This window comes from Sandaracinaceae bacterium, assembly GCA_016706685.1.
Taxonomy (GTDB): Bacteria; Myxococcota_A; Polyangia; order Polyangiales; family Houyiibacteriaceae; genus JADJJE01.
Genome location: JADJJE010000024.1, coordinates 1 through 113,090, shown reverse-complemented (window position 1 = coordinate 113,090; position 113,090 = coordinate 1). Strand labels below are relative to the sequence as shown.

102 protein-coding genes and 2 pseudogenes are annotated in these 113,090 nt (G+C 69.2%); 56 read left to right on the top strand and 48 right to left on the bottom strand.

Annotated features, from left to right (window positions below; all coding sequences use genetic code 11):
* Positions 1-864 precede the first annotated feature (864 nt).
* Entirely contained in the window at positions 865-1,383 is a 519-nt protein-coding gene (locus tag IPI43_25030) for a hypothetical protein (GenBank protein ID MBK7777350.1), read from the bottom strand.
* A gap of 550 nt (positions 1,384-1,933) precedes the next feature.
* On the opposite strand from IPI43_25030, the gene IPI43_25025 reads away from it, so the two are divergent.
* Positions 1,934-2,731, top strand: coding sequence for a hypothetical protein (locus IPI43_25025; GenBank protein ID MBK7777349.1), 798 nt, complete (start codon positions 1,934-1,936; stop codon positions 2,729-2,731).
* Between the two features lie 23 nt (positions 2,732-2,754).
* Here the strand turns inward: IPI43_25025 and IPI43_25020 are convergent, their stop codons facing one another.
* A complete protein-coding gene (locus IPI43_25020; protein ID MBK7777348.1) occupies positions 2,755-2,967 on the bottom strand; it encodes a hypothetical protein in 213 nt (70 codons plus the stop codon).
* Positions 2,968-3,120: 153 nt separating this feature from the next.
* Between IPI43_25020 and IPI43_25015 the strand changes: the two genes are divergently transcribed.
* On the top strand, positions 3,121-3,786 hold the full coding sequence (locus IPI43_25015) for a transposase (protein MBK7777347.1): 666 nt from the start codon (positions 3,121-3,123) through the stop codon (positions 3,784-3,786).
* Between the two features lie 371 nt (positions 3,787-4,157).
* Here IPI43_25015 and IPI43_25010 read toward each other — a convergent pair whose 3' ends face one another.
* Entirely contained in the window at positions 4,158-4,352 is a 195-nt protein-coding gene (locus IPI43_25010; GenBank protein MBK7777346.1) for a hypothetical protein, read from the bottom strand.
* Positions 4,353-4,551: 199 nt separating this feature from the next.
* Here IPI43_25010 and IPI43_25005 point away from each other — a divergent pair, with 199 nt between their 5' ends.
* The 5 genes and pseudogenes from IPI43_25005 (at position 4,552) to IPI43_24985 (ending at position 8,626) form a co-directional block, all read left to right on the top strand.
* A complete protein-coding gene (locus tag IPI43_25005; GenBank protein MBK7777345.1) occupies positions 4,552-4,833 on the top strand; it encodes a hypothetical protein in 282 nt (93 codons plus the stop codon).
* On the top strand, positions 4,830-6,344 hold the full coding sequence (locus IPI43_25000) for an IS21 family transposase (protein MBK7777344.1): 1,515 nt from the start codon (positions 4,830-4,832) through the stop codon (positions 6,342-6,344). The genes IPI43_25005 and IPI43_25000 overlap by 4 nt, the downstream gene beginning before the upstream one ends.
* A 110-nt stretch (positions 6,345-6,454) precedes the next feature.
* Positions 6,455-7,115: pseudogene (locus tag IPI43_24995) on the top strand (ATP-binding protein).
* A 597-nt stretch (positions 7,116-7,712) separates the two neighbouring features.
* Positions 7,713-8,258: a hypothetical protein gene (locus IPI43_24990; GenBank protein MBK7777343.1), complete on the top strand. Its 546-nt coding sequence runs from the start codon at positions 7,713-7,715 to the stop codon at positions 8,256-8,258.
* Positions 8,259-8,368: 110 nt separating this feature from the next.
* Positions 8,369-8,626 carry a hypothetical protein gene (locus tag IPI43_24985; protein MBK7777342.1) on the top strand — a complete coding sequence of 86 codons (258 nt, stop codon included), beginning with the start codon at positions 8,369-8,371 and terminating at the stop codon, positions 8,624-8,626.
* 33 nt (positions 8,627-8,659) lie between these two features.
* On the opposite strand, the gene IPI43_24980 is transcribed toward IPI43_24985, so the two are convergent.
* Together IPI43_24980 and IPI43_24975 are read right to left on the bottom strand one after the other, a co-directional pair.
* The gene (locus IPI43_24980) at positions 8,660-9,985 is read right to left on the bottom strand and encodes a sel1 repeat family protein (protein ID MBK7777341.1); all 1,326 of its coding nucleotides are present in this window, start codon (positions 9,983-9,985) and stop codon (positions 8,660-8,662) included.
* Positions 9,986-10,177: 192 nt separating this feature from the next.
* Positions 10,178-10,780 carry a hypothetical protein gene (locus tag IPI43_24975; GenBank protein MBK7777340.1) on the bottom strand — a complete coding sequence of 201 codons (603 nt, stop codon included), beginning with the start codon at positions 10,778-10,780 and terminating at the stop codon, positions 10,178-10,180.
* Positions 10,781-11,030: 250 nt separating this feature from the next.
* Between IPI43_24975 and IPI43_24970 the strand changes: the two are divergent.
* Positions 11,031-12,161 (top strand): annotated as a pseudogene (locus IPI43_24970) (transposase).
* A gap of 100 nt (positions 12,162-12,261) precedes the next feature.
* Here the strand turns inward: IPI43_24970 and IPI43_24965 are convergent.
* Complete coding sequence (locus tag IPI43_24965; protein MBK7777339.1) at positions 12,262-14,601, bottom strand: heavy metal translocating P-type ATPase; 2,340 nt, start codon at positions 14,599-14,601, stop codon at positions 12,262-12,264.
* A complete protein-coding gene (locus tag IPI43_24960) occupies positions 14,598-14,930 on the bottom strand; it encodes a helix-turn-helix transcriptional regulator (protein MBK7777338.1) in 333 nt (110 codons plus the stop codon). Before IPI43_24960 ends, IPI43_24965 begins: the two co-directional genes overlap by 4 nt.
* 137 nt (positions 14,931-15,067) lie before the next feature.
* On the opposite strand from IPI43_24960, the gene IPI43_24955 reads away from it, so the two are divergent.
* From IPI43_24955 to IPI43_24870, 18 genes are all read left to right on the top strand, one after another.
* Positions 15,068-15,484 carry a BlaI/MecI/CopY family transcriptional regulator gene (locus IPI43_24955; GenBank protein ID MBK7777337.1) on the top strand — a complete coding sequence of 139 codons (417 nt, stop codon included), beginning with the start codon at positions 15,068-15,070 and terminating at the stop codon, positions 15,482-15,484.
* The gene (locus IPI43_24950) at positions 15,481-16,503 is read left to right on the top strand and encodes a hypothetical protein (GenBank protein ID MBK7777336.1); all 1,023 of its coding nucleotides are present in this window, start codon (positions 15,481-15,483) and stop codon (positions 16,501-16,503) included. The genes IPI43_24955 and IPI43_24950 overlap by 4 nt, the downstream gene beginning before the upstream one ends.
* An 88-nt stretch (positions 16,504-16,591) precedes the next feature.
* Positions 16,592-17,842 carry a TolC family protein gene (locus IPI43_24945; protein MBK7777335.1) on the top strand — a complete coding sequence of 417 codons (1,251 nt, stop codon included), beginning with the start codon at positions 16,592-16,594 and terminating at the stop codon, positions 17,840-17,842.
* Positions 17,839-19,071 (top strand): efflux RND transporter periplasmic adaptor subunit, encoded by a 1,233-nt coding sequence (locus IPI43_24940; GenBank protein MBK7777334.1) that lies wholly within the window; start codon positions 17,839-17,841, stop codon positions 19,069-19,071. The genes IPI43_24945 and IPI43_24940 overlap by 4 nt, the downstream gene beginning before the upstream one ends.
* Before the next feature lie 9 nt (positions 19,072-19,080).
* A complete protein-coding gene (locus IPI43_24935; GenBank protein MBK7777333.1) occupies positions 19,081-22,206 on the top strand; it encodes an efflux RND transporter permease subunit in 3,126 nt (1,041 codons plus the stop codon).
* The gene (locus IPI43_24930) at positions 22,203-24,188 is read left to right on the top strand and encodes a heavy metal translocating P-type ATPase (GenBank protein MBK7777332.1); all 1,986 of its coding nucleotides are present in this window, start codon (positions 22,203-22,205) and stop codon (positions 24,186-24,188) included. The genes IPI43_24935 and IPI43_24930 overlap by 4 nt, the downstream gene beginning before the upstream one ends.
* 5 nt (positions 24,189-24,193) lie before the next feature.
* Positions 24,194-24,820, top strand: coding sequence for a methyltransferase domain-containing protein (locus IPI43_24925; GenBank protein MBK7777331.1), 627 nt, complete (start codon positions 24,194-24,196; stop codon positions 24,818-24,820).
* A 13-nt stretch (positions 24,821-24,833) separates the two neighbouring features.
* Positions 24,834-25,709 carry a metallo-mystery pair system four-Cys motif protein gene (locus IPI43_24920; GenBank protein MBK7777330.1) on the top strand — a complete coding sequence of 292 codons (876 nt, stop codon included), beginning with the start codon at positions 24,834-24,836 and terminating at the stop codon, positions 25,707-25,709.
* A 113-nt stretch (positions 25,710-25,822) separates the two neighbouring features.
* A complete protein-coding gene (locus tag IPI43_24915) occupies positions 25,823-27,076 on the top strand; it encodes a hypothetical protein (protein ID MBK7777329.1) in 1,254 nt (417 codons plus the stop codon).
* Between the two features lie 1,074 nt (positions 27,077-28,150).
* Positions 28,151-28,801: a hypothetical protein gene (locus IPI43_24910; protein MBK7777328.1), complete on the top strand. Its 651-nt coding sequence runs from the start codon at positions 28,151-28,153 to the stop codon at positions 28,799-28,801.
* On the top strand, positions 28,801-30,465 hold the full coding sequence (locus tag IPI43_24905; GenBank protein MBK7777327.1) for a hypothetical protein: 1,665 nt from the start codon (positions 28,801-28,803) through the stop codon (positions 30,463-30,465). Before IPI43_24910 ends, IPI43_24905 begins: the two co-directional genes overlap by 1 nt.
* 28 nt (positions 30,466-30,493) lie before the next feature.
* Complete coding sequence (locus IPI43_24900) at positions 30,494-31,507, top strand: sterol desaturase family protein (protein MBK7777326.1); 1,014 nt, start codon at positions 30,494-30,496, stop codon at positions 31,505-31,507.
* A 59-nt stretch (positions 31,508-31,566) separates the two neighbouring features.
* Positions 31,567-31,797, top strand: coding sequence for a hypothetical protein (locus IPI43_24895; protein MBK7777325.1), 231 nt, complete (start codon positions 31,567-31,569; stop codon positions 31,795-31,797).
* A gap of 266 nt (positions 31,798-32,063) precedes the next feature.
* Positions 32,064-32,834 (top strand): ParA family protein, encoded by a 771-nt coding sequence (locus tag IPI43_24890; GenBank protein ID MBK7777324.1) that lies wholly within the window; start codon positions 32,064-32,066, stop codon positions 32,832-32,834.
* Positions 32,835-32,837: 3 nt separating this feature from the next.
* Positions 32,838-33,692 carry a ParB/RepB/Spo0J family partition protein gene (locus tag IPI43_24885; GenBank protein ID MBK7777323.1) on the top strand — a complete coding sequence of 285 codons (855 nt, stop codon included), beginning with the start codon at positions 32,838-32,840 and terminating at the stop codon, positions 33,690-33,692.
* Positions 33,693-33,802: 110 nt separating this feature from the next.
* A complete protein-coding gene (gene folD / locus IPI43_24880; GenBank protein MBK7777322.1) occupies positions 33,803-34,660 on the top strand; it encodes a bifunctional methylenetetrahydrofolate dehydrogenase/methenyltetrahydrofolate cyclohydrolase FolD in 858 nt (285 codons plus the stop codon).
* 95 nt (positions 34,661-34,755) lie between these two features.
* A complete protein-coding gene (locus tag IPI43_24875; GenBank protein MBK7777321.1) occupies positions 34,756-37,950 on the top strand; it encodes an isoleucine--tRNA ligase in 3,195 nt (1,064 codons plus the stop codon).
* Positions 37,950-38,918 carry a prolipoprotein diacylglyceryl transferase gene (locus IPI43_24870; GenBank protein MBK7777320.1) on the top strand — a complete coding sequence of 323 codons (969 nt, stop codon included), beginning with the start codon at positions 37,950-37,952 and terminating at the stop codon, positions 38,916-38,918. The genes IPI43_24875 and IPI43_24870 overlap by 1 nt, the downstream gene beginning before the upstream one ends.
* 473 nt (positions 38,919-39,391) lie before the next feature.
* On the opposite strand, the gene IPI43_24865 is transcribed toward IPI43_24870, so the two are convergent.
* The gene (locus tag IPI43_24865; protein ID MBK7777319.1) at positions 39,392-40,132 is read right to left on the bottom strand and encodes a signal peptidase II; all 741 of its coding nucleotides are present in this window, start codon (positions 40,130-40,132) and stop codon (positions 39,392-39,394) included.
* A gap of 202 nt (positions 40,133-40,334) precedes the next feature.
* On the opposite strand from IPI43_24865, the gene IPI43_24860 reads away from it, so the two are divergent.
* From IPI43_24860 to IPI43_24850, 3 genes are all read left to right on the top strand, one after another.
* The gene (locus tag IPI43_24860) at positions 40,335-40,868 is read left to right on the top strand and encodes a hypothetical protein (GenBank protein MBK7777318.1); all 534 of its coding nucleotides are present in this window, start codon (positions 40,335-40,337) and stop codon (positions 40,866-40,868) included.
* Between the two features lie 116 nt (positions 40,869-40,984).
* Positions 40,985-41,194 (top strand): hypothetical protein, encoded by a 210-nt coding sequence (locus IPI43_24855; GenBank protein ID MBK7777317.1) that lies wholly within the window; start codon positions 40,985-40,987, stop codon positions 41,192-41,194.
* A 44-nt stretch (positions 41,195-41,238) separates the two neighbouring features.
* Positions 41,239-41,469, top strand: a complete 231-nt coding sequence (locus tag IPI43_24850; GenBank protein MBK7777316.1) for a hypothetical protein — start codon at positions 41,239-41,241, stop codon at positions 41,467-41,469.
* A 15-nt stretch (positions 41,470-41,484) separates the two neighbouring features.
* Here the strand turns inward: IPI43_24850 and IPI43_24845 are convergent, their stop codons facing one another.
* Positions 41,485-41,865: a hypothetical protein gene (locus tag IPI43_24845; GenBank protein MBK7777315.1), complete on the bottom strand. Its 381-nt coding sequence runs from the start codon at positions 41,863-41,865 to the stop codon at positions 41,485-41,487.
* Between the two features lie 402 nt (positions 41,866-42,267).
* Between IPI43_24845 and IPI43_24840 the strand changes: the two genes are divergently transcribed.
* From IPI43_24840 to IPI43_24825, 4 genes are all read left to right on the top strand, one after another.
* Positions 42,268-43,062, top strand: coding sequence for a HEAT repeat domain-containing protein (locus IPI43_24840; GenBank protein MBK7777314.1), 795 nt, complete (start codon positions 42,268-42,270; stop codon positions 43,060-43,062).
* A gap of 16 nt (positions 43,063-43,078) precedes the next feature.
* Positions 43,079-45,238 carry a PQQ-binding-like beta-propeller repeat protein gene (locus IPI43_24835; GenBank protein ID MBK7777313.1) on the top strand — a complete coding sequence of 720 codons (2,160 nt, stop codon included), beginning with the start codon at positions 43,079-43,081 and terminating at the stop codon, positions 45,236-45,238.
* A gap of 25 nt (positions 45,239-45,263) precedes the next feature.
* On the top strand, positions 45,264-46,373 hold the full coding sequence (locus IPI43_24830) for a (Fe-S)-binding protein (protein ID MBK7777312.1): 1,110 nt from the start codon (positions 45,264-45,266) through the stop codon (positions 46,371-46,373).
* A gap of 90 nt (positions 46,374-46,463) precedes the next feature.
* Positions 46,464-48,413, top strand: coding sequence for an ABC transporter substrate-binding protein (locus tag IPI43_24825; protein ID MBK7777311.1), 1,950 nt, complete (start codon positions 46,464-46,466; stop codon positions 48,411-48,413).
* A gap of 25 nt (positions 48,414-48,438) precedes the next feature.
* On the opposite strand, the gene IPI43_24820 is transcribed toward IPI43_24825, so the two are convergent.
* From IPI43_24820 to IPI43_24770, 11 genes are all read right to left on the bottom strand, one after another.
* Positions 48,439-49,644, bottom strand: coding sequence for a serine/threonine protein kinase (locus tag IPI43_24820; GenBank protein MBK7777310.1), 1,206 nt, complete (start codon positions 49,642-49,644; stop codon positions 48,439-48,441).
* A 58-nt stretch (positions 49,645-49,702) separates the two neighbouring features.
* Positions 49,703-50,374 (bottom strand): hypothetical protein, encoded by a 672-nt coding sequence (locus IPI43_24815; protein ID MBK7777309.1) that lies wholly within the window; start codon positions 50,372-50,374, stop codon positions 49,703-49,705.
* Complete coding sequence (locus tag IPI43_24810; GenBank protein ID MBK7777308.1) at positions 50,371-51,321, bottom strand: peptidylprolyl isomerase; 951 nt, start codon at positions 51,319-51,321, stop codon at positions 50,371-50,373. The genes IPI43_24815 and IPI43_24810 overlap by 4 nt, the downstream gene beginning before the upstream one ends.
* Positions 51,322-51,326: 5 nt before the next feature.
* Complete coding sequence (locus IPI43_24805) at positions 51,327-51,509, bottom strand: hypothetical protein (GenBank protein ID MBK7777307.1); 183 nt, start codon at positions 51,507-51,509, stop codon at positions 51,327-51,329.
* A 14-nt stretch (positions 51,510-51,523) separates the two neighbouring features.
* Positions 51,524-51,949, bottom strand: coding sequence for a ribose 5-phosphate isomerase B (gene rpiB, locus IPI43_24800; GenBank protein ID MBK7777306.1), 426 nt, complete (start codon positions 51,947-51,949; stop codon positions 51,524-51,526).
* Positions 51,950-51,966: 17 nt separating this feature from the next.
* Positions 51,967-53,211, bottom strand: a complete 1,245-nt coding sequence (gene fabF / locus IPI43_24795; GenBank protein MBK7777305.1) for a beta-ketoacyl-ACP synthase II — start codon at positions 53,209-53,211, stop codon at positions 51,967-51,969.
* 74 nt (positions 53,212-53,285) lie between these two features.
* Positions 53,286-53,522 (bottom strand): acyl carrier protein, encoded by a 237-nt coding sequence (locus IPI43_24790; GenBank protein ID MBK7777304.1) that lies wholly within the window; start codon positions 53,520-53,522, stop codon positions 53,286-53,288.
* 84 nt (positions 53,523-53,606) lie between these two features.
* The gene (locus IPI43_24785) at positions 53,607-54,353 is read right to left on the bottom strand and encodes a 3-oxoacyl-ACP reductase FabG (GenBank protein MBK7777303.1); all 747 of its coding nucleotides are present in this window, start codon (positions 54,351-54,353) and stop codon (positions 53,607-53,609) included.
* A gap of 28 nt (positions 54,354-54,381) precedes the next feature.
* Positions 54,382-54,573 carry a 50S ribosomal protein L32 gene (gene rpmF, locus IPI43_24780; protein MBK7777302.1) on the bottom strand — a complete coding sequence of 64 codons (192 nt, stop codon included), beginning with the start codon at positions 54,571-54,573 and terminating at the stop codon, positions 54,382-54,384.
* A 9-nt stretch (positions 54,574-54,582) separates the two neighbouring features.
* The gene (locus tag IPI43_24775) at positions 54,583-55,137 is read right to left on the bottom strand and encodes a DUF177 domain-containing protein (protein ID MBK7777301.1); all 555 of its coding nucleotides are present in this window, start codon (positions 55,135-55,137) and stop codon (positions 54,583-54,585) included.
* A gap of 57 nt (positions 55,138-55,194) precedes the next feature.
* A complete protein-coding gene (locus IPI43_24770) occupies positions 55,195-56,196 on the bottom strand; it encodes a hypothetical protein (GenBank protein MBK7777300.1) in 1,002 nt (333 codons plus the stop codon).
* Between the two features lie 45 nt (positions 56,197-56,241).
* Between IPI43_24770 and IPI43_24765 the strand changes: the two genes are divergently transcribed.
* A complete protein-coding gene (locus IPI43_24765) occupies positions 56,242-57,042 on the top strand; it encodes a histidinol phosphatase (GenBank protein MBK7777299.1) in 801 nt (266 codons plus the stop codon).
* 22 nt (positions 57,043-57,064) lie between these two features.
* Here IPI43_24765 and IPI43_24760 read toward each other — a convergent pair whose 3' ends face one another.
* Positions 57,065-58,699, bottom strand: coding sequence for a hypothetical protein (locus IPI43_24760; GenBank protein MBK7777298.1), 1,635 nt, complete (start codon positions 58,697-58,699; stop codon positions 57,065-57,067).
* Between the two features lie 93 nt (positions 58,700-58,792).
* Between IPI43_24760 and IPI43_24755 the strand changes: the two genes are divergently transcribed.
* The 4 genes from IPI43_24755 to IPI43_24740 all read left to right on the top strand — a co-directional run bounded on the left by IPI43_24755 (position 58,793) and on the right by IPI43_24740 (position 65,357).
* The gene (locus IPI43_24755; GenBank protein MBK7777297.1) at positions 58,793-59,101 is read left to right on the top strand and encodes a hypothetical protein; all 309 of its coding nucleotides are present in this window, start codon (positions 58,793-58,795) and stop codon (positions 59,099-59,101) included.
* A gap of 194 nt (positions 59,102-59,295) precedes the next feature.
* A complete protein-coding gene (locus IPI43_24750) occupies positions 59,296-61,668 on the top strand; it encodes a 3-hydroxyacyl-CoA dehydrogenase/enoyl-CoA hydratase family protein (GenBank protein ID MBK7777296.1) in 2,373 nt (790 codons plus the stop codon).
* A gap of 33 nt (positions 61,669-61,701) precedes the next feature.
* Positions 61,702-62,871 carry a thiolase family protein gene (locus tag IPI43_24745; protein MBK7777295.1) on the top strand — a complete coding sequence of 390 codons (1,170 nt, stop codon included), beginning with the start codon at positions 61,702-61,704 and terminating at the stop codon, positions 62,869-62,871.
* 209 nt (positions 62,872-63,080) lie between these two features.
* Positions 63,081-65,357, top strand: a complete 2,277-nt coding sequence (locus tag IPI43_24740; protein MBK7777294.1) for a sulfatase-like hydrolase/transferase — start codon at positions 63,081-63,083, stop codon at positions 65,355-65,357.
* A gap of 9 nt (positions 65,358-65,366) precedes the next feature.
* Here IPI43_24740 and IPI43_24735 read toward each other — a convergent pair whose 3' ends face one another.
* A complete protein-coding gene (locus tag IPI43_24735; GenBank protein ID MBK7777293.1) occupies positions 65,367-66,200 on the bottom strand; it encodes a 1-acyl-sn-glycerol-3-phosphate acyltransferase in 834 nt (277 codons plus the stop codon).
* Positions 66,201-66,951: 751 nt separating this feature from the next.
* Between IPI43_24735 and IPI43_24730 the strand changes: the two genes are divergently transcribed.
* The 6 genes from IPI43_24730 to secG all read left to right on the top strand — a co-directional run bounded on the left by IPI43_24730 (position 66,952) and on the right by secG (position 74,972).
* Positions 66,952-70,734, top strand: a complete 3,783-nt coding sequence (locus IPI43_24730; GenBank protein ID MBK7777292.1) for a hypothetical protein — start codon at positions 66,952-66,954, stop codon at positions 70,732-70,734.
* Between the two features lie 247 nt (positions 70,735-70,981).
* Entirely contained in the window at positions 70,982-71,158 is a 177-nt protein-coding gene (locus IPI43_24725) for a hypothetical protein (GenBank protein MBK7777291.1), read from the top strand.
* Between the two features lie 179 nt (positions 71,159-71,337).
* Positions 71,338-72,357: a type I glyceraldehyde-3-phosphate dehydrogenase gene (gene gap / locus IPI43_24720; protein ID MBK7777290.1), complete on the top strand. Its 1,020-nt coding sequence runs from the start codon at positions 71,338-71,340 to the stop codon at positions 72,355-72,357.
* Positions 72,358-72,366: 9 nt separating this feature from the next.
* Positions 72,367-73,551 carry a phosphoglycerate kinase gene (locus tag IPI43_24715; GenBank protein MBK7777289.1) on the top strand — a complete coding sequence of 395 codons (1,185 nt, stop codon included), beginning with the start codon at positions 72,367-72,369 and terminating at the stop codon, positions 73,549-73,551.
* Positions 73,548-74,345 carry a triose-phosphate isomerase gene (locus tag IPI43_24710; protein MBK7777288.1) on the top strand — a complete coding sequence of 266 codons (798 nt, stop codon included), beginning with the start codon at positions 73,548-73,550 and terminating at the stop codon, positions 74,343-74,345. Before IPI43_24715 ends, IPI43_24710 begins: the two co-directional genes overlap by 4 nt.
* A gap of 63 nt (positions 74,346-74,408) precedes the next feature.
* Positions 74,409-74,972 (top strand): preprotein translocase subunit SecG, encoded by a 564-nt coding sequence (secG, locus tag IPI43_24705; protein MBK7777287.1) that lies wholly within the window; start codon positions 74,409-74,411, stop codon positions 74,970-74,972.
* A gap of 127 nt (positions 74,973-75,099) precedes the next feature.
* Here the strand turns inward: secG and IPI43_24700 are convergent, their stop codons facing one another.
* The 6 genes from IPI43_24700 to IPI43_24675 are packed head-to-tail and all read right to left on the bottom strand — an operon-like array spanning position 75,100 to position 80,269.
* Positions 75,100-76,749, bottom strand: coding sequence for a hypothetical protein (locus IPI43_24700; GenBank protein MBK7777286.1), 1,650 nt, complete (start codon positions 76,747-76,749; stop codon positions 75,100-75,102).
* Complete coding sequence (locus tag IPI43_24695) at positions 76,742-77,317, bottom strand: ArsR family transcriptional regulator (protein MBK7777285.1); 576 nt, start codon at positions 77,315-77,317, stop codon at positions 76,742-76,744. The genes IPI43_24700 and IPI43_24695 overlap by 8 nt, the downstream gene beginning before the upstream one ends.
* 27 nt (positions 77,318-77,344) lie before the next feature.
* Positions 77,345-78,364, bottom strand: a complete 1,020-nt coding sequence (locus IPI43_24690) for a hypothetical protein (protein MBK7777284.1) — start codon at positions 78,362-78,364, stop codon at positions 77,345-77,347.
* Positions 78,361-78,765 carry a hypothetical protein gene (locus IPI43_24685; protein MBK7777283.1) on the bottom strand — a complete coding sequence of 135 codons (405 nt, stop codon included), beginning with the start codon at positions 78,763-78,765 and terminating at the stop codon, positions 78,361-78,363. Before IPI43_24685 ends, IPI43_24690 begins: the two co-directional genes overlap by 4 nt.
* Positions 78,762-79,442, bottom strand: coding sequence for a hypothetical protein (locus IPI43_24680; protein MBK7777282.1), 681 nt, complete (start codon positions 79,440-79,442; stop codon positions 78,762-78,764). Before IPI43_24680 ends, IPI43_24685 begins: the two co-directional genes overlap by 4 nt.
* 5 nt (positions 79,443-79,447) lie before the next feature.
* Positions 79,448-80,269 (bottom strand): enoyl-CoA hydratase/isomerase family protein, encoded by an 822-nt coding sequence (locus IPI43_24675; protein MBK7777281.1) that lies wholly within the window; start codon positions 80,267-80,269, stop codon positions 79,448-79,450.
* 80 nt (positions 80,270-80,349) lie between these two features.
* Between IPI43_24675 and IPI43_24670 the strand changes: the two genes are divergently transcribed.
* From IPI43_24670 to IPI43_24645, 6 genes are all read left to right on the top strand, one after another.
* Entirely contained in the window at positions 80,350-80,640 is a 291-nt protein-coding gene (locus IPI43_24670; GenBank protein MBK7777280.1) for a hypothetical protein, read from the top strand.
* 7 nt (positions 80,641-80,647) lie between these two features.
* Positions 80,648-82,039, top strand: a complete 1,392-nt coding sequence (locus tag IPI43_24665; GenBank protein MBK7777279.1) for a sigma-54-dependent Fis family transcriptional regulator — start codon at positions 80,648-80,650, stop codon at positions 82,037-82,039.
* An 88-nt stretch (positions 82,040-82,127) separates the two neighbouring features.
* The gene (locus IPI43_24660; protein MBK7777278.1) at positions 82,128-82,646 is read left to right on the top strand and encodes a prepilin-type N-terminal cleavage/methylation domain-containing protein; all 519 of its coding nucleotides are present in this window, start codon (positions 82,128-82,130) and stop codon (positions 82,644-82,646) included.
* Positions 82,647-82,809: 163 nt separating this feature from the next.
* The gene (locus tag IPI43_24655) at positions 82,810-83,394 is read left to right on the top strand and encodes a prepilin-type N-terminal cleavage/methylation domain-containing protein (protein ID MBK7777277.1); all 585 of its coding nucleotides are present in this window, start codon (positions 82,810-82,812) and stop codon (positions 83,392-83,394) included.
* Positions 83,395-83,469: 75 nt separating this feature from the next.
* Complete coding sequence (locus IPI43_24650) at positions 83,470-84,330, top strand: hypothetical protein (GenBank protein ID MBK7777276.1); 861 nt, start codon at positions 83,470-83,472, stop codon at positions 84,328-84,330.
* A 56-nt stretch (positions 84,331-84,386) separates the two neighbouring features.
* Positions 84,387-84,932, top strand: coding sequence for a type II secretion system protein (locus tag IPI43_24645; GenBank protein MBK7777275.1), 546 nt, complete (start codon positions 84,387-84,389; stop codon positions 84,930-84,932).
* On the opposite strand, the gene IPI43_24640 is transcribed toward IPI43_24645, so the two are convergent.
* The 3 genes from IPI43_24640 to IPI43_24630 form a co-directional block, all read right to left on the bottom strand.
* Positions 84,889-86,688 (bottom strand): hypothetical protein, encoded by a 1,800-nt coding sequence (locus IPI43_24640; GenBank protein MBK7777274.1) that lies wholly within the window; start codon positions 86,686-86,688, stop codon positions 84,889-84,891. The two genes, IPI43_24645 and IPI43_24640, sit on opposite strands and share 44 nt — an antisense overlap.
* A 7-nt stretch (positions 86,689-86,695) precedes the next feature.
* A complete protein-coding gene (locus IPI43_24635) occupies positions 86,696-89,383 on the bottom strand; it encodes a serine/threonine protein kinase (protein MBK7777273.1) in 2,688 nt (895 codons plus the stop codon).
* Positions 89,384-89,490: 107 nt separating this feature from the next.
* Positions 89,491-92,172, bottom strand: coding sequence for a hypothetical protein (locus IPI43_24630; protein MBK7777272.1), 2,682 nt, complete (start codon positions 92,170-92,172; stop codon positions 89,491-89,493).
* A 142-nt stretch (positions 92,173-92,314) separates the two neighbouring features.
* Here IPI43_24630 and IPI43_24625 point away from each other — a divergent pair, with 142 nt between their 5' ends.
* Positions 92,315-93,169 (top strand): HEAT repeat domain-containing protein, encoded by an 855-nt coding sequence (locus IPI43_24625; GenBank protein MBK7777271.1) that lies wholly within the window; start codon positions 92,315-92,317, stop codon positions 93,167-93,169.
* Positions 93,170-93,207: 38 nt separating this feature from the next.
* Positions 93,208-95,553, top strand: a complete 2,346-nt coding sequence (locus tag IPI43_24620) for a hypothetical protein (GenBank protein MBK7777270.1) — start codon at positions 93,208-93,210, stop codon at positions 95,551-95,553.
* A gap of 21 nt (positions 95,554-95,574) precedes the next feature.
* On the opposite strand, the gene IPI43_24615 is transcribed toward IPI43_24620, so the two are convergent.
* The 12 genes from IPI43_24615 to IPI43_24560 all read right to left on the bottom strand — a co-directional run bounded on the left by IPI43_24615 (position 95,575) and on the right by IPI43_24560 (position 106,015).
* The gene (locus IPI43_24615; protein MBK7777269.1) at positions 95,575-96,099 is read right to left on the bottom strand and encodes a leucyl aminopeptidase; all 525 of its coding nucleotides are present in this window, start codon (positions 96,097-96,099) and stop codon (positions 95,575-95,577) included.
* A 4-nt stretch (positions 96,100-96,103) separates the two neighbouring features.
* Positions 96,104-96,568, bottom strand: coding sequence for a transcription antitermination factor NusB (nusB, locus tag IPI43_24610; protein MBK7777268.1), 465 nt, complete (start codon positions 96,566-96,568; stop codon positions 96,104-96,106).
* Positions 96,569-96,574: 6 nt separating this feature from the next.
* Positions 96,575-97,063, bottom strand: coding sequence for a 6,7-dimethyl-8-ribityllumazine synthase (gene ribE, locus IPI43_24605; protein MBK7777267.1), 489 nt, complete (start codon positions 97,061-97,063; stop codon positions 96,575-96,577).
* A gap of 147 nt (positions 97,064-97,210) precedes the next feature.
* Entirely contained in the window at positions 97,211-98,374 is a 1,164-nt protein-coding gene (ribB, locus tag IPI43_24600) for a 3,4-dihydroxy-2-butanone-4-phosphate synthase (GenBank protein ID MBK7777266.1), read from the bottom strand.
* Positions 98,375-99,484 (bottom strand): bifunctional diaminohydroxyphosphoribosylaminopyrimidine deaminase/5-amino-6-(5-phosphoribosylamino)uracil reductase RibD, encoded by a 1,110-nt coding sequence (ribD, locus tag IPI43_24595; protein ID MBK7777265.1) that lies wholly within the window; start codon positions 99,482-99,484, stop codon positions 98,375-98,377.
* A gap of 3 nt (positions 99,485-99,487) precedes the next feature.
* Positions 99,488-99,949 carry a transcriptional repressor NrdR gene (gene nrdR, locus IPI43_24590; GenBank protein MBK7777264.1) on the bottom strand — a complete coding sequence of 154 codons (462 nt, stop codon included), beginning with the start codon at positions 99,947-99,949 and terminating at the stop codon, positions 99,488-99,490.
* Positions 99,950-99,989: 40 nt separating this feature from the next.
* Positions 99,990-101,303: a class I SAM-dependent RNA methyltransferase gene (locus IPI43_24585; protein MBK7777263.1), complete on the bottom strand. Its 1,314-nt coding sequence runs from the start codon at positions 101,301-101,303 to the stop codon at positions 99,990-99,992.
* Positions 101,300-101,893: a hypothetical protein gene (locus IPI43_24580; protein ID MBK7777262.1), complete on the bottom strand. Its 594-nt coding sequence runs from the start codon at positions 101,891-101,893 to the stop codon at positions 101,300-101,302. The genes IPI43_24585 and IPI43_24580 overlap by 4 nt, the downstream gene beginning before the upstream one ends.
* Positions 101,880-102,953, bottom strand: coding sequence for a tRNA 2-thiouridine(34) synthase MnmA (gene mnmA / locus IPI43_24575; protein ID MBK7777261.1), 1,074 nt, complete (start codon positions 102,951-102,953; stop codon positions 101,880-101,882). The genes IPI43_24580 and mnmA overlap by 14 nt, the downstream gene beginning before the upstream one ends.
* 83 nt (positions 102,954-103,036) lie before the next feature.
* The gene (locus tag IPI43_24570) at positions 103,037-104,140 is read right to left on the bottom strand and encodes an aminotransferase class V-fold PLP-dependent enzyme (protein MBK7777260.1); all 1,104 of its coding nucleotides are present in this window, start codon (positions 104,138-104,140) and stop codon (positions 103,037-103,039) included.
* Positions 104,137-105,384, bottom strand: coding sequence for a hybrid sensor histidine kinase/response regulator (locus IPI43_24565; protein MBK7777259.1), 1,248 nt, complete (start codon positions 105,382-105,384; stop codon positions 104,137-104,139). Before IPI43_24565 ends, IPI43_24570 begins: the two co-directional genes overlap by 4 nt.
* Positions 105,385-105,388: 4 nt before the next feature.
* Complete coding sequence (locus IPI43_24560; protein ID MBK7777258.1) at positions 105,389-106,015, bottom strand: hypothetical protein; 627 nt, start codon at positions 106,013-106,015, stop codon at positions 105,389-105,391.
* A 141-nt stretch (positions 106,016-106,156) separates the two neighbouring features.
* Here IPI43_24560 and IPI43_24555 point away from each other — a divergent pair, with 141 nt between their 5' ends.
* Together IPI43_24555 and IPI43_24550 are read left to right on the top strand one after the other, a co-directional pair.
* On the top strand, positions 106,157-106,813 hold the full coding sequence (locus IPI43_24555) for a sigma-70 family RNA polymerase sigma factor (protein MBK7777257.1): 657 nt from the start codon (positions 106,157-106,159) through the stop codon (positions 106,811-106,813).
* Between the two features lie 37 nt (positions 106,814-106,850).
* Positions 106,851-107,552 carry a tetratricopeptide repeat protein gene (locus IPI43_24550; GenBank protein MBK7777256.1) on the top strand — a complete coding sequence of 234 codons (702 nt, stop codon included), beginning with the start codon at positions 106,851-106,853 and terminating at the stop codon, positions 107,550-107,552.
* Positions 107,553-107,568: 16 nt separating this feature from the next.
* Here the strand turns inward: IPI43_24550 and IPI43_24545 are convergent, their stop codons facing one another.
* A complete protein-coding gene (locus tag IPI43_24545) occupies positions 107,569-107,880 on the bottom strand; it encodes a hypothetical protein (GenBank protein ID MBK7777255.1) in 312 nt (103 codons plus the stop codon).
* Between the two features lie 220 nt (positions 107,881-108,100).
* Here IPI43_24545 and IPI43_24540 point away from each other — a divergent pair, with 220 nt between their 5' ends.
* Both IPI43_24540 and IPI43_24535 read left to right on the top strand, forming a co-directional pair.
* Entirely contained in the window at positions 108,101-109,624 is a 1,524-nt protein-coding gene (locus tag IPI43_24540; protein MBK7777254.1) for a diguanylate cyclase, read from the top strand.
* A 124-nt stretch (positions 109,625-109,748) separates the two neighbouring features.
* Entirely contained in the window at positions 109,749-110,306 is a 558-nt protein-coding gene (locus IPI43_24535; GenBank protein MBK7777253.1) for a YcbK family protein, read from the top strand.
* Between the two features lie 4 nt (positions 110,307-110,310).
* On the opposite strand, the gene IPI43_24530 is transcribed toward IPI43_24535, so the two are convergent.
* From IPI43_24530 to IPI43_24515, 4 genes are all read right to left on the bottom strand, one after another.
* Positions 110,311-110,802: a hypothetical protein gene (locus IPI43_24530; protein ID MBK7777252.1), complete on the bottom strand. Its 492-nt coding sequence runs from the start codon at positions 110,800-110,802 to the stop codon at positions 110,311-110,313.
* 185 nt (positions 110,803-110,987) lie between these two features.
* A complete protein-coding gene (locus tag IPI43_24525) occupies positions 110,988-111,428 on the bottom strand; it encodes a CopD family protein (GenBank protein ID MBK7777251.1) in 441 nt (146 codons plus the stop codon).
* Positions 111,428-112,567: a hypothetical protein gene (locus tag IPI43_24520; protein MBK7777250.1), complete on the bottom strand. Its 1,140-nt coding sequence runs from the start codon at positions 112,565-112,567 to the stop codon at positions 111,428-111,430. The genes IPI43_24525 and IPI43_24520 overlap by 1 nt, the downstream gene beginning before the upstream one ends.
* Positions 112,564-113,090, bottom strand: a 527-nt coding sequence (locus IPI43_24515) for a class II fumarate hydratase (protein ID MBK7777249.1), incomplete at its 5' end; no start/stop codon positions are given. The genes IPI43_24520 and IPI43_24515, both read right to left, overlap by 4 nt.

Genomic DNA, 113,090 nt, shown 5'->3' with positions numbered 1-113,090 from the left:
GGCCGCGTGGTGTATCCTGGGTTCGACCTGGTCGACCAAACAGAATTCCTGGTACCACAGCGTCATGAACTACCTTGCCGGCGGTGGAGCCGCCTCGTCTGGAGTTAGGTACTCGCGCATTCGTCCGATGACCGACACCCGCGCCGAAGTGGGGCGCGGCATTTTCGCAAAGATCCATCTACACGACCACCGAGCAACCTACCTGCAGGACGGCGTCTTGGTGGGCGGTCTTGACGAGCGTCCGGATGCACCCTGGGCAAGGCTTCTCGGCAGTCGGCCCATCTGGCTGGACTCGAACCTGCATGCGGAGATTAGTTGGAGTTGTCCCGATGGGACGGGTCGACGGGGATGGGGAAGTCACACGGACAACGGCCAAGACCAGTTGCTGCCTGGGACAGACTGGAACTGCGATGGGGTGATTTCTCAGACACCCGTGAGCAGCCCTGTGCGACCGGAAGACGCGCATCCTTATCCTCAACTCCTGGACGATAGCATCACCGATCGCGCGTGGGGTGCCCCAAGAGGGGCGTATCTCATCGGGTATGAGTACGATTTGGAGTGCTATCCACAGTCGCGTGAGTACCGCGAGTCGATCCCTGACTTCAACGGAGAATGGATGATTCACGGGCCTCGAAACCCATCGACTTGGAGTGTTACCTGCCCCGATCCGCTCCTCGACCAGGCCCCACCTGCGGGCTCCGTTATGCTTCAGGGTACTTTGGGGGAGCTGACCCCGACACTGGCGTTGAGCAGCTAAACGGGCTAGACGACGACTTGGATGGTGTCATCGACGAGGGATTCGCCGACCTCGACGAAGACGGAGTACCGGACCGTCAGGACAACTGCCCTGCTACGTGGAACCCGTCACAGGCGGACGGGGGCCGGGACGGTGTTGGTGACGGTTGTCAGAACGGAACGGTCAGCGCTACGGTAGAGCATACGGCCGACGGCATATCCATCGTCGTTGTCCCAGAGTTTGCTGACGTTCTTGGTGTCGACATATATCGAGACGTCAACGGTATCCAGACCCACCTGGGTAGCGCTTATCCCACAACGGAGACTGGGTCTTTCGTTGATAGCCGTACCGGTGTCAACGCGGTTCGCTACATCGTGCGAGCAGTCGACCGCGCTGGCCACCCTGGGCCTGCCGCTTCGACCGAGGTGATCGATGCCGACGTGCGGTGCGAGCCGCCTGATCAGGCCGTCATCGAGCCAAGCTTGCTGGTACAACAACGTGGGGCGGCTGGGGTTGCCATCGTGTCCGAATTCCGAATCGAGCTCCCAACGTGGTTCGATCCCGTTGCTTACGGGTTCACGGTCACGCTGCTGGGTGAGGATGTCGCAGCAAGCATCCTGGAGGTTCCCGGACGGGAGCATGGCCACTTGGACGATTGGCGGTCGCTGTCAAATGGTGACCTCGAGTATCGGACTCGGGGCAGACTCGGAGGTACTCGCGTCCGTGTGTCGGATGAAGGTGCCGGAGTGTTCTTCGTGCGAGCGCAGTGGGAGGAGCGCGACCCCACCCTCACGTCCCTGGTGGCCCCTGGTCTACATGTGGCGTGGCTAGGGGGTCAGGACGGTCAATGCGTATCAGCCGGTTGGGACGTCTGCACTAGCAACCGTCAGGGGCGAGGTCACGGTCGCTCGAACCAAGTCCTGCAGTGCTCCGCTGCTGACGAATGTCCGGTTCACCGACCCCGCCACGGAGCCGGCAGAAACCATCGCCACCACTGAGCGCGCCCACGGCCGAGTTTGGTAGTCTCGACTACCTGCGCTAGAGTGCAGCCTGCTCCCTGGAAGCTTGGAATCGCTAAACCCTGAAATAGATCGGGAAAGGTCGGCTCTCAGTCGGGTTTTTTGAACTGGGGTCCTTCTACGACGAGGCGCCATGACATCTTGCTCGCAAAGTGGTCCAAACGTGCAGCTCCCTATCGTGTTGATCGCCTGCGTGGCGATGGGGTGCTCGACAGCGGATGGCTCTATGGAAGCCATTGATATCGGAGCGGATCACGCTACGTCATGTTCGCCAACGGGGATGCTGCGCACCTACCGCATCACCTCTATCCACATACCAACACAGGAAGACGCCGACAATAGTCGCTTTACAGGATACAATATCGATTCAGCTGATTCCGCGTGCGGAATTGTCGACCTCCCATTCGGGGTTGACAATGCGCTGATCGAGGTCGCTCAGGACCTGCTCGTGGCGCACATGGTCGACGTCCAAGCCGCGATCGACGCGGCTCTACTTTGTCCTTCAGGCTCGACCACTTGTAGACCCCTCTCTCTTCACATTGAAGTACTGGGCGACACCGACTGCGCCATCGTCCGCCTGCTGGGTGAGGACGATACCGCAGAGATCCTCGGCTGGGTACCCGCAAACATTTTATCGGACGGGCGCGTTGATGGTGCGTTGCGGCAAGCTGCCATCACCATCCAACCCGCGGACGATGGCGCGGCGTCCACGTCACTTCCACTGTTCGACGTTCGCTATGGGGGGAGAACCGTTGGTTCGGAGTTTCAAGGCGCAACTATCGGTGCGTACGTGAAGCAGGCAGATCTGCCTGAAGTACTTGCGACCCTCGTCTCGTATTTTCCGGAAGAATGGGACATCACGGTGGAAGACCTACAGAGCGTCATAGCGAGCAACTACGACCAGAACGTTGATGACGGCTCTTGTTCGGGGCTCTCGTTTGGGTTGACGGCTAGCGCTGTCGAGGTCGCCCCGTAGCGCGTAGTTGCGGCGAACCCGCCCTAGCGCCGGAGCGCCTCGACTACGTCCAGCACCCAGCCGGCCACGCCGACGGCCACCAGCCCAGCGACGGCAGCGAGTAGGCCGAGGACAAGCTCGAGGGCGAGGTTCACGAGGCCAAATCGGCGGTGGCTCAGGCGGCGCTCCAGCAGCCGGTGCATGACCTCGCTGCGATCCAGTTCTCGGTGGCTCATGGTCAGGTAGGCGACAGACATGTGCGCGATCCTTCGACCTTCGGGGATCCGACATTTCCAAAAACCGCAAACCCGACACTTCTATAAAACGCCTTGTACGAACCGGCTTCATGGGTGACAGGGCTATCCGGCTTGATGGGTGACACCTGAACGACGTCTGGCGAGGATCGCGAGATGCCGTGGGAAGTGACATCCGCAATGAACGAACGAAGCCGCTTCATCGAGGCGAAGCTGAGGGGCGAGCACGAGTCGATGGCTGAGCTCTGCCGAGCCTTTGGGGTGAGTCGAAAGACTGGGTACAAGTGGTGGGAGCGCTTTGAGCAAGGAGGCACAGCGGCCCTGCACGATCGCTCACGCCGCTGGCAGTCTCACCCGCACAGCACGGACCCGGTGATGGTGGAGATGATTGTCGCGACGCGCCGAGCGCACCCCACCTGGGGCCCCAAGAAGCTGTACGCATGGCTAATGGGGAAGGGCTACTCACCCCCGGCACCGAGCACCATCGGCGTGATTCTGCGCAAGGAGGGCTGCATTCGGCCCCGGCGGAAGAGGGCGCGACCGGGCGAATTCAACGACGGCCTCAGCGCCCAGGATGTGCCCAACGCGGTATGGAGCGCGGACTTCAAGGGCTGGTTCCGGCTCAAGGCTGGACACAAGTGCTACCCGCTGACCATCACAGACGGCTACAGCCGCTACCTGCTGCGCTGCGCCGCGCTCGAGCACCCCGACATGCTGGCTTCGCGCGAAGTGTTCGACGCGGCCTTCGTAGAGTTTGGTCTCCCGACCACGCTGCGGACCGACAACGGCACGCCGTTCGACCCCATGAGGCGCTCGGAATGAGGACGCCGGCCACGTTCTACCAACCGTCCAACCGGACCTATCCGAGGAAGCTCGAGTCACCCGAGTACCCAGCTGACTGGCTCGTGCACCGCGTCCGCCTGCGTACCATCTTCGTGGCGGTCAATCCCGGCCGCTGTACCGAACTATCTGGCAAAAGGTGTTACCTATGAAGCCGGTCTGTCGGTGGCCATCCCAAAGCGTAGGAATCTGACCGGCAGCCGGTTTCCTGACGACGTGCGCGAGTCGGCCTAGGCTCGGAGGACCTCAAATACATCGGGCCCGGAGTTACAGCTCCGAGCCCGTTGCGCGTCAGCGCCACTGGTAGAAGCCAGGGGCATGGGCTGAGCGCGCAGCCGATGAGTCCCACGGTCTCAGCGGATGGGCAAGTTCATGCCGTGCCGGCCCAGCAGATCCCCGAATCCCAGCGTCTCTTCACATGTGGTGGCCCCCGCTGCGGGAAGCTGGTGACGCTGTGCTCGGGGTGTGACCGAGGGCAGGTCTGCTGCAGCCCGGGGTGCCTGCGTGCACGACGTTCTCAGCAGCTCCGCGATGGTCGTCGTCGCCATCAGCGGAGCGAAGAGGGGCGTCTGGACCACCGTGATCGGCAGCGTCGCTACCGGGTCGAGCGACGGCGCGTGACGGAACAACGTGTCGGGAAGTTGCCCCTCGCGTCGATGGTGCCGCTCGCGCGAGTGCGCTCGGTGAGCAAGGTGCTCATGGCTGCGACGCGCGAGGAGCAAAGCGATGAATCGATGTTGTTTGAAGGTGTCTCCGCAACTGGAGCACTCGATTCGACCGTGTCCCGAGCCGCTTCCGGAGGCTCGCTGTCTGATGGAGGCGGTTGCGCTCTGGGTGGGTCTTCCGACCCACGCTGTCATCGCTGTGGACGAGCGGTACGCCATCTACGCGAGGGGTTTCTGGGGTGCCGTGGCGGTCGACCACGAGGGCAGTCGGTACGGCCTCGGGGATCTCCTCGACGAGAGCTGGCGTGACGGTGTCGATGCGAGGTTGTCGCTCGGCGGCGTGACATCGGGAGGTGGCCAGTGACGATCGGAGCTGAGCAGCGTGCTCGGATCCGTCGGCTGTTCTTCGCCGAGCACTGGAAGGTCGGCACCATCTCCGAGGCGCTCGATGTGCATGCCGATACCGTCAAGCGTGCCATCGACAGCCAGCGCTTCGTCTCGGATGGACAGCGTATTCGCGCGAGTCTCCTCGACACGTTCAAGCCCTTCATCGTCACGACGCTCGAGCAGCATCCCCGGCTCCGGTCGACACGCCTGTTCGATATGGTGAAGGCCCGTGGCTACGCGGGCAGCTGCCGACAGCTTCGCCGCTACGTGGCGACGATTCGGCCGGCGAGACCCAGCGAGGCCTACCTCCTGCTCACGACGATGCCGGGTGAGCAGGGGCAGATGGACTGGGGGAGCTTCGGGGTCGTCGATGTTCCAGGTGGCCAGCGTCGCCTCTCGCTCTTCGTGCTCGTGCTCAGCCACAGCCGCGGCATGGTTGCACGCTTCTCGCTCGACCAACGCATGGACACGTTCCTGCATTGCCATCGCCTCGCGTTCGAGAAGTTCGGCGGAGCCCCGCGTCAGATCCTGTACGACAACCTCAAGAGCGTGGTGCTCGAGCGCGTCGGTGAGCACGTGCGCTTCCACCCATCCGTTCTCGAGTTCGCGAGCCACTACCACTTCGTCCCACGCCCGTGCGCGCCCTACCGTCCCAACGAGAAGGGCATCGTCGAGCGCATGATCCAGTACGTCCGCGGCAGCTTCTTCGAGGGCCGTTCCTTCACGGATGTCGATGACCTCAATGAGCAGCTCGACGCCTGGGTTGAGCAGTGCGCCCACCAGCGCGCACATCCGAGAGACGAGGAGCGGCGCACTGTCGGCGCGCTGCTCGAGGCCGAGCGGGAGCGGCTGTTGCCGCTCCCGGCCCATGCGCCGAGCACTCATCGAATGGAGGCATTGCGCAGCGGCAAGCTGCCCTACCTGCGCTTCGACACGAACGACTACTCCATCCCGCACACACTCGCCCGCAAGCCGCTGACGCTCTTGGCGGACGACGCCACGGTGCGCGTCATGCACGGCGAGGAGCTCGTCGCCACGCACGTTCGCAGCTACGCGAAGCGCCAGGTCATCGAGGACTTGGCGCACATCGACCCGCTCGTGGCGGAGAAGAAGCGCGCCTGGGAGCTCCGCGGGCGCGACCGTCTGCGCGCCCTCTGCCCCCACGCCAATGCTCTCCTGGAGGTGATTGCGGCGCGGAACGAACCCGTGCGGCAGCGCACGGCGAAGCTCAACCAGCTCCTCGATCTCTACGGCGCGAATGCTCTCGATGCAGCCATCGTGCAGGCGCTCGAGAGCGGCGCTCCAGCCGTTGGATCCGTCGCCTACCTGCTCGACAAGGAGCACCGACGCAGCGGGCGGGTCCCTCCGCAAGCCATCGAGATGTCCAAACACGTCCGCGACAAGGATGTGCTGGTCGTCCCGCACGACATGAGCGACTACGACGTGTTGGGACGTCTCGATGACGCCCAGACGGGAGCGGAAGCGTGAGCACCGACCTGCACGCCCGTCTCCGGGGCCTGAACCTGCACGCGCTCGCGGACGACTTCGATGACGTCGCCGCGAACGCCATCAAGAAGCGATGGTCGCCCACCCAGCTGATGGAACACATCGTGACGATCGAGGAGCAAGAGCGCTCGCGGCGAAGCCTCGAGCGTCGGCTGCAGCTCAGCAAGCTCGGCCACTTCAAGCCCGCCTCTGACTTCGATTGGAAGTGGCCTGACCGCATCAACGCCGACGCCGTGCATGCGGCGCTCGACCTCGACTTTCTGCGCGAGGGGAAGAACGTGGTGCTCGTCGGCGCGCAGGGTCTGGGCAAGACCATGCTCGCGAAGAACATCGCGCACGCCGCAGTCATGGGCGGGTACTCCGCCATCTTCATCACGGCCGCCGACCTGCTCCTCGACCTCGCCAGCCAAGAGTCCACGCGCCCTCGCGCGGCGGGTGAAGCACTACGCGCGCGTGGCCTGTCTCTGCATCGACGAGATCGGCTACCTCGAATACGAGCAGCGCGCGGCAGACCTGCTCTTCCAGATCGTCTCGAAGCGCTACGAGAGCAAGTCCCTCGTCCTCACCACCAACAAGTCCTTCAGCGAGTGGTCCACCATCTTCCCCGGCGCCGCGTGCGCAACGGCCCTCGTCGACCGCGTCGTCCACCACGCAGACGTGATCCTCATCGAGGGCAAGAGCTACCGCCTACGCGAGTCGACCCAGTCTGAACAGACCTCCGCTGCCAAGAGGACGCCCACCAAGAAGAAGTGACCCAGCGCCTGTGGCCCGCTCGGCGCGGGCCGCAGGCACGACCACGGCGGTGGTCAGATTCCTACGCTCAGACGTGGCCGCCAACAACGAAAGGCCGCCTCGCTGCGGAAGCAAATGCTGGCGGGCCCGGGCTGAGTTGCCAGCAAAGTTCCACGAGACGGCTGGGAGCGGGATGGTGTCTCGACGGGCGGTGCGGTCGCCATCGCCACCGCGAGCGCCGCGCTCGTGAGCCTCTCGATCGCAACGGCTGGGACGACAGCACGACGTCGATGGCACCTCAGCCTCGACCTCCGCCGTCGTCCGGTCCCGCAGTTCGGTCGACAGTGCCGCCGGCACAGGCGGACGACCGGCCCGACTGAGCACGCCGACTGACTACTCAGCGGTTTTCCACGTACGCGATGGCGGCTTCAACATTCGAACGAATCTGGAGACTCGGGTGGGCGCCGCGCAGGACGAGATGATTGCGTGCGTCAGCCCGGCCGAGGTCGAAGCGCTCATCGCCAGCGCGGGCTTCACCGCACCGGCCTCGTGTTTCCAGGCGCGCTCATGCGGGGATGGGTCACGACACGCCTTCCTGGCTAGGCTAGACTATCTGGCATGACTAGGACGGGGACGCTTCTTGTGGTGTTGTGTGTTGCTACTGCGGGATGCGGTTCGTCGCCACAGACACGCGCCGACGACAGCGGCACCAACACCCCCGACGGTGGCCAGGAGAGCGACCAAGGCGCCGGCCTACGGGACGCAGGCAGCGTGGACTCAGGCAGCGTGGACTCAGGCAGCGTGGACGCCGACTGCGCCTGCCCTGAGAGTGAGCCGTGCTGCGATGACGCCTGCGGCTTCCGCCCCGCGACCTATCGCTGCCAGGGGCCGCTCGAAGCCACACGCGTGCGCAACGTCTGCACTGGGGTCTGCGGTGGCACGGCCGTCCCCGAGTTCGAAGTCCAGTACTGCACCGGCGCCTCCAGCGCCTGCGACGGAGCCACCGCCTGGTACGACCACATCATTTGCCCCATCGTGCCCCCTTGCTCCGGCTTCCACGTCTGTGACCCCGGCGAGCGCTGCGTGCCCTTCGACCCCATGCCCGTGGCGGACCTCACCTCCATGGACATGCTGTGCGAGCCCCGCGCCAGCTGCAGCCCGTGAATACGTCACCGATGCCACTGTTCGGCACAGGACACTCACTATTCCCAACGGGGAACCAAGGATCGTCATCGCACGCGAGTGTCAACGCATCTTTCTCGCCGCCCAGGGTCGTGGCTGCGCTGACGCTGGGCCTTCTCACGCCGCCCGCGCGCGCATCGGCGCAGCAGCAGCCTCCCGAGGAGGAGGCCCCGTTCCCCATGGAGGTGGCCAACGCACACCCGCTCCCGTCGCTGAAGTCGCCCGTCATCTTGCTGGCCATCGGTTCGCTCTTCCTCTCAGCAGGTGCTCTCAACCTCGGGTACGCCGTCGCGCCCAACAGCGGCTGCGCGGATGAGTTCTACAGTGGACGAGCGACCGGCGAGCGGTGAAGAGCTAGGAGATGCTCATGCGCGCGACCAAAGTCAGCGCGCTGCCGCGACCAACTCACATGCGCCTTGGTGGCCCAGCTCGCACGCGCGTTGGAACGACGCGCGTGCGGCCGCCGGGTCGCGGGGCTGTCCACCCAGGCCGCCCCTTTGGTAGACGCCAACGTTGTGACACCCGTCGCTGTTGCCTCCCTCGCACGCCGACTGCATGAAGCCGAACGCGGCCGCCCGGTCCATGGGGAGCTCCGCGGTCCCCTCGTGCAGAGTCACCCCGATAAAGCCACACACACCGGCGTTGCCCTCGGAGCATGCGGCCCGTAGCTGAGTCAGCGCAGGCTCGGTGGCGATGGGGACACCTCGCCCCAAGAGCTGGTTTTCTTGCTCGTTCAAGCAGCCAACGGCGTCGTGCAGCTCGCACGCGCGATGGTAGCTGGCTGCCGACGCGGGTAGGTCCATCTCAACACCTCGCCCCAAGCGCAGCGCGGACCCGAGGTTGACGCAGCCGACCGCGGCGCCCCCGTCGCAGCCCCTTCGGAAAAAGCTCACGGCCCGCGCCTGGTCTTGAGCGACGCCGGTGCCAGCGCGCAGCAGCTCGCCGTAGGCGGCGCAGCAGCGCGCGTCACCAAGCTCGCACCCGCGCGCCCACATGGTCCCCCCCAGCGCCGCGCTGGACTCGGAGCCAGCGGCGTCTCGGAGGTGGAGGCCCGCGTTGAGGCACCCCGACTTAGAGCCCAGCTCGCAGGCGCGCTGTTCGAAGCGCTGCATCGCGGCGGCATCGGGGGCATCCGCGTCGCTCGCGTAGCGGCGTGACGCGTTGAAGCAGGCGTCCGCGTCACCATCGGCGCAGCGCGCCTCTTGCTGGGCCGGCGGGAACGGCAGGCCGCAGCTCACGCTGTGGTTCGACGAGTTGGGTGTGACCGACGCGAACCCCATGCAGAACGTTCCGTCGCGCGTCCCCGTGAAGGAGTAGTCGTTGTCCCCTTCGTCACCGGGCGGTGTCCAGCTCTCGATGGCGATGCCTTGTTCGGCGACGAGCGCGCGCGCTGCTGCGTCCGCGTCGAACCCCAGATTGACGACGCCTCCGGTCAGCACGTGCCCAACGCACACGAGGAGCAGCAGCGCGTTCACCGCGGCGGCCCCCCAATTTCGGGAGCGGGCCGCGAGCGCGAAGCCAACAAACGCGGCCAGAGCGCCGACGCCGCCAGCGATCAGAGAGATGGGTCGTAGGCCGTTCAGGTCGAGCGTGAGGCCAAATGGCAGCGCGGCGCACACCAGCGCGACGGCCGCGGGCCCCGAAAGGTAGCGACGCCAGCCGGGCGCTTGCAGCGCCTCCAGAAGCTCGTCGTCCTCTTGCTCACTCATCGCACCCACCTTCTGTGCGACGAGGCTATGCGCCGAGCTCGCCGGAGGTCAACGCTGATGTGGCCGGACTTGCCCTGGTTCGCCGGCTTCGGTGCGGATGGTCACCATCCCTGCGTCCTCCTCGTAGAGCATGACGTGCTTGCCCATCGTGGCGCGGTGAGCAGGAGAGGGCGGTGAGCGTCGAGGTCGCTCTCAGGAGCGCAGGCAAAGCGTCGGTTGAAGGCATCTCGGAAGTGAGCATCGAGGAAGTCGTTCGCCGCGACGATGTCGCTGATGCCCTGGAGTCTCAGCTCCTTCACGAGTCGGTCCTGCAGCGTCCTGTTGGCGCGCTCGACGCGGCCCTTGGCGGGTGCGGAGTTGGCGCACAGGACGTCGATGTTCAGGTCCTGCATGGCGCGCCCGAACTGCGTCAGGCCCGTGCCGCCATGGTCCTTGAGATTCACTCGGAAGATGCTCGCCTTGTCGCTGTAGAACGCGACCGGCCGGCCATGCTGCTGGAGGTAGCGCTGCACGCACTCGAAGTACCCAAAGGTGGTCTCGCCTTCGACGAAGCGCACCTCCATGAGCTCGCTCGTCGCGTCGTCGACGAACACCAGCAGGAGACGGCTCGCGGAGCACGGTCCTCGAACCAGTTGTGGTCGCTCCCGTCGATCTGGATGAGCTCACCTGGATGAGTTCACCACGGCAGGCTCGTCGATGCCGGTTGCTGCGTCGGCCACGGCTCTGGGAGACGAGGCCAGCAGGCCCGTGCGCCTCATAGGCCCGGCACAGACGTCGCACCGTGCGCGCGGTCACGCCGAGCTGGCGGGCCGCGTCGCGCTGCGACAGGCGCCGATCGATGACGTTCCAGCAGCCGGTGCATAACCTCGCTGCGATCCAATTCTCGGTGGCTCATGGTCAGGTAGGCGGCAGACATGCGCGCGATCCTCCGACCTCCGGGGACCCGACATTTCTATAAAACGCCTTGTACGAACCGGCTTGATGGGTGACAGGGCTATCCGGCTTGATGGGTGACACCTGCACGGCGCCTCGCGAGGATCGCGAGATGCCGTGGGAAGTGACATCTATAATGAACGAACGAAGCCGCTTCATCGAGGCGAAGCTGAGGGGCGAGCACGAGTCGATGGCTGAGCTCTGCAGAGCCTTCGGGGTGAGTCGAAAGACTGGGTACAAGTGGTGGGAGCGCTTTGAGCAAGGAGGCACAGCGGCCCTGCACGATCGCTCTCGCCGCTGGCAATCTCACCCCCACAGCACGGACCCGGTGATGGTGGAGATGCTTGTCGCGACGCGTCGAGCGCACCCGACGTGGGGCCCCAAGAAGCTGCATGCGTGGCTAAGGGGGAAGGGCTACTCACCCCCGGCACCGAGCACCATCGGCGTGATTCTGCGCAAGGAGGGCTGCATTCGGCCCGCGCGAAAGAGGGCGCGACCGGGCGAATTCAACGACGGTCTTAGCGCCCAGGACGTCCCCAACGCCGTGTGGAGCGCGGACTTCAAGGGCTGGTTCCGACTCAAGGCCGGACACAAGTGCTACCCGCTGACGATCACGGACGGCTACAGCCGCTACCTGCTGCGCTGCACCGCGCTCGAGCATCCCGACATGCTGGCTTCGCGCGAAGTGTTCGACGCGGCCTTCGTGGAGTTTGGTCTCCCGACGACACTGCGGACCGACAACGGCACGCCGTTCTCCGGCGTGTACGGCGTCAGCGCGCTCTCCGTGTGGTGGGTGAAGCTCGGCATCCAGCCTGAGCGCATCGAGCGCGGCAAGCCCACGCAGAACGGTCGACACGAGCGGATGCACCGAACGCTGAAGGCAGACGCCATTGGTTCAGCTGCCATCGGCCGCGGCATCCACTCGCAGCAGCGCGTCTTCGACCACTTTCGCCACGAGTACAACAGCGAGCGGCCCCATGAGGCGCTCGGAATGAGCACGCCGGACACGTTCTACGAACCGTCCAACCGGACCTATCCGAGGAAGCTCGAGTCACCCGAGTACCCAGCTGACTGGCTCGTGCACCGCGTCCGCCGAGACGGTTCGATACGACTGGGAGACGAGGACCTCTTCGTGTCCGCCGCGCTGCGAGGTGAGCCTGTGGGACTGGAAGAGAGCTCCGAAGGAGAGTTGCGCATCCACTACGGACCGCTGCACCTCGCGACCATCACGGCCAAGGGGAAGCTCACACGAGGCACTCGACGACGCACGCAGCCACAGCTCGACGATCCCAAACGCGAGATCGTCCCGATCCCGTCTGCAAAGTGACCACGCTGCCGCCAAGTCATCGGGCCCCCTGGACGTCACGAGAGACCAGCGTACCACCTTCGTGGCGGCCAATCCCGGCCTCGGGTGACCGCAACAGCCGGAGGGCGTTGAATACCACGAGGAGCGAGGCCCCCATGTCCGCGGCGATCGCTCCCCAGAGCGACGCTACCCCGGCGAACGTGAGCACGACGAACAGCGCCTTGATCCCGAGGGCGAACGCGGCGTTGGCGCGGATGACCCGGAGCGTGCGACGGGAGTGCCGGACGAGCCACGCGATCTTGCGGAGGTCGTCCCCCATGAGGGCCACGTCGGCGGTCTCGATAGCGACGTCGGTGCCTGCCACGCCCATCGCGATACCGAAGGAGGCGCGCGCCAACGCAGGGGCGTCGTTCACGCCGTCGCCGACCATCGCGATGGCGCCGTACTGGCGCTCCAGGGCCTCGACCTCGCGGACCTTGTCGGCAGGGAGGAGCTCGGCGCGCACGTCCTCGATGCCGACCGCACCAGCCACCGCTTCCGCAGTCGCACGGTTGTCGCCCGTGAGCACGACGATGTGCCCGATCTCGCGCTTGAGCGCGGCGACTGCCGCCGCCGCATCCGGGCGTACGGCGTCGGCCACGCCGAGCAGGCCGCACACATGGTCGTCGTTCCCCACCACGACGACCGTGCAACCCGCAGAGGACATGGCAACGAGACGTGCATGGACCTCCGGGGTTTCTTGGCCGCGCTCCTCCAGCCACCTGTGGGAGCCGAGCCAGAACGTGCGCCCCTCGATCGTTCCCTCGGCACCCCTGCCGGCTACAGAGCGCACGTCGCTCGCGGCCACGGGTGTGATGCCGAGGCTCCGCGCGTGGTCGAGGACCGCCATCGCGATCGGGTGCTCGGAGCGCGCCTCGACCGCAGCCGCGCGGGCGAGGAGGCTGCGCTCGTCGTGGCCGTTGAGGGGGACCACCTCGACCACGCGCGGGCGCCCCTCGGTGAGGGTCCCGGTCTTGTCGACCGCGAGCACCTTCAGCGAGGCCGGAATCTCCACGAGCCGGCCTCCCTTGAGCAGGACGCCGTGGCTGGCCGCCGCAGCGAGCGCCGCAACGATGCTGACGGGTGTGGCGATGACGAGCGCGCACGGACAGCCGATGACGAGGAGGACGAGCGCTCGGTAGATCCAGACGTCCCAGGCCCCTCCGAGGAGTAGCGGCGGGACCAACGCGACGGCGATCGCCAGCGCGAGCACCACGGGTGTGTAGACGCGGGCGAAGCGATCCACCCACTGCTCCGACTCGGAGCGCTTCGCCTGGCTGTCCGCGACCATCCGTACGATGCGCGCGAGCGTCGTGTCCGAAGCAGCCTTCGTGGAGACGATCTCCAGCGCGCCGCCGCCGTTGATGGTGCCCGCGAAGACCTCGTCGCCCGCTTGTTTCGAGACGGGCACGCTCTCTCCGGTGATGGGCGCCTGGTTCACCTCGCTCCGGCCGGCATGGACGCGTCCGTCGAGGGGAAACCGCTCTCCCGGCCGCACGTAGACGACGGTGCCCGGGGACACCGCAGCGGGCTCGACCTCGACTTCGACGCCCTCCTGGACGATCCGCGCCCGCTCCGGGGCCAGCCGAAGGAGCGCGGCCACGGACCTGCGCGCGCGGCCTACGCTCCAGGCCTCGAGCGCGAGCGACAACGCGAAGAGGAAGGAGACGGTCGCCGCCTCGAACCACTCGCCGAGGGACAGGGCCCCCGCCACGGCGATCGCCATGAGGAGGTTCATATCGGGGCGGAGCGTTCGCGCCGCGTACCAGGCCTTGGGGAGCACGATCCAGAGCCCCGCGCCGATGGCGACGGCGTACGCGGCGCGGGCCGACCACGGGACGGCCTCGGCGAGCCCAGCACCCTCGGAGCCGATCGCAGCGGACACGCCGGCGAGGGCTACATGCAGCCCGAACCCGAGCGCCGTCCCGATCCCGCTGGCGGCCGCGAGCGTGTCGCGCAGGCCCCAGGGGTGGGCTGCCTCGGGGACCGTGCTCTTCGGCTCGACCCACGGCTCCGCGCGCATCCCCGTCGCGGAGACAGCACGGATGATGTCAGCAGCGGGCACGTCCGCGCGGACGCGCATCCGACCGTTTAGTGGATCGAACTCCAACGACTCCTCCGGCACCAGCGGGTTCAAGGCGCGCCGGAGCACCCCGACCTCCTCGGCGCAGTCCATCCCGTGGATCTTGAAGTCGATGGCGATGTCGGCGGGCGACGTCGTGAGGGTCGGCTGCGCCGCCGGCCGCGTGGGCGGTGCCACCTTCGAGCTCACGGTAGAACCGGCCGCCTCTGGCTCGCACGCGGTCCCGCAGCCGCAGGCTTCGTTTTCCTGGCTCATCGTTCCTCCTCGGCAGAGTGGGTCGGCCCCTCGGCCGCGTGGCGTATGGCGTCCTCGACGATGCAGCCCACGTGGTCGTCCTGGAGCTGGTACATCACGCGCTTGCCTTTCCGCTCGGTCAGGACGAGGCGCGCTTCCCGAAGCTGCCGCAGGTGGTGGGACATCGCGCTCTGCTCGACGGAGAAGGCCTCTACGAGCTCGCCGACCGAAGCGGGACCGCGTCGGTGGAGCCACGAAAGCACGGCGAGACGCACGGGATGGGCCATCACCGCGAGCAGGTCAACGGCGCGTTCGACCGCCAGATCAGCCGGAAACAAGGTGTCCGTCATGTGTTCATCACCTGATGCCCGCTTCATATGATGAGTGCATCATGCATGCAAGGCGAACGGCGCACCCCCGTTGACAGACCAATTGTCAGAACCTACTATCCAACCTAGTAAGTCAACCTGTTGCTGTAGGACTCTCCATGTCGTTCCGTATCCGCCCCGGCAAACGCGGCATCGAGCTGCGTCTCCACGACCTCGAAGCGGTCATCATGGAGGTCGTCTGGAGCAAGCGGCTGACGTCTTTCGCCGTGAGCGAAGTGCTTGCCGAGCTCGAGAAGCGGCGCGAGATTGCCTACACCACGGTCATGACCACCGTCGCCCGGTTGCACGACAAGGGCGTGCTCGATCGCGTGCGCGACGGTCGACGGTACCTCTACTCGCCGAAGCTCACACGCGAGCAGTTCTTGGAATCGACCGCTTGGACAGTCCTCGATGAAGCCGTCGGTGGCCAGACAGCGATGGCGATGCTGGTAGACAAGGTGTCCGAGGCTTCGGCAGGAGAGCTCGACGCTCTAGAGCAACTTATCCGGCAGCGTCGTGAGGAGCTCGGTTCGTGACCGAGGCCGCGTTTCCGGTCTTGGGAGCAGCCTTCGTGCTGATGTGCCTACTGCCCGTGTGCTCACTTCTCGCCAAGGGCGTGCTGTGGCAGTTGGAGCAAGGTGAACGTGGTGCGGCCCTTCACGGTCTCGACCTGCGCTACGTGCTCCTCACTGGTGCCAGCGTACTGCCCATCGTGTGGTTCTTGTCGGCAGGGCTGCATCAGGTGTGGTCGGGCGGTTCGGCGCTCGTATGCCTCTTGGACCATGGCGCCTCCGAGGAGTGCGTCGAAACGACCTTCTTCTTTCTGGCCCTGTTTTGCCTGACCATCCTGTTGGCTTGGCCAGCCTGGCGCGAGCACGTTGCGCCGCCAACGGCGTCCCCCGATGTGACTCGCGCGCTGAACGAGCGTCTCGACCGAATCTTCAAGGGCCACGCCGCTCTCAACCATCTTTGCGGTCGGGTACGCGCCACCAGCGTGCCTGACTTCGCCATCGGGACGCACGGCCTCCTTCGCCCATGTGTGTTCGTGGGCATGGAGTTCGCTGCCAGACTGTCGGATGAGATGCTGGCGAGCGCGCTCGGTCACGAGAGCGAACACGTACGCTCGCTCGATCCCCTGCGGTACATGGTGTTGAGGGCCACCCAGGCGGTCAATCCGCTGGGGCGCCGGCTGCTCGAGCCGCACGTCGCTCGCTGGTACGCCGCTCGGGAGGCGCATTGTGACCGCGAGGCTGTGATTCGCGGATCGTCGCCGTTGCCGCTAGCCCAAGCCATCCTGCAGGCTGCGCGTCCGAGCCCGCGGGAGTTGGTTGCGCTTGGCGCTCGCGATGCCGTCCTGCTCACATTTCGTATTCGAATGCTGATGGCATTTTCGGAGCGGCTGCCAACGCGCTGCTGCGATAGCGGCCCTGCGGCGGGGCCCAGCGTGCTCCTGTTGCTCGTGCTCGCGGTCGTCCTTCCTGGCCAGATCGGCTCGACTGCGCTCGACGCCCTGCACGCAGGCAGCGAGCACGCGGTCCACTACTTCGTGAGGTGAATGATCCATGCGACTCCCCGTCCCCATCGACACGCCGAAACCTACTACCCGACGTAGTAGCCACACGGCCCTTATCCTGCTGGCGCTCGTGAGCGGCCAACCCTGTGCCGTTGCCGCACAACCGGGATCTGAGCCCGTCACGCTCCCTCAAATCCTGGAGTTTGCCGACGCCAACGCGCCAGTCTTGCGCGCTGCTCGCAGCACGCGGGCTCGCGCCGACGCGTCCGCTGTCGCGGCGGCGCCACGGATGCCGTCGAACCCGGAGATCACGGTCTACGTGGGGCCTCGCTTCGGTGAGGTGGGCACCGGAGTAGACGTGCAGGTGTCACTCATGCAGGAGATCCAGATCGGTGGCGAGCGCGGGCTCCGGGTCGAGGCATCCCAGCACTTCCGCACCCAGACGGAGGCCGAGATCGACCAGGTGCGCTGGTTCGTGCATGCAGACGTCCACGCGGCTTTTCATCGCGCGCTCGTCGAGCGTGAACGAGCGAGGCTTGCCGAGCGCGTGGTCGCGTTCCAAACCGACATCCTGCGGGTGGTGGAACGCCAGATAGCAGCTGGCTCGGAGGCGCCGCTCGCACTGCGACTCGCGCAGGCCGAGGTGGCCCAGGCGCAGCAGCAGTTGGTCGCGGCGCAGCAGGCATACGCCGCCTCGTGCATCCGCCTCGCGCAGCTGTCGGGCTGGCCAGTCACCACCCCGCCCGAACCCGTTGGACATGCGGAGTCCCCCACCGAACCTCCGCCCCTCGCGCAGCTACAGGCGCGAGCGCGCGAGCGCGTGCCGAGCGTGGTTGCAGGTCGTGCCCGGGTCCGCACCGCCGTCGCGCGCGTCGCCGTTGCCGACCGGGAGGCTTGGCCTCGCCCTACAGTCGGCGTCCAGTACAACCGTGAGGGGAGCCCCACGCGTGCCGGGGCATTCGACATCATCATGGGTGTGGTTTCGGTGCCGATTCCCAGCTTCCAGACCAACCAGGGTGCTCGCGCGATGGCGCGCGCAGAGGTAGTGGTCGCCGAAGCTGAGCTGCAGGCCACGCTCGACCTTCTGGACGGTCAAATCGCCGAGGCGCACAGCGCGACCACGGCCGCCGCACTTCGCGCGCTCGCGTACGGGACCGAGATCCTGCCGCGTTTCGAAGACAATCTGACCCTTCTCCGGCGCTCGTTCGAGCTGGGTGAGATCGACATTCTGTCGCTGTCGACCGGGCGCGAGCGTTTCCTCCGCATCCAGAGCGACGCTCTCTCGGCCCAGCTCGACTACTTCGTCATGTCGGCGTGGCTCGAGCGGGTCGTTGGTGTGGAGCTCTGGAACGACGAACAACACGATGGGGCCACGCCATGAACCGAACCAAGTCGTTGATCATTCTCAGTGCGCTCTGGGCAGTCGGTTGCTCCGGGACAGCGGAAGACGAGCACGAACACCACGAGGGCGAGGCCCACGATGAAGGTGAGGGGCACGGCGAGGAGGGCGCGGGGCATGACGGGGAGGAGAGCGGAGCACACGACGAGACGGAGGGGGAAGAGAGCGGAGCGCACGAGGGCGAAGTGCACGTGTCACCCGAGGCGCAGGAGCGCGCCGGGATACGCGTCGGGCGGGCCGAGCGCAGGGCGTTGCGGGGAGGTGTGGCAATCCCTGCCGAGGTTCAGTTCGAGCCCAGCAGCATCGCTCACGTGAGCCCCCTCGCTCCCGGCCGGATCACGGCGGTGTCCGTTGCACTCGGGGACGCCGTCCGCCGGGGACAGGTGCTCGGTGTCGTGGCCTCCATCGACGTCTCCACAGCACGCGCAAGTCTCAACCAGGCGCGCACCCGGCTCACCGCCGCAGAGGCGACGTTGCGCCGCCAGCAGCAGCTCGCGTCCGAGGGAATTGGTGCGCAACGCGAACTCATCGGCGCCGAGGCACAAGTGGGCGAGCTGCGGGCGGAGGTGGAGGGCCTGCAGCGACAGTTATCCGTGTTCGGTTCGGGGCGAGCTGGCGAGCTGTCCCTGGTCTCCCCGATCGATGGTGTGGTGGTCGCTCTGCATGGGACCCTGGGGGAGACGGCCACGCCCGAACAGCCGGTGTTCATCGTCACCGACCCGCTCCGCGTCTTCGTCCGTGGGAACGTACCCGAACTCGAGATCAGCCAAGTTTCCACGGGCGCTGCGGTCTTGGTACGAATCCATGCCTTTCCGGACCTCGTGATGTCCGGGACCGTCACCTACGTGGCGCCTGCACTCGACGAAGCAACACGCTCCCTCCCCGTACGGGTGACCCTCGTGACGCCTGATGCGCGCCTGCGCAGCGGGCTCTACGGCAGCATCGAGCTGCTGGGCGGTAGCGCGGACGAGCGCCCGCTGGTGGTGCCCGTCGAGGCGATTGCGACACTGGACGGGCAGACGGTGGTCTTCCTAGTGGGACATGAGCCCAATAGCTTCGAGGTCCAGCCCGTCGCTCTCGGTCGGCGCGCAGGTGGTCTCATCGAGGTGCGCTCGGGCCTCGAGGAGGGGGCCGAGCTGGCTGTGAGCGGGGCGTTCACGCTGAAGAGCGCGGTCGAGAGCGGCGAGCTGTCTGCCGGTCACGCTCACTGAGGAAAAGCCATGAAGAAACTCCTAGAGTTCTGTCTCCAGTGGCGCCTCCTCGTCTTTGCGTTCGTCGTCATCGTGGCCGCGGTGGGTGCCCGCAGCGCATACGATCTCCCGATCGACGCCGTGCCGGACATCACCAATGTCCAGGTGCAGGTGCTGACCAATGTGCCTGCGCTCGGGCCTGTAGACGTGGAGCGCACCATCACGTTCCCCGTGGAGTCCTCCATGAGCGGACTCCCGGGAGTCGAGCAGATTCGAAGCGTGTCGCGCTTCGGCCTCTCGGCGGTCACGGTGGTCTTCGAGGAGGGGACCGACCTGCTCCGTGCGCGACAGCTCATCTCCGAGCGCCTAACTCAAGCGACAGAGCGACTCCCTCCGGGGGCGTCTCCCGAGATGGGACCGCTCAGCTCCGGTCTCGGCGAGATCTTCCAGTTCGAGGTGCGTGCAGAGGTCATGTGCGAGGAGGGCGCGGAAGACACCGAGGCTTGCTACACACCGATGGAGTTGCGCTCGCTGCTGGACTGGTTCGTGGCCTACGAGCTGCGCTCCGTGCCAGGCGTGGTGGAGGTCAACGCCTTCGGAGGTGCGCTGAAGACCTACGAGGTGGAGGTGCTCCCCGAGCGCTTGCGCGCTCTCAACGTCTCGCTGAACGACCTCTTCGAGGCGCTCGAGCGCAACAACGCCACCGCCGGCGGTGGCTACCTCACGCGCTCCGGCGAGCAGCTGCTGGTTCGCGGCGAGGGGCGCATTCAGAGCCTCGACGAGATCGGCGATGTGCTCATCGAGACACGCGCAGACGGCGTCCCAGTGCGCGTGCGCGACGTGGGTCGCGTCCACTTGGCGCCGCTCATTCGCCAGGGCGCGGTGACCCGCGATGGTCGCGGCGAGATCGTTACTGGCATCGTCATGATGCTGGTGGGCGCGAATGGCCGCGAGGTGGTCGACGACGTGAAGGCGCGTATCGCGCAGATCGCGCCGTCGCTGCCTCCCGGTGTCCGCATCGACGTCTTCTACGACCGCTCGGACCTCGTGAACCGCACGATCCGGACGGTGGGCATCAACCTAGCCGAGGGCGCGCTCTTCGTGATCGGGGTCCTCTTTCTGCTCTTAGGGAGCATTCGCGGGGGGCTCATCGTTGCGGCCGCGATCCCTTTTGCCATGTTGGTGGCCTTCACCGCGATGAAGGCGCTGGGCCTCAGCGGCAACCTGATGAGTCTTGGGGCCATCGACTTCGGCATCGTGGTCGACGGGTCGATCATCGTCGTCGAGAACGCTGTCGTGTACCTGGCTGCGGCGGCGCGCGGGCGCGCGAGCCCCATGACGTATGCCGAAGCGTCGGAAGTGGTGCTGCAGTCCACCCTGGGCGTCCGCAAAGCCGCGACGTTCGGCGAGGCCATCATCGTCATCGTCTACATCCCCATCCTCACGCTGGCGGGCATCGAGGGAAAGATGTTCAAGCCCATGGCCATCACGGTGCTCTTCGCGCTGCTCGGCGCGTTCATCGCATCGCTCACGTTCGTCCCCGTGCTGGTGGCTACCTTCATGCGGCAGCACACGGAGGAGCACGAACCGTTCGTGGTGCGCCTGCTGCATCGCGTGTATCCGGCCACGCTGGCTCCCTTGATGAAGGTCCCAAAGGTGGTGATGGGCGTGTCGCTCGTGCTGCTGGTGCTCTCGGGGGTGGTGGCCTCCCGGCTCGGTGCCGAGTTCGTGCCGCGCCTGGACGAGGGCGCCATCGCGATTCAGGTGCTGCGGCTCCCCAGCGTGTCCCTCGAGGAGAGCGTGCTTGGGGCCACACGCTTCGAAACCGTGCTACGTGAGTTTCCCGAGGTAGTCACCGTGGTCTCGAAGACGGGACGCGCAGAGATCGCCACGGACCCGATGGGCGTCGAGCTGTCCGACGCCATCGTCATACTGCGTCCTCAGGATGAGTGGACCACCGCGACCACACGCGAGGAACTGGTGGAGCGTATGTCGGCCCGGCTCACCGAGGCGCTGCCGGGCCTGGGCTTTTCGTTCTCCCAGCCCATCGAGCTGCGCATGGCCGAGCTCATCAGCGGCACGCGCTCCGACGTGGCCATCACCATCTATGGCGACGACCTCGCGACCCTCGAGCGCCTTAGCTTGGAGACGCAGGCCGTGGTCCGCGAGGTGACCGGGGCGTCCGACGTGCGTGGCGAGCAACTGGCGGGTCTACCCACGCTGGACGTCACCATCGACCGGGCGGCGGCGTCGCGCTACGGCATCTCGGTGCGCGACGCGCTCGACGCCATCGAGGCTCTCGGTGGCCGGGGCGTGGGCGAAGTCTACGAGGGCGAGCGCCGCTTTCGGCTGCAGGTGCGCGTGCCGCAGTCCTTGCGCGACGACATCGATCAAGTGCGCCACCTTCCTGTGAGTGGCGAGGGTGGTCCCCTGGTCCCGCTCGGGCAGATCGCCAGCATCCAGGTGGTGGACTCGCCCGCCAGCGTCAGCCGCGAGGCGGTGCGGCGCCGGACCAGTGTGGAGACGAATGTGCGCGGACGTGACCTCGCGTCGTTCGTGGGTGAAGCGCAGGAGCGTGTGCGTCGCGACGTGGACGTGCCCCCTGGCTACGTCCTACGCTGGGGCGGCCAGTTCGAGAACCTCAGCGCCGCCGTCGGCCGACTGGCGGTGGCGGTGCCCATGGCCCTCGCGCTGATCTTCATCCTGCTCTACATGGCGTTCGGGCAGATCAAACCGGCGCTGCTCATCTACCTCAACGTGCCCTTCGCCGCGGTGGGAGGCATCTTCCTCCTCGCAGCACGTGGCATGCCGTTCTCCATCAGCGCCGCGATTGGCTTCATCGCGCTCTTCGGAATCTCGGTGCTGAACGGAGTAGTGCTGCTGACCACGATCAAGGTGCTGCGCGAAGCCGGAGCGGGTCCGCTCGAAGCTGCACAGAAGGGGGCCGAGTCCCGCCTTCGCGCCGTGACGATGACCGCGACGGTCGCTGCGCTGGGGTTCATCCCCATGGCCCTGTCGTCCAGCGCTGGCGCAGAAGTGCAACGGCCGCTCGCCACCGTGGTCATCGGAGGTCTCGTCAGCGCGACCTTCCTGACGCTCTTCGTGCTGCCCACGGTTTACGCTTTCGTCTACCGCAAGGAGGAGGCGGCTTCATGACGAAGCACGAGGCACACGCTGGCCACGGCGAGCACGGGCATGACAGTGGCCCGCTGGGGGAGCGCTCGGAGCTCATCTTCAGCCTCGCCTGCACTGCGCTCACGGGTACGGGCTGGGCGCTGGGGCGCTTCGATGTCCAGGCGAACACCTCGACTGCGCTCTTCGTCATCGCATACGTGTTGGGAGCCTGGTTTTCGCTCAAGGAGGTTACGGTCGCTCTGCGCGAGCGCAAGTTGGAGATCGACTCCCTGATGCTGCTCGCCGCAGCGGGGGCCGCCATTCTGGGAGAGTGGTTCGAGGGAGCACTTCTCCTCTCGCTGTTCACTCTTGGTCACGCCCTCGAAGGGTATGCGATGCGGCGTGCTCGCAGCGCCATCGAGGCCCTCAGCGAGCTCGTGCCTGAGACCGCGCTGCTCATCCTCGAGGGCGACGAGACCAAAGAGGTGCCAGTCGCAAAGCTGGTGCCGGGCGACCGGGTCTTGGTGAAGCCCAACACACGCCTGCCTGCCGATGGCGTGGTCAGTGCGGGGACCAGCAGCGTGAATCAGGCACCGATCACCGGAGAGAGCGTCCCTGCGGACAAGCAACCCGTGCCTGACCTCGCGGCGGCGCTGGCGGCCGGCGATGCGGTCGAGGCACAGCACCGCGTCTTCGCGGGCACGATCAACGGTGCCGGAGTGTTGACTGTCGTGGTGACGAAGGTCGCCGGTGACAGCACGCTGGCGCGCGTCGTGAAGATGGTGGCTGAGGCCGAGACACAGCAGTCCCCCACCCAGCAGTTCACCGAGCGGTTCGAGCGCATCTTCGTCCCAGCCATACTCTGCGTGGTGGTGGTGTTGCTCTTCGCTTGGGTGGTGATCGACGAACCGTTCACCGCCAGCTTCTACCGCGCCATGGCAGTGCTCGTAGCGGCCAGCCCCTGCGCCCTGGCCATCGCGACCCCCAGCGCGGTGCTGTCCGGGGTGGCGCGCGCAGCCCGCGGTGGCGTTCTGGTGAAGGGTGGAGCGCACCTCGAGTCGCTCGGGCTGATCCGGGCCATCGCGTTCGACAAGACCGGCACCCTCACCGAGGGCAAGCCGAAGCTCACGGATGTGGTCGTGGTTGATGCAGCGACCGAGGACGAGCTGCTCTCCATCGCCAGCGCAATCGAGGCCCAATCCGACCATCCTCTCGCCAGCGCGATCGTACGCGGAGCGCGAGAGCGGCAGCCGAACCTGAGCGTCCACGATGCTACGAACGTCGAGGCTGTGATCGGCTACGGCGTGCGAGGCACGGTCGGCGGGCAGCCGGTGACCATCGGCAAGCCGGGCCTCTTCGCGCTCGACGGTGAACTCACCCCCAAGGTGGCCGAGGCGGTCAACGAGCTCGAAAGGGGAGGGCGCACGGTGATGGTCGTCAGGGCCGGGGCCCGTTACCTGGGTGTCCTCGGTGTGATGGACACTCCCCGCGAGAGCGCTCGGGAGGTGGTCGCCGCGCTCCACGCGCTGGGGATCGAGCAGACCATCATGCTCACCGGTGACAATCAGCGGGTGGCGGATGCCGTCGCGAAACACGTGGGCATCACGGTTGCGCGCGGAGACATGCTGCCCGAGCAGAAGGTCGCAGCTATCGCCGAGCTGGCTCAGTCGCGGAGCCGGGTGGCCATGGTCGGTGATGGTGTGAACGACGCACCAGCGATGGCGAACGCCACGGTGGGCATCGCGATGGGCGCGGGTGGCTCCCACGTGGCTCTCGAGACGGCGGACGTAGCCTTGATGGCCGATGACCTCCGCGCGCTACCGTTCGCGGTGGGTCTCAGTCGCGCAGCCCGCCGAGTCATTCTCCAGAATCTGTGGGCGAGCCTGGGGATGGTGGTCTTCCTGGTTCCGGCGACCATCTTTGGCTTCGCCAACATTGGCATGGCGGTCGCGCTGCACGAAGGGTCGACTCTAGTGGTCGTGGCAAACGCGCTGAGGCTGCTCGCATACAAGCACCGAGGGTGAGGAACATGACCGACGAAGGGCGGAAATACTGGGACACGCACGCGAAGAACTACGACCGCTCGATGGCGCTGCTCGGCAGGCCCATCCCGCGCATGGTCGAGCTGGCCGGAGAAGGGGTTCGCGGAGTCGCTCGGGTGCTCGAAGTAGCGGCAGGCACGGGCCTGGTCACGCCCGCTCTCGCGGCGGCGGCCAATGACGTCGTTGCAACTGACTACTCCGCAGCCATGGTCGCCACGCTCCAGCGACGCGTCGGCGATGCTGGACTGACCAATGTGCGCTTCGAGCAGGCGGACCTCTACGCCCTCCGATTCGAGCCCCATACTTTCGACGCCGTCGTTGCGGCGAACGTGCTTCATCTGGTTCCCGACCTCCGTGGCGCGCTCGCCGCGCTGCAGCGTGTCACGCGCCCGGGCGGGCGCATCATCGTGCCTACGTATTGCCATGACGAGACTGCGCTCTCTTGGCTCGTCTCCCGCGTGCTCGCCGTGACTGGGTTTCCTGGACACCGAAGGTTCACGGTTCGGAGCCTGCGCGAGGCCGTCGAGGCCGCTGGCGTGCGTGTCACGCGAAGCGAGACGCTCCCCGGTCTCATTCCCATCAGCTACATCGAAGGGACCTTCACCGATGAATGACTCGAATCTGAACGTGTTCGCACAGCGCTGCGTTGCATACATGGCGGCTCGCGCTCTGCAGCTGATGAGACTCGGCCTCGTCACTCCCGCCTTGCTCTTCAGCGCTTGCGATGCCGACTCGGCGCGGCAGCCAGTGACCTTGACGTTCAACGCGACGTTCGGCAGCGACCCGTTCGTGTGCGGTTCGCTCGCCACAGGCCTCGGTGCGACTGGCGACCAGAGCCTGACTATTCGGGATGTCCGCCTCTATGTGCATGATGTGCGGCTCGTGAACGCTAGCGGAGACGAAGTGCCGCTCGAGCTGGACGAGAACCCGTTTCAGCACGAGACCGTGGCCTACCTCGACTTCGCCAACAGCAATGACGTCGGCTGCGAAGGAAACCCCGAGACGCGCACGGTCATCGAGGGAACCGCACCCGAGGGCGACTACGTCGGCGTGCGTTTCACGGTGGGTCTTCCGTCCGAGGTGAACCACAGCGACGCCTCCATTGCGTCATCACCGCTGAACATCACCGACATGTTCTGGTCGTGGCAGAGCGGCTACAAGTTCATCCGCATCGATGGGGCCTCCGCTGCTCTTCCAGACTGGCGCTTCCACCTGGGCAGCACAGGCTGCGTGGGCAACCCCGCCTTGGGCGTTGTGACCACCTGTGCCGCCACAAACGACTTTGAGGTAGAGCTCGCCGACATGGATCTCGCGGCTGACAGTATCCGTTTGGACGTCGCCGAACTGCTATCGGACACGGACCTCGACACCAACGCGGTGGACACACCGCCGGGCTGCATGTCGAACGCCGACGACCCGGACTGCACGCCTTACTTCGAAGCACTCGGCATCGCGCACGGTGCGAGCCCAGCTGGCTCCCAGCGTGTCTTCAGCGTCAACTGACATTTGGGCTCGTCTTGGCTGCAAGCAAACAACTGAGAGAGGTGCATCACTTCGGGCGACATGGGTCGCTTCCACGGCCGGTCTGCCGCATGCGGCTTCGGCTGGCGTTCGCCATGGCCATACTGCTCCCTGCCGCTTCCGCGGCCGCGCACGGACGGCCCCTCGGTGTGAATCAACTGTTCCGTATCGACGGTCAGAACGTCCTCTTCACCACGCGAGGCCCCGTCGTCGAAGGCGACGACGGCGTCTATCGCTGGACGTGTTCCCAAGCGTATGGCGACACGGGTCAGACGCTGATCCCCAATCTGGCGCGCACTACGACCGGGACGCTACTAGCCGGGTCCATTGCAGGTCTGTACCGCCGCCCCGCAGGGGGGTGCGAGTGGATGCGTGCCACGAACGAGCTGCAGTTCGTGTACGTGGCCGATGTCTTCGCGTTGCCGGTGGCGGGCGCCCGAATCTTCGCAGTCACGGGCGACCCCATCCCCGACAACTACATCGCCCACAGCGACGACGACGGCGCGACGTTCACCATGGAAGTCGTCGAGGGGCGCATGCAGAGCGTGCGCGTAGCGCCCAGCGACCCGGACCGAGTGTTCGTGGCTGGATTCAGGCCTGGGGCCACGCCCATCGCGACGCCCGACGGCTTGTTGCTCTGGAGCGAGACGGCGGGCGTGAACTTCGAGACGCTGAGTGTGCCCCTCCTGGAGGGCGAGCGGACGTTGGTGATCACGCACGTCTCGAGCGCGAACCCCAGCCGGGTGTACCTACGCACAGTCACCACCCGCCAACCCGAGAGCCCCCCGGAGCGACTCCTACGCGTGGATGCGGCTCTCGGGGTGATCACCAATATGGTCGAGCGACGCCAGCTCCGAGGCGCGGCCGACGCGGGGGCGAACGGCGACGTCTGGGTCATCTCCGAGCCGGAGGGCGACGTAGGTGGGCTTCTACGCATCACAGAGAGCGGCGCAATCACTGTTCGCGACGCGACGCTGAACGCCAGCTGCGTCCTCGAGGATGCCAGCGGTCTCTACGTCTGCCCCATCCCACAAACAGGCACCGCGACGGCTCTGATGCGCTCCATCGATGGCGGACAGAGCTTCGTCAGCCTACTCGACTTCCGCGATGTAACTGTGACCGACGGCTGCACCGAGTCCGTGGAGAACATGTCGCTCTGCGTGCGGGACTTGGGTGACATCGCGCGCGACTCGTTGGCGTTGGCACCCCTTCCGCCCGATCCTCCTCCTGAAGATGGGTGCAACGTGCTCCGGCCAGATGCGGGTAGAACCCCGTTCGTGTTGGCGAGCGCCATTGTCGCCATCGCCGCGCTAAGGGGTTCAAGGCAAATCCGACGCCGTGCACCATGACCCGAGACGACGGACGCGACATCTACCAGCTTTTCATCGAACGGAACGGACGCCTCCCGCTGGCACAGCCAAGGGCGGCGGTGCGACAATATGCCGCGTTCCCCACGGTCATGGCTGTATCTATGATGCACCCCATCGCGCTGGGACAACGCGCGGAAGGACGGGTTCGCATGCGCTGAACTTCGCTGTGGGGCCAACGCCACCCAGCTCGGTCAATCGGTACTCGAGGAGTACGCCAGCAGTCTCAGCGCGTTGGCGACCATGAGCAGCGTCGAGCCAGCGGAAGGGCAGCAGGCGGCGCGACGGAACACCGGCTCGTCCGTTCTGCGCCACCTCGCGGCTCGACGCCATGCCATCGCCCGCAGACGAAGTCCCCGCCGGGTCGGTCATCCTTGCGCACCTAGGCACTGACACCTCGAAGCCGCAGGGACCACGGACTTCTCGGTCGCCAGCGTGGGGCCAAAGTCCGCGTGTGGCGGCACAACGTGGCCAATCCCGGCCTGCCGGTTGCTGCGGCGGCCACACTGAACTCATCGGGCGACGAGCTCGCCCAGCTGGCGGGCCGCGTCGCGCTGCGAAGCCCGGTCTGACGATCTGTCTACCCATGATCCTGCCTCGCACCAGGGCGAACCCGACATTTCAACCTACACCTCGTACTTCGCAGAATACATATTATGTAAACTTTTTGAATGACCCTGATTTGGCTGTGCCGATGCACCGCCATGGACCGTTCGCTGGCCAATCGACTCTCCCCAGGCACCTCCTGTTACGCAGTGCCACATGGGCGTGGTTGTGTGCGTATGTGTGCTTGCGCGCTCCACTGAGGCCATTGCGACACATTTCCAAGAGTCACAGCCGCAAACTCACGGATTGTCTGATTTGCAGCCACTCCCGGTTGGCGTACTGTAGGCGGCGATGCCTTGGAGTGCGCCCCCGTTGCCCATGGTGAGCTTGGTGATGCTGCTGATGGCGGGAGCGAGCACGGCTTCTGCACAGCGTCGCGGCCCCCCCACGGCCACTTCCACAAGCACCCAGGACCCCGCTCCCGAGAGCGCCCCGGCAACCGACCCGGAGGTGGAGCGCCTGGCGCGCGAGCTCTTCGAGCAAGGCCGTGACGCCTACGCCAATGGTCAGTTCGCCGAGGCGCGCGACCTGTTCCAGCACTCGTACGACCTCAGCGGGCGCCCGGGGTTGCTGTACAACATCGCCCAGGCGTCGGAGCGCATGCGCGACGACCAACACGCCCTCGACGTGTACCGCGCGTATCTCGAGGCCGTGCCCGACGCCTCGGAGCGTGACTTCGTGGAGGCACGCATCGTGTTCCTCCAGGAGCGCGTTCGAGCCCAGGCGGAGACCACCACCGAGGAGCCGCGCGGCCTCGATCTGGGCCCCCTGCCCGTGGCCCTGGTCGCGGGCGGCAGTGGGCTGGCGGCGGCCGGCGGACTGCTGCTGGGCCTTGGCATCCGAGGGCGCAATCAGGTGGAAGATGCGCCCGACGGCAGGGACTACGAGGGTGTTCGTGGCGGCGGGAAGCGGGCGCGTGGGCTCGGCTATGCCGGTCAGATTGCGCTCGGGGTCGGCGTGGCGGCAGCCGTGACCGGCGTCATCCTGGTGGTCCTCAGCGACCCGGAAGACGCGGACGGGAGCGCGCGGCGAGGCCCGAACGAGAGGCAGCTGGCGCTGCGCATCGGGCTCGGGGACCTGACGCTGATGGGGAGCTTCTGATGCGGCGCGTCACGCTGCGCTGGTTCGCCAATGGGGTCGCGCTGTTGGCCGCTGTGTCGCTCGCTCCAGCGGGTTGTGACCTGAGTCCCGACTTCCCAGAGGGTGTGTTCGCGTGCTCGTCGGACGACGACTGCCCGGCCAGCCAGCGGTGCGTCGGAGCCGGCGCGGCCGCGCGTTGCTTCACGCCCGGCGTGGACGCGGGCCCCCTGCCCTGCGTGCCGGATGGTCTCGTGGACCTCCCCGACGCCTCGCGCACGGACTCGGACTGCGACGGCGTGGATGGGACCGCTGAGGCCTCGGTCTTCGTGAGCCCGTCGGGGGACGACCTGGCCGACGGCACGCGGGCTACACCGGTGCGCACCGTGCAGCGGGGCATGGAGTTGGCGGTGGCCGACAGCGGGCGCGACGACGTGCTGATCGCCGCTGGCACCTACCTCGAAGCCGTGGCGCTCGTGGAGGGCGTTCACCTGCACGGTGGCTATGAGCTGGACTGGACGCGCACCGCCACCGCCATCACCACGCTGCGCGCGGACCTCCCGCTCACCGCCGACGACGTGAGCGCATCGGCGCGGGTCACTGGGCTGCGCTTCGTGGCCAACGCCGCCACCGCGCCGGGCGGCTCGAGCATCGCGGCGCGCGTGCGGGGATCCACCGGGGTGTCGCTCGAGCAAGTGGTCCTCGAGGCGGGCGCCGGGGCTCCTGGTGCACCGCCACCCACCACGCCGGCACGCTCCGCCGATGCCGAAGACGGGGACACGGGCGGCGACGGTGGCCTGGTGCACGTGGACTCGCCTCCACCGGCTCGTGGTGCGGGGGGCGTCTCCGCCTGCTCGTGCGTCAACGGCGGCGCAGGAGGCTTCCCCAGCCTGTCGGCGGGCCCGCGCGTGGGCCTCCCCGGGCAGGCCGTGAGCGGAGCCGGCTGCGTCAACGGCGCCACGGGTGGGCCAGGAGGCTCAGGAGGCATGCCTGGAGCCGATGGGGTGCGGGGTGATGGCGGGGCCGCCGGAGTCGAAGGCAGCTTCGACGCGAACGGCTACGCGCCGGCCACGGGCGGCAGCGGCACCAGCGGCACGGCGGCGGGCGGTGGTGGCGGTGGTGGCGGCTCTACCGGTTTCCTGTGCGACGTCAGCAACCAGATCAACGTGTTTGGTGGCGCGGGCGGCGGTGGCGGTGCGGGCGGCTGCGGCGGCGCTGGTGGAGCGGGTGGCGCGGGCGGCGGGGCGTCCATCGGGCTCCTGCTGGTGGCGTCGCAGGTCACGCTCATCGACGTGCGCATCACGGCGGCCGACGGGGGCGCTGGCGGCGCAGGTCAGGGCGGGCAGGATGGCGGGCTCGGCGGTGACGGCGCTGGCGGCGGCCTGGGCGGGAACTTCTGCTCCATCACGCCCAGCAGCAACTACCCGGCTGGCGCCACCGGTGGCAACGGCGGCACGGGTGGCTCTGGGGGCGGCGGCGCAGGCGGCCCGGGCGGCCCCAGCATCGCGCTCCTCATGCTGGAAGGCGCCACGCAGTCCGGTTCGTCCAGCGGCGTTCAGTTGGTGGTGGGCACGGGCGGCGCAGGCGGCGCAGGGGGTGCCGCAGGCACGGGCGGCGTCGGGGTCGTCGGGAACGGCGCCACCGGCCCCATGGGCACCGCCACGCTCATGCGCACCATCGACCCCTGAGTCTCGCCTCCTGTCACGAAGGGCTCCGATGCTGAACGACGTCACCCCCTCGCCATTTCCTGCTGCACCCATCGACCCGCCGCTGACGGGGTTAGCGGACTCCTCCTGGCCACGCCGGGTGTTTGCGTACGCCATCTTCCCCGTGAGCTGTTTCGGGTCCGTGTCGCTGACCTACGCGCTCTATGCAGCGGGCTATCACGCCGGGCTCGCCACCTTCTCCGGCATCGCCCTCGGTACACTGGCCGTCGCCGTCGCCGAGCGTATTCAGCCGCGTACGCCGCTGTGGGCCAAGTCCTATGGCGACCTCCCCACAGACATCAAGCACATCGTCTTCTCACAGCTCCTGCCCTCGCCGTTCGTGGAGTTGGGGCTCGCGACCGTGTTCGGCGCAGCTGCGGTGTTGCTTGCCGAGCAGCTGGGACGTGGGCTGTGGCCAGTGGGCATCCCGCTCGTGCTGCAGGTCGCGCTGGCCGCCATCATCGGGGAGCTGGGCCAGTATGGATGGCACCGCCTGTGCCACGAGAAGCTCTGGTTCTGGCGCTTTCACGTCACGCACCACAGCGCACCGCGCCTCTGGTGGGTGAACGCCGCGCGCTTTCATCCGCTCGACAGCATCATCTCGTACACGGTCACCATGGTGCCGCTCCTGGTGCTGGGCTGCCCGCCCATGGTGGTGGCGCTCATGGCCACGTTCACCGCGGTGCACGGCCTCTTTCAGCACGCCAACGTGGACCTGCGCCTGGGCCCGCTCAATTGGGTATTCAGCATGGCCGAGCTGCACCGCTGGCATCACAGCCGCACCATCGCAGACGCCAACACGAACTACGGCGCCAACATCATCTTCTGGGACATCGTGTTCGGCACGCGGCACCTGCCCAGCGACCGCGTGCACCAGCCCGCCGATGTCGGCTTCCATGGGGACACGGCCTTTCCGCAAGGCTACTTGGGGCAGCTCATGAGCCCGTTCCGCTGGCATGCACTCACCGCCGAGCTGGATGCCGCCGCGAGCGCCGAGGCCTTGGAGAGACAAAGATCGCGCTGAAATTTTGGCGCTCCACGCACACTGTGAGAGGGTGTACTCATATGTAGGACAAAGTGGTCATGCGGACCACACGCTCCTACGGCACCCTGTGTGAGGAGCACCCCCAAATGAAGTTCGGCGGCCCCAAGTCCTACAGTTCGATGGCTGAGTTCGAGCGCGAGGAGATCCGTCCCGGCCAGAAGATTGGCTGGTCACTGGATGATCTCTACGCCGAGGCGACGTTCAACCCGGGCGAGGACGACTCGCTCTACGACGACAGCAAGAGCGAGCTGAACTTCGACTGGAGCTGACCGCCTCCGGGGCTGTCACACCCTCGTGCCATGAAAGAGCCGAGCCGCCGCGCACGCCCGCGCAGCACTCGGCTCGGTCCCTGTTGCTCCGCATCCCTTCGGCAGGGACCACCAGGTTGCCTCGAGCATCGCCCTGCGAGAGACAACCGAGCCCGACGAGTCGCCCCTCGTCGGGTTCACTTTTTCCGTCACTTTCAAGCACTCACACGGGCCTGGGGCGGAGTTGCGTTGAACCTTCGGTGCGACGCTGGTACAGCACACGCCACATGGGTCGCGTCGTTGCCATTGCAAATCAGAAGGGGGGCGTGGGTAAGACCACGACCGCCGTCAATTTGGGCGCATCGCTCGCCGTGGCCGAGCAGCGGGTCCTGCTCATCGACCTGGACCCCCAGGGCAACGCGTCCACCGGCGTGGGCTGCGCGCCCGGCACCGTCGTGCGCAGCAGCTATCAGGTGCTGTTGGGTGAGGTGGCCGTGGAAGACGCCGTGCTCGAGACCGAGCTGCCGCACTTGCACGTCATCCCGAGCACGCCAGACCTGGCCGCCGCCGAGCGCGAGCTTTTCGGGGATGACGATTGGGCCACGCGCTTCCGCGACGCCATCGCGTCCATCCGCATGCAGTACGACTTCATCCTGGTGGACTGCCCTCCTTCGCTGGGCACGCTCACCATCAACGCGCTCACGGCGGCTGACCTCGTGGTGGTCCCGCTGCAGTGCGAGTACTACGCCCTCGAGGGGCTGTCGCAGCTCACCAACACCATCGAGCGCGTGCAGAACGGCCTCAACCCCGCGCTGGCCATCCACGGCGTGGTGCTCACCATGTTCGACCCGCGCAACAACCTGGCCAACGACGTGGCGGCCGAGGTGCGCAAGCACTTCCACGTGTACGACACCATCATCCCGCGCAACATCCGCTTGGCCGAGGCCCCCTCGCACGGCAAGCCCGTCATCTTGTACGACGCGGCGTCGCGCGGCAGCTTCCAGTACCTCAACCTGGCGCGCGAGATCCTCGACGCCCTGCCCGTCCAGGCGGCCTGACTCATGGCAACGCGTAGACTCGGACGAGGGCTCGACGGCCTGCTGCCCAGCGCGCCCAGCGCGGCCCCCAAGCCTGGCGGCGCCACGGCCATGATCGAGCAGCTGCACCCCAACCGGGACCAGCCGCGCCGGCACTTCGACGACGACGCCCTGCAAGAGCTGGCCGACAGCATCGCGGCGCATGGCGTGCTCGAGCCCATCCTGGTGCGCAAGCGCGCGGCCGGTGGCTACGAGATCATCGCGGGCGAGCGGCGCTGGCGTGCGGCCCAACGTGCCGGTGTGATGGAGCTGCCCATTCACGTGCGCGAGCTGAGCGACGCCGTGGCCTTCGAGGCGGCGCTCGTGGAGAACCTCCAGCGCGAGGACCTCAACCCCCTCGAGACAGCGCGCGCCTTCCAGCGCCTGATCGACGAGTTCGGCCACTCGCAGCAGGACGTGGCGGACCGCGTGGGCAAGAACCGCGTCACGGTCACCAACGCGCTGCGCCTGCTCAAGCTGCCGGAGGCGGTGCTGGACTTGATCGACAGCGCGCAGCTGAGCGAAGGCCACGGCCGCGCCCTGCTCACCGCCCCCGACGCGGGCACCATGAAGAAGCTGGCGCGCGCGGCGGTGGCCAAGCGCATGAGCGTGCGCGACCTCGAGAAGCTGGCGCGCGCGGCGGCCAGTGGCACCAAGCCCGAGTCCACGCAGAAGCCCAGCAAGGAGAAGTCCGCCAACCTGCGCGACCTGGAGCGGCGCCTGTCGCACGCGCTCGGGTCCATCGTCACGGTGGAAGACGGCCCGGGCGGCAAGGGCGAGGTGCGCATCGCCTACGGCAGCTACGCCGAGCTCGACCGGCTGATCGAACAGCTGACCTGAGGATAACGTTTAGATGATGTGTGGTGAGCCATCATCTTTACATGATGCGGACCACCGCGGCGCGTTTGGCACTTCCCTAGCTTGCGTGCGGCTGCTACCTCCGTCGCATCATGGCGGAACAAGCGACGATCATCGACGGTAAGGCGCTGGCACAGACGGTTCGGGGCGAGGTGAAGCTCCGCGCGGAGGCCTTCTTGGCGAAGCACGGGCGGAAGCCTGGCCTGCACGTGGTGCTGGTGGGCGACGACCCGGCCAGCCACGTCTACGTGCGCAACAAGGAGAAGGCGGCGGCCCAGTGCGGCATCGCGGGTGAGATCCACCGCATGCCCGCGGACACCCGGATGGAAGACCTGCTGGCCAAGGTGGCCGAGCTGAACGGCGCGCCCGGCATCGACGGCATCCTGGTGCAGCTGCCCCTCCCCAAGCACCTGGACGACCAGACCGTGGTGGACGCCATCGACCCGGCCAAGGACGTGGACGGCCTGCACCCCGTGAACGCGGGCCTCTTGGTGGTGGGCCGCCCGGGCCTGCGCCCCTGCACCCCCAGCGGCTGCATGCGCATGCTGGCCAGCATCGGCACGGACTTGAAGGGCAAGCGCGCCATCGTGGTGGGCCGCAGCACGCTGGTGGGCAAGCCCATCGCGCTCATGCTGCTGGCCGAGCACGCCACGGTTACCATGGCGCACTCGCGCACCCTGGACCTCGCCGCCCGGGTGGCCGAGTGCGACATCGTGATCGCCGCCGTGGGCGTGCCCAAGCTCATCAAGGGTGACTGGATCAAGCCGGGGGCCACGGTCATCGACGTGGGCATCAACCGCCTGGCCGACGGAACGCTGGTGGGCGACGTGGACTACGAGAGCGCCCTGCCCCGCGCCGGCGCCATCACGCCCGTGCCCGGCGGCGTGGGCCCCATGACCATCGCCATGCTGCTCAGCAACACGGTGGACGCAGCTGAGCGGCGGGTCTGAAGCGCGCGCGGGGCGCGGCTGATCCTGCGCCTTTGAAACCCCGCCCCACGATGGTACACCGCGCCATCATGGCGTTCCGTCCCGTCAGTCCAAGCGTGAAATTCCCCGAGCTCGACGAAGAGCTGCTGGCGTTCTGGGAGCGCGAGCAGATCTTCGAGAAGACGCTCGCGGCGCCCCCCGGCGAAGACACGCGCGAGCCCTTCGTGTTCTATGAGGGCCCCCCCACGGCCAACGGCATGCCGCACGCCGGGCACGTGCTCACGCGCGTCATGAAGGACGTGTTCCTGCGCTACCGCTCCATGTGCGGGTACTACGTGCCGCGCCGCGCGGGCTGGGACACCCACGGTCTCCCGGTGGAGGTCGAGGTCGAGAAGGCGCTGGGCATCAGCGGCCGCGACGCCATCGAGGCCTACGGCGTCGAGGCCTTCAGCCGCCAGTGCATCGACTCGGTGTTCCGCTACATCGAGGAGTGGCGCCGCATGACGCGCCGCATCGGCTTTTGGGTGGACCTCGACGGCGCCTACGTGACGTTCCACAAGACCTACGTGGAGAGCGTCTGGTGGGCCCTCTCGCAGCTCTTCGAGCAAGGCTTGCTCTACCAGGGCTACAAGGTGGTCTGGTGGTGGCCGCAGGGTGGCACCGCGCTGTCGGCGGGCGAGGTGGGTCAGGGCTACCTGGCCGTCGATGACCCCTCCGTGATGGTGCGCTTCGGTGTGGTGGGGCAGGAGAAGACCTCGTTCCTGGCCTGGACGACCACGCCCTGGACCCTGCCCAGCAACGTGGCCCTCGCGGTGGGCGCGCGCCTCGACTACGTCACGGTGGAGACCGGCGAAGGCGAGCATCTGGAGCGCCTGATCCTGGCAGAGGCGCTGGTGCCGAAGGTGCTGGGCGACGCTGCGCACTCCGTGGTGGCGCGTCACAAGGGCGCCGACCTGGTGGGGCTGAGCTACGTGTCGCCGTTCTCGTATGCGACGCCCGAGGGCGGCCGCGCGCACGAGGTGGTGGCGGCCGACTTCGTGTCGCTCGAGAGCGGATCAGGTTTGGTCCACCTCGCGCCAGCGTTTGGCGAAGACGACTACCGCGTGTGCCAAGAGCTGGGCATGGGCTTCCTGCAGTTGCTGAAGCCCGATGGCACCTTCCCACCCGAGGTCACCGACTTCGCGGGGCGCTTCTGCAAGGAAGCCGACAAGGACATCATCCGCAACCTCAAGGGGCGCGGCCTGCTCTTCAAGCAAGAGGTCTACCGCCACGACTACCCCTTCTGCTGGCGCAAGATGAGTGACCCGCTCATCCAGTACGCGCGCCGAGGCTGGTTCATCCGCACCACGCAGGAGATCCACCGCGTGCAGGACAACAACCAGCAGGTGAACTGGGAGCCGAGCCACATCAAGGACGGGCGCTTCGGTCAGTTCCTGGCCGGCAACGTGGACTGGGCGCTCTCGCGCGAGCGCTTCTGGGGCACGCCCCTGCCCGTCTGGATCAACGATGAGACCGGCGCCATGGAGTGCGGCGCCTCGGTGGACGCCATCCTGGCCAAGAACCCCCGCGCGTTCGACCACTTCGCTGCCGCCCGCGAGGCCGACCCCACGTTGCAGGAGCACCTCATGGTGCACAAGCCGTGGATCGATCAGGTGACGTGGCAGAAGCCCGGCGAGCCCGGCACCTACCGCCGCGTGCCCGAGGTGATCGACTGCTGGTTCGACAGCGGCTGCATGCCCTTCGCGCAGCTGGGCTACCCGCACCACAACCAGGCGGAGTTCGAGCGCACCTTCCCGGCCGACTTCATCACCGAGGCCGTGGACCAGACGCGCGGCTGGTTCTACTCGCTGATGACCATCAGCACGCTGCTCTTCCCCGAGAAGGCCACGCCCCACCCCTTCCGCAACTGCGTGGTGCTGGGCCTGCTCACCGACGAGCACGGCAAGAAGTACAGCAAGAGCCTGAAGAACTACACGGACCCCATGGTGCTCATGGACCGCGTGGGCGGGGACGCGGTGCGCTGGGCGCTCTACTCGGCCACCGTCCCGGGCCAGAACACGCGCTTCTTCGACCAGGCCGCCACCGACGCGGTGCGCGAGTTCCTGCTCAAGATCTGGAACGTCTACAGCTTCTTCGTGACCTACGCGAACATCGACGCGTTCGAGCCCGGTAGCGCTCCGCCCATCGCGCAGCGCGCCGAGCTGGACCGCTACATCCTGGCGGAGCTGGACTCCACCGTGGGCAAGGTGCGCGCCGAGCTGGACGCTTACAAGAGCCACCTGGCCGTGCGCCACTTGCAGAGCTTCGTGGACGCGCTGAGCAACTGGTACGTGCGCCGCAGCCGCGACCGCTTCTGGGCCCCGGAGGGCGAGGACCCGTCCGACAAGCTGAGCGCGTTCGCCACCCTCTACGAAGTGCTGCTGGACCTCACCAAGCTGGTGGCGCCTTTCACGCCCTTCATCGCCGAGGAGATCTACCGCAACCTCAGCAGCGCGCGTGCGGGCCACCCCGCGTCCGTGCACTTGGCGGCTTTCCCGGAGCCCCAGGCCGAGCGCGCCGATGACGAGCTGCGCGCCTCGGTGGACGCCGTGCGCAACGTGGTCAACCTGGGCTCGCGCGTGCGCAACGACGCCAAGCTGAAGGTGCGCCAGCCGCTGGCCGAGGCCATCGTGGTGGTGGCCGACAACGCCGAGCGCGCCCGCATCGACCGCTTTGCCGCTGACGTGCGCGAGGAGCTGAACGTGAAGGCCCTGCACTTCACGCAAGAGCCCGCCAAGTACGTGGAGTTCGAGCTGCAGCCCAACTTCCGCGTGCTGGGGCCCAAGCTGGGGAAGCGCGTCCCGGCGTGCAAGGCGGTGCTGCAGAAGGCCAACGGCTCGGAGCTGCACGCGAAGCTCGAGCGCGACGGCAGCATCACGATTGATCTCGATGGGGAGGCCGTGACCCTCGAAGCGAGCGAGCTCGAAGTGCGCCTTCGCGCCAAGGAGGGCTTCGCGGCCGCATCGGGTGGTGGCCACGTGGTGCTGATCGACACGCAGATCACGGACGCGCTGCGCCGCGAGGGCCTGGCCCGCGAGGTGGTCAACCGCATCCAGCGCGTGCGCAAGGATCGCGACCTGGCCTATGACGCGCGCATCGACGTGACCTACAGCACCGACGATGCGGATCTCGGGCAGGCGCTGGCCGAGCACGCCGAGGGGATCGCGCGTGAGACCCTGGCCACGCGCTTCGTGGCTGGGCAGGTGGAGCCGGGAGACGCTAAGGTCGAGTGCGACGTCGACGGTGTCGCCCTCCACCTCGCGATCCGCTGATGTACCCCACGCTCTTCACGGTCTTCGACTACCCCGTTCCCGCCTACTTCACCCTGCTGATGGTGGGCTTCGCGGCGGCCACCTTCCTGGGTGCGCGCGTGGCGAAGCGCAACGGGCACGACGCCGACACCTTCATCGACCTGGGGCTCTTCTCGCTCATCATGGGCGTGCTCGGCGCGCGTGTGCTCCACGTGCTGGCGGACGGCTACTTCCTCCAGTACGTGAACATGTGCGTGGATCCGGGAGCTGTCGCCTGGCCCATGCCCGAAGCCGAGTGCCTGGCGATCGAGGGCTGGCGCTGGAATGCGGAGTTGGGCGGCTGCGCGCCCCTCGAGCGGGACTGCTTCGCCTGGGCCAAATTCTGGCAAGGGGGCCTCGCCTACTACGGCGGTCTCCTCGCGGCGAGCGCCTTCGGCATCTGGTTCCTCAAGCACGACAAGTTCCCCGTGCTCAAGGGCGTGGACATCGCCGGCATGGTCATCCCCGTGGGGCTGTTCTTCGGCCGCATGGGCTGCTTCTTGGGCGGCTGCTGCTTCGGCATCGAGAGCAGCAGCGCCTTCGCGGTGGTGTTCCCGCCGGGGTCCTCGGCTTCGCGCGAGCAGCACGAGCACGGCCTGCTCGAGTCCGTGAACCTGCCCTCGCTGCCGGTGGTCCCCGCCCAGCTGTTCGAGGCCATCGGGTGCCTGGGCATCGCGGCCTTCTGCATGCTCTGGCTGCGCCCGCGCAAGCGCTTCGACGGCCAGGTCATGCTGGTCTTCCTCATGCTCTACGCAGCGCTGCGCTTCACGCTCGAGTTCTTCCGAGCCGACGACCGCGGCGACTTCGGCTGGTTCACCACGTCGCAGTGGATCGGCGTGGGCATCGTGGCGTTCTGCGCGGCGATGTGGCCCCGGCTACGCGCCCGCGCGGTGCGGCTGATGAGCGCCCCAGAGGCGGACCTGGCGAGAGAAGCCGACTCCGTTTCGTGATCGTTGTCCTGGGCGTTGTCGGACGGCGACGGCTACCGACTCATCACAAGTTTTGGCAGGCTCTGGCACGTAGAATCGGCCATGTTTCTAGGGACATTGGCACCCCGGACTGAAGTCCGGGGCAGCATCCCGGGCTTGGATGAACAGCGGAAGTCCGCCCCCTGCCGGGCGCGGACTGCGTGATTCGAGGCTGGCATGCGCCTCGAATTCCGCATCGTTCCCAGCTTGGAACTCAACAGTTCTCCTGCTTGACCCGGCCTAGTCCGGGCCCGCTAGGGGCTGGACTTCCGCTCCTGCCGAGGCCCGGGATGCTGCCCCGGGTTTCAACCCGGGGTGCCAATTGCCCTTGTCTTTGTAGCACTTTCGTGCCCGCCGCCTTCGCGCCCGCGAGAGCGAACTTGTGACGAGTCGACAGCCGACTAGGTCCACGCTCACGACAACGTGGCCTTCAACCGAGCGCCAGGAGCGCCGCGTCAGCCTTCGCTGGGCGAGCTGGCCGGGAGCTGCTGGGCGTCTTCCTCGGAGTCGGCGTTGGTCTCGTCCGACTCCTCCGCAGCCGCGGCTGGCGTGACCACGCTGCCGGCTTCCAGCAGCCGAGCGCGCTCGCGGCGGCCCTCGGCGAAGCCGTCCAGCAGGATGAGCACGACGCCCACGGTGATGTGGATGTCGGCCACGTTGAAGGTCGGGTACTCCCAGCCCGGGCTCAGGAACGCCCAGCCATCGCGCACGTAGAAGCGGATGAAGTCCACCCCGACGCGACGCATCACCCGTCCCTGCAGGCTGCCGAGCGCGCCCGCGATGATGAAGGGCACGCTGTAGACGAACAGCCGCCCGCCCTGCCCGCGCATCATCAACACCGGGAGCAGCACCACCGCGAAGAGCGCCGCAGGGAAGAAGATGAGGCGGCGGAACGGGAAGTCGCGCAGGAAGCCGAACGCGGCGCCGCAGTTCTCCGCGTAGCTGAACTCGAGCACACCATCGATGAGGACTACCGGCGCGCGACGACGACGCTGGTTGCGGATGTACCCGTCTTCGTCCGGCTCGCAGACCTCCCCCGCCGGGACGAAGCTCTCTGCCGAGAGTGTCTCGAGTGCCCAGCTCTTCGAGCCGAGGTCCATGACGGTGAGCAGCGCAGCCACCGCGAGACAGATGGCCAGGAGCTTGAACGAACGGGGACTGCGCGGCGGCGGATTCACGCTGCCGACTTGCCTCATGATGACGTGACCGGCAAGGAAAATGCCTTAGCCACGGGAGCTGGCGCAGACACGTTGTGTCACATTCTACTCAAACAAAGGATGTGTTTTCTCGTAAATGTCGCTATCTATATGATTTTATTACGCACAAGAAACGTGATACAAAATCAACACAGCCCCTTGCGTGTGTCACGCAGCGTGTTACAAATAGGGAGTCATGAACGTGAACGACTCGACCACCCCTGACGAACCCGAGACCGAGGACCACGTCGAGGATGACTCGGACGAGACCACCAGCCCCGGTGGCACGCGGCCCGGCCGTAAGGAGCGTGTGCTCCACACGCGTGTCCCGGCGGTGCTCGAGTCCGAGCTGAAGCGGCTGGCCACGTCGTGGCGCATGCCCGTGTCCAACGTGGTGCGCGCGCTGCTCGAGGACGCACTCGACGCCGTGGACTCCGTGGGCACACGCGCCGAAGGCGAGCTCCACGTCGTGGCCGAGCTGCTGCGCAACCAGCGCCAGTCGCTTCGTCAGCGCGCCACGTCCGAGGTGCCTCCCCCGCCGCCCCCGGCCGCGGGCTCGCGTCCCCCGCTCGAGGGGGCCGTCGGCTTCACGCCCATGGTCCTCGCCCACGCCGCGCAGTGCGCGGTCACCGGCCGGGCCATGGCGGCCGGCGCGCAGGCTTTCTTGGTGCTCTTCACCGAGCCGGGGCGCAGCGCCATCGTCAGCCCCGAAGCAGTGCCTCAGCCCAGCAGCTGAGCGCCCTCACCATCCGCGTCGCCAACCCTGACACGCCCCGCCATGCGAGGGCCGAGGCACCGTTGCGTCCGCAACCCGATCACGAGCCCCGTGGGGCTCAGAAAGCAGAGACCGCCATGAACCAGACCAAGACCACCTACGAGCCCGTCATCGTCCCCCAGATTCAGAAGGCCGCGAACACCTTGCTCGACGTCACCAAGCTGTGGGCCAGCCAGGGCCTGAGCATGGGCAAGCAGGTCCTCGAGACCTCCGCCAAGAGCCTGTCCATGACGGCCGAGACCATCGACAGCATCAAGCAGCGCGTGGACGGCAAGACCAAGCGCTGAATCAACCCTGATCCGTTCCCTTCGTCACTCACCAGGAGATCCCCATGTTCAACCGTCCAGCACCCAGCACCCTCGACTTCTCCCGCGGCCAGCACGAGCAGATCGAGGAAATCGAAGAGCACCTGCGCGGCGTCGCCGGCAACCTCGCCGAGGTCGGACGCCTGTGGGCCAGCCAGGGGCTGCGCGTCGCCCAGACCAGCCTCAAGGTCGCGGAAGACACCCTGCGCGAGACCGCCCGCACCCTGGCCGAGCTTCGCGAGAACATCGAGAGCTGAGCCGGCGACTCCTCGTCACTCCGTGACGTCGCGCTGCAGGGCCACCAGCCGCGCGGCGGTGTGGAGAGCCAGCTGGCGAAGGTCTGCGCGCGCTTCGTCATCTTCCCCCAGGGCACGCAGCCGCTCCACGGGCACGTTCAGCAGCTCGGGGTCGGCCTCGCGTTGCTCGAGGAGACTGAATTCGAGCCCCTGGGCGATCTGGAACGCGCTCGTGAGCGCGGCGGGGGCTAGCGCCGGGTCCGTGCCGTGCGCCAGCTCCACGATCGGCGCGAGCAGGTTCTCGGGAGCCCGCGCAAACGGGGCCGCACGAACCACGGCGAGGCGCAGCTCCACGCTCGCCGCTTCGTCGGCGAGCATTGCCGCCAGCGCCGCGTCACCCACGCGCGGCGGCGGCATAGTCCATGGCATCTGCGCTCGTCACGGCCAGGAGACGATCGGCAGCGGTGGGCTCGTCGGCCGCGCCACGAGCCACACCAAGCCCCAACGCGAGGAGCGTGGACAGTGCAGCCCCCACACGGTGCAAGACCGTGCGCCGAAGGTGCCGGCCGTGGGGAGAGCGAGGCATGGGGGGCGGTATGACAACAAGCGTGTTCCAGCGCCAGCCCGTCCAACCAGGCAGGAAAGCTTGCGCGGCGACGTACATGGCGTACCTTGTAGGCCTTGGGGGTATCTGTGGCAGAACATCGCTTTTCTAAACCAGTCAGTCTTCGGTCCGCCGCCGGGAGCGCTCGGACCCTCGGCTGGACCCTCGCGGGCAGCCTCTCGCTGAGCGCGCTCGCGGGCTTCGGATGGGTGCCCATGGCGCAGCCCACGGAGGCGCAAGCACAGCGTGTACGCCATCGCGCGCGCCCTCGCCCTGCGTCGGCCGCAGCACCGGCAGTCGTCACGGACGCCACGCGCCAGAAGCTGGCTGGCAGTGACCCCGCGGCGCTCGAAGAGGCTCTGATGGAGCTCGTGCAGGTGGGCTCGGCCGACGCCGTGGAAGCCATCGCCAACCGCATCCGACGTGGGCTGCCGCGCGCGCTCGTGGTGCCCTTCGTGGAGACACTCGGCGTGCTGCACCACGCGAGCGCGGGCCCGGTGCTGATCGAGGTAGGCGTGGCACACCGCCACCCGGACGTGCGCGTGGCCGCCATCCGCGCGCTCCAGGCTTGTAGGCCCGCGGGCGCAGCAGACGCCGTGCGCGGGCGCCTCGGTGACCCTGCACCCATGGTGCGCGCCGCTGCGGCCGTGGCGCTGGGTGCGCTCCGTGATCGCGACGCCGTCGACCCGCTCTTTCGCGCGCTCGACCGCCAGCTGTACGAGGCGGCGCCGGCCCTGGCCAGCATCGTCCAAGACACCGAGATCCCCCGGCTGACCGGCTACCTCGGGCGCCTGCCCTTCGACGTCATGTCCCCGGCACTCACCGAGATCCTGGCGCGCGAAGACGTCTCCGAGCGCCGCAAGCTGGACCTCATCGCGCAGCTGCAGGAGCTGGGCACCAGCGAGGTGAAGTACTTCCTCGAGCAGCTCGCGGACTCCATCCCTGCCACCGGCCGCGACGCCCGCGTTCGGCAGGCCGCCCTCGACGCCTCACTCCGGATCGTGGACTAGCCCCATGGAGCGCCAAATGAATTCCTCTGCTGCTCTCCTCGCGGCCCTCGCGCTGACCAGCGCCGGCTGCGCTCAGTCCATCCACTACGACACATTCGGCATCGCCGCGCCGGACAACCAACCCGCCCGCATCGAAGCGGCGCTCGCGCGGTTGGCTGCAGCACCGCCTGCCCGGGATCACGCGGTGGCCTACGGGGTGGGCGGCAGCCCCAGTGAGCTCTTCGTGGTGGACCTCGAGACGGGCAACCAGCTGTGGAGTCAGGCCGCGGACCCGCGCTCGTGGCCGCACCTCGCCGGCGACGTCATCGTCTCGCACGAGGGCGAGCGCATCATCGGGCGTGACGTGCGCACCGGCGCCCAGCGCTTCTCCTTCTCGGACGGAGGCATGTGGCTGGTGGGTGCCGCGGGCGAGGGCCACTTGGGCGCGTTCACGCTCTCCAGCAGCCCGGGTGCCGGAGCCCACTCGCAGCTCGTCATCGTGCGGGGCGCCGAGATCGCCCACCGCATGTCGGCCACCCACGCCATGGGCAGCCCCGAGGTGGCGGGCGGGATGGTGTTGGTCCCGTGGGGCAGCCAGTACCTCTCGTTCCTGGATCCCACCACCACCGAGGAGGTGGCGCGCGTGCGCGTGCGCGGGACCGTCTTGGGGCATGCCTTCGCGAAGGGTGGCCACGTCTACGTGGGCCAGCGCGACCTGTTCCGCTTGACCCCCACCATCGCCAGCGGCACTGCCGCCGAGGCCGCGCACTATGCCCCGCCGCGCGTGGACCTGCCGGGCCGTCCCGGCTTCATGCTCGACCCGTATCAAGCGCCACCCACCACCGGCTCTGCCGTGCACCGCGTGCGGCTGGCTTTCCGGCCTTCGGGCACGGGCGAAGACGTGCGCCTGACCGACGACACACTCTACGCCCTGTTCCACCGCGTGGTGTTCGCGCTGGACGCGGCCACGGGCGCGGTGCGCTGGGCCTACGAGAGCCCGCAGGATCTGGCCGGCGCCGAGCCCGTGCCGGGTGGCCTTCTGCTCGCGGACGTCAGCGGCGGCATCACAACGCTGGACGCGCACGACGGCGCGGTGCGGCGCCAGCTGGAGGGCCACCACGCGGCCACCCTCGTGCGCTTCCACGCGCTGCGCCTGGACCTCAGCGACGCGGGCGCGGCCAATGTGCCCGTCGCGGAGCAGCTCGCCGCCATCGTCACCGACGCCGACACTCGCATGGCCCCGGCCAGCGTCTTTGCGCTGCGGGCCCTCGCGTCGCTCCCGGGCGACGGCCCCACCACCAGCCTGCTGGCCATCTGCGAGAGCACCACGGCCACACGCAGCGTCCGCGAAGAGGCGTGCGCCGCGCTGAGCGATCGCAGTGAGGGCCGCTCTGCCATCGTGGCCGCCCTCGGCCAGCACGGCGACTTCGTGAGCGGCACAGCGGTCCCCGCCGTGGGGCCCCTGGCCCAGGCCGCGGCGGGCATGGAGGCCACCGAGGCCGTCCCCTTGCTGCTGCGGCACCTCGCCGACCCCGCCACGCCGGACGACGCGCTGCAGAGCATCGTGCAGGCGCTGGGCACGCTCGGCACGCCCGAAGTGGTGCCGCCGCTGCTCGCGTTCCTGCGCCTCTATCACGCCGACGCGGCCGCCCAGGGCATGAGCCTGGCCCTCGAGGCCGCCATGAACGCGGCGTGCGAGCTGGACCCGACCGCTACCATGCCCGTGCTGGAGGAGGTGGCGCACGACGAGCAGAGCGGCACCAGCCTGCGCCTGCGGGCCCAGCACTTGCTCGAGCGTCACGCCGCGCTCGCCGCCTCGGAGCGCCGTGCACGCGACATCGAAGAGGCCGAGGCCCGCGCCGTCGCGGCCGCCGAAGTGGAAGCCAACCTCAGCGCGAGTGCTATCCGGGCCTCGGCACCGCAGAGCCCGCCGACGCTGACTCACCTCACACCCGCGGTCGTGCAGGAGGCACTGGCGCCTGCCCTGCCCGCCATCCGCGCGTGCATGGCGCAGGCCGAGCCCGCGGTGGACAGCATTCGACTCGTGCTGGTGGTCAACCCAACGGGCGAGTGGTCGGCCGTGGGCACCACGCCCGCCTCACTGCAGACCTGCGTGGGGCCGCTCGTGCGCGCCCAGCCCATGCCCGCCGTCACGTCCTCGCTGCGTCAGCGCGTCACGTTCATGATCACGCGCTGACGGCAGGCTGCTACTGTCTCGGCTCATGACGCACTCCCTGCCCTTGGTCGCCGCGCACGAGCGGGAGCACACGTTCTGCAGCTTCTGCCCCAAGCTCTGCCGTGTGGCCTGCCCGGTCAGCACGGCGCAGGCCAGCGAGACCACCACACCGTGGGGCAAGATGACCACGCTGCACCACCTCGCGAAGGGGCAGCTCCCGCTCGACGAGGACCACGCGGCGTCGCTGTATGCGTGCACGGGTTGCCAGCGCTGTAAGTCCTACTGCGACCACGACACCGAGGTGGCCGATGCGCTCAACGCCGGGCGGGCCGAGGCCGTACGTGCGCGTGTGGCTCCCGCGGCTGCCTATGCCGTCATCGAGGCACACCAGGCCAGGCAAGAGCGGGCCAAGAGCGCTGCTGAGGCCATCTTCGGCGACAAGCTCACTCGAACCGACGCGCCCATCGTGTTCTTCCCGGGCTGCACCGCCTGCGTGAGGCGCCCCGAAGATGCGCTCGCCGGCGAGGAGGCCGTGCGCAAGTTGACCGGCCTCGGGACGCGCGTGGAGGCAGCGGGCTGCTGTGGCCTGCCGCTGCTCGAGGCCGGCGACCGCGATGGCTTCCTCTCGGCAGCCACCCGCACGCTCGCGCGCCTCGAGGGCGCTCAGGAGGTCGTCTTCGAGGACCCCGGCTGCCTGTACGCGCTCTCGGTCAGCGCCAAGCGCATGGGGCTGCACAGCGACGTGCGCATGACGCACCTGACGCAGCTCGCCGACCGTCACCTGGCGCGCATCGAGCCCATCGCCGATTTGCCCGATGGTCCCGTGCGCTACCACGACCCGTGCAAGCTGGGGCGCGGGCTCGGCGTCTACGAGGAGCCCCGGCGGGTGCTGCGCAAGGTGCTCGGGCGGCAGCTCAGCGAGTTCCACCACTCCGGCGAGCGTGCCGAGTGCAGCGGCGGCGGCGGGCAGCTGCCACGCACCGACCGAGCCACCTCGGACGCCATCGCCAAGGAGCGCCTGCGCACCCACGCGCGCGAGGGCGGCGGGCTGCTGGTCAGCGCTTGTGCCGGCTCCGCGCAGCGCTTCGAAGCGCAGCCGGACGCGCCGCAGGTGGCGTCGTTCGCGAGCCTGCTGGTGCGCGCCATCCGCGATTGACGCCGCAGCCTTCGGCGCCGGGCACGGGCAGGCGCGAGAAAGTTGCGTGAGCAGTGGTCGGATGGCACCAGTTCGTGCATGCATGTCCTGGTGTTTCCCGCCCCGCTAGAGGTCGCGCCAGAGGCGCTCGTGCCCACGTTCAGCAAGCTGCTCGGCGCGCTCGGCCGCGCGCTGCTGATGCCGCTGCTGGTGGTGGCGCTGGTGGGCTGCCCACGGCACAGCGGGCCGGACACCACGCTGCCCCTGGTCACCACGGAGAACCGGGCCGCGGAAGAAGAGGTGCGCGCCGCGCGTGAAGCCGCCGACGCGGGCCGCGCCGAGGAGGCTGTGCAGCGCTACGAGTCGTACCTGGCCACGTACCCGGACGACGCGCTCCGGCCCATCGCGCAGCTGGGGCTCGGCCGCCTGCGGCTCGCGCAGGGCCAGAACGCCGAGGCCATGCCCCTCTTCGAAGAAGTGGCGCGGCACACCGACGTCGCCGTCGCAGAGCGAGGCCGCTTCTACATGGGAGTCACGCGTCACTTGATGGGCGAGCACGCGGCCGCCATCGCCATCCTGGAGCCGCTGCGTGGGCGCACCGTGGACCCCGAAGAGACGGCGCTCCTGCTGCGCACGCTGGCCGCCTCCGCGCTGGCCACCAACGACGCCGAGCGCGCCATCATGACGCTCGACGCGCTCGTGGCGGAGGACGTGCCGGAGGAAGACAGGCGCGAGGCCGAGACGCGGCTGCGGGAGATCCTGGGGGGGTCGCTGAGCCCCGAGATCGCCGCACGGCTGTACGAGCGGCTGCCGCACCGCGGCGTGGCCTGGCCCATCCTGGCGCGCGCGGGCATGCGGGCCGCCTTCGAAGGTGGCGACCTGGCGCGGGTCCGCACGCTGGCGCGTGCCCTCACGGAGGCGGGGGAGACGCTGGAGTCCGATCTAGCCACCATGGCCATGCGCGCGGAGCGCACGGGCACGGCCGATCCGCGCGTCATCGGTGCGCTCCTGCCGCTCAGTGGTCGCGGCCAAGAAGCGGGTCAGGCGGCGCTGCGCGGGATGGCGCTGGCGGCGGGCTCCCCGCCGACGGGGCCGCTCAACGCCAACGACTTCCAGATCATCCACCGCGACATTGGGGACGACCCCGCCACGGCGGTCGCTGCCGTCGACGAGCTGGTCACGCTGCACCGCGTGATCGCCATCGTGGGACCGATTGGCTCCGAGGCCGCCGCGCTGGCTGCCGCGCGCGCCGAGGCGTTGGGGGTGCCCATGATCACGTTGAGCCCCACGGGCGACCTCGAGACCCGCGGCCGCAACATCTTCCGCATCATGCCGTCGGCACGCGAGGAGGTGCGCGAGCTGCTGCGCAGCGCCATCTCCGGAACGACGCGACGCGTGGCCGTGGTGCACGCGGGGCACGGGTACGGGCGCGCCATCCGTGACGCCGTGACAGCCGAGGTCGCAGCGCTCGGCGGCGAGCTGGTGGGTGCCAGTGAGTACGCGCCGGGCACCACCGCATTCGGGGACGTGGTGCGCCTGACCGCCAGCCAGCGGCCCGACATCGTGGTCCTGGGCGACGGGTCCAGCGCGGTCGCGCTGCTGGCACCTGCCCTGGCGGCGGTGGGGCTGATCAGCGTGGGCCCGGGCCAAGCGGCGCCGAGCGGGAGGCGCGCCATCTCGCTGTTGCTGCCGAGTCTGGCCTTCGACGCCACCCTGACCCGCACCAGCGGGCGCTACCTGCAGGGCGCCCGCGCCGCGCGGCCGTTCGACCCGAGCGGGCCGCTGCCGCCCGCCGCGGAGCAGTTCCGCGACGCGTTCGTGACGCGCTACGGGCAGCCGCCCACCACGCTGGCAGCCTACGCCTTCGACGCCATCTCCATGGTGCAGTCGCGCGTGGAGGCCGGGAGCACCACACGCGAGACCATGGCCGCCGCGCTCGCGGGCTTCCGCGATCCGCGCACGGCAGGCTCGTCCAACGGCTTCAGCAGCGCACGCACACCGCAGAGCCCCACGCAGGTGCTGAGGCTCGAAGGCACCAGCTGGGTGGCCGCCAACCCCTGAGCGGCGTGCGACCCGTGAGCACGCTCTAGCCGAGCGCGAACCAGGCGCCGGCGGCCACTACGGACAGCAGCACGAAGGCACCGACCCCCAGCGCCACCCACTTGAGCGCGGAAGACTGCGGCAACGCATCCACCTGGCTCTCGCGCGGGTTCATCGACATCACGGAGTGCCCGAGCGGGTCGTCCACGGGGGCACCGTACGCGGGCGGTGGCGGGGGCTCTGCGTTGGCCAGCGCGTGCTCGATCTCGGCCACGCTCTTGTCGGCCCACTCCTTGGTGTTCCCGTGCAGGCCCAGCGCCGCGAGCGTGGCGTCCGCGAGCGCCGAGACGCTTCCGTAACGCTGCGCCTTGTCTTTGGCGACACCCTTCTCGATGACGGCGTCCACTGCGGCGGGGACGTCCGGGTTGAGCATGCTGGCAGGCGTGGGCTCGCCCTTGATGATCTTCATCAAGATGGCCGCCACGTTCTCGCCGTCGAAGGCCACTTTGCCGGTGAGCATCTCGTGCAGCATGGCGGCGATGGCGAACACGTCCGTGCGCTGGTCGACGTCCGACTTCCCCATCGCTTGCTCGGGCGACATGTAGTAGGGCGAGCCGAGCGTGGTGCCGAACGCCGTGAGCTTGGGCCCCGTCTCCATCTGGAGCTTCACGGAGCCGAAGTCGAGCACGCGCACGTCATCGCCCGCGTCTCGCTTGCACAGAAAGATGTTGTCCGGCTTGAGGTCACGGTGCACCACGCCGAACGAGTGCGCGTGATCGAGCGCCAGCGCCGTCTGGCAGAGGGTCTGCACCACGCGTGGCATCGGCTGCGCGCCGTCGCGCCGAATCGCTGCGCCGAGCTCTTCGCCGTATAGGTACTCCATGGTCATGAAGTACGAGCCCTCGGGCGTGGAGCCGAACTCGTGCACGCTGACCACGTGCGGGTGCCGCAGCTCGGCCGCCGTCTCGTACTCGCGTTTGAAGCGCTCGACCGCCACGTTGTCGGCCGCGATCTCGGGGTGCAGGACTTTGATGGCCATGCGCTGCCGCGTCTGGGGGTGGCGCCCCTCGTACACGCGGCCCATCCCGCCGTCGGCGACACGGGCGACCACGATGTAGTCACCGAGCTGGGAGCCGAGGCGCGGGTCCTTGTCGTTCTCCGGCTGGACCTGGATGGTGATCGTCCCATCGTGTCCGCAGAAGAAGCTCTCGTCGTCGAAGACCTCTGCGCAGGTAGGGCACTGTCGGCTCACCGGCGCGATCCTACGCGAGCGGCGGGGGTGGTGCAAAGAACGAGTTCGGCCCGCGCCTTCACCAGGCGAACCAGCTCTTGTTGGACACGTCGTACGCCAGGGTCAGCTCGCGATAGTGCTCGGTGTGCACCCGGAAGCAGACCAGCTTGCCACCTGGCAGGTGCTCCCCTTCTTCCCACCGCCCCATGACATCCAGGATGGCGATGCGCTCGTCGCCACGCTTCACGACCTCGGGCGCAAAGACCCATGGACCGGAGGGGCGCACCACCACGTCGAGCGGCGCGAGACGCACGTCCCAGATGGGCGCCGCCTCATGGAGCTCGTTGCGGATGGCCTGCACCACCATCTCGATGTGTTCCATGAGCGACTCGTCGAGCGTCCCGCTGCTGGTCAGGATGACCAGCGCGAAGCCGTCGGACACACGCCGCAGCATGAGATCGCGCTCACTCCCGAACACGATGAAGTCGAGCGCATCACCGGCCATCAAGCTCACCACACGGGGCTGAATCTCGCTCAGCACCAGGATGAGGTGGGCCCCGGCCACCTTTGCATCGTATGGGTCGATCCCCACGCAATAGTCGATGCACTCGCCCTCGTGATCCACGAAGACCGCCGCGATGACCCCCGGTGCCGAACGGAAGAGCGCGCGCAAGATGGGCGTGAACGCGCTCTCCACTTGGTCGCGCTCGGTCTCGATGGCATCACGCCAGGGCGCCTCGGGGGTGCTCACGTGGCGGGCCCCGACGGCTCTCCGAGGGCCGGCAAGATGGCCTCGAGGTGCTCGCGCTCGACGCTCACGGGGTAGCGTTGGCTCAGCGTTCGGATGAGCGCAGTCATGGCCTCGCGTCGACGCACGGTGACCAGCCGCTCGCGGGCTACCTCACGCGCTCTCGGCGAATCGGGGGCGATGGGCGCGTGGATGTCCGTGACGGCCACGGCATGCCACCCGTTGGCGGTGTGCACGGGCTCTGCTGCTGCCCCCGGGGCGGTGAGCCCGAACAGCGCACGTCGGAATTCGTCGGGCATGTCCGTGCTGGGGCTGGCGGGGGGCAGGTATTGCGACAGTACCCGGAGCCCCTGATATTCGGGCGGCTGACTGGACCACACGGCGGAGACACCTTCGGCCCGCATACGCTCGAGCGTCCGCTCCACGTACGCCTGGGCGAGGCGTTCTTGCTCCTCGGTGGCGCCGGGCGGCACCTGCACCAGCACCTGCACGCAGTCCCGCTGCTCCTCGCGGACGATCTCCGCCAAGTGCTCGCGCAGGTAGGTGTCGACCTCGGCTTCGGTCGGCCCATCGAGCGGGTGCTCGCGCTCGATGTCCAGGAGCACACGCTGCGCGAACAGCTGCTCCTCGGCGCGCTGCTGGGCGCCCACGTCGGCCGTCTGCCACCCCTGCCGGCGGGCCTCCTGCAGCAGGAGCGCGTCGTCTTCGAGGGCGCGGAGCGCCTCACGCGGACTCACCCCGTGTGTGGCCACGTACTGCTCCACCTGAGCGACGCGGATGACGTCTTCACCTACCCGCGCCACCACGGCCTGGTCGCCGACCGCTGCCTCGCTCACGGGCCGGGGAACGGGTGCGGGCGCGTCGTTGCCGTTGCCGCAGCCCATCGCGAGCACAACCAGCAGGGCTCCCTGCGGGCGCCAGGCGAACACCCTGACGAACTTGCGGCGCACGGGCATCACTCCCCCACCGTGGGCCGCAGCAGCTCCACGCCCGCGCCCAGCAGCGCGAGCCCCAGCAGGATCACGGCCAGCGCGGCCAAGTAGTCGTGGTCGCGCAGGCGCAGCATGCCCTCGACGCAGGTGGCCAACGAGGCAACCACCAGCAACCCGCCTGCGACATCACGTACGACCCAGCGCATGGCTGGGGACTCTATCACGAAGCATTCGGCTCGATCTTGTCGATGCGTCGCTGGTGACGCCCGCCCTCGAACGGGGCCGCTAGAAACGCCTCGAAGATCTCGAGGGCCAGCCCCTCGCCCACCACGCGGGCGCCCAAGCACAGCACGTTGGCGTCGTTGTGGGCGCGGGTCATCTTGGCGCTGAACACGTCGCCGCAGAGCGCCGCGCGGACGCCCTTGTGACGGTTGGCGCTGATGCTCATGCCGATGCCGGTGCCGCAGACCAGCACGCCCCAGCCCTGCCCGGCCACCACCTGCGCCGCCACTCGGTGGGCCCAGTCCGGATAATCCGTGGAAGCCTCGTCGTGTGTCCCCACGTCGGTCACGGTGTACCCCAGCTCCTCCGCGCGTTTCTGGAGGACGCGCTTGAGGGCGAGGCCGGCGTGGTCGCTGCCGAACACGAGGGCAGGCTTGGTGCTCACGAGAACCTCCGAAACACGAGCGAGGCGTTGGTGCCGCCGAAGCCGAAGGAGTTGGACAGCACGGCGTTGACCGGCGTCTGGCGGCCCACCTTGGGCACCAGATCGAGACCCTGTGTCTCTTCCTCGGGGTCGTCCAGGTTGATGGTGGGCGGGATGGCGCCGTCGCGGATGGCCAGCACCGAGAACACGGCCTCGAGCCCGCCCGCGGCGCCCAGCAGGTGCCCCGTCATGCTCTTGGTGCTGGAGATGCACAGGCCGTTGGTGGCGTGGCTGCCGAACACCTTCCGAATGCCGCCCAGCTCCAGCATGTCGCCGGTGGGCGTGCTGGTGCCGTGCGCGTTCACGTAGGTGACGTCCTCGGGGTTCAGGCCCGCGTCCATCAACGCCATGCGCATGGAGCGCTGACCGCCCTCGCCCTCGGGCGCAGGCTGGGTGAGGTGGTACGCGTCGGCGCTGGCCCCGTAGCCCACGATCTCGCAGAGGATGTTGGCCCCGCGCGCCTTCGCGAACTCGAGCTCCTCGAGCACCATGACCCCCGCGCCCTCGCCGATGACGAAGCCGTCACGGCCCTTGTCGAACGGCCGGCTGGCGGCCTCGGGAGCGTCGTTGCGCTTGCTGAGGGCGCGCATGGCCGCGAAGCCACCCACTCCGGTGGGCGTGACGGCGGCCTCGGTGCCACCCGCCACGGCGGCGTCGATGCCGCCGCGCGCGATCCACTTGAAGGCCTCGCCGATGGCGTGAGCCCCCGACGAGCACGCGCTCGTGTTGGTGTAGCTGGGGCCGCGGAACCCGAAGCGCATGCTGACCTGACCAGGGGCGAGGTTCGAGATCGTGGCCGGGATGAAGTACGGCGTGATGCGCCGCGGGCCCTTCTCGAACAGCGTCTTGCACGTGTCCTCGAAGTACTCGATGCCGCAGAAGCCCACGCCGATGAACGTGCCGATGCGGTCGCGCACCTCTTCGGACAGGCCGTCGATGTTGGCGTGCGCCACCGCCTCGGCCGAGGCTCCGAGCCCAATGTGGATGAAGCGCGCCATCTCGCGAAGTCGCTTCTTCTCCACCACGGTGAGCGGATCGAAGTCGCGGCACTCCCCGGCGATCTGCGACCCGAAGTCTTCGGGATCGAACGATTGAATGCGCGCGATTCCGCTCTTCCCCCGAAGAACGTTTTCCCAGGTCGACGCCACGTTCACGCCGCATGGGCTGACCGCGCCTACGCCGGTTACCACAACCCTTCGCATATCTGGCTCCTTACCGTTGGTCCGCTCAGCTTGCGAGGACGTCGCCCCCGAAGATTGCTCGAAGAGAACTCGAGTTACTTGCCAGCGTGCTCTTTGATGTACGCGATGGCGTCCGCCACGGTGCGGATCTGCTCGGTGTGCTCGTCCGGGATCTCGATCTCGAACTGCTCCTCGAACGCGAGCGCGAGCTCCACGATGGCGAGCGAGTCGGCGCCCAGGTCGTCGATGAAGTTGGCGCTCTCTTCGATGGACGCCTGGTCCACGTCGAGCTGCTGCGAAATAATCTCTTTGACCTTCTCGGCGATATCCATGCGTGTCTCCTGGTATTGATTCTGTATTTTAAGCCAGCGTGAAGGGCAAAGCAGCGTGGTGCAACGGCAAACGCGCTCGTGTCTTCAAACGTACATTCCGCCATTCACGCGTAACACTTGACCCGTGATGTAACCGGCCTCGTCGCTGGCCAGGAAGAGCACGGCGGCCGCCACTTCTTCGGGGCGCCCGATGCGCCCGAGCGGCGTCTGCGTGAGGATGCCCTCGCGGGCGGCCTCCGGCAGGGACGAGGTCATGTCGGTCTCGATGAAGCCTGGGGACACCGCGTTGACGGTGATGCCGCGCTTGGCGTACTCGCGCGCCAGCGTCTTGGTCAGGCCGATGATGCCTGCCTTGGACGCCGAGTAGACTGCCTGCCCGGGGTTGCCGGACTCGGCCACGACGCTGGACAGGTTGATGATGCGACCGGTCTTGGCCTTCATCATGGGGCGGATGGCCGCCTTGGCGCAGAAGATGGTGCCGTTCAGGTTGATGGCCCAGGTGGCGTGCAGGTCCTCGGGCTTCACCCGCGCCAGCAGCTGGTCGATGGCCACCCCGGCGTTGTTCACCAAGATGTCGAGCCGGCCCCTGCGCGCGACCACGTCTTTCACCGCCGCCTCGCTGGCGTCCGGGTCGGCCACGTCGAAGCCCAGCACCTCGCCCTGCCCCCCGGCAGCCGTGATGAGTGCCAGCGTCTCTTGCGCGGCGGCCTCACCGCTGCGGAAGTTGACGACGACATAGGCGCCGGCCTGCGCGAGAGCCACGCAGACCGAACGCCCGATCCCCCTCGACCCGCCTGTGACGATGGCGACCTTGTTGGTCAGATCGAACATCGGACACGTGCTCGGCCGCGCGAGCGCGTCAGCCGAGCTCTTCCTTGCCCTGGAAGAACTGACGGCCCTTGTAGTGACCGCAGGACGGGCAGATACGGTGCGGCACCATCATGTCCCCACACGTGGGGCAAGCGGTCAGGTTGGGCGCGGCCACCTTGTCATGGTTGGCTCGGCGCTGTTTGCGCTTCATGCGGCTGGTGCGTCGCTTCGGAACGGCCACGGGATACTCCTATTTTCTTGGTGCAGACGCATCGGGGAGCGCCTGCCTGAGCTTCTTGAGGGATTCCAGCGCTTCCTCGGACACACCGAAGTCGGCTGGGGGGCGCACATGCGCCGGAATCTCGATGCCCGTGCAGGACTCGCTGCACAGCGGCTTCATGGGGACCTCGAGGATGAGGTTCTCGCGCACCACGTCGTCCAGCACCACGGTCATGCCGTCGTAGAACTCGCGGTCGAGGTCTTCGGGGGTGAGCTCCAGCTCTTCGGGGAGCGCCTTGGCGGCCGAGCGTGGGCTGACGCTGAGCGACAGCTTCACGTTGGCGTCCACGCGCATGTCTTCGAGGCAGCGCACACAGGTGCCCAGCATGCTGGCCTGGACGCGCCCGGAGATGGCGATGTCATCGACGATGCGGTGGGCAATGACCTTCACCTGGCCGACCTCACCGGGGACACCACGCAGGCCCGCGTCCTCCATGACCGTGTCCAGCCACGACGGCTCGACCGGGAAGGAGTATTCCTTACCGGACTCGCTGAGCTCGTCAGTGTTGATGGTGAACGTGGGCATGGTGGTGCTCGGCTAGGCGCACGGAAGCGCGCTACCTTAGCGGCGGACCCTGGTAAGTCAAGGTGCGCTCGGGGCGTGCCCGAGGATAGCCAAGCCTCCGTCGCGCACCTCCAGCAGCAGGGCCCCGTTCGGAGCGCGGGAGCCGTCGCGGCGCTCGACAGGGGGCCCCGCGATGCGGCCCACCACCACCTGGGCCGCTGGATCAGCCGCCCGCTCCTCCAAGGGTGTCACGCGATCGGTGCCCACCCGGCTGCCCGACCAGGCACCGTGCGGGGGCCAGGCGAACAGGCCGCCGGCGATACCGTTGTCGGTCATGAACTCGGCCAGGGCCGGATCGCCTCCGTCGGTGCCTCCCTCGTCGCGGGCCACCCCACCGGCGGGCGCGGCCCAGGACACCATGAAGCGCCGCGCCTCCTCGGCGTCCGGCAGCGCGTCTTCGACCTCCTCGAGGTCGTCCTCACCAAAGCCACAGGAGGAGCGGTTGCGGGCGTAGCGCCCCCCTGCCCCGCCGGAGGTCAGACCGAAGACGCTGGTCCCCACCCGCACGGCCCGGAAGGGGCGCAGATCGATGACGTGGGCAGCGGCTTCGTCGGAGAGGCTGTCCCAGGCCTCTTCGAGCACGTCGAAGTCATCGCGCCCGCTGGCGAGCACCAACGATACCCCCGGGTACGCCGCCAGGGCTGCGAGCGTGCGCTGCGCGTGGGCCTCGCTGTCGCCCAGCTCACCGAGCACCCACACCAGCTTGGCGCCGTGGGGGCCGAGCGCCCCGAGGGCCCGTGTAGGGTCCGCGCTGCCTGGCCCGGGGCCCACGAAGGCCGCCATGCGCAGCGGCGGCTCGATGCCCTCGATGGTCAGCACGCGCCCCTCGGAGCGGAGCCGGAGGTCACCCACCGACCACTCGGCGGCCTCGCGCTCGTCCACGGCGAGGCAGCGCACGTAGGGGAAGTCGCCGTCCACGCGCAGCTGGCCCGCCTTGGTGCAGCCGTCGCAGCCCACCGCCAGCGTCGCGAGCGCGACACCCGCCAGCCAGGGCACGAAGGCACGGGAGCGCGTGGACATGCGGGAGGCCTGTCACGCCTGGTCCGCGCGTGCAATCGTAGGGGGATGGAGCCATTTGATCTCGACCGAATCGGGGGCCCTGCTGGCCTGCGCGCGCTGACCGACGAGCTGCTGGCCTGCGGCGAGCTGGCCCTGCGTCTGTACTCGGGCGGCGTGGCCGCGCGCACGCAGCGCAAGCCCGACAGAAGCCCCGTCACCGAAGCCGACCAGCTGGTGGAGGAGCGCTTGCTGGGGTTCCTGGCGGAGCAGTACCCCGAGGCGCGCACCTGGGGCGAAGAGACGGGCAGTGACGACGCCATGACCACGGGGCTGCGCTTCCTGGTGGACCCCATCGACGGAACGCGCGCCTTCGTGCGGGGGCTGCCCACGTGGAGCATCTTGCTGGGCCTCGAAGCCGACGGCGAGCCGGTGCTGGGCATGGCGCTCATGCCGGCCAGCGGCGACCTGTTCGTGGGGGTCAAGGGGCACGGCGCCACCATGAACGGGCGCCCGCTGCGCGTGTCGGAGGTGGCCTCGCTGGACGACGCCGTGGTCTCTCACGGAGGGCTCGACCAGTTCCGCGCGGCCGGTCGCTTGGACCTTCCGGCGGAGCTCGGAGGGCGCATCTACACCTGCCGCGGCTTCGCGGACTTCGACGGCTACCGCCAGCTCCTGCTGGGCAAGGTGGACGCCATGATCGATCTCGACATCCGGCCCTACGACGTGTGCCCGGCCGCCGTGCTGGTGCGTGAAGCCGGGGGGCGCTTCACCAGCTTCGCCGGCACGAACACCATCCACGAGCCGAACGTCATCGCCAGCAACGGCAAGCTGCACCACGACCTGCTCAAGCTGGTGCGGCCGCGCTGACAGGCCGCCGCCCGCGACCGTGTCAGGGGGTCACGACGGGGTCGCGCCAGTGGGCCCGACGCACGAATTCAGGCGAGCCCGCGTGCGTGTACACCTGCGATCGAGCCCCGAGCCAAGGGCTGTCGATGCGGTACGGCAGGTAGCGGCTGCGGAACGGCTCCGACGCGAGGATGGAGAACGCATAGTCCGCCTGAGGGTGCTCGAACTCGGCCAGGCGACGCGGCGCCGACGAGACGACCGCACGTGCGCGGCAGCTGACGACGAGGTCGGGGTTGCGCCCGAAGGAGTACTCCGGGTCGTACTTCCCGTGCGCTGGCAACCCGAACGGAACGTAGGGGAGCCGCGCGATGTGCGCGTCGGTCTTGCCGAGCATGTCGTGAGCGCGCAGCCGGCTGAAGTAGGGGACGAACCCTGCCGGGATCACGGCAACGGTGCTGTCCGGGAGCGCCTGCTCGCGCAACATCACCCCGACGACGATCTGGTAGTGCGGGTCGCCGTTGGCGCTCGGGGCATGGATGGCGTGCGGGGCGCGCTGTGGAAGGAGGGTGGCGGCGAGGGCCACGTAGAGACCCGCGCGGCCGAGCGGATGCTGAATGAGAAGGTGGCCGGCCAGGCTGGCGAAGACCCAGACCACCGGCAGCGTGTGCGCGAAGAACCGGCACTGCTCGAAGTTGTCACCCCCCACCACGCAGCTGTAGGCGGCAGTGATGAACACCGTGGCGAAGAAGGAAAAGGCCCGGCGGTCGCTGCGCACGAGCGCCGCTGCGGCACCACACGCGATGGCGAGGACCACGCCGTAGCGCAGCAGAAAGCGCCCCACGTAGAGCAAGCCCGTGAGCGTCTTGTCCGGGAGGCCGACCGACTTGAGGTAGTAGGTGTTGGGGAGCCAGTCGCCGTAGTAGACGCGGCGCCACCCGAAGTGGGCGATAAGAGGAACGAGCGTGAGCGCCAGGTAGCGGAGGGTGCGCGAGCGGTCCTTCGAGAGCGCCAGCGCCAGGAGCGCATCGCCGGCCCAGACGTGCACGCCATCGCTGCGAACGAGGGGGATGAGCGTGAGTGCGAGCCACGCGGGCCAGCCTTCTCCCCGCGATAGCAGCGACACGAGGAAGCCGAGCTGCAGCAGCGCGAGGAGGTTGGTCTCGAAGCCGTTCACGGACCAGAAGGTGATGTCCATGGAGAACACCAGCCCCGCCACGAGCAGCACGGCGGAGGTGCGCGCGTCCGGGACGAACACACGCAAGAGCCGCAGCGACAAGTAGAGGATCCCCAGATGCAGTGCGAAGTTGATGCCCTGCACCCACAGCGCGGCTTGTGTGTCCGGTGCCCCGAGGGCGTGTACCGCCGCCATGAGCAGCACCCACAGGAGGTTCGAGTACCCCTCCACGTACTCGCCCGGGTTCCAGACCAGGCCGTGCCCCTCGGCCAGGTTGCGCGCGTAGCGCATGGAGATCATCTGGTCGTCGTCGATCCAGAAGTAGCGCACGCCGTCGATGGCCAGGCTGGCCTTCACCGCGTGGTCGTAGAACATCCACGCGAGCACTCCGCAGCCCAGCGCTCCCGCGAGGAAGGACACCCGACTCGGCGTCACCACGCGAGACGCCACGCGGGTGGCCCTGGCCCACGCGGTGTCAGCTCCGGTGCTCGTGCCTTCGGTCACCGCGCCTACCTACACGCAATCCAGCCCCCTGTCTCGCAACAGCCACGCGGCGCGGCTTGCGCCAGCGCCCACCCGGCTTGTAAGGTCCGCCCTATGGCCGACCAGCACCACGACGAACCCGATGTTCCGGGCCTCCCGCAGATCCAAGACGAAGCCGCCGACACGCCCATGTGGTTGCCGGCCACGGGCCTCGGCTTGCTGGTGATCATGGTGTTGATGCTCGTCTACCACGTGGCGCAGGGGCCCGAGACCGCAGCCGCCGAAGGCGATGTGGCGGCGGAGGGTGCAGAGGCCGAAGGTGGTGAGGGCGCCGAGGCAGAGGCCGAGCCCGAGGGTGCCGCCGAAGCTCCCGCTGGTGAGGCCGCGCCGGCCGAAGACGACCACGCCGGCCACGGCCACTGAACGGCTGACGAGGGGTTCGGCGCGCAGGCGGGGGTCGCCTGTGCGTCTTCGCGTGGGCTTCGCGCTGCAAGGTCGCCCGCCTTCACGAAGGGCTGGCGCGCAGGCGACATTACGCTTACATGCACGTCATCCCAGGCAGTGAAACGGCTGACCGGGGTCCCTACCCGTCCACCCACAGCGGAGACTTCAGCAACATGAGCAAACCGATCAGGCGCGTCGGCGTCATCGGCGCCGGCGTCATGGGCAGCGGCATCGCCTCGCATTTCGCCAATGCGGGGATCGAGGTGCTGATGCTCGACATCGTGCCCCCGAACCTCACCGAAGAAGAGAAGAAGAGCCGCGCGAAGCGCAACTCGTGGGCCGCGGGCGGCCTCGACAAGGCGCTCAAGTCGCGCCCGGCCTCGTTCTTCCACCCGGACATCGTGAGGCTGGTGACCGTGGGCAACACCGAGGACGACCTCGCGAAGCTCAACGACTGCGACCTGATCATCGAGGCCATCATCGAGAAGCTGAGCATCAAGCGCAGCCTCTTCGAGAAGCTGGACGCCACGCTGGACGGCGACACGGTCGTGGCCTCCAACACGTCGGGCCTGCGCATCGAGGACATGCTCGAGGGGCGCAGCGAGCGCTTCAAGAGCCACTTCCTCGTGATGCACTTCTTCAACCCCGTGCGGTACATGAAGCTGCTCGAGCTCGTGGTGGGCCCCGCGACGGATCCGAAGACGCTTCAGCGCATCAAGGACTTCGGGCGCAACCAGCTGGGCAAGGGCATCGTGGTGGGCAAGGACACGCCCAACTTCGTGGGTAACCGCATCGGCACCCACGCCATGCTGTACACCATGCACCAGATGCTGGCGCAGGGCCTCACCCCCGAGGACATCGACGCCATCACGGGCGAGCCCATGGGCCACCCCAAGAGCGCAAGCCTGCGCACCGGCGACATCGTGGGTCTCGACACCTTCGCGCACGTGGCCGACAACTGCTGGGCCGAGCTCGAGAACGACCCACAGCGCGACGTGTTCAAGGTGCCCGAGTTCGTCCGCAAGATGGTCGAGCTGAAGTACCTCGGCGACAAGACCAAGGGCGGCTTCTACAAGAAGACCAAGGACGGCATCCTGACGCTGGACCCGGGCACGCTCGAGTACCGCGCGAAGGGCGGTAGCGAGGACATCAAGAAGCTCTGCAAGAAGCTGTCGGGCATCGAAGACGTGCGTGAGCGCGTGCGTCAGCTCGTCGCCGACCAGGGCCCCGCGGGCAAGTTCGCGTGGAGCGTGCTGGCCACCTCCATGGGCTACTCCGCCACGATGATCCCGGAGATCTCGGACGAGGTCGAGGCCATCGATAACGCCATGAAGTGGGGCTACAACTGGGAGCTCGGGCCCTTCGAGACGTGGGATGCGCTGGGCTTCAAGGCCACCGCCGAGCGCCTCAAGGCCGAGGGCTACTCCCTGCCCGCCAGCATCGACACCATGCTGGCCGCCGGCGCCGAGAGCTTCTACACCAACGACGGTCGCGTCTGGGACCTGACCAAGGGTGCCTACGTGGCGCGCGACCTGGACCCGCGCGAGATCACCCTCGCGCAGATGCGTCAGGGCGGTGCGCCGGTCTACAAGAACAAGAGCCTCGAGGCCTGGGACATCGGCGACGGCGTGCTCTGCATGACCTTCACCAGCAAGTCCAACTCCATCGACTCGAACATCATCAACGGCATCCCCGAGGTGATCGACATCGCGGAGCGGGACTTCCAGGCGCTCTTGCTGTTCAACGAGGGCCCGCACTTTTGCGTGGGCGCCAACCTCTTCGAGGTGGTCATGGCGGCGAAGGCCGGCAAGTGGGACGACCTCGAGAGCATGGTGGCCAACTTCCAGGCGGCCGTGCAGCGCATGAAGTACTCCACCATCCCGGTGGTCTCGGCGCCCTTCGGCATGACGGTCGGCGGTGGCTGCGAGCTGTGCCTCGCGTCCGACACCGTGCAGGCCTACTCGGAGAGCTACGTGGGCCTCGTGGAAGTGGGCGTGGGCCTGCTCCCGGGCGGCGCGGGCAACCTCAACCTGCTGTGGCGCAGCCTCTCGGGCATCCCCGAGGGCGCCACGGTGGAGCCCATCCACCTGGTCGCCAAGACCTTCGAGAACATCGCCATGGCGAAGGTGGCCACCAGCGCCGTGGAAGCGCAGCGCGTGGGCTACTTCCGCAGCACGGACGGCGTGAGCTTCGACAAGGCACGCCACCTGTACGAGGCGAAGCAGCGCGCGGTGGGCCTGGCCAAGAGCGGCTACCACCCGCCCGCGCCGCGTGCGTTCCGCCTCCCCGGCGAGAGCGGCATCGCCACGGTGCAGATGATGATCGACACGCTGCGCAACGGCGGCTTCGCCAGTGACCACGATGCGCTCATCTCGCGCAAGGTGGCCGAGGTGCTCTGCGGCGGGCCCGCGGGCAACACGCGCGAGATCACCGAGGCCGAGCTGCTCACGCTCGAGCGCAAGGCCTTCGTGGCCCTGTGCAAGGAGCCCAAGAGCCAGGCGCGCATGGAGCACATGCTCATGAAGAACGCTCCCCTGCGGAACTGACCCACCAACACCGAGAAACACGAGGATACGAACATGAATGACATCGTGATTGTGGATGCGGTGCGGTCCGCGGTGGGTCGCTCCAAGAAGGGCACCCTCGCCAACCGTCGCCCGGACGAGTTCGCGGGTGAGGTCATCAAGGGCCTCATGGCGCGCAACCCCGCCGTGAAGCCCGAGATGGTCGAAGACCTGATCCTGGGCTGTGCTTTCCCCGAGGGTGAGCAGGGAATGAACGTAGCGCGCCTGGTCGGCCTGCTCGGGGGTCTCCCCGAGGAGTCGTCCGGGCTCACCATCAACCGCTTCTGCTCGTCCGGTCTGCAGAGCATCGCCTTCGCGGCGGGTCAGATCGCGGCGGGCTACAACGACATCGTCATCGCCGGCGGCATGGAGAGCATGTCCATGGTGCCCATGACGGGCTTCAAGCCGAGCGCCTCGGGCGAGCTCATGGACCGCATGCCCACGGCCTACACGCCCATGGGGATCACGGCTGAGAACGTGGCCCAGCGCTTCGGGATCAGCCGTCAGGCGCAGGACGAGTTCGCGGCTGCCAGCCACGAGCGCGCGCTCAAGGCGATTGCGGATGGCAAGTTCGCCGACGAGATCGTGACCGTGAACGGTGTGACCTACGGCCCCGAGGGAGAGCGCACGTTGGTGCCCTTCAACGTGGACGAAATGCCGCGCGCGGGCACCACGGTGGAGGCCCTTGCGGGTCTGCGCCCGGTGTTCTCGGCCACCGGCTCGGTGACGGCGGGCAACGCGTCGCCGCTCTCGGACGGAGCGGCCATGTCGCTGGTCATGAGCAAGGCAAAGGCCGACGAGCTGGGCATCAAGCCCATGGCCTACTTCCGCTCCTTCGCCACGGCGGGGGTGGACCCGGCCATCATGGGCATCGGGCCCATCCCGGCGGTGCAGAAGCTGCTCAAGAAGACGGGCCTCACCATCGCGGACATCGACGTCTTCGAGGTGAACGAGGCGTTCGCGAGCCAGGCGCTGTACGTGAAGCAGCAGCTGGGGCTGCCGGACGACAAGCTGAACGTGAACGGCGGCGCCATCGCCCTCGGTCACCCGTTGGGCTGCACCGGCGCCAAGCTGGCGGCCACCGCGCTCAACGAGCTGAAGCGTCGCGAGGGCCGCTACGCCATCGTGACCATGTGCATCGGCGGCGGCATGGGCGCGGCCGGGCTCTTCGAGCGCGTGGTCTGACCCTGCGCTGATTGGACGCTGCTGGCGGCCCCGGGATCTCGGTCTCGGGGCCGCTCGCGTTTGCGTTCATGCTTGAGCCCGCGCGCGCTTCGGTCTATCGCGTCACTCGGGCGATGCGAGGAAGCAGCGAAGCGACACCAACCACTCCAGAGCGGCACGCGGCTGGGCAGCGCTTTGGGAGGCATGCGTGGCGGGCCTGGGCGGGGCTCGTGAGCGGACCGAGTCTGCTGCTCGTCGGCCAGAAGGCCCTGCGCATCGGTACGCTCACGCCTGCCGTGGGGGTGCTCGGGGGGCTGCACCTGCTGCTGCCCGACGCGCTCTTTGCAGCGGGTCTGGCCGTGCTGGCGTGGGCATGGCTCGCGTGGGTGCTGGGGCCCGCGAAGGAGCGAGGGCTGCGGGCGGGGCTGCTCGGCTGGCAGCTGGTGTTGGGGCTCCTGCTCTTCGTGGGCACGGCCAGCCACCGGTACTTCCTGACCACGGGCACCCCGCTCGACTACCCCATGTTCCGGCTGGGCCTCGTGGAGATCAGCGAGCGGGCCCGCGTGGCATCGAGCGAGATCCCCTGGGGCACGTGGCTGCTGAACGCGCTGGCGCTGCTCACCACGCTCGTGTTTCCAGGGTGGGCGCTGCGTCTGCGGTCCCACCGCGGAGCAGGGTCTGGCCGGTGGCGCCCTCTCTTCGTGGCTGTCGTGGGCGCGCTGGCGTTGGTGAGCAGCGCATGGGTGCCGGCGCCTGCTGGGGTGGGCGCGGACTTCATGCGCCCCTGCGCGGTGAACCTGGCCATGACCGCGGCCCCCGACGACCCAGTGAGCGCCGCGCTCTTGTCGGAGGCACGGGCAGCTCCGCGAGGCGCTTCGAGCTTGCTGCGGCAGGGCGACGGCCCGGCGCGCAACGTGGTGTTCCTCTTGTTGGAGTCCACCGGTGCGCGCGCCACCACGCCCTACAACCCCGCGATGAGGACCACGCCCGCCCTCGCCCGCTGGGCCAGCGAGGGCACGCTCGTGGAGAGCGCCCACGCCGTGGTCCCGCACACCAGCAAGGCGCTGGTGGCCATCTTGTGTGGGTTTCCTCCGCGCATCGGCGTGCGCATCACCGAGGCGCTGCCGGGCGGGCTGCCGGGGCGCTGCCTGCCCGACCTCCTGCGCGAGCAGGGCTACTCCACCGTCTTCATGCAGAGCGCGCGCGGGTCGTTCGAGCACCGCGCCGACCTGGTGGCCGCGCTGGGCTTCGAGCGCTTCGAGCACTCGGGCACGCTGCCCACCGAGGGCTTCCAACAGGCCAACTACTTCGCGCACGAGGACGACATCCTGCGCGCTCCCGCGCGTGCGTTCGTGGAGCAGAGCCTCGCGAGCGGGCGCCCGTTCGTGCTCACGCTGCTGACGGGGGCCACACACCACGACTACCGCGAAGTGCGGCGCTACGGGACACAGACGCACGACGCGCAGGACGCCACGCGCAACCGCTGGCTCAACGCGGTGCGGCGCCAGGACCACTTCATGGATGACGTGCTCAGCGACCTGCGCGAGCTCGGGGCGCTCGAAGGCACGCTGGTGGTCATCGTGGGCGACCACGGCGAGGCCTTCGGCGAGCACGGCCTGCGCACGCACGACGAGGTGCCCTACGAGGAGGTGCTGCACGTGCCGATGCTGCTGCTGGACGGGCGCCCGGCCGGGCGCGTGCGCGGGCCGGTGACGCAGCTGGACATCGTGCCCACCGTGCTGGACCACCTGGGCTTCGCGCCGCAGGGCGGGAGGTACGTGGGCCTGCCGCTGCTCGCGGAGATGCCCATGGACCGGCGGCTGCATGCGGCCTGCTACCACGAGCTGCGCTGCGCCGTGGAGCTGGAAGGCACGCGCAAGCGCATCCACCGCTACGGCGTGCACCCCGATCAGGTCTTCGACCTAGAGACGGATCCCGAGGAGCGCATCGACCTGGTGGTGGCGTGGCAGCGGGAGGCCGAGGAAGCTCGCGCGCGCAGCCGCCGCTGGGTGCAGGTCACCAACCTGATGAGCCAGGCCACCGAAGGTATCGAGCGCCTGGTGGCCGAGGCGCGCGTGACGGATCTACCCGCGCACGCTCGGCCCGTGACGGGTCGTTTTGGAGACGCCATCCGCGTGCTGGGCGTGGCCTACCCCAGTGCGCCCGCACGCCTCGGCGGCTTCGTCGAGTTCACGGTCTACTATCAGGTGCTAACACCCCTCCCGCCCAACTTCCGGTTGGAGCAAGCGGGGCGGGGCAGCGGCGCGCGCGTGGTGAACTACACCCACACGCCGGTAGGCGGGCTCTACCCCGCGTCGCTCTGGCGCCCCGGCGAGATCATCGCTGACACCTTCAGCCTACGCGTGGTGGGCAACCACGAGGGCGACTTCCTCGACGTGAGCGTGGCGTTCCGCTCCGATGACGGAAGCGACCACCTACCCGTGGTGGAGGGCGAGAGCCGCCACCCCGGCGAGCTGTTCCTGGCGCGCGTGCCCATCCAGCGCTGACGCGACCGCTCAAGCCTCGCGGGCGCGGCGCTGCAGCAGCTCGTCCAGGCACGCCTGCATCATGCCGTGCACGTGCTGGTGGCACTCCTCCACGTAGTCCGCGTCCTCGGCCGCCTCGGGGCCGCTGCGCTCGAAGCGCACGGGCGGGAGCACCTGCTGGTACACGCGCGTGGGCACGGGCAGGTGCAGGATGGGCGGACCAAACGTGATCCCCCATGGCAGGCACAGCGTGATGGGCCAGCGCTTCATGCCCAGCACGCGGTCGATCCCCGTCACGCGCGCGATTTGCTCCCCGCTGGTGAGCACGATGAGCGTCTCGTGCCCCCCTGCCGTGACCACGGGCACGATGGGCACGTTCTCCTTGAGCGCGAGCCGGATGTACCCGCGCCGCGTACCGAAGATGATCCGGTTGCGGTCGCGGAAGCTTCGCATGGAGTCGGTCTCGCCCCCCGGAAACGCCAGCACCTTGTACCCGCTCTGCAGCAGCTCCGACGCCATCTCGGGCGCGGCCGGCACAGCGCCCAGCTTCGTGAAGAACCGCGCCACCGGCCCCACACGAAAGCTCGTCCCATGCACCAGCGTGCGCGGCAGCGCCTCGGCCCCGTGCACCGGGAACCACGAGTACGCCATGACGTGAATCTCCGGCATCACGCCCACCGAGTTGTGGTTCGCCACCACCAGCGCCCCACCCTTCGGCACGTTCGAAACGCCGAACACCCGCGGCTTGAAGAAGAACTCCGTGGTCGCCCGCGTCGCCTCCAAGAACGCCGACAGCGCCTTGGGATCAGGCCCCTGGTCAATACTCGTCGGGGGGTCGGCGCGAAGGAAGGCAGGGATCTGCATCGGACCGAGATCCTACTACGCGCTCGTTGCGCTTTGGGAGGCGTGATCGTGAGGAGGCGGAGGGGAGCCCTGGGCACGGGGCCGGTCGCGCTGGCGCTCCCTCGGGTGCCTCCGCCCAATTCGGCGCGTCCTTCGGACGCTTGAATTGGGGCCCCCCCCACCCCCTTTGCCCAGGGCTCCCCTCCGCCTCCTGCGGTGACGTTTGGAGCGCAGATGGGCTCGGGTGGGCCAGCCTGAATGCGGTTGCCTCCTCCGCGCGACTAGGGGCTCCGCGCGTGGGCTCGCCTGGGCTCGGCTGAGCGGGAGAGGACGGGACGAGCGCTGGCTCGGGTGGGCTCGACGAAGTGGGAGGGACCGATCCAGCCTTGGGCTCAGTCGGGTTCCGACGAACCCACTCGGACTCGTCGGGCTCACCCGAGCTCGGAGCGTTCGGTCCTGCTCAGGTCAGCCCAAGAGCCGAAGAGGGCGCAGCGCTCCGGGGGATCTGCCGCGCACCGCGAGGCGGTCGCGCGGGCCCGGGGTGGGCGGGGGGTCAGCAAGGGGCTTGGGGGGGCCCTATTTCAAGCGTCCTTCGGACGCGCCGAAATGGGGGAGGTCAACCAGAGGGAGCGCCTGCGCGACCGCCCCCGCCGCGACCCCCCGCCCACCCCGGGCCTCGGGCAACCAGCCAACCAGGACAACCACAGCCACCGCCCCCCGGGGTGCGGCGATTACCCACGTCGGTATACTCCGCGCCCACCTAAGGATCCCAGTGCGTAGAGTCGCCATTTTTGCCTTCTTCCTCTCGGGCGCCTCCAGCCTGATCTTCCAGAGCATCTGGTCCCGCTCGGCGCACCACGTCTTCGGGGCGACCAGCGTCGCCATCAGCACCGTGGTGACCGCGTTCATGGCGGGGCTCGGGCTCGGCGCCTTCGTGGCGGGCCGCTACGCCGACAAGATCAAGAACCCGCTGCGGGCGTACGCGCTGGTGGAGCTCGGCGTGGGCGCCTATGCCCTCGTGCTGCCCTACATCATCGACCCCGAGGGCTGGCTCGCGGTGGTCAACGCGTCCTTGCGCGCGAGCCTGGGTGCCGAGTCCACGGCCTTCATGTTCGCGCGCTTCTTCTGCGTGTTCCCGTTCCTTCTCATCCCCACCACGCTGATGGGCTCGAGCTTGCCGCTCTTGGCCCGCCACTTCGTGCGCTCGGACCAGGACCCGAGCGCGGTGGCCTCGTGGGTGGGTGCGCTCTACAGCGTGAACACCGTGGGCGCCGTGGCCGGCACCGCGCTCAGCGTGTTCGGGCTGATGCCCAGCATCGGCCTCTGGGCCACCGGCATCACGGCCGCGTGCATGAACTTCGCCCTCGCGGGGCTCATCTTCCTCGCGCAGCGCCAGGGCTGGGACCAAGCGCCGCGCATCGAGGCCTCGCGCGAGGAGGACGTGGACCGCGAGGCCCTGGCCCGCGTGCCGCGCTACGCCCGCCGCGCGGCGGTGCTGGCGTTCGCCGTCAGCGGCGCTGCGGCGCTCTGCTACGAGGTGGTCTGGTCGCGCGCGCTAGCCATGACCAACGGCTCTTCGGTCTACGGGTTCGGCATCATCCTCACCACGTTCCTGGTGGGCATCGCCGGCGGCAGCGCGGCAGCTTCGGGGCTCATCTCGCGCGCCACGCGGCGCCTCGACGTGACGTCGGCGCTCTCGGTGGCGCTGGTCATGTATGCCGTGACGCCCTTCTCCCTCTTCGACCAGGCGCTGGTGGGCGGCGTGAACCTGGGCGCGTGGACCATCCCTGGCGGACTCCTGTCCTGGGTGCTGCTCTCCCTGCTGGGCTCGGCCCCGGTGGTGGTGCTGCGCTGGTACGCCATGCTGGGCGCCCAGCGCGACGAGGACGCGCGCGCCAAGGGGCGCCGGCTCGACCGCGTGGCGCTGCTCACGCTGCTGGTCCCGGTGCTGTTCGCCATCGTGGGCGCGTCCATTCATCGCGGCCTCGAGTACGGTCAATACCCGCAGATCGTGGCCACCGTGGTGGTGTGCGTCGTGGCGCTCACGGTGGCGCTGCTCACCCTGCGCAACCTGCCCGTGCTGCAGCTGGCGGTCATCCAGCTGCTCATCGCGCTCTCCACGCTGGCCAACATGGTCTACCAGGACGAGGTCAGCTGCGCGCTCGGTGCGCTGGTGGGCGGCATCGAAGACCTGCCCAACCACGTGGGCACGGTGCGCTTCTTCTCGTTCCTGACGTCGTCGCTCTGCACGCTGCCCGCCACGCTGGGCATGGGCGCCATGTTCCCGCTCACGCTGCGCCTGTTCGCGGTGAGCGGCGCCACCATCGGTGACGACGTGGGCCGGGTCTACGCCAGCAACACGCTGGGCTCCATCTTGGGCGCCTGGATCCCGGGCTTCATCCTGATGCCGCGCTACGGCATGCAGGCCGCCCTGTTCGCCGGCATGGCCCTCAACTTCGCCATGGCGCTGATGCTGCTGGTGGTGGCCGCGGCCGACCCTGAGCCCACTGCGGCCAAGCCCGAAGGCGATGACCCGGAAGGCACCCCGCCGGCCCCGGTGAGCGAGGCCCGCGCCAGCCACGCCGTCATCGAGAGCATCCTCATCTACGCGCTGGCGCCCATCATCCCGGCGCTGGTCGCCCTGGTGTACTTTGGGCTGTTCCGGCCCAACGCGCCCTGGTTCGTGCCGAACCTCACGTGGGATCCGGGACGCATGACGCTGGGCGTGTTCCGGCCCTCTGTGGCGCGCTCAGCCTGCCGCGAGCTCGCCAACACCCACGTGGAGCTGCTCTATTACCACGACGGCCTGAGCACCACGGTCACGGTGGAGCGCTACTGGGGCACGCACCTCGCCATGAAGAACAACGGCAAGGTGGACGCCAGCAACGGCGAGGACATGCCCACGCAGATCAACCTCGCCGCCTACCCGCTGCTCATGCACCAGGACGGGCCCGAGGGGCTGGACGTGGCCGTCATCGGCTTCGGCTCCGGGGTCACCGTGGGCACCGCCCTGCACTTCCCGGTGCGCAGCGTGGACGTGATCGAGCTGGAGCGCGCGGTGCCCGAGGCGGCGCGCTGGTTCGCGGAGTACAGCCACCTCGACTTCCCCCTCGAGAGCTTCCCGTATGTGGACATGGAGCGCCTCGAGGTCATCAACGACGACGGGCGCAACTACCTTGCCGCGACCGAGCGCGAGTACGACGTGATCATCAGTGAGCCCAGCAACCCCTGGATCACGGGCGTGGCCGACCTCTTCACCGAGGAGCACTTCCGCATCAGCAAGCGGCGCCTGCGCGAGGGCGGCATCTACTGCCAGTGGGTGCAGCTCTACGAGCTGAGCCCCGAGAACATCAAGGCCATCTACCGCACCTTCGCGTCGCAGTTCCGGCACGTGGTGGCGCTCTCGGCCGACGACTTCTCGCCCGACACCGTGCTCATGGGTTCGGACAGCCCGCTGCCGCTCGACCTCGAGCGGGTCACGCGCGGCTTCGCGTTCGAGGGCGCCCAGGCCGACCTGCGCGCGGGCACCCTGTACCGCCCGCACGACGTGTTCTCGCGAGTGCTCTTGGCCAGCCGCGAAGAGGTCATGCAGTTCTCGCAGATCGAGTACACGCGCGACACCGAGAGCGCGAGCTGGGTGGCGCATCACGACTCGGACAACGCGCGGCCGTGTGCCCTGCCCCTATGCCGCCGCGAGCCCGTGTCCACCAACACGGACGACAACATGCTCATCGAGTTCGCCGCCCCGCGGGATCTCATTGGATACCAACGCTACGAGCGCTATCTGCCAGACCACCTCTACGCGCCGACGTGGCCATACGGCAACGTGGTCGGGCGCGTTCAAGGGCTCGGCGAAGGCAACGAGGCCGCCGCCAACCTGGCCGAGCTGTCCATGGCCCTACTCTCCGCGGGCCGTCGCGGCGAAGCGTCGTCCCTGGCCGAAGCCAGCGTGGAGGCGGGGCGTGCGCCCGAGTCGCTGGTGGCCATCGAGGTCATGCGTCGCCTGCTGGGGCCCGAGGGCGAGCCGGCGATCCACGTGACGCCCCCGAGCGCCGGCCCCGAGCTCTCGCCCCGCCAAGCCCGGGTGCTGACCGAAGGGTTCATCGCGGTGCGGGACGCGGTGGACGCGGGTGACTACGGCGCTGCCCTGAACGCCATGGAGGACATCCCGGCCCCCGTCCGGCAGCACAGCGGTCCGTCCATGAAGCTGCTCTACGCGTACCTGCTCTACAAGACGGGGGCCATCCGGCCGCGCTACGACGAGGTGGTCACCCTACTGGAGGAGCTCACGGGCACCCACCCGCGCTGGGTCAGCGAGCGCCCCGAGGTGCGCTACTTCATGGCGCGCAGCATGTGGGCCGAGGCCGCGTTCGGCGACGCCGTGCGCGTCATGCGGCAGTACGTGGAGCGGCTGCTGATCGACGAGGCGGCCGCACGCGACGAGGCCGAGCGCCTAGCGAACCCTCCCGCAGAGGGCGCCACGCCCGCGCCCACCCCTCCCACCACCGGGGCAGCGCCTGCCCCCGCTCAACGAGACAGCCTGGCGCTGCCGTAGCCTCCGCTGCGCGGCAGAGTGCGTAGAGCGCTATGCACCTATCGGCGATCGCTGCATAGGGCGCTACGCAACCACGCCTTCGGTTCCAAGGTTTCACGGTGCTTTAGCCCGTAAATCATTGAAATCACATGTGCGCCAGGGGTCACTGTGCAGCTCTTGGAAACGTGGCACAGCCCCTGCTTAGGACCCTGCCGCAGCGCCCACGAGGCGCGCACCGGGGGAACCTCTCACCATGAGCTCAGACACCATGCCTCACACCCAACCTGCCAGCGCCGACGAGCGCAGCGTCAAGATCCTAGCCAAGTCCGTGTACAAGCAGCTGAAGCAGAGCGGCGCTTCCCGGGCCGAGATCGTCGGCTTCACCAACGCCATGCTCGAGCTGGTCACCAGCGAGATCCGCGACAGCCACACGCCAGACGCCTGACCGCTGACGGCGCCCTCCGGCGCCCACCCGTTCCGCATCGCTTCCTTGCCGCCCCGCTCACGCGCAGGCGGCTTTCGTGTTTCCGCTGGGTGACCGGCCTGTGGAATTGGCCAGCCCGCGGGCTCCTTCTGTACTAGGCTCCGGGCCCCGGTGCCCCGTGGGCTCCGGACGAGAACACCATGCCCATCAAGATCGGTATCAACGGCTTCGGCCGCATCGGGCGCGCGGTGGCGCGCATGCTCCTCGACGACGGCAACACGGGGGATGTGCAGCTCGCTGCCATCAACGACCTCACAGACCCGCCGTCCCTCGCGCACTTGCTGCAGTTCGACACGGTCCACCGCACCTATGGGCACAAGGTCACGTCCAGCGACAAGGCCATCATCGTGGACGGGCAGGCCATCCCCACGTTCTCGCTGCGCGACCCGGCGCAGCTCCCGTGGAAAGACCTGGGCGTGGACGTGGTGCTCGAGTGCACGGGCATCTTCAACACGCGTGAGTTGGCCGCCAAGCACCTCGAGGCGGGCGCCAAGAAGGTCATCGTGTCCGCGCCGTGCAAGGGGGCCGATGGCACCTTCTGCGTGGGCATCAACGATGATGCGTACGACGCCAAGCTGCACACCATCATCTCCAACGCGTCGTGCACCACCAACTGCCTCGCGCCCATGGCCAAGGTCGTGGACGACGCGTTCGGCATCCTGAAGGGGCACGTCGTCACGGTGCACTCGTACACCAACGACCAGCGCATCCTGGACCTGCCGCACAAGAAGGACTACCGCCGGGCGCGCGCGGCAGCCGAGAACATCATCCCCACCAGCACCGGCGCGGCCTCGGCCATCGGCCTGGTGCTGCCCAAGCTGGCGGGCAAGCTGGTGGGCTCCGCGGTGCGCGTCCCCACGCCCAATGTATCGCTCACGATCCTGACGGCCCACGTGAGCCGCGCCACCACGGTGGAAGAGGTCAACGCGGCGTTCGACGCCGCTGTCGCCGGCCCGCTCGGGCGCATCCTGTCCATCGAGCCGAGGCCGCTGGTGTCCAGCGACTTCATCGGCAACCCGTACTCGGCCACGTTGGACGTGGAGCTCACCACCGTCGCAGGGGGCGACCAGGTGCAGGTGACCGCCTGGTACGACAACGAGTGGGGCTTCAGCACCCGCATGATTGACCTCGTCCGGACCGTGTCCGGGACGGCGAACTGAGAGGCACGCATGTCCGTACGCAACATCGATGACGTGGAGCTCGACGGCCGGCGCGTGTTCGTGCGCGTGGACTTCAACGTGCCCTTGGACGCCGATGGTCGGGTGACCGACGACACACGCATTCGTGCGGCGCTGCCCACCATCGAGTCCGTGCTGGAGCGTGGCGGCCGGGCCATCTTGGCCTCCCATCTGGGACGCCCCAAGGGCGCGCCGGACCCCAAGTACTCCCTCGAGCCCGCCGCCCTGCGCCTGGCCGAGCTGCTGGGCGTCGGCGAGGTGGTGCTCACCGACGACTGCATCGGTGATGGCGCTCGCAAGGTGGTGCACGATCTGCGCGACGGTCAGGTGGTGCTGCTCGAGAACCTGCGCTTCCACCCCGGCGAAGAGAAGAACGACGAGGCGTTCGCGCGCGAGCTGCTGAAGTTCTGCGACGTCTACGTGAACGACGCGTTCGGCGCCGCCCACCGTGCGCACGCCTCCGTGAGCGCCCTGCCCCGCATGGCCGAGGTGCGCTGCGCCGGGAAGCTCATGGAGAAAGAGCTCAAGGCCCTGGGCGCGCTGCGCTCGGACCCGGCCGCGCCCTACATCGCCGTGCTGGGCGGCGCCAAGGTCACCGACAAGATCAAGGTCATCGAGGCGCTCATGACCAAGGTGAACGCGATGTTCATCGGCGGCGCCATGGCCAACACATTCCTGGCCGCGCGCGGGTTCGCCATGGGCAAGAGCCTGGTGGAGTCCGACAAGCTGGCGCTGGCCCGCTCGCTCATGCAGCGCGCCGAGGACGCGGGCATCGAGCTGCTGCTACCCGTGGACCTGCGCGTGGGCTACAGCCTCGAGGACACCACGTCCGAGGTGGTGGCGCTGGACGCTGTGCCCGCAGGGGCCATGGCGCTCGACGTGGGCCCCGAGACCGAGAAGCTCTTCGAAGAGCGCCTGGGCAAGGCGCGCTCCATCTTCTGGAACGGCCCCATGGGCCTGTTCGAGAACCCGGCCTTCGCCGCAGGCACCCTCGGCGTGGCGCAGGCCATGGCCGCGAGCGGTGGCTTCACCGTGGTGGGCGGCGGCGACAGCGTGGCGGCCGTGCAGCAGGCAGGCCTGGCCGACCGCTACACGCACGTGTCCACGGGGGGTGGCGCGTCGCTCGAGTTCCTGGAGGGTCGCCGGCTCCCCGGCGTGGAGGCGCTGGCCTCATGAGCCCGCGCTCGCAGCGCACGCCCTTCATCGCGGGCAACTGGAAGCTGCATCACTCGGTGGCCGCGGCCATCGAGCTCACGGGGCAGATCGTGGAGGCCTGGGAGACGCTCGACCGGGCAGCCGGCCCCAACGCCGCGGTGGAGGTGTGCGTGGCCCCCGTGGCCACCGCGCTCTACTCGGTGGCCCAGGCCGTGGCCGACAGCGCCATCTTCCTGGCGGGGCAGAACTGCTACCACGAAGCGCAGGGTGCGTTCACGGGCGAGGTCAGCCCGGCGCTCCTGCGGGACGCCGGCGCGTCCCACTGCATCGTGGGTCACAGCGAGCGGCGCACGCTGTTCGGCGAGACCGACGCCGCGGTGGCCCTGAAGGTGCGCGCGCTGCTAACGGCCGGGCTGGTGCCCATCCTGTGTGTGGGTGAGACGCTCTCGGAGCGTGACGCCGGGGAAACCGAAGCCGTGGTGCTGCGCCAGCTCGGCGGCGCCCTCGATGGGCTGGACGCTGCGGCGCTCGCCGACCTGATCGTGGCCTACGAGCCCGTCTGGGCGATTGGTACTGGGCGTACCGCTAGCCCGGCAGATGCTCAGGCCGTGCACGCCGCCATTCGCGCCCACGTGCGTGCCAGCTTCGGCGAGCCGCTGGCCGAGGGCCTGCGCATCCTCTACGGAGGCAGCGTGAAAGCCAGCAACGCGGCCGAGCTGCTGGGCCAGCCCGACATCGACGGCGCCCTGGTGGGCGGGGCCTCGCTCACGGCCGACCTCTTCGTCCCCATCATCGCTGCTGCCTACCCTTCTTGAGCGCAGGCGCGCCCCGTGCTACTTCGCTCCCCCCACAGCTAGAACCCGCTGCGAGTCGACCCCATGCAGACCTTCCTGACCATCGTTTATGTGCTCGTTTGCCTCTTCCTGATCCTGGTGGTGCTCCTCCAGTCGGGCAAAGGCGGTGGCATGGGCACGGCGCTCGGCGGCGGTAGCGGCGGCGCTCAGCAGGTCTTCGGTGGCGCCGGTGCGGGCAACATCCTCACGCGCGCCACGGCCGTGAGCGCCGCACTCTTCATGATCTTGTCGGCCACGCTCGCGTACATGAGCAGCTCGCCCGACGCGTCGCTGCGCCGCGCCGTGGAAGAGGCCCAGGCGGCCGCTGCGGCCGATACCATCGGCTCGGCCGACGGCGATGACGCCACCACCGCGGACGCGGGCGTGGCCACGGACGAAGAGCCCGCCCCCGAGGCAGACGCCTTGGACGCAGGCGCTGCTGCCCTCCCCGCGCCGGCCGAGGCCGCCGCTGCCGCGCTTGGTGAGGCCCTCGGTGATGCCCTGGGTGGCGCGGCCGAAGCCGCCGGTGAACAAGCCGTCGAAGCGGCCGAGGCCACCGGTCGCGCAGCGGGCGATGCGGTCGAGGGCGCCACGGGCGACGCGGAGTAGCCGACGCCCCCTCGGTGAGAATCACGGCGCCCCTTTGGGCGCCTTTTTCGTGTGGGGCGGCCAGCGGTTCCCGACCCCGCCGGTACTGGTCGCGAGCAAGGGAATCGATGGGTTCGACCTGGTGGCGCTACGGTGTGTCGCCGCGCTGCCGTGGATCCGATGTGCGGCGAGCACGAAGGGTCTCGAGGCCCAAGGCGCAGTCGGTGCGCCCTGGGTACACCGCGATGCAGCGGCGCAACAGCCGCTCCATCTCGTCCGTGTCGGGAGTGGGCAGCGAGCTCGCATGAATGAGCAGGAACGCGGCCTCCTGCCGGGTGCCTGCGAAGCGCGCCTCGCCCTGTAGCGCAACGGCCAGCGCCGCCTCCCGGCGCCGCGTCTCCACCAGGCAGTGCCCGAGATGCGTGAGGTAGCGCGGGTCTGCGGGGTCCAGCTGCGCCGCGCGCTCCAGCAGCGGGATGGCTCGCTCGCAGTCGCCCGCTCGCCGCAGGCTGAGGCCCAGGAACCCGTGGGTCCAGGCCTGCTCGGGCGCGCGCTCCTGGGCGGCCGAGTAGAGCGTGGCTTCGTCGTGATAGAGCGTGGTGGCGAAGACCAGCAAGGGTGCGCTCAGGACGGCAAGGATCACGGGCAGCCCCAGCGCCATGCGGCGGAGCGCTGGGCGCGTCTCGGCCACCAGCTGGAGACCCGCGGCCAACGCGAGCACGAGCCCGAGCGCCGGCAGGTAGAGGTAGCGTCCGAAGCCCGGCCAGAGCGCGGTGCTGATCAAGCTCACGGGGGCAATGGTGAGCGCATACCAAGCGAGCCCAGCGCCCAGCAGCGGCGCTTTTCGACGGGTGCGAAACGCCAGCGCGGCGAGGGCTAGGCAGACCAGACACGCTCCGGCCACCCACTCCGCGCCGAGGCCCGCATAGTCATCACGCAGGCTGCGGAGCCCGTAGTCGCTGGGCACCAAGGTTCGGTAGACGCCCTCCACCATCAGCAGCGGAGCGTGACGAGCCGCCGTGAGGAGCTGGCCGCTGCCTTCGTGCGTCTTCAAGCCGTGCAGGGCGTTCACGCGCAACGCGAGGTAGACGCCCAGCGCCATGGCGGGGCCAGCCACCTCGGACAGGAACGCGCGCGCGGTGCGCGGAGGGGGAGAGTCGGCCCGGAGCCACGGGACCAGCACCACGAAGGGCAGCGCGAGCACGGCCACCTCCTTCGAGAGCAGCGCGAGCAGACAGCCCGCGAACACCACGGCGCGCGATGCCCGAGATGGGCGCGCGAACCCGGCGTGGAGCGCGAGCAAGAGAAACAAGCTCATGAGCGGGTCGGAGCGACCGTTGATCCACACGTGGGCCTCGCTGAGCCACGGCGACAGGGCGAACACACACACCAGGGACACACGCGTGAGGCTGGGCAGTCCCGGCGCGAGCCTGCGCACCAGCTCGAGCAGGCCCACACACACCAGCGCATGCAGCACCGTGTTGGTGAGGTGATACGACCACGTGTCGCGCCCGGCCAGCCACGCATCCCAGAAGAACGTCACCAGAGGCATCGGACGGTACGTGTCGAGCGCCGGCTGCCCCACGGCCCCGTCCTGGCTGGAAGCCACCATGGTGTGCCGGGTGAACGCCTCCATGAAGCGCGCCGGCGTGTGGATGAACTCGCCACGCACGATGACGAAGACGTCGTCGAACACGAAGCCGTTCCGGAAGCGCCCGAGCGTGAGCAGGCTGGGCAGCAGGCTCACAAGCACGATCTCGAGCACACGCCCGCGCCGGCTCACGGGGCCCTCAGTCATGCTCGCTGCGCGAGGCTGCACCCAGCAGCACCCGCAGGAGAGGGCTGGCGTCCACCTGCGCGCTCTTCAGCAGCCGCTCCAGCAGCGACTGCCCGAGGCGCGCCAGGTCCAGCAGCTGCTCGATGCGCGCCACCTGCACCTCGGCCCGCACGCGCTCCTCGCCCTCGCAATGCTCGAGCCGCACGCGCAGGTGCTCGAGGGCTTCCTCCATGACGTCGATGGCGTCCAGGATCTCGCGGCGCTCGCGCTCCTCGAACACGCGCGAGATCATGCGCCAGAAGTTGCCCTCGGCCTCGAAGTAGTCGCGGCGCTCGCCCTGCACCCAGACGCGCTTCACCACGCGCCACTGGCCCAGGCTCTTGAGCGTCATGGACACGGCGCCGGCGGACAGCTGGAGGCGATCTTGAATTTCTTGCGCGCTGAGCGCCCGGTCGCTCAGGTACAGCACCGCCCAGATGCGCCCCATGTTGCGCTTGAAGCCCCAGAACTCGATCAGCCGGCCGATGGCGTCGCTGACCAGCACCTCGGAGCGCCACACCTCGTTGCGAACGTCATTGTCGGGCGGCACGCGGCGAGGTGTACCACGACTGTCCGGTCACGGGGTTGGTGCTCGTGGGCCGATGACCAGCCCATCGAGGCCAGCGCTGCCTTCGCCGGCCACCACCACGTCCACGCTCAGCGCCCCGGCGTCCAGCAGGACCAGCGGGGTGCTCGGCTCGCTGGACGGCAGCGCCGGACGCTCGGCCGCCTCGAACGAGTCACCCAGGCCCGCCTCCAAGAGCGGCGCCACCTGCTGGAGAGCCCACGCGATGGCCGCGCGCCGCTGCTCCGGGTCGGCGTCATCCACCGGGCTGCGGTTCTCGAGCTCCGACCAGCGCGAGAAGCCGAACCCGGAGAGCCAGATCTCCGCGCCCAGCAGGCGCTCGTCCTCGAGGCGCAGCACCACGCGCAGCTCGCTGACGCGCTGAGCCACGGCGCCCCCCTGCGTGGGCAGCGCGAACGACACGTGCAGCGTCTTCACGCAGCGCGCGGCATCACAGAGCGGGCGCGGCAGGCTGGCAAAGGCGCGGTCGAGCTCGGGGTGGCGTTGCACCACCTGCGCCATGGGCTGGCCCCAACTGTCCACGCGCAGCAGCACACCCAAGAACAGCGTGAGCTGTTCGCGCGTGAACCCGCGGTGCGCGCGCAGGGCATCGGCCGCCGCCGCTTCTTGGGCTTCCCGGGCGCGCTCCGCCTCGGTGGCGTCTTCGGCCTCGCGCTGCCCGAGCGCCAGCAGCTCGGCGCGCGCACGCTGGCTGTGGACCCCAGCAGGATAGACCCGCAGGTAGTCGCGCAGCCCCTGGGCGCTGCCGGCTCGAGCCGCGTAGAAGCGCTCTTCCTCTGCACCGAGCGCGGCGCGCACCTCGTTGGCGTACACCCCCTCGGGGTAGGCCACGAGGTAGTCCGCGCCCGCGATGGAGCGCTCGTGCGGGTCTTCCGCCAGGCGATACGTGCGGTAGGCGCCGTAGTCGCCGTGCGTGGCGCGCAGCGTGCACCCCACCACGACCACGCCGAACAGCAGCAGCCCTACCGGCACACACACCCCCATCCCAAGGGACGGCCACCACGTGCTCATGGGCTCACCTCCGCCGGTGCCGGGCACACGTCCACGCACGCCGCGAGCTCCTCGATGGGGACGCGCACGTTCTCCTCGAGCGAGAGCGCGTCCAGGCACGCGTCGGTCTGCAGGTTGGTGGGGCGCGGCAGGCAGCTGGGCGGCCAGCCCGCCCCCTCGCAGAAGTTGGGGATGGCCTCGAAGCAGGCCGTGAGCGTGTCGCCCTCGAGCTCGCCGCGCGCCTCGGCGCGCCGGCACTGCCAGGCCTCCTGGTCACGGCAGAAGTCATCGGCGTCGGCTACCAGCGGGTCGCCGCCGCAGCTGCCCACCTCGCCGGGCGCAGGCCCCACCAGGAGCAGCGCCAGCAGGAACAGCCAGCCCGACGGCCGAGGCGCGTGGGTGCGTGCGACGGCGCGCCTCATGGCAGCCGCTCCAGATCCAAGCGCACCCCCGCATCGAAGGAGAACAGGGTGTGGCGCGTGAAGACGGCGTCGCGCGTCCCGCCACCCGCCACGATGCTGGCCGTGCCCTCGAGATAGACACCGAGCGACGCACGCACCATCACGGCGAGGCCCAGCGTGGCCGCGAGGCCCCACGTGCGCTGCGGCGCCACCACCCAGGGCACCGACGGGCGCAGCTCGATGACGACGCGCGGGACGGGCGCGCGCGACGGAACCAGGCGCACCGTGAAGCCCGGAGCGATGACCCACTGCGTCCAGGGCCGCACGCCGCGCACGGCCGGGCCGTCGGCGCTCAGGTTGGTGCTGACCTCGAGCGAGGGCCCGAAGCGCAGTACATGGCGGTCGCTGCGGGTGATCCACGTGGCGGTCACGTCCAGGAAGAATGGAGCCAGACGCTCCTGACGAAAGTTCGTGTCTGCCACCCTGCGCACGCTGAGCCCTACTCCGGCCTGCAGCACCAGGCGGCCCGGCAGGGTGGCAGCTGGGGGCTCTGTGGGCGTGGGCTCGAGCGCGCTCGAGTCTCCCTCGTACCAGCCATCGGGGAGGGCCTGCGCCGATGCCCTGCGCGGCGCACAAGCGACCACGAGCAGCAGCGCCGAGAGCGCCACCCCTCGTGCCGCGCATGCGCCCCGCAGCACGTGCACTAACGCCCCTGAAAGCGCGGCACGCGCTTCTCCGCGAAGGCGCGCAGCGCCTCGTCACGGTCTTCCGAAACCAGCGCCCGCTCGTAGCAGGCGCGCTCGAGATCCAGGCCTGCCTCGAGCGAGCCGTCCAGCGCCCCGTCGATGGCCTCGAGCGCCGCCGCGAGCGCGATGGGCGCCGACCCAGCCAGCTGCTGGGCCATCTGGAGCGCCAGCGTGAGCGCCCCCTCGGGGCCGGCCACGCGGTGCACCACGCCCAGCCGTTGTGCCTCGTCGGCCGTGAGCCGTTGCGCGAACAGCACCAGCTCCTTGGCCTTGGCAGCGCCCACGATGCGCGTGAGCCGCTGCGTGCCCCCCGCGCCCGGGATGATGCCGAGCGACACCTCGGTGAGCCCGATCACGGCATGGGCGCTCATGACGCGCAGATCGCACGCCAGCGCCAGCTCGAGCCCGCCGCCCAGCGCCACCCCGTTGATGGCCGCGATGACGGGCTTGCTCAGCCGGTCGATGCGGCCCGCGGTCTCTCGGTAGAGGTCCAAGAGCGCGCGCGTCTCGGGACGCGTGAGACCCTTGCGCTCTTTCAGGTCGGCCCCTGCGCAGAACGCCTTGTCGCCGGCCCCGGTGAGCACCACTGCGCGCACGTCGGGGTCTGCCTCCGCCGCCGCCGCCAGCGCCCCGAGAGACTCCATGGTGCCGCGGTCGAACGCGTTCCGCGCGTCCTCGCGATCGATGACCCAGCGCTCCACCTGGCCGCTGCGAACGACCTGCACACCAGGCAAAGGGCGAGCGGTGTCGACGGTTCCCGCTTCGTTCGGTGCCGTCATTGGAGTGGCTCCGGGCTCGAGCCATCGGCCGTGCGCGAGAGCGCTTGACGCGTGGCCCTTGCAGAAGAACCATCGCCGTCATGAATCGCAGCACCCTCGAAAACATCCTGGACCGCGCGAGCGGCGTCACGCGCGCGAAGAACGCCTCCGAGTTCGAGGTGGGAGAGGGTCATCGAGTGACGTTCTACCTCGGCCGGCCGGGTCAGGCGATGGAGATCTCGGACCTGCAGCGCGGCGTGCTGCACGACGAGTTCGTGGAGCTGGCCGGCAACGAGTCCGAGACGGTCACGTTCGTGGAGTACACGTCCATCCACGCGGTCGCCGCCAAGCCGCCCAAGGGCGACGCCAAGCGACGAGCCGGGTTCGCCTGAGGCCGCCATGGCCCGCGTCCTGATCGTCGACGATGAGCCCAGCGTCCGCGAGATGCTGGGGGTGCTGCTGCACCGGGCGGGCTACACCTGCCAGTCGTCGTCGGGGGCGCGCGCGGCGCGGGAGCGCATTGCCACCGAGGCCCCGTACGACGCCGTGGTCACGGATCTCACGATGCCCGACGGCAGCGGCATGGACGTGCTGGCCGCGGCGCGCGAGCGGGACCCGCACACGCAGGTGATCATGATCACCGCGTATGCCACCACCGAGCAGGCCGTGGACGCCATGCGTAAGGGCGCCTACGACTACATTCAGAAGCCGTTCCGCAACGCCGAGCTGCTGGCCACCCTCGAGAAGGCGCTCGAGAAGCGCGCCCTGGTGGACGAGAACCGCGCGCTGCGGGCCGAGCGCGAGGGCGACGCGGACGGCATCATCGGCAGCAGCGACGCCATGCAGCGCGTGCGCAGGCTGGTGGAGCGCGTGGCCGATGCCCCCAGCAGCGTGCTGATCACGGGCGAGAGCGGCACCGGCAAAGAGGTGGTGGCCCGCGCGCTCCACTTCACAGGCCAGCGCGGCAAGGCGCCCTTCGTGGTGGTGAACTGCGGCGCGCTGCCCGAGGCGCTCATGGAGAGCGAGCTGTTCGGCCACGAAAAGGGGGCCTTCACGGGCGCGGCCGGGCGCAAGAAGGGCCTGTTCCAAGAGGCCGACACGGGCACGCTGTTCCTGGACGAGATCGGCGAGCTGCCCCTGGCGCTGCAGGTGAAGCTCTTGCGCGTGCTCCAGGAGCGCAAGGTGCGCCCGGTGGGGAGCGGAAGCGAAGTGCCCGTGGAGGTGCGCATCGTGGCCGCCACCAACCGCGATCTGGACGAAGAGGTGCGGCGTGGCGGCTTCCGCGAAGACCTCTACTACCGGCTCAACGTCATTCGCATCGAGCTGCCGCCCCTGCGTGACCGGCCTGACGACATCCCCCCGCTGGCCCGGCACCTGCTGCGCAAGCACGCCCTGCTCCAGCGGCGTGACCTGCGTCTGTCGGCGGACGCGCTGCGTTGGCTGGCGGCGCAGCCCTTTCCGGGCAACGTGCGCCAGCTCGAGAACGTCATCGAGCGCGCGGTCACGCTCTCCGAGGGGCCGGAGATTACACCGGCCGACTTCGTGCCGCAGCGTGGGTCTGGGCCGCAGCCGGCTGCCGGGGTGCTGCCCGACGAGGGCCTGGATCTCGAGCGGCACCTGGCGGAGCTGGAGCTGGGGCTGCTGCGCCAGGCGCTCGAGCGCACGGGCGGCAACCGCACCAAGGCCGCGGCCCTGCTGGGCATGAGCTTCCGCCAGTTCCGCTACCGCCTGGCCAAGCACGACCCCGCCAGCGCGGCCGACGACGCGAGCGAAGAGCCGCGCGACGAGTGACCCGGGTGTCGGCCAGCCGGTCGCACATCAAGAAACAGGCTGGCCGGATGATTGCATGATACGTTCATCCCGTTCTGGAGGTCCGTTCATGAAGCGCCGCGATGTCTCAAGTGTTCAGGGGTTCACCCTCGTCGAGCTGATGATCGTCGTGGTCATCGTGGGTGTCCTGGCGGCAACCGCCATTCCCTCGTTCCAGCGGCAGGTCTACCGCGCACGGTCGGCCGAGGCGCCGGCCATGATCCACCACATCCGCATGCAGGAGGAGGCCTACCTGTCCGAGTACGGCCAATACACCGGGCCGACCACGTTCGGCACGCTTTACCCCACGCAAGACCCCGAGGACGGCGCCGTAGCTTGGAACAACCCGACCGCACCCGCGGAGCTCCGCGCGTTGGGGCTAACGCCAGACAGCTTGGTCCGCTTTCGCTATCGCGTGATCTCGGGCTATGGGGCAGCGCCGGCAACGCAGTATCCCAATGGGTGGAACGACTGGTGGTATGTGGTCCAGGCCCACGGCGACATGGATATGGATGGGACCACGTACTTCGTGGAAGCCCTGGCTCAGCGCGCGACGCTCTACGTGAGCGCCCCCGCTGGCTTCGAGTGAGCCGCCGAGATTGGTCAGGGCCGTGCGCCGAAAGTGACAGTTTGCGTCACCGCACCCCGCCAAACTGCCGGAACCCCCAGAAGAAGCGCGGTGGCACACGTCTTGCTCAGTCCCCTTCAGAAATTCAGACTCAGCGCACAGCGCGCCGAGCGAAAGGACGAACATGACCAGCATGACCAGACTGTTGAAGAAGAAGAACGGGGGCTTCACCCTCATCGAGCTGATGATCGTCGTGGTCATCATCGGTATCCTCGCCGCCACCGCCATCCCGGCGTTCATCCGCTTCGTGAAGCGCTCGAAGACCGGTGAGACCGGTATCCAGATCAAGGCGCTCTACACCGGTGCGTCGGCCTACTACGCCAACGAGATCACGACGCAGGGATACACCGTCAACGTCACCATGATGAGCCAGTGTGTCGTCGTCGACGCCAACACCGGCATCGCGCCGGACGCCAACAAGCACCAGTACACCGGTTCGGACGCGTCGTTCGCGGCGCTCGACTGGGGCGCCAACGACCTGATGTACTACCGCTACGAGATCGACGACAGCCCCGCGGCGGGTGCGGCCACGCAGTGCAACCTGCGCGCTGCCACCGGCACCGTCCTGGCTGTTCAGACCTTCTTGGCCATTGGTAACCTCGACGGCGACGCCGTGTCCTCCCGCTTCGAGATGGCTTGCGGTGTCCACACCGACACCGGGTACGGCCACGCGCCGATCTTCTACGTGCAGGGCACCGAGCTCGAGTAGTCCTCGACTTTCTGCTCACGGACGGCCGCCTCTGGGTGGCCGTCTTGATTTAACGCTAACCTCGCGCCCATCCGCATGTTCCGCCCTGCCATCGCCGCCCTACTGGCCGCCAGCTTCTTCGTGGTGGGCTACCAGCGCCCGCTGCTCACGACTGCCCTCACGGCGTCCCTGGCGCCCGAGGACGTCTACTACCTCCCGGCAGACACGCGCATGCTCGAGCTGCTGACGCTCCAGTACCGCGAAGCGATCGCCGATATCCTCTGGATGAAGGCGCTCCTCTACTACACCGAGCACCTGACCAATCACTCGGCGGCAGAGTACGCAATGCGCTACGGCGAAGCCCTGATCGCACTCGACCCCGACTTCGTGGAGATCTACCGGTGGGCGGGCACCGTGCCGTTCTATCTCACCGTGGAGACGCCGCTCGAGATGAGGCGGACGGGAACCCGGCTGCTGGTGCAGGGCTCGGACCGAATGCCAGACAACGGGGCTCTTGCATGGGACGCCGCGGCGACGGTCACCTATGAGCTCCTGCCGTACATACCCGCCGACGACCCGACCCGGGGAAGCCTCGAAGCGGACTCCGAGCGCCTACTGGCTCGCGCTGTACACCTCGGAGCGGGTCCTGCCTGGCTCTCGCTCAACAGCGCCAGCGCCAGCGTGCGACTCGGGCGGACCGAGGTGGCGGTCCGAAACTTGGAACGTGCGCTGACGCTGACGGACGATCCTGCCTTGAGAGTGCAGATCATGGCGAGGCTCAGCGACCTGTCGGCAAGCACACGCCGCTTCGAGATCCAGGCAGAGCATCGGCGCCTCGCGGAGGCGCGACAGCTGGCTTTCCCCTACCTGAGCGCCGATGAGTTCCTGGTGTTCGGCGAGCGTCGCCTGCCGCTCGAGGACGCCCAGCACGAGCGGCCGCACGCGGAGGCGCCCTGACCCGCAAAAACCACGCGCGCGCTGGCGGCCGCGGACGCTTGGGCTACCGTGCGCGCGTGCGTCAACGGCCCAACGGATGGACGGTGGTAGAGGTCAGCCTCGTGATCAGCGTCATCGCCACGGCGGCGGCGATGTTCCTGCCCGCGTTCTTCGCGCGCCTCGAGCTCAGCAAGTTCAACGAGGTCGATAGGGAACTGGCGCAGCTGGCTCGCGCAGTACGGGCCTACTACGAAGAGTCGCACTCCGTTCGCGGCAGCTCCCGGACACGCTGCTTGCCCGCGAGCGCGGGCCCAACCCCAGCCGAGGTCGGCGAGTTTCCCACCGAAGTGGACTTCGCCGATGACGCGACGCCCGGCGCTGCAACCTGGCGCGCCCTCGGGTTTCAGCCTCCCTTGCCGGGGCGGTTCCGCTACACCGTGCAGTCCTCGGTCGCGCGCTGCGGCGTACGCCCGCCAGCACGTGAGCTGATGGTGCGCGTCGTCGCCGAGGCGGACCTCGATGGCGACGGGAGCCTGTCGCGATTCACGCGAGAGTTCCTGATGGGGGCGGATGGGTCGCTCACGGAAGCGCCGTTGCTGCGCGTGGTGAATCGGACGGAGTGACACACGGGAGCCGGTCGCGGCTGGCCTGGATCTCGCGCCGATGCTGGGCAGTCAGCGCCTCTGCCTGGCCTGCGTGCCGCAAGATGTCGGCCACCTCGGGGCAGTATTCGGTGTCGCCGAGCGCGGGGACCATCCCGAGAGCGCGGTCCACGTCGCCACCGCGAAGCCGACGATGGAGGCGATGTAGGCGCGGCTGGGGGCTGTCAGGGTAGGCGCGCTCGGCCTCCAGAAGCACCTGATCATGGAGCGCCTCGTTGCCCATCCGGCGAGTGAGGTGCAGGACCTGCATGCAGACTGGCAGCGGCCAGGGCGGCGGCGGCATCTCCGCTAAGAACGCCGCAGCGGCGGCGGGGCTGTCGTTCTCCACCATCTCCCCTGCCGCAAAGGCATAGCGTGTTGGGTCGCCGGTGTCTGGGCGCAGACCGCTGGTCATCCACGTGAGCTGATTCTGGTAGTACCCGCTCGCCACCGCGGTGCTGGCAGACGCGCCGAGCACGACCACACCCCACACCAGGGCGGGGAGCCAGCGGAGGCGCTCGCTACGCGCACGGACCGCCCTCGACACCCCGGGCGCAGCCGCCAGCAGCAGGAGCAGCAGCGGTACGTATAGGTAGCGATCGCGACCGAGCCAGAGGGAGCGAATCAACACGACCGTGGGCAAGAGCGTGAGGATCGCGCCCGTCACCAGGGCGAGGCCACGGCCATCACGCCGCATGACGAGAGACGCGAGGAAGGCAGCTCCCAGCGCCGCACCCAACCACTCGACGGGGGCGAGCGGGCGGAACTCCAGCCACGCGTAGGACTGCATCGGAGAAGCCTCCAACGAGAGCAGCGTGCCCGCTCCGATGGCGAGGAGCTTGGGTGCGAAGGCCCGCGTGTCTGGCTCGAGCAGGATCGGGCCGCCTTCCCCAGGATCCGCGAAGCCTCCCCTCTGAACCAGGTACCAGGTCAGCAGGTAGGCCACCACGCCAATGCCCGCAGCCACCGTGGCCCCGATGAGCACACGGCTGTCGCGCATCGGGCTCGGGTGCTGCCACGCATAGATGAGCGCCGCAGCCCACACGCCCACGAGCGCACCGAGGGCAGTCTCCTTGGACCCCATGGCGAGGGCGCTGGTGAGGAACGCCGCAAGGTACAGGGCTCCGGACCTGCGCAACAGGGGCGCGCGAGGCAGCACGGAGGTCGCCTCCAGCGACACCAGCGCAGCGAGCGCCACAAAGAGTCCTGCCATCACATCCGACCGCCCATTGATCCAGACGTAGGCCTCGACTCCAATCGGGTGGAGCAGAAAGACGGCCGCCAGGCACCATGGCACCACGACAGCCGGCTCCCCCTCCCGGCGCAGGGTGTGCCGGAGCACAACCAGGAGGAGTCCCGCAAGGACCACGTGAAGCGCCCAACCGACGAGATGGTGCAGCAGCGCGGACTGCGCGATGACGTGCGTCGATACGAGCACGAACATGGTCACCGGCCGATAGGTCTCGGAGCCACGCGGCACCCGGTCGGAGGAATCTTCCGGAATCAGGTAGTCGAGCGCGGTACGGGCCACGACAGCAGGAATGTCATCCCAGCCGTCATAGACCGGGTTGTCCAGCATGAGGTTGTCATCGTAGACCCAAGTCCCGAAGAGACCCGGGGATGTCCACGCAAACGACCACGCCAACGTGCACACGACGAGCGCCACCCGCCGTGCACGAGTTCGGCCGGGGACGAGCCCTGCCTCCTTGTCCACGGCCAACGGCACGTTGGTATCCACCGGCTGGCTACTCGGGCCGGTCGAGCGTGAGCACCCGCGTCGTGACCTGACCCGCCTCGATGGTGACCGAGACGCTCTGCCGGATGTTGAAGTCGGGGTTCACCAGCGTGACGCGGTGCGAGCCCGCGGGCAGCGAGATGTTCATCTGCGGGGTGTTGCCGATGAGGCGGCCGTCCACGTAGACCTGCGACCAGGGGCGCGTGTTGATGCGCAGCGTGCCCGGGCCCGTGCCGCCCGCGGTCATCGGCGTCTCCGCCGGCTCGTCCATGGCGGCCACAGTGGTGGTGTCGGCCATGTCGGTGGCGTCTGCGGTCATGGTCCCCGTGGGCGGGGTGCCCGCCGTGGTGGTCCCCGGCCCGACGCGGCCGGCGCGCTGCAGCGTCGCGTTGACGTCGAACTCGCGCGCGGTGCCGGTGACCTGAAGTGGCTCGCTCCACTCGGCATAGCCGTCCAGCGTCATGCGCACCGTGTAGGGGCCGTGCTGCATGTCCACGTCCACCTCGGTGGGCGTCACGCCCAGGCGACGCTCGCGGCTCGGGCCCACCAGCAGCACGCTGGCGCCGGGGGGCGTACTGGCGAAGCGCACCAGCACATCGGCCGGGCTCAGCGTCACCGACGGGACGGCGACGGTCTGCCCCGCCGCAATGACGATCTCGTCCTGCCACGTGCCGTGGCCTTCCATCTCCACGCGCACCTGGTGGGCACCCGCGCTCAGGTCTGCGGCGGTGACCGGCGTGGTGCCCGGGACCCGGGTTCCGTCCACGTAGACCGTGGCGCCGGGCGGAGTGGTGTTGAGCGTGAACCCGCCGGTGCCGGCTGCCACGCGCGTGGTACCTGCGGCGCCTTCGGGGCGGAGCGCCACGGCGTCCATGGACAGCTCCTGACCCGACTGCACGGTGATGGGGGCAGACCACGAGCGGAAGCCCTCGGCGCGCACCTCGATGATGTGCGGCACGCCGGGCGTCACGTTGGTGATGATGAAGGGGCTGCTCGAGCCAGCGACACGGACGCTGTCCATGTAGACCTCGCTCTCCGGCGGGTCGGTGGCGAGGCGGATGGTGCCGGGGTCCTTGGCCAGGAGGAACCATGCGGCGGCGGCGAGGCCCAGCAGCACGGCGACCAACCCGATGACCATGGGCCCCATGCTCTTCTTCTCGCCACTCGCTGGCGTGGCCGCTTTTTCGGCGGCCTTCGCAGGCGCAGGGTCGGCGACCTTGCTGGTGGCCGGGGTGGCCGCAGGGCTCCCTGCGGGCAGGTCATCGAAGGGCGACGGATTTCCCATGGGCCCAGCCGAGACGATGGGCGCCGAGAGGCCACCCGACAGCGTGGTCGAAGCGGGAGCGCCACCGAGGGGCGTGGCGGACAGGCCCTCGATCTCGTCGAACTTGTCGTAGATCTGGGTGGCCTCGCCGTCGTCGTCCCAGTCCATGTCCATGGCAGGCGCCGGCGTGGCCGGCGGGGGCGGCGTGGGCGCGCTGGCCCGCACGCCCGGAATGGGCGGAGGCAAGCTCCCGCCACGCAGCGAAGGCGCCCCACCCACTCCTTGAATGGTCTGGCTGGGCTGATTGACGGGCTTCTTCGGAGAGCCGCCTCCGGGTGGTGGTGGTGGTACGTTCGACATAGTGGCTGGACCCTGACCCTGGCTCGTGGCTTTGGCGCCGGATGTAGCCGGCAACGTGGGAGGCGCCTTGGGTGCGCCCTTTGCTGGGGGCGACGCCGCTGGCGCTTTGATCTTTCGGTATTGTTCGTCGCGGGCGGCCTCTTTGGCCACTTCCTCGGCAAACGTCTGGCGCATGTAGGCGCTGAGGTCCTTGCGGGCGAAGAAGTTGCCGCTCGTGTACATGAACGACTGGAGGTCGTCATGGAGGTCCATCGCCGTCTGGTAGCGGTCGTCGACGTCCTTCGCGAGTGCCTTCAAGAGGATGCGCTCGAGCTCCTGCGGGATGCTCTTGTTGTAGGTGGTGGCGGGGACGATCTCGACGTTGCGGACCATCTCGAGCGTGTTGAAGTCGCTGTCGCCGTAGAACAGGCGCTCGCCGGTGAGCAGCTCGTAGAGGCAGATACCCACGGCGAAGACATCGGAGCGCCGGTCAATGGGCAGACCGCGCACCTGCTCCGGGGACATGTAACCGAATTTCCCCTTGAGGATTCCGGCCTGCGTCTTTCCCGCTTTGTTGGCGGCCTTGGCGATGCCGAAGTCCACGATCTTGATCTCGCCGTCCCACGTGACGAGCAGGTTCTGCGGGCTCACGTCGCGGTGCACCAAGTGCAGATCCCGGCTGGCGGCGTCCTTCTTGTTGTGCGCGTAGTCCAGGCCCTCACACACCTTCATGATGGTGTAGCAGGCCATGGGGATGGGCACGGTCTCCTTGAGCTTGCGCCCACGGTCGAAGATGGCGCGCACGTCCTTGCCCGCGCAGAACTCCATGGCGATGAAGAAGCTGTCGCCCACCTTTCCGAGGTCGAAGATCTGGCAGATGTTCGCGTGCGACAGCTGCACCGCGATCTTCGCCTCGTCGATGAACATCGTGATGAACTCTTGGTCCTCCGCGATGCTCGGCAGGATTCGCTTCACGGCGACGAGGCGCTCGAAACCCTCCACGCCGAAGGCCTTCGCTTTGAAGACTTCGGCCATTCCGCCGATGTTGACTCGCTCCAGCAAGAGATAATTGCCGAAGGGGATGGGCTGCTTCACTGGGGGGTCTTTCGTGCGCGCTTGGGGTCCAAGGACGCGCAAGGATAGACAAAGCCGGTGAATGCGGTCAATAGCGCGATAACGCTACGTTTTCGGAAAGCTGGCGATCAGGGCGGCGCGCCGGGCACCCGGGAGAAGCGTCGGGTGCGATCCGACTCGTAGCGATAGCGCACCCGGGTGTCCTGGATGCGGCCCCACTCCATGTACGGCCGCGGCCGGGTGTCTGGGAAGAGCACCTCCGTCTCCGGGCGCTCGTCCGCGCGGAAGGCCAGGGCCTGCGCTGGTTCCAGCGGCCGTTCGAAGGCGTCGGGGCCGATCGTGCGATCGCCCACCACGAAAGCGAGCCTGACCGTGGTCTCGAGCGCGACCGCATCCGTGACGCCTGCCGCCGTCAAGCGCGCGAGCAGCGGCTGCGTGTCCCCGGCTTGGCGCTCGGCGTAGAGCAGGAAGCCGTCGTGGTCCACGCCGATGGCGGCCTCGGCGCCTGGCACGTCTCGCAGGCTGCGGCCGCGCACCAGCACCGTGGCGTCTGCCGGGGCAGTCCCCACCGCATAGCGCCGGCCCACCATGCCCACGGTGGCGTAGAGCGCCACGGGACCGCGCTGCGTGTTCGCGTCGCGCAGGTAGGCGAGCGTGCGCGTCTGCCCCTCGGGAGCCACTGGAGCGGGGGGCGCACGGCGTGGGTCCACGCGCACCAGCCACGTGCGCTGCCCAGCCTCACCGCCCAGGAACGCGCGCGCGAAGGCATGCGGCCAGCCCGCGTGGGGCAGGCCCGTGGTCTGGAACTGCCCTTCCCCCTCGGCTCGTGGTGCACCGCTGAGCGCGATGGCGGGGCCCGGCAGCGTGGGCCGCAGCGTGAGGTAGAAGAAGTCCCGTGGGTCGCGCTGGATGTAGCGCGGGAAACGCATGGGCGTCATGGAGCGCACCAGCTTGCGGCCGCGCATGTGATAGGCGCCCTGGCTGTCGGGCACGTTCATCTGGAACTCGAGCTCGCGGTCGATGGGGCGCCCGATGTCCGCGAACGGCTGGCTGACCGGCTGCACGTTGTAGAGCTCGAAGGCCGTGTGCCGGTCGTTCATGTCCAGGTGGATGCCGCGCACGCAGCGCGCCGCCAGCATGGCGTTGGCCAGCGCGTCCGAGCTCATGGCCTTGCCCCAGAAGTAGACCATGAACCCCTCGGACGTGAGGCACATGCCCGAGCGGTGGATGAACACCTGCTGGCCGTCGTTGGAGGGCGCGGCGCCCCACCACCAGCGGCGCCACGGGTTGGCCTCGGTGCCCTCCACCACACTCGTCAGGTTCTGGCGCATCTCCACCACGTCGGCGGGGATCTGAGCCACAGCCCACTCCTCCTCGAACGTGGTGACGCCCTCGGGCGGATCACGCCAGGAGCCCATGGAGGTGCGTCCATCGCGGTAGACGGCCACGGTCGCGGCGAAGGGCTTGGGCGGCAGGTAGACGCGTCCCTCGCTCATCATCGCGAACTCACCGTGCAGCGACTGGAAGCCGCCGTTGAAGCCCGCCACCACGCGCTCCATGGTCTCGGGGTCGCGCGGCACCAGGCCAGGGCCCGTCTCACCCGTGGCGCTCTCGGGCTCGCGCGTGCCGGTCATGACGCGCAGCTGCACCTGGCGCGGGTCCCACACCACCATGTAGACGCGCGTGTAGGGGCGCTCGATGTCCACGCGGAGATGCGTGCTGTAGAACGCCGGCGGCGCGTTGGGATACGACCGCACGAAGGGGTCGTCCACGATGGGGTTCCACTCGCCCTCCCCGCTGGCGCGCCCCGGCACGCGGGCCTCGAGCGGCGCAGGCGGCCAGCCCAGCTCGGGGTCGGTGACCGACAGCTCGGCGCGGCGCGCGCTCTCGGGCTCGATGGACAGGTCGGCGGCAGCCTCGGCCTCGGCTTCTTCTTCCGATGCGCCGGCCACGCGGTACCAGACGCGCTGGAAGACGTCGCGCACACCGAACACGCGGTGCTCGAGCCAGGCGATGGGCTCGGGCCCCACGAAGCTCAGGTTGCGCACGCTGTCCACCACCCACGTGATGGTGCCCGGCTCACCCTTCTCGGCCGCGCGCACCTCCACCAGGTCGGCTCCTTCGCGCGCCTGCCACACGCCGTGGGCGTCGCGCGCCATGGCCAGGTGGAGCGCGCCGCCCACCACGCGCACGGTGCCCGCGTCCACGCTCAGCGCGGCCTCCGCCTCGGCCGTGCCGAAGCTCACGCGCGTGCGCCCGAAGCCCTGGCGCCGCCCGGTCTCTTGGAAATTGGTGACCTGGTTCTGGGTGCGCGTGCGCGCGGACCAGCCGGCCGTCAGCGAGGCGGGCTCCCCACGCAGATCCAGCAGCGTCAGCGCGTCCACACCGTCGAGCACGCGACTGAGATAGGCCGCCGTGTGGTCGTCCACGCGGGTGAGCGCGAACTCGTCGGCACCTGCCGTGCGCGTCAGGTTGCTGAGCGCGTGCACGCCCAGCACGGACGTGGCGCCGGCGCGGATGCGCGCGTGATAGACCTCGGCGTCGCCCTGCTGCGAGGCCGCGATGAAGATGGCCGAGCGCAGCCCGGTGGGTGCCGTGGGCTCGTCCATCCAGATGAGCGACGAGGGGTCGAGCTCGAGCCCCTGGCTGTCGAGGGCCGCGCCGAGCGCGGTGGGAAGATCGGACGCGGCCCGCACGCCGCTCTGGTCATAGACCACGAGCAGCGCGCCGAGGATGGCGCACGTGGCGAGCAGGTTGCGCCGAGCGGCGACGTGCTGCCGTAGCGCGGAGGTCCAGGATTGACGCGGCACGTGCGAGGCGTAGCAGGAGGGCGCTGCACGCGCGAGCAGGGAGCGGCCCTTCGTGAGGGCGACGGGGGGGCAGTTGTGGCAGGCTCTGGCCGTGGTCCCGTTCCGCCGTGATGTCGCGCCCCCCTTCGCTCCGAGCCTCACCGTGGAGCGCTCCGCGATCGCGTTACGGCCGCCTCCACGGGCTGCCGCGGCCCTCGCCACGTGCCTGGCACTCGCGCTCCCATGGGTGTCCGGCAACGCCACCGCACAGCGCACCCGACCGGCCCCCACAGCAGCGCTCGCTCCCCTGGTGGACGCTGCGCTCGCCGGTGGCACGGACGCCGAGGTGGACGCCGCCATCGACGCTCTGCGCGAGCGCGCCGACGAGGGCGCCACGGCGGCGCTGGTCTCGCTCACGCTGCATCGGCGCGTGGGCGCGCGCCGGCGGGCCTACCTGGCGCTCGCCAGCCTGCGAGGCCCGGACGCGCGGGAGGCCGTGTCACGGGGGCTGTCCGACGCGGACGCCAGCATCCGCGGCTTGTGCGCCCGGGCGCTCGGCGAGATGGGGGCCCACGAGGCGCTCCCCCGCTTGTTCCTCGCGCTCGAGCGCGGCGTGCACGACGCCACGCGCTCCATCGGCGCGCTGGTCAGTGAGGCCGAGCTGCCGCGCTACGACGGCCACCTCGAGCGCGTCCCGTTGGGCGCCATGCTGGAGGGCTACGCGCGCATCGTTCGCCGCGCGGACCTCTCGTGGGAGCTGAAGCAAGGCGTGCTGCATCGGCTCTTCGAGGTGTCCGGGCTCGAGGTGCGTGGCTTCCTGGTGCAGTGGCATCGCGAGCTTCCGGCCAGCGCACCGGCTTCGCTGCGCGCCGACCTCGAGCGCAGCATCCGGCGCATCCCTCTGCGCCCGCGCGTGCGCCCGGGGCAGCCAGGGCAGCCACCGCAACCCGTACAGCCTGCGAACGCGGCACCCGGAGCGCCGGCGGAGACGCCCGAAGCCCCACCGGGTGTGCCATGAATCGAGCCTCGTCGCGTCCTCCGCTGCGGCATGCAGCGTTGGCGGTATGCCTCGTGGCCGCGGGCTGCGGAGGTCACACCCCGGCCACGGTGGACCCGCGCCGTCCGGCCAACGCCAGCGCCACGCTGGATCAGCTCGCCCAACACGCGCTCGCGGTGCCGCTCGACCCGCGCACGCCAGGCTTTGCCGCGCTCACTGCGGCTGGGGAGCTGATCTTCGTGGACGCTGCGGGTCACGAGCGGTACCGCACCGCGAGCACCGCCGCAGAGCTGCTGGTGTGCGGAGATTCCATCGGCGAGGTCTCCGCGGCCCGCCTCGGACTGCGCCGATGGCCTGAGGGCAACGACCTCGGGAGCGTGCCGCGTGATGAACGCACCCAGCTGGTGGGGGCGTCGGTCGAAGGGGAACGGCTGGCCGTGATCGAGGCCACCAGCCCACGCCGCGCCCAGATCAGGCTCGGCACCGTCGGCGCCGGTGGCGTGCAGGTCACACACCGACTCCCCGCCGATGGAGACCTGGGTGCGCCGCTGCTGCGCGCGGGCCTGCTGCTGATCCCCCACGACGGACACGAGCTGCTGCTGCTCGACGCGGGCGACGGCACGGAGCGCGCACGACGGCGCTCCCACGACGACACCATTCGCTGGGCGCGCATGGACCAGGGGCGCGTCTACTTCGGTGGGCGGCGCGCGTACGCGCTGCGTCCGGGCGTCGCCGACACGAACGCGGCCGACGCGGTGCTGGATCCGGATCTGGCGCTCGTGCCCGCACCGCCGTTCGACGCCCAGCTGGACCACACACCGCCGCGCGAGCCCGGCGCAGAAGGCGGCGAGCGTGGCGCAACGTCGAACGCAGCACGTCCCGCGCCAGTGCACTGGGCGCGCGTGCCGCTCGAGCCATCGGACACACCAGGCGCCGATCGGGTCTACGTGATCACGCACGGCCATGTCTTCGCCTTCGATGGCGTGGGGGCGTTCCGCTTCGTCCACACGCTGACCACGCCGCCGGTCGCGACGCTGGCCACGGCGGACGGCTTGACGCTGCTGCACGCCGACGGTCGGCTCGAGGGCCTGCACCCCGACGACGGCTCCCTGCGCTTCGAGCAAGCGTTGCCGCCGCTGCGGTCGGCCCAAGCCGTGCCGGGCACCGGCCCCGACACGCGCACGGTGGAAGCACGGCCGCCCCCCGATCCCGGTTCGAGCCTGCTGGGCGTGTTGCGCGCGCACGACACGCGCACCGTTCCGAATCAAGTGTATGCCGCCCATCTGCTGACCACCGTCACCGAGAGCGTCGCCGCGGGGCTCCTGGCCATCTACGTGGATCGCCGCACGGAACCGCCGGTGCGCGACGCCATCGCCATGACGCTGCGGGCACGCGCGAGCGACACCGACGCGCTGGTGCAGGCGCTGGGCGGTCGCTACGACTTCCTGGCCGAAGGGGGCGAGCGGTCCCCTCCGCCGCTGCACGCCATCATTCCGGCGCTCGCGCGGGCCGAGCGCACCGACGCCTACGCCGCGCTGCTGGGCCACCTCGACGAGCCGGCCACACCGCTCGAGGCGCTCCCCCTGGTCATCGATCAGCTGGTGCGCTGGGGCGGCGCGGAGGCGCTCGCCCCGCTGCTGGCGTTCGTGCGCCGCTACCGCGCGGACAGCAGCTTCGCCGAGGACGCAACGCCGCTAGTGCACGCGGCGCGTGCCGTTGACGCACTGGGCGGCAGCCGCGAGCGGGCCCAGCTGGTGGAGCTGCTGGGGCGCAACGGCACGCACCCCGCGCTGACCGACGCCGTGGCTCACGCTGCGCACGCACGCGAGACGGTGGCGGGGTCGGAGCCCAGCGAAGCCGTGGACCTGCCGGCACCGGAGAGCGCCGAAGACGATGTCAGCTTGCCGCGCCTCGCGTCGAACGAGAGCGTGGAGGCGCACGCGCTCGAGCAGATGTCGCGCCTGTCGCCCTGCCTCGAGGCCGCGCACGCGCAGCAGCCCAGCCTGCGCAGCGTGCGGGTGCGCCTCGTGCTGGAACGCGGTGGGCGCGTGGCGTTCGTGTCCGTTCTGCCGGGTGGTGAGCTCGAGCGATGCATCGCGGACGCCGCCGTGTCCATGCGCTGGCCACGCATCCGTAGCCCGCGCCAGCAGGTCGGCTTCACGCTGCGCCTCGCCGCCGAACCGGCGTCGGGGCGCCCCCGCAGCACGCCCTCGTGGTGGGCCGCCTCCGCCGCACGGGCTCCGCGCGGTGTGGCCGTGCAGCCCGGCCTGCCCTGGTGGGCCTCGCCCGATCGACCCGCTACGCAGGCCACCGAAGAGCCGCGCGAGTGGTGGCAGCCCGAGGGTGACGACCCGAGCGACCCGACGCTCGACCGCTGGTGGCTGCCCACGCCTGATGCGCCCTGAGCAGCCCCAGCCTCGGGCGCCTCAGACCTCGTAGACGCTCGCGGCGCGGCGCGCTCGCAACAGTACGGGCTCCATCTCGCGCTGGGCGTCGGCTTCTTCCACCAGCGTGATCTCGTCGTGCTCCGGGTGCGCCTCGATGATGGCGAGGAAGCGCTCCATCGCGTCGGCCGGCGAGATGAGCCCGAGCGCGCGCCCCGGCAGCACCAGCGTGGCGCTGCGCACCCCAGCCCGCGTGAGGGTCGTCAGCATGGCCTCGAGCGCCTCGTCGAATGCGGCCCCATCGAACTCGCTGGCGCGCCCGCCACCGCGCAGAAACAGCTTGTCGAAGGCCACTTTGGACTCCCCGGGGATCAAGATCGACTCCCCGCGCACACCGCTGGCGACACCCGACTGGATCAAGCGTGAGATGCGCCCTGCCAGACGCCAGTCCAGCAGCCCGAGCGCGCCGCGCAGCGGCCACTCGCCCTCGAACAGCGCCGCGGCCAGCGCTTCGTTGCGCAGCTTGTCGAGGCGACGCAGGTCGGGCGCGACGAAGGCGATCTCCACGCGCTCACTCCTTGTGGAGCTCGGACGCGATGCGGTCGAGCACGCCGTTCACGAAGCCCGCGCTGCCCTCGCTGCCGAAGAGCTTGGCCAGCTCGATGGCCTCGTTCAGCGTCACGCGGCGCGGCACGTCCGGCATGAGCATGAGCTCGCACGTGGCCAGCCGCAGGATGTTGCGGTCCACGCGCGTCATGCGCTCGAGGCGCCAGTGGTGGCTGACGGCGCGGATGGTCGCGTCGATCTCTTCCTGCCGCTCGCCATAGCCGCGCACCAGCTTGTCGGCGAAGGCGCGTGTCTCCTCGTCCAGCGGCTCGGGCAGCTCTTCGTCGCCCGTGAGGCCGTCCGAGGCTTCATCCGCGCTCACGAGCGAGCCCCAGTACAGCTTCAGCGCGGCCTCGGCGGAGTAGCCCACGGTGTCCATCTGATAGAGCACCTGGAGCGCCGCCTGCCTGCCGTCTCGTCGTTGTCCCACAGCGGCCTAGAGTCCGTCGCGCGTGAGGGCCGTGCCCAAGCTGGCCATCTCGAGCGCCGTCATGGCGGCCTCGAAGCCCTTGTTGCCCGCCTTGGTGCCGGCGCGCTCGACGGCCTGCTCGATGTCTTCGGTGGTGATGACGCCGAACGCGACCGGCACGCCGGTGGCCAGCATGGCGGCGCTGGCGCCCGAAGCGGCCTGACCGGCCACGAAGTCGAAGTGCGGCGTGGAGCCGCGGATGACGGCGCCAAGGGCGATGACCGCCGCGAACTGGCCGCTGGCCGCGAGGCGCTTGACCGTGAGAGGCAGCTCGAACGCGCCTGGCACCCACGCCAGCACGATGCGGTCGTCACTGACTCCGCCTGCGCGCTTGAGCGCGTCCAGCGCGCCCTCGAGCAGACGGTCCACCACCAGGTGGTTGAAGCGGCAGGCGACGATCGCGAAGCGAGCGCCCTCGGGTGCGCGGAGGTCTCCCTCGTAGGTCTTGACGCTCATGTGGCTCTCATTCTCCTTGGGCTGCCCGGCAGGCTGGCAGCCCTCGGGGCTGCGCAGCGTCGCACTGTGTCGCATTTCCGGTGCCCGCGCGAGCCCGAAGCCGGGAAGCGCACGGCCGTGTACCGCGTGGGCATGGGTGTAGCGGGATTACTCGGCGCTGGCGTGCACCGCGCGGGCGCCCTCGCCCGCCTTGCCGGGCTGCACCAAGAGCTGCTCCACCACTTCCAGGTGGTAGCCCTCGAGGCTGGGCAGACGCCGCGGGCGGTTGGTCAGGATGCGAATCTTCGAGAGACCCAGGTCGCTCAACACCTGCGCGCCGAGGCCGTACTCGCGCAGCACCACGCCGGGGTCCGTGCGGGTGGGCTCGAGCGGCTCGCCCAGGTAGAAGGCGATGTCGGTGACGGGATCCGGACGCCCCGGGATGAACAGGATGACGCCGGCCCCCTCGCGCTCGATGCACTCCATGGCGTCGATCATGTGCACGCGGTCGCCCATGCGCACCTGGAACACGTCGCCCAGCACGCTGCCCGTGTGCACGCGCACCAGCGTGGGCTCGGCCGTGATGGAGCCGTAGCTCATGGCCAGGAACTGCCGCCCCTCGCCCAGGGTCACCTCGTAGGTGTGGGCCACCCAGGTCTTCCCGGACGGCATGGCGATGTCGGCCTTGCGCACGGGGCGCACCATGCGCTCGCGCGTCAGACGGTACGCGATCATGTCCGCGATGCTCAGGATCTGCAGCCCGTGCTCGGTGGCGAACTCCACCAGGTCCGGGTAGCGGGCCATGGTCCCGTCGTCCTTCATGATCTCGCAGATCACGCCGGCCGGCGCTCGCCCCGCGAGGCGCGCCAGGTCCACGGCGCCCTCGGTGTGGCCGGTGCGCTGCAGCACACCACCCGGCCGCGCACGCAGCGGGAAGATGTGACCGGGGCTGACGATGTCCGAGGCCCGCGCGTCTGACGCCACCGCGGTGAGCACCGTGTGGCAGCGGTCGGCCGCGCTGATGCCAGTGGTCACGCCGTGACGCGCCTCGATGCTGATGGTGAACGCCGTCTCGCGAGACGCACGGTTCTGGCTGACCATCATGGGCAGCTCGAGCTCGTCCACGCGCTCCGCCGTCATGGGCAGGCAGATCAGGCCGCGCGCGTGCTTGGCCATGAAGTTGATGGCGTCGGGCGTGCACAGGTCCGCCGCCATCACGAGGTCGCCCTCGTTCTCGCGGTCCTCGTCGTCCACCAGGATGACCATCTTCCCGGCGCGGATCTCGTCGAGGGCGCGCATCACGCGCTCAATGCTGTCTTGCATCGTCGTCATTTAGTCTTCCGATCGGTCCTTCACCAACGGTCCATCCATCCAAACATCTGGGCCGCGCCGCCGCACACGAGGGGCCTCGATGCGATGAGAGCCGGCCATCGTATCGCTCCCTCTGCCGGACGCAAACGCAGGCGCCTGCGCGTCCCCCACCACCACGGGAGCCACGAACACGGAGGCGTGATCCGCGAGGCCCGCGTCCAGCAGCGCCCCGTGCACCTTGCCGCCGCCCTCCACCAGCAGGCGCACCACGTGGCGTGATCCGAGCGCGCGCAGCGTGGCGTGCAGGTCCACGCCGCCTGGCCCGCGCGGCACCTCGAGCAGCGTTGCGCCCGCCGCCACGAGCGCCTGCGCGCGGGCCTTCGGCACCCCGGGGGCGTGCACGATGAGCGTCTCGGCCCCACCCGGGCGCAGCAGCGCCGCGCTGGGCGGGGTGCGCAGCTTGGTGTCCAGCACCACGCGCAGCGGGTTGCGCCCGCGCACGTGCCGCACGTCCAGCATGGGATCATCCGTGATGACCGTGGACGAGCCCACCAGGACGGCGTCGCTGTCCGCGCGCAGGCGGTGCGCCTGACGGCGGCTGGCGAGCGAGGTGATCCAGCGGCTGTCGCCCGTGCGCGTGGCCATGCGCCCATCCAGCGTCACCGCGGCCTTGAGGCACACGTACGGCAGGCCGGTGGTGAGGTGCTTCCAGAAGCTGCGCACCAGCTCGTCGGCTTCCTGACCACAGACACCAATCTCCACGTCGATGCCCGCCGCGCGCAGCCGGGTTGCCGAGCCCGGCACGTGCGGGTGCCGATCCACGCTGGCCACCACCACTCGTTTCACCCCCGACGCGATCACCGCCTCCGTGCAGGGAGGCGTGCGCCCATGGTGGTTGCAGGGCTCGAGGGTCACGTAGAGCGTGGCGCCGCGGGCCAGCTTCCCCGCGTTCCGCAGCGCGTTGGCCTCGCCGTGCGGACTACCGACGCGTTCGTGATACCCCTCGCCCACCACGACCCCGTTGCGGACGACCACCGCGCCAACGCGCGGGTTGGGGCTGGTGTCACCCATCCGCGCCAGCTGGATGGCCCGGCGCATGTAGCGTTGGTCGTCTCGCTCCGTCGCGCGCATGGTTCAGGCGCTGCTCTCGTCCACCAGGGTGCGCAGCTCTTCCATGAATTCCTCGGCGTTCTGGAAGTCGCGGTACACGCTGGCGAAGCGCACGTAGGCCACTGGGTCGGTGTCGCGCAGGGCACCCAGCACCTTGCTTCCCAGGAGCGCGGAGCTCACCTCCGGGTCGCCGATGTCCACCAGCTGGCGCTCGAGGCGGTTGAGCAGGCGCTCGAGGGTCTCGGCCGAGACGGGCCGCTTCACGCACGCGCGGCGCAGGCCGGCGAGCAGCTTTACCCGGTCGTAGGGCTGGCGGCGGCCGTCCTTTTTGACCACGAGCGGGAGCGTCTGCTCGATGCGCTCGTAGGTGGTGTAGCGGCGCCCGCAACCCTCGCACTCGCGGCGGCGCCGCACGACCTCACCCGCCTGGGAGAGGCGTGAGTCGATGACCTTGTTGTCGAGCTTGCTACAGAAGGGGCAGCGCATCGGGAATCGGCCGTGGTCCTACGATGCATCGCGCCTGGCTTCAAGTCGGAGCGGCACGCGTGAGCAGCGCCACGGTCTCGACGTGGGGCGTCTGGGGGAACATGTCGAAGCCCCGCACACGGGCCAGTTGGTAGCCCGAGTGAACCAGCGTGGCGATGTCCCGCGCCAGGGTGCGCGGGTCGCACGAGACGTAGACGATGCGGTCTGGGCGGTGCACGCGGGCAATGCGGCCCACGGCGTCCTCTGCACCCTCGCGCGGGGGGTCCAGCACCACCCGCGAGAAGCGCTTGCTGGGCGAGTCGGCCGCATTGCCGGTGAGCACCTTGGCGCTCAGGCCACGCGCGGCCAGGTTCCGCATGGCGAGCGCGGACGCAGCCTCATCGCGCTCGACGGCGGTGAGCTGGGCGCCCGACGCCGCGAGCGCCACGCTCAGGTTGCCGCTCCCCGAGTACAGCTCGAGGGTGTCTTGGCCGCTCGCCTCGGCCCACAGCACGGCCGTGGCCACCAGCGCCTGATTGACCGCCGGATTGGCCTGCGAGAAGCCCGCGAGGGGCACGCTCAGCGGTTGCCCCGTCAGGTCCACGGCCGCCTCGGCAGGGTCGCCGAAGACCGCGTGGCTGGTGGCACCACCGGCGAGGATCCCCACGCCCTGCAGCGCGCCGTGCTGCACCAGGCGCTCCATGGCGGCGTAGACCGTGGGCGGCAGGGGGCCGTCGCTGCGCAGCTCCACCACCACGCCGCGCTCGCCGTGGCCCAAGTGCACGTCCATCCCGCCTGGAGCCGCGGCGGCCGTCAACGCTGCGCCGAGGGCAGTGACCGCGGACGCGATGGCGTCCGACTGCACCACGCAGTGCGCAATGGGGACCACCCGCCGCGACCCGCTCGCTCGGTAGCCCAGCACGCCCCCTTCGAAGCGCATGCGTGCGCGGCTGCGATAGCCCAGATCCTGTTCGAGCCCGGCCGGGTCCAGCTCCACCGGCTGCAGCGGCGTGACGCGTGCGTTCGTGAGCGCCCGCTCGATCAACGTGCGGCGAGCGTCGCGCTGGGCTTCGGGGGCCAGCGCCATCCATGCGCAGCCACCGCAGGCTTCGGCGTGAACACAGGGCGCAGCGCGGCGCTGCGCCGACGCCTCGAGCACCTCTGCGTCCCCCGCCAGCAACAGCTTTCCCTGCCGACGCAAACCCTTCAGACGCACCCGCTCGCCGGGGAACACCCCCGCGCGGAACACGTCCCCCAGCTCGGTCTGGACCACACCGTCGCCGCCCATGGCCAGCTGGGTGACGCGCCCATCCACGAAGCGCGGGAGCGGCGCAGCGGGACCACCCTTCTGCGCAACGGGCCGCTTGGCCCTCACGGGTAGCGCTGCCCGGGACGCCCGCGCGCGAACAGGAACGTGAAGTACCCGCTCAGCTCGGCCGTGGACGGCTCTTCCTCGCCATCGTCCATGACCAGGCCGTCGATGGTGGCGCTGGTCTCGGGGCCGTCGTCCGAGCGAGGGTCGTACAGCGCGGTGAAGGTGATGGTGCCCGAGCGGGCGATCAGCACCACGGACGGGTCGCGCCGCGCGGGCCGGCAGGTGCCATCGAGGGTGAGGGTGATGGTGACCGGGGAGTCCTCGGCCGAGAGATCGATGGGGGTCCCGAAGCTGCCCCGCACCTCCTCCACGTCGCTGATGGAGATGACGAGGCCATTGCTCAGGTCTTGGTAGTTGCTGCCGCGCTGGACGCGGATGACGGCCGTGTTCTCCCACGGGTCCTGCACGAAGAAGTCGGGCCGCAGCTCCCACGCCGTGTCATCGATGCCGCACTCGGGTGCCGACACCGATCCGCTGACCTCGCCCTCGCCCTCCCCATTGGCACATGCACCCAAGCAGAGCGTCAAGGCCACGGCGAGGTGCCGCCCTGCCCGAGCGATCACCTGCACGCCCTGCTCAGACCAGCGCATGCTGCTGCGCGGGGACACGCTCTTCGGTGATGAATCCGCCGCCGACGACCTCATCCCCGACGTATACCACCGCCGCTTGCCCAGGTGTAATGGCGCGCTGAGGCGAGGCGAAGTCCGCACGGAAGCCCGCTGCGGTGGGGGTGATGCGAGCGGGCGCAGGGTCGTGCCGGTACCGCACGCGCACCGACGCATCGAAGGGTCCGTCTGGCATGGCGCCCGCCACCCACGCGGCGTCCGTGACCACCAGCGAGCGCGAGCCGAGCGCGGCCTCGTCGCCCAGCACCACTTGCCGCTGGTCCAGGAGGATGCGCAGCACATAGCGCGGCTTCTCGCTGCCCCCACCCATGCCCAGCCCCTTGCGCTGGCCCACGGTGAAGCCCTCGATGCCCTCGTGCGTGCCGAGGCGGGTGCCCTGCTCGTCCACGAAGGTGCCAGACGCCGTCCCGCCGCGCTGACGCGAGACGAAGCCACGGATGTCCCCGTCCGGCACGAAGCACAGCTCCTGGCTGTCCGGCTTGTCGGCGTTGGGCACCCCCAGCCGGCGGCCCTCGGCGCGGGTCTCGTCCTTGATCCTCTCCCCCAGCGGAAAGATCATGCGCGCGAGGGTGTGTTGCGGCAGCCCGAAGAGGAAGTAGCTCTGGTCCTTGCCGTGGTCCACGCCCCGCAGCAGCCGGGTGCGAGCCCCGTCCTGGGTGGTCCGTGCATAGTGGCCCGTGGCTACGTGGGTGGCACCGAAGCGCCCCGCCAGCTCGGCCAGGTGCACCAGCTTCACGGTGCGGTTGCACTGCACGCACGGGATGGGGGTGCGGCCCGCTGCATACTCGTCCAAGAAGGGGTCCACCACGTGCCGCCGGAAGGCCTCGCGCTCGTCCAGCACGTAGTGCGGGATGCCCAGCGCCTCGCAAGTGCGCCGGGCGTCGTCGCGGTCTTCCGGCGCGCAGCAGCGCCCCACCTGCTCTTCGCCGCTCGCGTCCCAGAGGTGCAGCGTGACGCCAATCAGGTCGTGCCCCTGCTCGTGCAGCAGCGCCGCCGCCACGGACGAGTCCACGCCGCCGCTCATGGCGACCAGGATCCTGCGGCGTGTGGGGCTCTCGAGCATGGGGAGGTGTGATAGCAGCGCTACCGCGACCGCGCACCCAGTGCTCAGACGCGCGTGAGCACCCGGGTCAGCGCGGCCATCGCGAGCTCCACCTCGTGGGCGCTGGTGGTGTGCGACAGACTGAAGCGCACGGACGCGGTCGCCCGCCAGGGCTCCGCCGGGTGCAGCGCCAGCACGGCCTTGATGGGCTCGGTCAGGCCGCTCGAGCAGGCGGCCCCGGCCGAGGCACACACCCCCTCCACGTCCAGCGCGGCCACCAGCACGTCGGCGCGCTGCCCGCGGAACGCCACCTGCGTCACCGTGGGTACCCGCTGCAAGGGGGCCCCGTTGACCATGCCGCCGAGCGATAGCGCGTGGGCCTCCAGCCTGTCGCGCAGTGCCCCTACGGCGGTGAGCGAGAGCGGACTCACGTGCAACGCTGCGCACGCCGCGCCGAACCCCACGTGGCCCAGCACGTTGGGCGTGCCAGGGCGTCGCCCACGCTCTTGCCCGCCTCCGCGGAGGAGCGCACCGAGCTGCACTCCGCGGCGCACCCACAGCGCGCCGGTGCCTGCGGGACCACCCACTTTCTGCCCAGCGAAGGCCACCGCGTCGAACGGGGCGTCATCGAGATTGACCGGGAGCTTTCCGAGGGCCTGGGTCGCGTCCACGAAGACCGTGGCGCCGCGGGCACGCGCCTGCTCGGCCCAGGCGTGCACGGGCAGGACCACCCCGGTCTCGTGGTTGACCCACTGCGCGGCCAGCACGTCGCCCGGCTCCATCCGGGACACCACTTGCTCCGCCGTGGGCCACGCGTCGGCGGGGCTGCCCACGACGGTGACGGTCCCCTCGGCCTCGGCTGCGGCTCGCACCGCCGGGTGTTCGAGCGCGGTGAGAGTGGCTCGCTGCCGACCACCCGGCCGCTGCAAGAGCCCGTGCACCCCCAAGTTGCACGCCTCGGTGCCCCCGCTGGTCAGCACGATGTCCGCGGCCTTCGCGCCCACGGCCGCGGCCACCTGCTCGCGCGCGCGCTCCAGCAGCGCCCGCGCGTCGCGACCTGCGGCGTGCACGCTCGATGGGTTCGCCCACGCGCGCTCGCGCGCCTCTGCCATGGCCCGCTCCGCCGCCGCCACGAGCGGGGTCGCCGCGTGGTGGTCGAGGTAGATCACGACCCGCCTCGGGCCCCCGCCGCTGACCCCTCCCGCAACGCCACCAGCCGCACCAGGGCACCGCGCGAGCGTTGACCTGCCACGTCCTCGGTGGGCGGCGACTGCATGGTGACGGTGCCCCCGTGAGCCTCGAACACGCGCCGCGCGAACGCTAGACCCAGCCCCACGCCCTGGTGGCGCCGCGTGCGCGATCCGTCGGCCTGGTAGAAGGGCTCGAACACGCGCTCGATCTGCGCCGACTGAACACCGGGACCGTCATCGGCCACCAGGAAGGCATAGCCGCGCGGCGCGAGGCCATCGCTGCCCACCCCCGGGACCGGGCGCACCGCCACGCACACCTGACCGTGCGGCGGCGAGAACTTCACGGCGTTGTCCAGGACGTGGACCATGGCGCGCCGGATCTTGTCGGCGTCCCCTAGCGCGGCGGGCCCCGTGGCGGCCGGCTCCTGCACGAGCTCCACGTTGAGCGAATCGGCGAGCCCGCGCACCTCGTTGACCGCCTCGCGCGCGACGGCGAGGAAGTCGAAGGCGCGCGTGTTGAACTGCATGTTGCCCGACTCGAACGTGCTCACGTCGAGCAGCAAATCCACCACGGCGCGCAGGCGGTCCGTGGAGGTGGTCATGGCCTCCACGCACTTGTGTTGCGCCGCGCTCAGCGGGCCGAGGTCCTGGTTGTGCAGCAGCCGCAGGTAGCCCACCACGGGGGTCATGGGCGTGGCCAGCTCGTGCGTGACGTTGCGCAGAAACTCGCGGCGCAAGCGCGCCATCTCCTCGAGACGGGCGTTTGCCTCCGACAGCTCGCGCACCTTGGCCTCGAGACGCGCCACGATCTGCTGGCTCTTCTCGCGCAGACGGGCCTCGCCGCTGGCTTGATCGCCGCGCTCGCGCTTGCCGCCGATGAAGCGCTCGATGCGCCGCGCGAACACCCGAGCGTCGATGGGCTTGCCGAAGAAGCCGTCGCACCCCACGGCAAGGCTGGTCTCGCGGTCCCCCTCGGCCGTGATGGCCACGATGGGTGTCGTGGCCAGCGAGGGAATGCCGCGCAGGCGCAGCGTGACCTCGTAGCCGTCGAGGTCCGGGATGTTGATGTCCACCAGGATCAAGTCCGGCACCAACTCGGCCGCGATGCGAATGCCCTCGAGGCCGGTGGCGGCGTCCACCACCGTGTGCCCCGCGGCGCTCAGCAGCTTGGTGACCAAGCGCCGGTTCACGGGGTCGTCTTCGATGTGCAGGATGGTGGCCATGGCTTCAGCTGCCGCGCGTGAGGAGGGTGGCAAAGCGCCCGGCACCGGGCGGCAGCTGCCCACCACTTCGCGTGTAGCGCAGGAGCGGCAACGCGAAGCGGTCACATGCCGTGTGGGCGCTGACTTGCTGCCATGTGTCCTGTTCGTCTTGCGCGGGTGGGATGGATGCCATGGCCGCTCGGCTCGTGCCTGCTTCCACCGTTCGGTGCTCCACCCGCCCCGCCGTTCCGTCATGCCAGTCGATGACCAGGCACTCCCAGTGGCTGGCGCTCAGCTCGCGGCAGAGTGCCGCACCGCCTGCGGTGGCGTTCCCATACACGAAGGCGCCGCAGGCCGGCTCGAGCGCGCCGAGCTTGGCGAGCAGTTCGGCCTGCAGGACCGCGTCATCCTCCAGCACCAGCATGGTGGCGAAGAGCGCCTGCGCGCGCGCCGGGTCCACCGACGCATCGCTGACGTCGCGGTGGAACAGGCTCACCAGCTGGCGCCGCTCGGCCGGCGGGTGCTCGCGCCACGCCAGGGCCAGCTCGTCGAGGGCCATGTCGTCCGAGAGTGCTCGCGTCAGCCACGCTCGGAGCGGCCGTGACACGCCACGGTCCGTGCGCGCCAATCCCGGTCTCGCGAGCGTGCTCATCGGCCGCGAAGGTAGCAGCCTGGGTCGCCGGCTGCATCACCCGCGTGGGCGGGTGGCACCTTCGCGTTTTCGGGTCATGGTTCGCCACTGCATGTATGCGTGTGTGCGTATCCTGACACACCGCCCTCTCCGCGACTGCCCATGAGCGACTCCGACCGCGCCACGCTGATCAGCGAGCACAAGCCTCTCATCCACGCCATCGCGCGCCGAGTCCGCGCCGAGGTGGGGACACAGGTGGCCGTGGAGGACCTCGAGGCGTTCGGCATTCAGGGGCTGCTCGAGGCGCACTCACGCTTCGACGCCAGCCGCGGAGCCCGCTTCGGGACCTTTGCCTACTACCGCATCCGCGGCGCCATGCTGGACGGCGTGCGCAAGATGGTGGACGCGCCGCCCAAGGGCATGCTGCGGGCCAAGCGCCAGCAGGCCGCAGACGACATCGCCGAGAGCGCTGGCCTCGAGCGCGCCGCCGATCCTGCGGGTCGCTCCCCCGAGCGGGCCGCCGAGGCCATGCAGCGGACGCTCGCGCGCCTGACCACGTCGTTCGTGGCCAGCTGTGTGGACGCCGACCCCGACGCTGCGCCCACGCCCGACGGCCCCCTGCTGCGCCGCGAGCGTCAGACCGAGGTGCGGCGCGCACTCCAGCAGCTGCCCGAGCGCGAGCGAACCATCCTGGTGGCGTTCTACTTCGACGAGCGCTCGCTGGACGACGTGGCCCGCGAGCTGGGGCTGAGCATCTCTTGGGCCAGCCGGCTGCACCACAAGGGCTTGGACCGCCTGCGCGAGCTGCTGGCCGTCTGAGGTGGCCCCACCACCTCGCAGCTCGCTACACTCGGGCGTGCTGCCCCACCGCTTCGTCGTTCTCGTGTGTCTCAGCCTCGTGGGCCTGGGGTGGCTCCCCAGCCGTGCGCACGCGCAAGCCGCGCTGACCGACCCGGACCTCACGCGCCGCAGGGAGGCCCGCATGGAGCGTGAGCTCGCGCGGGGTCGTGCCCAGGCGGCGGCCGGCCACACGGCGCTCGCCCAGCGTCACTTCGAAGACGCCATGCGGGCCAACCCATCCGCGCCACAGCCTTATCTCGAGCTGGGGCGCGCCTTCCTGCTGCTCCAGCGCCCCGCCGACGCCATCACCATCCTCGAGGCGGGCCGGCTCCGGGCGCCCGACGACACCGCGCTGGTAGCAGCGTTGGCAGATGCCCTCGTGGCTAGCGCGCGCGAGCAAGACGCGCTCCGCCTGTTGCGTGAAGCCACCCGGCGTCATCGCGAGCACGTGGACCTGCAGCACCGTCGCGGCGCGCTGGCCCAGTCCGTGGGTGCTTGGTCGGAAGCGGCCGACGCTTACGCCGCCCTGCTGGACCTCGCCGAGACGGGAGAAGCCGTCCCCCCCGAGGTCGTGGCGCGAGCCGCGGCCACCCTGCGAGCGCTGGGAATCGTGCTGGAGGAAGGGCACCCCCGCGCGCATCGCTGCGACGCCCCTGGCACCACCGCTGCCGAGCGCTGGGAGCGCGCCCTGGCGGATTGCGCGCCCAACGGCTCCTGAAGCCACGGAGCCCGACTCACTGCTGAGACTGGAGCGTCTGCTTCACGGCGCCGGCTGCCTTGTCCACCACCTTGCTGCCCAGCTCCAGCTCTTGGGTGTGGCGATACACCCGAGCCTGGAGGGCAATGAGCGCCTCCGGCGCCAGCTGGCCGTGGCTGCCAGACCGGAGCGCGCGGTCCATGGCCCGCTCGTCGTCGGCGATGCCCTCGGCCACACGGCGCAAGGAGTCGCGGAAAGAGGCCCCCGACAGGGAGTCGGTGGGTGTCGAAGGCGACGCAGGGGGCAAGAGGTCTGGTGTGAGGGGCGAACGCCTAACGGTGGTGGTCATGTGTGGGGTCTCCGGTGGTGGCCACTTATCGGTCCCCAAACCCACGCTTTGCGTGTCCCGTGCGTAAGACTTTTCGCCCATGTCCACAATTTTCGGTTGAGCGCGCTGCTCGCGGGCTTGTCATGATACGATTCCCGCGGGGTCTCCGTTGTCGGAACAGGCGAACACACCGCAAGCCAGTCTGCTGAACCGTTCCCTCGGTTATGGGCCGGCGCTCGCCGTGCTGATCGTAGGGTCGGCCCTTGCCTATGCGGGCTTCCGCTACGCCCGTGCCGCCGAGGATGGCGCCCTCGAGGCGCGCTTCGGTCGTGCAGCCGACGCCCGCGTCGCCGCCATCGAGAGCACGCTCGACTCACGTTTGCTGGCCCTCGACGCTCTCTACGCCTACGTGGACTCGCGGGACGCGGTGGACCAGGCAGGGCTCGAGCACTTCGCCACCCCCCTGTTCGAGCGCGTGGCCGAGGTGGAAGCGCTGGCCTGGGTGCCACGGGTTGCGGGGGGAGATCGCAAGCACTTCGAAGAGTCGCTCACCGCCGAGATCGGAGACGACGTCTTCGTCCGCAACCTCTCTCGGGATGGCAGCCTGCGGCGCGCGCCCGATGGCGACCAGTTCTACCCCATCGCCAGCACCTTCCCCATCGACCCAAACCGTGACTTGCTGGGACTGAACATCCAGTCGGACCAAGAGCGCTCGGTGGCTCTCCTGCGAGCGCTGTCGAGCGGGACACCCGTGGCCACGGGCCCGCTGACTTCGCTGGTGGCTGAGGAAGGCGACGAGGCGGGGCCCGTGCTGACCGTGTTCGTGCCCATCTACGATGCCTACGCCAGCCGCGCTCGACGGCCGCGCGGAGCGGTGATGGGGGTGTTTCGGGTATCTGACTTGATTCACGAAGCTCTTCGGCTCTTCGCGGACGACATCACGGTCCGGGTCTACGACGTCACCTCCCCCACGAACCGTCGCCTGATGTGGGAAGTCGGCGAGGCGGAGGCCGACGCGCCCTTCAGGCGGGCACGCACCCTCGAGGTCGCCGGCCGGACGTGGCAGGTCTCGAGCGACGCAGGTCCCGGCTACCTCACCGAGGGGCACACCGGGTCGCCCTGGTCCGTGCTCTGGGGCGGCCTCTTGGCCTCCATCGTCCTGACAGCATATGTATCAATCGGCATCCATCGCGCACGGTTGATCGACAACCTGGCACGCGATCTCGACAAGATGTCCCGTGAAGACCCACTCACCGGCATCGCCAACCGGCGCGTCTTCGACATGCGCCTTCGTCGGGAGTGGCAGCAAGGGACCCGCACGGCAGCCCCGCTCTCGCTGCTGATGATCGACATCGACCACTTCAAGCGCTTCAACGACTCGCTGGGCCACCAAGCCGGAGACGCCTGCCTGCAAGCGGTGGCCCAGGTGTTGGCCTCCTCCGCGGCGCGCTCCACGGACCTGCCCGCACGCTATGGCGGCGAGGAATTCTCGGTGATCCTGCCGGTCACGGACGAGGGCGGCGCCGAGCAGGTGGCCAAGACCATCCTCTACCGCGTGCAGCGTCTCGAGGTGTTGCACCCCGACTCGAGCACCGCCCCGCACATCACGGTCAGCATCGGCGTCGCCACGCTGCTGGCCACCGCCGACAAGGCCGAGAGCGAGCTCATCAAGGTGGCCGACCGCGCTCTCTACCGGGCCAAGAAGGAGGGGCGGAACCGGGTGGTAGTGGCCATCCCCTCGGACGCGCTCGACTCTGGCAGCTGATTTTGCCCTCGGGCGCGGTTCTTGGCACCATCCCGGCGTGTCCGTGAGCCTCTTCGAACGTCTGCGAGATGCGGTGGCCGCGCTGGGTGCGGGCGCCATCACGGGACTGGCCCTCCCTGCTGCGCTGCTGGCCGAGCCCCCGCCCGCCCCCACGCTCGCGGAGACACCAGCGGACAGCCAGGCCGTGGACGAGCTGCCGGACTACAGCCGCAAGGCCGCGCGTCGGCTGGCAGGCGACCCGCGCACGCAGCGCTTCGACGTCACCTTCTGGAACATCCACACGCGGGAGCTGCTGCCCGTTCCCACCGACGGCCTGCCCGGCGCCGCCGACCTGTCACGCTTTCTGCGTTGCCGGGTGACGGGCGACCAATCGCCGATGAGCCCTGCCCCCTTCGCGATCGCCGCCAATCTGGCCCGTCGGGAGGGCCGCCCGCGGGTGCACGTGGTGAGTGGCTACCGTTCGCCCAAGCTCAACGCGCACCTGCGAAAGAAGGGCCGCGACGTGGCCGAGGCCAGCTACCACATGCTCGGCAGCGCGCTCGATTTTCGCATCCCCGGGGTGCCCACGCGGCGGCTCACCACCCACCTGGAAGACACACACGAAGGTGGCGTGGGCCGCTACCCGCACAGCAACTTCGTGCACGTGGACGACGGGCCGCGCCGCCGCTGGCGCGGGCAGTAGCGCGTCAGTGGCAGCCCTCGAAGCTCAGGGCGCCAACCGCAGAGACCGTGTTGCCCTCGCCGTCATCGAGCGCGCAGTCCACGTCGAAGGTGATGGTGCCGTAGCCGGGGTCCGACACGCGTGTGGCAATCAGGCAGCCCACGCCCTCGAGCCCGCTGTACACCACGCCGCCGATGTCCACCGAGGCCTCGTCGCTGCTGATGTGAACGTTGCGCAGCCCGGTGGATGCCTCGTCCCGCGAGACGATGACGCTGAAGAAGTCGCGCTCGACGGTGCACTCGCCCGCGACGCTGGTGTTGATGGCACGCGGGGAGCGAACCAGCGTGGTGGCCGTGGGAAAGTCCACCACCACGGTGGTGTCGGGCGAGACCGCCACGTCCACGCGGCCCGTCACGATGAGGGGGTCGGATCCACAGGCTGCGCTCGTGGCGACCAAGCCCCCGGTGACCAGCAAGGACGAGAGACGACGGAGGAGCAGCGAGCGAGGCTTCGGCATGGTGGGCTCTTGGTGAACGACGGTGGACTGGGCGCGTGAGCGGTACGTCGGCTGCGCTATGCGACCAACGTGCCAACAGGGCGACGCTCCCCACAGGCTACCAAGACCCCCAAAGCGTGGCCAAGCGCGCGGACGTGCGCCGTGGGTTCACGCTCCGGACAGCGGGCGTGACCCCGGGTTCACGCTCAGAACGGCTTCATGATGGCGAGGAACACGACCAGCGTGGCCACCGCGAGCACGGCGCTCGACAGCCCGCGCAGCTTGCCCGGCGAGAGCGGGACGCTCCCGTTGGCGGCCTTGCGGAGGTGCCCCGACAGCACACCGGTGAGCGCCGAGGCCACCAGGATGAGGGTGAGCTTGGCGTGCATCCAGCCCGCCCGCGCGTACACGTCGCCGAACGACGGCACCAGGATGAGCAGGCCCGCCACCCAGGCGAGGCCCATGCCCACGGTCACCCGCGCCAGCACGCCGATGCGGGCCACGCGAGCCAGCTTCTGCGAGTCGATCTCGGCGGTGGCCGCGGCCAGCGCCATGATGCCCACGAAGGCCACGCCGCCCACCCAGAGGATGGCGCCAACGAGGTGGAGGGCGCGCAGCGCCAGCGGAAGGACACCCGAGGTCAACATCAGAGAGCCTTCTCGTACACGCGGTACGTCTTGTAGATCTGCGCGCGCATCGCCTTGATGCCCAGGTTGATGGGGCGGTTGTCTTCCAGCGTCCAGCTGAGCTCCGCCCACTTGTACTGCGGCTTCTTCATGCCGCGGTAGGCCAGCTCGGCGTACATGGCCGTGGACAGGGCGCCGTAGCGCTTCTTGGCGCGCATGTCCTTTCGCAGGCCCAGCAGCACCAGGCGCGCCGACGAGGTGCCCTTCACCTTCAGGCGGTAGAGCAGCTTGGCCCAGCCGAAGGGGAAGAGCTTGCCGTTGAGGTCGCGCGCGGCCTCGTTGAGGTTGGGGATGCACACCACCATGCCCACCTCGCGGCCCTCCACCTCGGCGAAGAACGCCAGGTCGGGGTCCAGCAGCAGCTTGAAGTCCTGCGCCATCTTCGCGACCTCGGCCTCGGTGGCCGGCACGAAGCCCCAGTTCTCGCTCCACGCGTCGTTGAAGATCTCCACCAGCGTGTCCACCTCTTGGCGCATACGCGACTTGTCCACGCTGCGGAAGCGCACCTCGGGCAGCGCCATCATGTCGGCGTGGGCCTTGGCTGCGCGCGGCGGCGGCTCCGCCACCACGTACTTCCACGCGTAGAGGTCTTGCACCTTCTCGTAGCCGTAGGACTCGATGAGCCCGGCCTGGTAGCGCGTGGAGTGCGGCATCATGAGCACCGGCGGGTGCTCGAAGCCGTCGATCAGCACGCCCGACTCCTCGTTGATGGTGAGCGAGAACGGGCCGCGCACGCGCTTCATGCCGCGCGCCTTGAGCCACGACTCGGCGGAGGCCAGCAGGCGGTGCGCCACGTCGGCGTCGTCGATGGTGTCGAGGAAGCCGAAGAAGCCCGTCTCGTCTTGGTGCACGCGCAGGTGCTCGCGGTCGATCTGCGCGGAGCAGCGCCCCACCAGCTTGCCGCCGCGCCAGGCCGTGAAGAGCGTGCCCTCCGCGTGCTCGAAGAGCGGGTTCTTGCCGGGGGTCAGGCGGTCACGCAGCTCCATCTCGAGCGGCGGGATGTAGGCCGGGTCGTTCCGAAAGATGTCGTACTGGACCCGAATGAAGTCTTCGAGGTCGAGCCCCATGCGGTGCTCACGGATCTCGACGTTTCCGCTCATGACTGGGGCGCCTTCAGGGACCCGACCATGTCTTCGGGCTTCACCCAGGCGTCGAACTGCTCGGATGTGAGCAGGCCCAGCTCGATGGCCGCCGCCTTGAGCGTGCCGCCGGTCTTGTAGGCGTGCTTGGCCACCTTGGCCGCGTTGTCGTAGCCGATGTGGGGGTTGAGGGCGGTCACCAGCATGAGCGAGCCATGCAGCTTCTGCTCGATGACGGTGCGGTTGGGCTCGAGGCCGGCCACGCAGTGCTCCTCGAAGCTCTCGGAGCAGTCGGCCAGCAGGCGCACGGACTGCAGCAGGTTGTAGGCCATGACCGGCTTGAACACGTTGAGCTCGAAGTTGCCCTGCGAGCCCGCGAAGCCGATGGTGGCGTCGTTCCCGAAGACCTGCACGCACACCATGGTGGTGGCCTCGCACTGCGTGGGGTTCACCTTGCCCGGCATGATGGAGCTGCCCGGCTCGTTCTCGGGGATGGTGAGCTCGCCGATGCCGCAGCGCGGTCCGCTGGCCAGCCAGCGCACGT

Bases quoted from the DNA above. Each gene is read 5' to 3' on its own strand.
- IPI43_24930 (MBK7777332.1), top strand. From the start codon at position 22,203: ATGACGAAGCACGAGGCACACGCTGGCCACGGCGAGCACGGGCATGAC.
- fabF (MBK7777305.1), bottom strand. From the start codon at position 53,211: ATGCGAAGGGTTGTGGTAACCGGCGTAGGCGCGGTCAGCCCATGCGGC.
- IPI43_24840 (MBK7777314.1), top strand. From the start codon at position 42,268: ATGGCGCAGCCCACGGAGGCGCAAGCACAGCGTGTACGCCATCGCGCG.
- IPI43_24935 (MBK7777333.1), top strand. From the start codon at position 19,081: ATGAAGAAACTCCTAGAGTTCTGTCTCCAGTGGCGCCTCCTCGTCTTT.
- IPI43_24830 (MBK7777312.1), top strand. From the start codon at position 45,264: ATGACGCACTCCCTGCCCTTGGTCGCCGCGCACGAGCGGGAGCACACG.
- IPI43_24710 (MBK7777288.1), top strand. From the start codon at position 73,548: ATGAGCCCGCGCTCGCAGCGCACGCCCTTCATCGCGGGCAACTGGAAG.
- secG (MBK7777287.1), top strand. From the start codon at position 74,409: ATGCAGACCTTCCTGACCATCGTTTATGTGCTCGTTTGCCTCTTCCTG.
- mnmA (MBK7777261.1), bottom strand. From the start codon at position 102,953: ATGAGCGGCGGCGTGGACTCGTCCGTGGCGGCGGCGCTGCTGCACGAG.
- IPI43_24990 (MBK7777343.1), top strand. From the start codon at position 7,713: ATGACTAGGACGGGGACGCTTCTTGTGGTGTTGTGTGTTGCTACTGCG.
- nrdR (MBK7777264.1), bottom strand. From the start codon at position 99,949: ATGCGCTGCCCCTTCTGTAGCAAGCTCGACAACAAGGTCATCGACTCA.
- IPI43_24775 (MBK7777301.1), bottom strand. From the start codon at position 55,137: ATGCCCACGTTCACCATCAACACTGACGAGCTCAGCGAGTCCGGTAAG.
- IPI43_24700 (MBK7777286.1), bottom strand. From the start codon at position 76,749: ATGACTGAGGGCCCCGTGAGCCGGCGCGGGCGTGTGCTCGAGATCGTG.
- IPI43_24725 (MBK7777291.1), top strand. From the start codon at position 70,982: ATGCCTCACACCCAACCTGCCAGCGCCGACGAGCGCAGCGTCAAGATC.
- IPI43_24670 (MBK7777280.1), top strand. From the start codon at position 80,350: ATGAATCGCAGCACCCTCGAAAACATCCTGGACCGCGCGAGCGGCGTC.
- IPI43_24865 (MBK7777319.1), bottom strand. From the start codon at position 40,132: ATGAGGCAAGTCGGCAGCGTGAATCCGCCGCCGCGCAGTCCCCGTTCG.
- IPI43_24835 (MBK7777313.1), top strand. From the start codon at position 43,079: ATGAATTCCTCTGCTGCTCTCCTCGCGGCCCTCGCGCTGACCAGCGCC.
- IPI43_24525 (MBK7777251.1), bottom strand. From the start codon at position 111,428: ATGTTGACCTCGGGTGTCCTTCCGCTGGCGCTGCGCGCCCTCCACCTC.
- IPI43_24940 (MBK7777334.1), top strand. From the start codon at position 17,839: ATGAACCGAACCAAGTCGTTGATCATTCTCAGTGCGCTCTGGGCAGTC.
- ribB (MBK7777266.1), bottom strand. From the start codon at position 98,374: ATGACGACGATGCAAGACAGCATTGAGCGCGTGATGCGCGCCCTCGAC.
- IPI43_25020 (MBK7777348.1), bottom strand. From the start codon at position 2,967: ATGTCTGTCGCCTACCTGACCATGAGCCACCGAGAACTGGATCGCAGC.
- IPI43_24870 (MBK7777320.1), top strand. From the start codon at position 37,950: ATGTACCCCACGCTCTTCACGGTCTTCGACTACCCCGTTCCCGCCTAC.
- IPI43_24545 (MBK7777255.1), bottom strand. From the start codon at position 107,880: ATGACCACCACCGTTAGGCGTTCGCCCCTCACACCAGACCTCTTGCCC.
- IPI43_24520 (MBK7777250.1), bottom strand. From the start codon at position 112,567: ATGAGCGGAAACGTCGAGATCCGTGAGCACCGCATGGGGCTCGACCTC.
- IPI43_24565 (MBK7777259.1), bottom strand. From the start codon at position 105,384: ATGGCCACCATCCTGCACATCGAAGACGACCCCGTGAACCGGCGCTTG.
- IPI43_24915 (MBK7777329.1), top strand. From the start codon at position 25,823: ATGGCCATACTGCTCCCTGCCGCTTCCGCGGCCGCGCACGGACGGCCC.
- IPI43_24765 (MBK7777299.1), top strand. From the start codon at position 56,242: ATGGAGCCATTTGATCTCGACCGAATCGGGGGCCCTGCTGGCCTGCGC.
- IPI43_24885 (MBK7777323.1), top strand. From the start codon at position 32,838: ATGGCAACGCGTAGACTCGGACGAGGGCTCGACGGCCTGCTGCCCAGC.
- ribE (MBK7777267.1), bottom strand. From the start codon at position 97,063: ATGAGCGTCAAGACCTACGAGGGAGACCTCCGCGCACCCGAGGGCGCT.
- IPI43_24960 (MBK7777338.1), bottom strand. From the start codon at position 14,930: ATGACGGACACCTTGTTTCCGGCTGATCTGGCGGTCGAACGCGCCGTT.
- IPI43_24690 (MBK7777284.1), bottom strand. From the start codon at position 78,364: ATGAGCACGTGGTGGCCGTCCCTTGGGATGGGGGTGTGTGTGCCGGTA.
- IPI43_24785 (MBK7777303.1), bottom strand. From the start codon at position 54,353: ATGTTCGATCTGACCAACAAGGTCGCCATCGTCACAGGCGGGTCGAGG.
- IPI43_24530 (MBK7777252.1), bottom strand. From the start codon at position 110,802: ATGCCGAAGCCTCGCTCGCTGCTCCTCCGTCGTCTCTCGTCCTTGCTG.
- IPI43_24555 (MBK7777257.1), top strand. From the start codon at position 106,157: ATGAGCGACTCCGACCGCGCCACGCTGATCAGCGAGCACAAGCCTCTC.
- IPI43_24905 (MBK7777327.1), top strand. From the start codon at position 28,801: ATGCGGCGCGTCACGCTGCGCTGGTTCGCCAATGGGGTCGCGCTGTTG.
- IPI43_24650 (MBK7777276.1), top strand. From the start codon at position 83,470: ATGTTCCGCCCTGCCATCGCCGCCCTACTGGCCGCCAGCTTCTTCGTG.
- IPI43_24715 (MBK7777289.1), top strand. From the start codon at position 72,367: ATGTCCGTACGCAACATCGATGACGTGGAGCTCGACGGCCGGCGCGTG.
- IPI43_24925 (MBK7777331.1), top strand. From the start codon at position 24,194: ATGACCGACGAAGGGCGGAAATACTGGGACACGCACGCGAAGAACTAC.
- IPI43_24805 (MBK7777307.1), bottom strand. From the start codon at position 51,509: ATGCGCTGGGTCGTACGTGATGTCGCAGGCGGGTTGCTGGTGGTTGCC.
- ribD (MBK7777265.1), bottom strand. From the start codon at position 99,484: ATGCGCGCGACGGAGCGAGACGACCAACGCTACATGCGCCGGGCCATC.
- IPI43_24895 (MBK7777325.1), top strand. From the start codon at position 31,567: ATGCGGACCACACGCTCCTACGGCACCCTGTGTGAGGAGCACCCCCAA.
- IPI43_24850 (MBK7777316.1), top strand. From the start codon at position 41,239: ATGTTCAACCGTCCAGCACCCAGCACCCTCGACTTCTCCCGCGGCCAG.
- IPI43_24755 (MBK7777297.1), top strand. From the start codon at position 58,793: ATGGCCGACCAGCACCACGACGAACCCGATGTTCCGGGCCTCCCGCAG.
- IPI43_24665 (MBK7777279.1), top strand. From the start codon at position 80,648: ATGGCCCGCGTCCTGATCGTCGACGATGAGCCCAGCGTCCGCGAGATG.
- IPI43_24965 (MBK7777339.1), bottom strand. From the start codon at position 14,601: ATGAGCCAGGAAAACGAAGCCTGCGGCTGCGGGACCGCGTGCGAGCCA.
- IPI43_24955 (MBK7777337.1), top strand. From the start codon at position 15,068: ATGTCGTTCCGTATCCGCCCCGGCAAACGCGGCATCGAGCTGCGTCTC.
- IPI43_24580 (MBK7777262.1), bottom strand. From the start codon at position 101,893: ATGCGCTGGTCTGAGCAGGGCGTGCAGGTGATCGCTCGGGCAGGGCGG.
- IPI43_24900 (MBK7777326.1), top strand. From the start codon at position 30,494: ATGCTGAACGACGTCACCCCCTCGCCATTTCCTGCTGCACCCATCGAC.
- gap (MBK7777290.1), top strand. From the start codon at position 71,338: ATGCCCATCAAGATCGGTATCAACGGCTTCGGCCGCATCGGGCGCGCG.
- IPI43_24660 (MBK7777278.1), top strand. From the start codon at position 82,128: ATGAAGCGCCGCGATGTCTCAAGTGTTCAGGGGTTCACCCTCGTCGAG.
- IPI43_24675 (MBK7777281.1), bottom strand. From the start codon at position 80,269: ATGACGGCACCGAACGAAGCGGGAACCGTCGACACCGCTCGCCCTTTG.
- IPI43_24980 (MBK7777341.1), bottom strand. From the start codon at position 9,985: ATGAGTGAGCAAGAGGACGACGAGCTTCTGGAGGCGCTGCAAGCGCCC.
- IPI43_24560 (MBK7777258.1), bottom strand. From the start codon at position 106,015: ATGAGCACGCTCGCGAGACCGGGATTGGCGCGCACGGACCGTGGCGTG.
- IPI43_25015 (MBK7777347.1), top strand. From the start codon at position 3,121: ATGCCGTGGGAAGTGACATCCGCAATGAACGAACGAAGCCGCTTCATC.
- IPI43_24890 (MBK7777324.1), top strand. From the start codon at position 32,064: ATGGGTCGCGTCGTTGCCATTGCAAATCAGAAGGGGGGCGTGGGTAAG.
- IPI43_25010 (MBK7777346.1), bottom strand. From the start codon at position 4,352: ATGGCGACGACGACCATCGCGGAGCTGCTGAGAACGTCGTGCACGCAG.
- IPI43_24655 (MBK7777277.1), top strand. From the start codon at position 82,810: ATGACCAGCATGACCAGACTGTTGAAGAAGAAGAACGGGGGCTTCACC.
- IPI43_24855 (MBK7777317.1), top strand. From the start codon at position 40,985: ATGAACCAGACCAAGACCACCTACGAGCCCGTCATCGTCCCCCAGATT.
- IPI43_24750 (MBK7777296.1), top strand. From the start codon at position 59,296: ATGAGCAAACCGATCAGGCGCGTCGGCGTCATCGGCGCCGGCGTCATG.
- IPI43_24790 (MBK7777304.1), bottom strand. From the start codon at position 53,522: ATGGATATCGCCGAGAAGGTCAAAGAGATTATTTCGCAGCAGCTCGAC.
- IPI43_24845 (MBK7777315.1), bottom strand. From the start codon at position 41,865: ATGCCGCCGCCGCGCGTGGGTGACGCGGCGCTGGCGGCAATGCTCGCC.
- IPI43_24685 (MBK7777283.1), bottom strand. From the start codon at position 78,765: ATGAGGCGCGCCGTCGCACGCACCCACGCGCCTCGGCCGTCGGGCTGG.
- IPI43_24735 (MBK7777293.1), bottom strand. From the start codon at position 66,200: ATGCAGATCCCTGCCTTCCTTCGCGCCGACCCCCCGACGAGTATTGAC.
- IPI43_24770 (MBK7777300.1), bottom strand. From the start codon at position 56,196: ATGTCCACGCGCTCCCGTGCCTTCGTGCCCTGGCTGGCGGGTGTCGCG.
- IPI43_24745 (MBK7777295.1), top strand. From the start codon at position 61,702: ATGAATGACATCGTGATTGTGGATGCGGTGCGGTCCGCGGTGGGTCGC.
- folD (MBK7777322.1), top strand. From the start codon at position 33,803: ATGGCGGAACAAGCGACGATCATCGACGGTAAGGCGCTGGCACAGACG.